Origin of the sequence: Sanguibacter suarezii NBRC 16159 (assembly GCF_001552735.1) — a bacterium.
In the GTDB taxonomy this organism is placed as follows: Bacteria; Actinomycetota; Actinomycetes; order Actinomycetales; family Cellulomonadaceae; genus Sanguibacter; species Sanguibacter suarezii.
Map to the genome: position 1 here is coordinate 56,131 of NZ_BCRT01000010.1, position 113,305 is coordinate 169,435.

The 113,305-nt window shown below is 71.0% G+C and carries 108 protein-coding genes and 2 tRNA genes (2 of these 110 running past the window's edge); 73 read left to right on the forward strand and 37 right to left on the reverse strand.

Translation table 11 applies throughout. The features are described from left to right. The 4 genes from leuD to SS2_RS04895 all read left to right on the forward strand — a co-directional run. Positions 1-98, forward strand: partial view of a 3-isopropylmalate dehydratase small subunit gene (gene leuD, locus SS2_RS04880; RefSeq protein WP_066461665.1) — the final stretch only. Its footprint begins 541 nt before the window's first position; only the last 98 of its 639 coding nucleotides appear in the window; its start codon lies off the left edge, out of view; its stop codon occupies positions 96-98. Between the two features lie 146 nt (positions 99-244). Beyond that, on the forward strand, positions 245-1,561 hold the full coding sequence (gene murA, locus SS2_RS04885) for a UDP-N-acetylglucosamine 1-carboxyvinyltransferase (protein WP_066461669.1): 1,317 nt from the start codon (positions 245-247) through the stop codon (positions 1,559-1,561). 153 nt (positions 1,562-1,714) lie between these two features. Next, positions 1,715-2,614 (forward strand): lysophospholipid acyltransferase family protein, encoded by a 900-nt coding sequence (locus SS2_RS04890; RefSeq protein ID WP_066461671.1) that lies wholly within the window; start codon positions 1,715-1,717, stop codon positions 2,612-2,614. Beyond that, a complete protein-coding gene (locus SS2_RS04895; RefSeq protein WP_066461673.1) occupies positions 2,611-3,618 on the forward strand; it encodes an NAD(P)H-dependent glycerol-3-phosphate dehydrogenase in 1,008 nt (335 codons plus the stop codon). The genes SS2_RS04890 and SS2_RS04895 overlap by 4 nt, the downstream gene beginning before the upstream one ends. A gap of 9 nt (positions 3,619-3,627) precedes the next feature. On the opposite strand, the gene SS2_RS04900 is transcribed toward SS2_RS04895, so the two are convergent. Together SS2_RS04900 and SS2_RS04905 are read right to left on the reverse strand one after the other, a co-directional pair. After that, positions 3,628-4,338, reverse strand: a complete 711-nt coding sequence (locus SS2_RS04900; RefSeq protein ID WP_157607190.1) for an AMIN-like domain-containing (lipo)protein — start codon at positions 4,336-4,338, stop codon at positions 3,628-3,630. 129 nt (positions 4,339-4,467) lie between these two features. Then, complete coding sequence (locus tag SS2_RS04905) at positions 4,468-5,643, reverse strand: trans-sulfuration enzyme family protein (protein WP_066461680.1); 1,176 nt, start codon at positions 5,641-5,643, stop codon at positions 4,468-4,470. A 42-nt stretch (positions 5,644-5,685) separates the two neighbouring features. Between SS2_RS04905 and SS2_RS04910 the strand changes: the two genes are divergently transcribed. Then, positions 5,686-6,858 carry a D-alanine--D-alanine ligase family protein gene (locus tag SS2_RS04910; protein ID WP_066461681.1) on the forward strand — a complete coding sequence of 391 codons (1,173 nt, stop codon included), beginning with the start codon at positions 5,686-5,688 and terminating at the stop codon, positions 6,856-6,858. Between the two features lie 73 nt (positions 6,859-6,931). Here SS2_RS04910 and SS2_RS04915 read toward each other — a convergent pair whose 3' ends face one another. Further along, positions 6,932-7,489, reverse strand: coding sequence for a DUF3515 family protein (locus SS2_RS04915; protein ID WP_083941785.1), 558 nt, complete (start codon positions 7,487-7,489; stop codon positions 6,932-6,934). 60 nt (positions 7,490-7,549) lie between these two features. Here SS2_RS04915 and SS2_RS04920 point away from each other — a divergent pair, with 60 nt between their 5' ends. Then, positions 7,550-8,533, forward strand: coding sequence for a thiamine-phosphate kinase (locus SS2_RS04920; RefSeq protein ID WP_066461683.1), 984 nt, complete (start codon positions 7,550-7,552; stop codon positions 8,531-8,533). A 60-nt stretch (positions 8,534-8,593) separates the two neighbouring features. Here SS2_RS04920 and SS2_RS04925 read toward each other — a convergent pair whose 3' ends face one another. Beyond that, on the reverse strand, positions 8,594-9,109 hold the full coding sequence (locus SS2_RS04925) for a GNAT family N-acetyltransferase (protein ID WP_066461685.1): 516 nt from the start codon (positions 9,107-9,109) through the stop codon (positions 8,594-8,596). 155 nt (positions 9,110-9,264) lie between these two features. After that, on the reverse strand, positions 9,265-9,456 hold the full coding sequence (rpmB, locus tag SS2_RS04930) for a 50S ribosomal protein L28 (RefSeq protein WP_066461686.1): 192 nt from the start codon (positions 9,454-9,456) through the stop codon (positions 9,265-9,267). A gap of 304 nt (positions 9,457-9,760) precedes the next feature. On the opposite strand from rpmB, the gene SS2_RS04935 reads away from it, so the two are divergent. From SS2_RS04935 to rsmD, 3 genes are all read left to right on the forward strand, one after another. Continuing rightward, on the forward strand, positions 9,761-11,563 hold the full coding sequence (locus tag SS2_RS04935; protein ID WP_066461688.1) for a DAK2 domain-containing protein: 1,803 nt from the start codon (positions 9,761-9,763) through the stop codon (positions 11,561-11,563). Positions 11,564-11,679: 116 nt separating this feature from the next. Then, positions 11,680-14,004 carry an ATP-dependent DNA helicase RecG gene (locus SS2_RS04940; protein ID WP_066462410.1) on the forward strand — a complete coding sequence of 775 codons (2,325 nt, stop codon included), beginning with the start codon at positions 11,680-11,682 and terminating at the stop codon, positions 14,002-14,004. A 28-nt stretch (positions 14,005-14,032) separates the two neighbouring features. Continuing rightward, complete coding sequence (gene rsmD, locus SS2_RS04945; RefSeq protein WP_066461690.1) at positions 14,033-14,608, forward strand: 16S rRNA (guanine(966)-N(2))-methyltransferase RsmD; 576 nt, start codon at positions 14,033-14,035, stop codon at positions 14,606-14,608. A 39-nt stretch (positions 14,609-14,647) separates the two neighbouring features. On the opposite strand, the gene SS2_RS04950 is transcribed toward rsmD, so the two are convergent. Beyond that, positions 14,648-15,031 carry a ribonuclease E inhibitor RraB gene (locus SS2_RS04950; RefSeq protein ID WP_083941787.1) on the reverse strand — a complete coding sequence of 128 codons (384 nt, stop codon included), beginning with the start codon at positions 15,029-15,031 and terminating at the stop codon, positions 14,648-14,650. A gap of 80 nt (positions 15,032-15,111) precedes the next feature. Beyond that, positions 15,112-15,864, reverse strand: coding sequence for a GNAT family N-acetyltransferase (locus SS2_RS04955; RefSeq protein WP_066461696.1), 753 nt, complete (start codon positions 15,862-15,864; stop codon positions 15,112-15,114). Positions 15,865-15,910: 46 nt separating this feature from the next. Between SS2_RS04955 and coaD the strand changes: the two genes are divergently transcribed. The 6 genes from coaD (at position 15,911) to mutM (ending at position 19,523) form a co-directional block, all read left to right on the forward strand. Beyond that, the gene (gene coaD, locus SS2_RS04960; protein ID WP_066461698.1) at positions 15,911-16,429 is read left to right on the forward strand and encodes a pantetheine-phosphate adenylyltransferase; all 519 of its coding nucleotides are present in this window, start codon (positions 15,911-15,913) and stop codon (positions 16,427-16,429) included. Then, complete coding sequence (locus SS2_RS04965) at positions 16,426-16,947, forward strand: ATP synthase subunit B family protein (RefSeq protein ID WP_066461700.1); 522 nt, start codon at positions 16,426-16,428, stop codon at positions 16,945-16,947. The genes coaD and SS2_RS04965 overlap by 4 nt, the downstream gene beginning before the upstream one ends. 102 nt (positions 16,948-17,049) lie before the next feature. Then, complete coding sequence (locus SS2_RS04970; RefSeq protein ID WP_066461702.1) at positions 17,050-17,619, forward strand: YceD family protein; 570 nt, start codon at positions 17,050-17,052, stop codon at positions 17,617-17,619. Between the two features lie 2 nt (positions 17,620-17,621). Beyond that, positions 17,622-17,816 carry a 50S ribosomal protein L32 gene (gene rpmF, locus SS2_RS16940; protein ID WP_083941789.1) on the forward strand — a complete coding sequence of 65 codons (195 nt, stop codon included), beginning with the start codon at positions 17,622-17,624 and terminating at the stop codon, positions 17,814-17,816. 48 nt (positions 17,817-17,864) lie between these two features. Beyond that, complete coding sequence (rnc, locus tag SS2_RS04975) at positions 17,865-18,593, forward strand: ribonuclease III (protein ID WP_066461703.1); 729 nt, start codon at positions 17,865-17,867, stop codon at positions 18,591-18,593. A 3-nt stretch (positions 18,594-18,596) separates the two neighbouring features. Further along, the gene (gene mutM, locus SS2_RS04980; RefSeq protein WP_066461711.1) at positions 18,597-19,523 is read left to right on the forward strand and encodes a bifunctional DNA-formamidopyrimidine glycosylase/DNA-(apurinic or apyrimidinic site) lyase; all 927 of its coding nucleotides are present in this window, start codon (positions 18,597-18,599) and stop codon (positions 19,521-19,523) included. Between the two features lie 75 nt (positions 19,524-19,598). On the opposite strand, the gene SS2_RS04985 is transcribed toward mutM, so the two are convergent. Further along, the gene (locus SS2_RS04985; RefSeq protein ID WP_066461717.1) at positions 19,599-20,549 is read right to left on the reverse strand and encodes a phosphoglycerate dehydrogenase; all 951 of its coding nucleotides are present in this window, start codon (positions 20,547-20,549) and stop codon (positions 19,599-19,601) included. 124 nt (positions 20,550-20,673) lie between these two features. Here SS2_RS04985 and SS2_RS04990 point away from each other — a divergent pair, with 124 nt between their 5' ends. Further along, a complete protein-coding gene (locus SS2_RS04990) occupies positions 20,674-21,300 on the forward strand; it encodes a response regulator (RefSeq protein WP_066461719.1) in 627 nt (208 codons plus the stop codon). Positions 21,301-21,428: 128 nt separating this feature from the next. Here the strand turns inward: SS2_RS04990 and SS2_RS04995 are convergent, their stop codons facing one another. The 5 genes from SS2_RS04995 to SS2_RS05015 form a co-directional block, all read right to left on the reverse strand. Beyond that, positions 21,429-22,721: a sensor histidine kinase gene (locus SS2_RS04995; RefSeq protein ID WP_083941791.1), complete on the reverse strand. Its 1,293-nt coding sequence runs from the start codon at positions 22,719-22,721 to the stop codon at positions 21,429-21,431. Positions 22,722-22,818: 97 nt separating this feature from the next. Next, complete coding sequence (cydC, locus tag SS2_RS05000) at positions 22,819-24,615, reverse strand: thiol reductant ABC exporter subunit CydC (protein ID WP_066461721.1); 1,797 nt, start codon at positions 24,613-24,615, stop codon at positions 22,819-22,821. Continuing rightward, complete coding sequence (gene cydD / locus SS2_RS05005) at positions 24,612-26,333, reverse strand: thiol reductant ABC exporter subunit CydD (RefSeq protein ID WP_083941793.1); 1,722 nt, start codon at positions 26,331-26,333, stop codon at positions 24,612-24,614. The genes cydC and cydD overlap by 4 nt, the downstream gene beginning before the upstream one ends. Beyond that, positions 26,330-27,379 (reverse strand): cytochrome d ubiquinol oxidase subunit II, encoded by a 1,050-nt coding sequence (gene cydB, locus SS2_RS05010; RefSeq protein WP_066461723.1) that lies wholly within the window; start codon positions 27,377-27,379, stop codon positions 26,330-26,332. The genes cydD and cydB overlap by 4 nt, the downstream gene beginning before the upstream one ends. Positions 27,380-27,412: 33 nt before the next feature. Continuing rightward, entirely contained in the window at positions 27,413-28,900 is a 1,488-nt protein-coding gene (locus SS2_RS05015) for a cytochrome ubiquinol oxidase subunit I (RefSeq protein ID WP_066461725.1), read from the reverse strand. A 618-nt stretch (positions 28,901-29,518) separates the two neighbouring features. Here SS2_RS05015 and SS2_RS05020 point away from each other — a divergent pair. The 14 genes from SS2_RS05020 (at position 29,519) to SS2_RS05085 (ending at position 44,415) form a co-directional block, all read left to right on the forward strand. Continuing rightward, positions 29,519-33,181, forward strand: a complete 3,663-nt coding sequence (locus tag SS2_RS05020; RefSeq protein WP_245643360.1) for an Rne/Rng family ribonuclease — start codon at positions 29,519-29,521, stop codon at positions 33,179-33,181. Between the two features lie 491 nt (positions 33,182-33,672). Then, positions 33,673-33,981 (forward strand): 50S ribosomal protein L21, encoded by a 309-nt coding sequence (rplU, locus tag SS2_RS05025; RefSeq protein ID WP_217995572.1) that lies wholly within the window; start codon positions 33,673-33,675, stop codon positions 33,979-33,981. Positions 33,982-34,056: 75 nt separating this feature from the next. Then, positions 34,057-34,314 (forward strand): 50S ribosomal protein L27, encoded by a 258-nt coding sequence (gene rpmA / locus SS2_RS05030; RefSeq protein WP_056131185.1) that lies wholly within the window; start codon positions 34,057-34,059, stop codon positions 34,312-34,314. Between the two features lie 143 nt (positions 34,315-34,457). After that, positions 34,458-35,984 carry a GTPase ObgE gene (gene obgE / locus SS2_RS05035; protein ID WP_066461729.1) on the forward strand — a complete coding sequence of 509 codons (1,527 nt, stop codon included), beginning with the start codon at positions 34,458-34,460 and terminating at the stop codon, positions 35,982-35,984. Positions 35,985-36,015: 31 nt separating this feature from the next. Further along, the gene (proB, locus tag SS2_RS05040; RefSeq protein ID WP_066461730.1) at positions 36,016-37,167 is read left to right on the forward strand and encodes a glutamate 5-kinase; all 1,152 of its coding nucleotides are present in this window, start codon (positions 36,016-36,018) and stop codon (positions 37,165-37,167) included. 74 nt (positions 37,168-37,241) lie between these two features. Beyond that, on the forward strand, positions 37,242-38,561 hold the full coding sequence (locus SS2_RS05045) for a glutamate-5-semialdehyde dehydrogenase (RefSeq protein WP_066461732.1): 1,320 nt from the start codon (positions 37,242-37,244) through the stop codon (positions 38,559-38,561). Between the two features lie 228 nt (positions 38,562-38,789). Continuing rightward, positions 38,790-38,942: a hypothetical protein gene (locus SS2_RS17580; RefSeq protein WP_169796258.1), complete on the forward strand. Its 153-nt coding sequence runs from the start codon at positions 38,790-38,792 to the stop codon at positions 38,940-38,942. 35 nt (positions 38,943-38,977) lie between these two features. Continuing rightward, positions 38,978-39,592, forward strand: coding sequence for a nicotinate-nucleotide adenylyltransferase (gene nadD, locus SS2_RS05055; protein WP_083941797.1), 615 nt, complete (start codon positions 38,978-38,980; stop codon positions 39,590-39,592). Next, positions 39,589-41,118: a hypothetical protein gene (locus tag SS2_RS05060; RefSeq protein WP_066461736.1), complete on the forward strand. Its 1,530-nt coding sequence runs from the start codon at positions 39,589-39,591 to the stop codon at positions 41,116-41,118. The genes nadD and SS2_RS05060 overlap by 4 nt, the downstream gene beginning before the upstream one ends. An 8-nt stretch (positions 41,119-41,126) precedes the next feature. Next, on the forward strand, positions 41,127-41,573 hold the full coding sequence (gene rsfS, locus SS2_RS05065) for a ribosome silencing factor (protein ID WP_066461737.1): 447 nt from the start codon (positions 41,127-41,129) through the stop codon (positions 41,571-41,573). Continuing rightward, positions 41,570-42,250, forward strand: coding sequence for a histidine phosphatase family protein (locus tag SS2_RS05070; RefSeq protein WP_066461740.1), 681 nt, complete (start codon positions 41,570-41,572; stop codon positions 42,248-42,250). The genes rsfS and SS2_RS05070 overlap by 4 nt, the downstream gene beginning before the upstream one ends. Before the next feature lie 46 nt (positions 42,251-42,296). Then, positions 42,297-42,369: transfer RNA gene (locus SS2_RS05075), tRNA-Ala, on the forward strand. Between the two features lie 390 nt (positions 42,370-42,759). Continuing rightward, positions 42,760-42,835: transfer RNA gene (locus SS2_RS05080), tRNA-Ala, on the forward strand. Beyond that, on the forward strand, positions 42,796-44,415 hold the full coding sequence (locus SS2_RS05085) for a carboxylesterase/lipase family protein (RefSeq protein WP_083941799.1): 1,620 nt from the start codon (positions 42,796-42,798) through the stop codon (positions 44,413-44,415). Before SS2_RS05080 ends, SS2_RS05085 begins: the two co-directional genes overlap by 40 nt. Positions 44,416-44,442: 27 nt before the next feature. Here the strand turns inward: SS2_RS05085 and SS2_RS05090 are convergent, their stop codons facing one another. Continuing rightward, entirely contained in the window at positions 44,443-47,004 is a 2,562-nt protein-coding gene (locus SS2_RS05090) for an excinuclease ABC subunit UvrA (RefSeq protein WP_066461742.1), read from the reverse strand. Between the two features lie 149 nt (positions 47,005-47,153). Here SS2_RS05090 and SS2_RS05095 point away from each other — a divergent pair, with 149 nt between their 5' ends. After that, the gene (locus SS2_RS05095; protein WP_066461744.1) at positions 47,154-47,645 is read left to right on the forward strand and encodes a nucleoside deaminase; all 492 of its coding nucleotides are present in this window, start codon (positions 47,154-47,156) and stop codon (positions 47,643-47,645) included. A 16-nt stretch (positions 47,646-47,661) separates the two neighbouring features. Here SS2_RS05095 and SS2_RS05100 read toward each other — a convergent pair whose 3' ends face one another. From SS2_RS05100 to SS2_RS05110, 3 genes are all read right to left on the reverse strand, one after another. Next, complete coding sequence (locus tag SS2_RS05100; RefSeq protein WP_066461746.1) at positions 47,662-48,258, reverse strand: dihydrofolate reductase family protein; 597 nt, start codon at positions 48,256-48,258, stop codon at positions 47,662-47,664. 95 nt (positions 48,259-48,353) lie between these two features. After that, positions 48,354-48,947 carry a YdeI/OmpD-associated family protein gene (locus SS2_RS05105; protein WP_066461750.1) on the reverse strand — a complete coding sequence of 198 codons (594 nt, stop codon included), beginning with the start codon at positions 48,945-48,947 and terminating at the stop codon, positions 48,354-48,356. 3 nt (positions 48,948-48,950) lie between these two features. Then, a complete protein-coding gene (locus tag SS2_RS05110; RefSeq protein WP_066461752.1) occupies positions 48,951-49,268 on the reverse strand; it encodes a hypothetical protein in 318 nt (105 codons plus the stop codon). A gap of 88 nt (positions 49,269-49,356) precedes the next feature. Between SS2_RS05110 and SS2_RS05115 the strand changes: the two genes are divergently transcribed. Further along, positions 49,357-49,974 (forward strand): CueP family metal-binding protein, encoded by a 618-nt coding sequence (locus tag SS2_RS05115; RefSeq protein WP_066461754.1) that lies wholly within the window; start codon positions 49,357-49,359, stop codon positions 49,972-49,974. On the opposite strand, the gene SS2_RS05120 is transcribed toward SS2_RS05115, so the two are convergent. From SS2_RS05120 to SS2_RS05135, 4 genes are read right to left on the reverse strand one after another with little or no spacing between them, the layout of a single operon-like run. Beyond that, on the reverse strand, positions 49,961-51,559 hold the full coding sequence (locus SS2_RS05120; protein ID WP_066461755.1) for an ATP-binding cassette domain-containing protein: 1,599 nt from the start codon (positions 51,557-51,559) through the stop codon (positions 49,961-49,963). The two genes, SS2_RS05115 and SS2_RS05120, sit on opposite strands and share 14 nt — an antisense overlap. Continuing rightward, positions 51,556-52,404: an ABC transporter permease gene (locus SS2_RS05125; RefSeq protein WP_066461756.1), complete on the reverse strand. Its 849-nt coding sequence runs from the start codon at positions 52,402-52,404 to the stop codon at positions 51,556-51,558. The genes SS2_RS05120 and SS2_RS05125 overlap by 4 nt, the downstream gene beginning before the upstream one ends. Then, positions 52,401-53,465: an ABC transporter permease gene (locus tag SS2_RS05130; RefSeq protein WP_083941801.1), complete on the reverse strand. Its 1,065-nt coding sequence runs from the start codon at positions 53,463-53,465 to the stop codon at positions 52,401-52,403. Before SS2_RS05130 ends, SS2_RS05125 begins: the two co-directional genes overlap by 4 nt. Before the next feature lie 26 nt (positions 53,466-53,491). Further along, positions 53,492-55,141, reverse strand: coding sequence for an ABC transporter substrate-binding protein (locus SS2_RS05135; protein WP_066461758.1), 1,650 nt, complete (start codon positions 55,139-55,141; stop codon positions 53,492-53,494). Between the two features lie 108 nt (positions 55,142-55,249). Here SS2_RS05135 and SS2_RS05140 point away from each other — a divergent pair, with 108 nt between their 5' ends. The 4 genes from SS2_RS05140 to SS2_RS05155 are packed head-to-tail and all read left to right on the forward strand — an operon-like array spanning position 55,250 to position 57,367. After that, positions 55,250-55,858 carry a TetR/AcrR family transcriptional regulator gene (locus SS2_RS05140; RefSeq protein WP_083941886.1) on the forward strand — a complete coding sequence of 203 codons (609 nt, stop codon included), beginning with the start codon at positions 55,250-55,252 and terminating at the stop codon, positions 55,856-55,858. A gap of 49 nt (positions 55,859-55,907) precedes the next feature. Next, the gene (locus tag SS2_RS05145) at positions 55,908-56,495 is read left to right on the forward strand and encodes a hypothetical protein (protein ID WP_066461761.1); all 588 of its coding nucleotides are present in this window, start codon (positions 55,908-55,910) and stop codon (positions 56,493-56,495) included. Positions 56,496-56,534: 39 nt separating this feature from the next. Continuing rightward, complete coding sequence (locus SS2_RS05150; protein ID WP_083941803.1) at positions 56,535-56,903, forward strand: zinc ribbon domain-containing protein YjdM; 369 nt, start codon at positions 56,535-56,537, stop codon at positions 56,901-56,903. Between the two features lie 47 nt (positions 56,904-56,950). Continuing rightward, positions 56,951-57,367, forward strand: coding sequence for a phage holin family protein (locus SS2_RS05155; RefSeq protein ID WP_066461762.1), 417 nt, complete (start codon positions 56,951-56,953; stop codon positions 57,365-57,367). A gap of 97 nt (positions 57,368-57,464) precedes the next feature. On the opposite strand, the gene arfA is transcribed toward SS2_RS05155, so the two are convergent. The 5 genes from arfA to SS2_RS05180 all read right to left on the reverse strand — a co-directional run bounded on the left by arfA (position 57,465) and on the right by SS2_RS05180 (position 63,407). After that, positions 57,465-59,006, reverse strand: coding sequence for an arabinosylfuranosidase ArfA (gene arfA, locus SS2_RS05160; RefSeq protein WP_066461764.1), 1,542 nt, complete (start codon positions 59,004-59,006; stop codon positions 57,465-57,467). Positions 59,007-59,046: 40 nt separating this feature from the next. Continuing rightward, on the reverse strand, positions 59,047-59,949 hold the full coding sequence (locus SS2_RS05165) for a carbohydrate ABC transporter permease (protein ID WP_066462416.1): 903 nt from the start codon (positions 59,947-59,949) through the stop codon (positions 59,047-59,049). A gap of 2 nt (positions 59,950-59,951) precedes the next feature. Next, entirely contained in the window at positions 59,952-60,899 is a 948-nt protein-coding gene (locus SS2_RS05170) for a carbohydrate ABC transporter permease (RefSeq protein WP_083941804.1), read from the reverse strand. Positions 60,900-60,947: 48 nt separating this feature from the next. Next, entirely contained in the window at positions 60,948-62,234 is a 1,287-nt protein-coding gene (locus tag SS2_RS05175) for an extracellular solute-binding protein (RefSeq protein ID WP_066461768.1), read from the reverse strand. Positions 62,235-62,387: 153 nt separating this feature from the next. Beyond that, positions 62,388-63,407 (reverse strand): LacI family DNA-binding transcriptional regulator, encoded by a 1,020-nt coding sequence (locus SS2_RS05180; protein WP_066461769.1) that lies wholly within the window; start codon positions 63,405-63,407, stop codon positions 62,388-62,390. 102 nt (positions 63,408-63,509) lie between these two features. Here SS2_RS05180 and SS2_RS05185 point away from each other — a divergent pair, with 102 nt between their 5' ends. Continuing rightward, positions 63,510-63,938 (forward strand): YchJ family protein, encoded by a 429-nt coding sequence (locus SS2_RS05185; protein WP_174523190.1) that lies wholly within the window; start codon positions 63,510-63,512, stop codon positions 63,936-63,938. Between the two features lie 92 nt (positions 63,939-64,030). Next, positions 64,031-65,056, forward strand: a complete 1,026-nt coding sequence (add, locus tag SS2_RS05190; protein ID WP_217995567.1) for an adenosine deaminase — start codon at positions 64,031-64,033, stop codon at positions 65,054-65,056. Between the two features lie 7 nt (positions 65,057-65,063). Here the strand turns inward: add and SS2_RS05195 are convergent, their stop codons facing one another. Together SS2_RS05195 and SS2_RS05200 are read right to left on the reverse strand one after the other, a co-directional pair. Further along, the gene (locus SS2_RS05195) at positions 65,064-65,693 is read right to left on the reverse strand and encodes an alpha/beta hydrolase (protein ID WP_066461770.1); all 630 of its coding nucleotides are present in this window, start codon (positions 65,691-65,693) and stop codon (positions 65,064-65,066) included. A 41-nt stretch (positions 65,694-65,734) separates the two neighbouring features. Next, on the reverse strand, positions 65,735-66,181 hold the full coding sequence (locus tag SS2_RS05200) for a pilus assembly protein CpaE (protein WP_066461771.1): 447 nt from the start codon (positions 66,179-66,181) through the stop codon (positions 65,735-65,737). 105 nt (positions 66,182-66,286) lie between these two features. Between SS2_RS05200 and SS2_RS05205 the strand changes: the two genes are divergently transcribed. The 3 genes from SS2_RS05205 to SS2_RS05215 all read left to right on the forward strand — a co-directional run bounded on the left by SS2_RS05205 (position 66,287) and on the right by SS2_RS05215 (position 68,113). After that, entirely contained in the window at positions 66,287-66,655 is a 369-nt protein-coding gene (locus SS2_RS05205; protein ID WP_066461775.1) for a PadR family transcriptional regulator, read from the forward strand. After that, positions 66,652-67,374 (forward strand): hypothetical protein, encoded by a 723-nt coding sequence (locus SS2_RS05210; protein WP_066461777.1) that lies wholly within the window; start codon positions 66,652-66,654, stop codon positions 67,372-67,374. Before SS2_RS05205 ends, SS2_RS05210 begins: the two co-directional genes overlap by 4 nt. A 97-nt stretch (positions 67,375-67,471) precedes the next feature. After that, positions 67,472-68,113 (forward strand): CYTH domain-containing protein, encoded by a 642-nt coding sequence (locus SS2_RS05215; RefSeq protein WP_066461779.1) that lies wholly within the window; start codon positions 67,472-67,474, stop codon positions 68,111-68,113. 60 nt (positions 68,114-68,173) lie between these two features. Here the strand turns inward: SS2_RS05215 and SS2_RS05220 are convergent, their stop codons facing one another. Then, positions 68,174-68,689 carry a MarR family winged helix-turn-helix transcriptional regulator gene (locus SS2_RS05220; protein WP_066461784.1) on the reverse strand — a complete coding sequence of 172 codons (516 nt, stop codon included), beginning with the start codon at positions 68,687-68,689 and terminating at the stop codon, positions 68,174-68,176. 90 nt (positions 68,690-68,779) lie between these two features. On the opposite strand from SS2_RS05220, the gene idi reads away from it, so the two are divergent. The 13 genes from idi (at position 68,780) to SS2_RS05285 (ending at position 79,059) form a co-directional block, all read left to right on the forward strand. Beyond that, the gene (gene idi / locus SS2_RS05225) at positions 68,780-69,367 is read left to right on the forward strand and encodes an isopentenyl-diphosphate Delta-isomerase (RefSeq protein WP_066461786.1); all 588 of its coding nucleotides are present in this window, start codon (positions 68,780-68,782) and stop codon (positions 69,365-69,367) included. After that, on the forward strand, positions 69,364-70,449 hold the full coding sequence (locus tag SS2_RS05230; protein WP_066461787.1) for a polyprenyl synthetase family protein: 1,086 nt from the start codon (positions 69,364-69,366) through the stop codon (positions 70,447-70,449). The genes idi and SS2_RS05230 overlap by 4 nt, the downstream gene beginning before the upstream one ends. Then, positions 70,446-71,339, forward strand: a complete 894-nt coding sequence (locus tag SS2_RS05235) for a phytoene/squalene synthase family protein (protein ID WP_066462419.1) — start codon at positions 70,446-70,448, stop codon at positions 71,337-71,339. The genes SS2_RS05230 and SS2_RS05235 overlap by 4 nt, the downstream gene beginning before the upstream one ends. After that, positions 71,336-72,925: a phytoene desaturase family protein gene (crtI, locus tag SS2_RS05240; RefSeq protein WP_066461788.1), complete on the forward strand. Its 1,590-nt coding sequence runs from the start codon at positions 71,336-71,338 to the stop codon at positions 72,923-72,925. The genes SS2_RS05235 and crtI overlap by 4 nt, the downstream gene beginning before the upstream one ends. Continuing rightward, positions 72,922-73,284, forward strand: coding sequence for a lycopene cyclase domain-containing protein (locus tag SS2_RS05245; protein ID WP_066461789.1), 363 nt, complete (start codon positions 72,922-72,924; stop codon positions 73,282-73,284). Before crtI ends, SS2_RS05245 begins: the two co-directional genes overlap by 4 nt. Further along, the gene (locus SS2_RS05250; RefSeq protein ID WP_066461790.1) at positions 73,281-73,610 is read left to right on the forward strand and encodes a lycopene cyclase domain-containing protein; all 330 of its coding nucleotides are present in this window, start codon (positions 73,281-73,283) and stop codon (positions 73,608-73,610) included. Before SS2_RS05245 ends, SS2_RS05250 begins: the two co-directional genes overlap by 4 nt. Beyond that, complete coding sequence (locus SS2_RS05255; protein WP_066461792.1) at positions 73,610-74,527, forward strand: prenyltransferase; 918 nt, start codon at positions 73,610-73,612, stop codon at positions 74,525-74,527. Before SS2_RS05250 ends, SS2_RS05255 begins: the two co-directional genes overlap by 1 nt. A gap of 9 nt (positions 74,528-74,536) precedes the next feature. Beyond that, a complete protein-coding gene (locus tag SS2_RS05260) occupies positions 74,537-75,157 on the forward strand; it encodes a trimeric intracellular cation channel family protein (protein ID WP_066461794.1) in 621 nt (206 codons plus the stop codon). A gap of 24 nt (positions 75,158-75,181) precedes the next feature. Continuing rightward, positions 75,182-75,985 (forward strand): ABC transporter permease, encoded by an 804-nt coding sequence (locus SS2_RS05265; RefSeq protein WP_066461796.1) that lies wholly within the window; start codon positions 75,182-75,184, stop codon positions 75,983-75,985. Next, on the forward strand, positions 75,978-76,787 hold the full coding sequence (locus SS2_RS05270; protein WP_066462421.1) for an ABC transporter permease: 810 nt from the start codon (positions 75,978-75,980) through the stop codon (positions 76,785-76,787). Before SS2_RS05265 ends, SS2_RS05270 begins: the two co-directional genes overlap by 8 nt. Beyond that, a complete protein-coding gene (locus SS2_RS05275) occupies positions 76,784-77,755 on the forward strand; it encodes an ABC transporter ATP-binding protein (protein ID WP_066461798.1) in 972 nt (323 codons plus the stop codon). The genes SS2_RS05270 and SS2_RS05275 overlap by 4 nt, the downstream gene beginning before the upstream one ends. Positions 77,756-77,794: 39 nt before the next feature. Continuing rightward, the gene (locus SS2_RS05280; RefSeq protein ID WP_066461800.1) at positions 77,795-78,403 is read left to right on the forward strand and encodes a thymidine kinase; all 609 of its coding nucleotides are present in this window, start codon (positions 77,795-77,797) and stop codon (positions 78,401-78,403) included. 131 nt (positions 78,404-78,534) lie between these two features. Further along, positions 78,535-79,059 (forward strand): flavodoxin domain-containing protein, encoded by a 525-nt coding sequence (locus SS2_RS05285; protein WP_066461802.1) that lies wholly within the window; start codon positions 78,535-78,537, stop codon positions 79,057-79,059. A gap of 19 nt (positions 79,060-79,078) precedes the next feature. Here the strand turns inward: SS2_RS05285 and SS2_RS05290 are convergent, their stop codons facing one another. Further along, positions 79,079-79,723, reverse strand: coding sequence for an NAD(P)-dependent oxidoreductase (locus tag SS2_RS05290; RefSeq protein ID WP_066461804.1), 645 nt, complete (start codon positions 79,721-79,723; stop codon positions 79,079-79,081). 129 nt (positions 79,724-79,852) lie between these two features. Between SS2_RS05290 and SS2_RS05295 the strand changes: the two genes are divergently transcribed. Further along, positions 79,853-80,218: a winged helix-turn-helix transcriptional regulator gene (locus SS2_RS05295; protein WP_066461805.1), complete on the forward strand. Its 366-nt coding sequence runs from the start codon at positions 79,853-79,855 to the stop codon at positions 80,216-80,218. A 35-nt stretch (positions 80,219-80,253) separates the two neighbouring features. On the opposite strand, the gene SS2_RS05300 is transcribed toward SS2_RS05295, so the two are convergent. From SS2_RS05300 to SS2_RS05310, 3 genes are all read right to left on the reverse strand, one after another. After that, a complete protein-coding gene (locus tag SS2_RS05300) occupies positions 80,254-81,291 on the reverse strand; it encodes an aldo/keto reductase (RefSeq protein WP_066461806.1) in 1,038 nt (345 codons plus the stop codon). A 136-nt stretch (positions 81,292-81,427) separates the two neighbouring features. Beyond that, the gene (locus SS2_RS05305; RefSeq protein ID WP_066461807.1) at positions 81,428-82,948 is read right to left on the reverse strand and encodes a malate:quinone oxidoreductase; all 1,521 of its coding nucleotides are present in this window, start codon (positions 82,946-82,948) and stop codon (positions 81,428-81,430) included. A gap of 107 nt (positions 82,949-83,055) precedes the next feature. Beyond that, entirely contained in the window at positions 83,056-84,669 is a 1,614-nt protein-coding gene (locus tag SS2_RS05310) for a CotH kinase family protein (RefSeq protein WP_066461810.1), read from the reverse strand. 234 nt (positions 84,670-84,903) lie between these two features. Here SS2_RS05310 and SS2_RS05315 point away from each other — a divergent pair, with 234 nt between their 5' ends. Beyond that, on the forward strand, positions 84,904-85,569 hold the full coding sequence (locus SS2_RS05315) for a DUF4956 domain-containing protein (protein WP_066461811.1): 666 nt from the start codon (positions 84,904-84,906) through the stop codon (positions 85,567-85,569). A gap of 20 nt (positions 85,570-85,589) precedes the next feature. Further along, a complete protein-coding gene (locus tag SS2_RS05320; RefSeq protein WP_245643361.1) occupies positions 85,590-86,411 on the forward strand; it encodes a polyphosphate polymerase domain-containing protein in 822 nt (273 codons plus the stop codon). A gap of 18 nt (positions 86,412-86,429) precedes the next feature. On the opposite strand, the gene SS2_RS05325 is transcribed toward SS2_RS05320, so the two are convergent. Then, positions 86,430-88,928, reverse strand: a complete 2,499-nt coding sequence (locus SS2_RS05325) for an ATP-dependent DNA ligase (protein WP_066461815.1) — start codon at positions 88,926-88,928, stop codon at positions 86,430-86,432. Between the two features lie 68 nt (positions 88,929-88,996). On the opposite strand from SS2_RS05325, the gene ku reads away from it, so the two are divergent. The 8 genes from ku to SS2_RS05365 all read left to right on the forward strand — a co-directional run bounded on the left by ku (position 88,997) and on the right by SS2_RS05365 (position 98,951). Further along, complete coding sequence (gene ku / locus SS2_RS05330; RefSeq protein ID WP_066461818.1) at positions 88,997-89,797, forward strand: non-homologous end joining protein Ku; 801 nt, start codon at positions 88,997-88,999, stop codon at positions 89,795-89,797. 54 nt (positions 89,798-89,851) lie between these two features. Continuing rightward, positions 89,852-90,172 carry a histone-like nucleoid-structuring protein Lsr2 gene (locus SS2_RS05335; RefSeq protein ID WP_066461820.1) on the forward strand — a complete coding sequence of 107 codons (321 nt, stop codon included), beginning with the start codon at positions 89,852-89,854 and terminating at the stop codon, positions 90,170-90,172. Continuing rightward, complete coding sequence (locus SS2_RS05340; protein WP_066461821.1) at positions 90,172-92,028, forward strand: metallophosphoesterase family protein; 1,857 nt, start codon at positions 90,172-90,174, stop codon at positions 92,026-92,028. Before SS2_RS05335 ends, SS2_RS05340 begins: the two co-directional genes overlap by 1 nt. Before the next feature lie 83 nt (positions 92,029-92,111). After that, positions 92,112-92,840, forward strand: coding sequence for a metal-dependent transcriptional regulator (locus SS2_RS05345; RefSeq protein WP_066461822.1), 729 nt, complete (start codon positions 92,112-92,114; stop codon positions 92,838-92,840). Next, positions 92,837-94,030, forward strand: coding sequence for an MFS transporter (locus tag SS2_RS05350; RefSeq protein ID WP_066461824.1), 1,194 nt, complete (start codon positions 92,837-92,839; stop codon positions 94,028-94,030). The genes SS2_RS05345 and SS2_RS05350 overlap by 4 nt, the downstream gene beginning before the upstream one ends. 227 nt (positions 94,031-94,257) lie before the next feature. Further along, positions 94,258-94,932 carry a vitamin K epoxide reductase family protein gene (locus SS2_RS05355; protein ID WP_245643362.1) on the forward strand — a complete coding sequence of 225 codons (675 nt, stop codon included), beginning with the start codon at positions 94,258-94,260 and terminating at the stop codon, positions 94,930-94,932. A gap of 42 nt (positions 94,933-94,974) precedes the next feature. Then, on the forward strand, positions 94,975-97,902 hold the full coding sequence (gene leuS, locus SS2_RS05360) for a leucine--tRNA ligase (protein ID WP_066461826.1): 2,928 nt from the start codon (positions 94,975-94,977) through the stop codon (positions 97,900-97,902). 158 nt (positions 97,903-98,060) lie between these two features. Beyond that, positions 98,061-98,951 carry a hypothetical protein gene (locus tag SS2_RS05365; RefSeq protein ID WP_169796260.1) on the forward strand — a complete coding sequence of 297 codons (891 nt, stop codon included), beginning with the start codon at positions 98,061-98,063 and terminating at the stop codon, positions 98,949-98,951. Positions 98,952-99,041: 90 nt separating this feature from the next. Here SS2_RS05365 and SS2_RS05370 read toward each other — a convergent pair whose 3' ends face one another. Then, the gene (locus SS2_RS05370; RefSeq protein WP_066461830.1) at positions 99,042-100,907 is read right to left on the reverse strand and encodes a helicase HerA-like domain-containing protein; all 1,866 of its coding nucleotides are present in this window, start codon (positions 100,905-100,907) and stop codon (positions 99,042-99,044) included. 75 nt (positions 100,908-100,982) lie between these two features. Between SS2_RS05370 and SS2_RS05375 the strand changes: the two genes are divergently transcribed. The 4 genes from SS2_RS05375 to holA all read left to right on the forward strand — a co-directional run bounded on the left by SS2_RS05375 (position 100,983) and on the right by holA (position 106,530). Beyond that, positions 100,983-101,876 (forward strand): DegV family protein, encoded by an 894-nt coding sequence (locus SS2_RS05375; protein ID WP_245643364.1) that lies wholly within the window; start codon positions 100,983-100,985, stop codon positions 101,874-101,876. 62 nt (positions 101,877-101,938) lie between these two features. Further along, positions 101,939-102,943, forward strand: coding sequence for a ComEA family DNA-binding protein (locus tag SS2_RS05380; protein ID WP_245643366.1), 1,005 nt, complete (start codon positions 101,939-101,941; stop codon positions 102,941-102,943). A 2-nt stretch (positions 102,944-102,945) separates the two neighbouring features. Beyond that, positions 102,946-105,510, forward strand: coding sequence for a ComEC/Rec2 family competence protein (locus SS2_RS05385; protein WP_066461834.1), 2,565 nt, complete (start codon positions 102,946-102,948; stop codon positions 105,508-105,510). 12 nt (positions 105,511-105,522) lie between these two features. Continuing rightward, positions 105,523-106,530 (forward strand): DNA polymerase III subunit delta, encoded by a 1,008-nt coding sequence (holA, locus tag SS2_RS05390; RefSeq protein WP_066461836.1) that lies wholly within the window; start codon positions 105,523-105,525, stop codon positions 106,528-106,530. A gap of 156 nt (positions 106,531-106,686) precedes the next feature. Here the strand turns inward: holA and rpsT are convergent, their stop codons facing one another. Then, the gene (gene rpsT / locus SS2_RS05395; RefSeq protein ID WP_066461837.1) at positions 106,687-106,947 is read right to left on the reverse strand and encodes a 30S ribosomal protein S20; all 261 of its coding nucleotides are present in this window, start codon (positions 106,945-106,947) and stop codon (positions 106,687-106,689) included. 229 nt (positions 106,948-107,176) lie between these two features. Continuing rightward, a complete protein-coding gene (locus SS2_RS05400) occupies positions 107,177-107,782 on the reverse strand; it encodes a type II toxin-antitoxin system PemK/MazF family toxin (RefSeq protein WP_066461839.1) in 606 nt (201 codons plus the stop codon). Positions 107,783-107,840: 58 nt separating this feature from the next. Between SS2_RS05400 and lepA the strand changes: the two genes are divergently transcribed. The 4 genes from lepA to SS2_RS05420 all read left to right on the forward strand — a co-directional run. Beyond that, complete coding sequence (gene lepA, locus SS2_RS05405; RefSeq protein ID WP_066461841.1) at positions 107,841-109,724, forward strand: translation elongation factor 4; 1,884 nt, start codon at positions 107,841-107,843, stop codon at positions 109,722-109,724. A 25-nt stretch (positions 109,725-109,749) separates the two neighbouring features. Next, positions 109,750-111,006 carry a radical SAM family heme chaperone HemW gene (gene hemW, locus SS2_RS05410; RefSeq protein ID WP_066461842.1) on the forward strand — a complete coding sequence of 419 codons (1,257 nt, stop codon included), beginning with the start codon at positions 109,750-109,752 and terminating at the stop codon, positions 111,004-111,006. 2 nt (positions 111,007-111,008) lie between these two features. Then, on the forward strand, positions 111,009-113,054 hold the full coding sequence (locus SS2_RS05415; protein ID WP_066461844.1) for an acyltransferase family protein: 2,046 nt from the start codon (positions 111,009-111,011) through the stop codon (positions 113,052-113,054). Between the two features lie 98 nt (positions 113,055-113,152). Further along, on the forward strand, positions 113,153-113,305 hold the 5' portion of the coding sequence (locus tag SS2_RS05420) for a hypothetical protein (protein WP_157607194.1). Its footprint extends 744 nt past the window's final position; only the first 153 of its 897 coding nucleotides appear in the window; the start codon lies at positions 113,153-113,155; its stop codon lies beyond the right edge, outside the window.

Consider the following 113,305-nt stretch of genomic DNA (forward strand, 5'->3'; position numbering starts at 1 on the left):
CCGAGTTCGAGGCGACGCGGGCTGCCTGGCGGCCCAAGACCCTCCCCGCCAAGCACCTCCCGCCGGTCGAGATCGTGGCTGCCCGCCCCGTCTCCTGACCGCGCTGCTGACAGCGTCACCTGCACTCACACCGCGAGGCCACCGAGGAATAGGTGGCCTCGCGGTTGCGTTCGACGGGTGAAGACCCGGTGTACGCCTGCGCTCCGAGTAGGACGCAGCCCGATCGATAGGCGACGATAGCGTCATGACAGATCTGCTCTACGTCAACGGCGGAAACCCGTTGAACGGAACCATCACCGTGCGTGGTGCCAAGAACTTCGTCTCGAAGGCCATGGTTGCCTCGTTGCTCGGTGACGGACCCAGCGAACTGCGCAACGTCCCCGAGATCCGCGACGTCAACGTCGTCTCCGGGCTCCTCGAGCTGCACGGCGTCTCCGTCGACTACGACGCGCCGGCCGGGGTGCTCAAGCTCGACCCGAGCAACGTCGAGTCCGCCCACGTGGCCGACATCGACGCTCACGCCGGGTCGAGCCGGATCCCCATCCTCTTCTGCGGACCTCTGCTGCACCGCCTGGGCGAGGCGTTCATCCCTGACCTCGGGGGCTGCCGCATCGGCGACCGCCCCATCAACTTCCACCTCGACATCCTGCGTCAGTTCGGCGCCGTGGTCGACAAGCGCGAGCAGGGCATCCACCTGACCGCCCCGAACGGCCTGCACGGCACGAAGATCGAGCTTCCCTACCCGAGCGTGGGCGCCACCGAGCAGCTGCTGCTCACCGCAGTGCGCGCCGAAGGCATCACCGAGCTGTCCAACGCGGCCATCGAGCCCGAGATCATGGACCTCATCAACGTCCTGCAGAAGATGGGCGCGATCATCTCGGTCGACACCGACCGGGTGATCCGGATCGAGGGTGTCTCGCGCCTGTCCGGCTACCGTCACACCGCACTCGGCGACCGGATCGAGGCCTCGTCCTGGGCCTCGGCCGCGCTGGCCACCCAGGGCGACATCTTCGTCAAGGGCGCCACCCAGCCCGAGATGATCGCCTTCCTCAACACCTTCCGCAAGGTCGGTGGCGAGTTCGAGGTGGAGGACGACGGCATCCGCTTCTTCCACCCCGGTGGCGAGCTGAAGTCGATCGTCCTGGAGACTGACGTCCACCCCGGTTTCATGACCGACTGGCAGCAGCCGCTCGTCGTCGCGCTCACCCAGGCCAAGGGCCTGTCGATCGTGCACGAGACGGTCTACGAGAACCGCTTCGGCTTCACCGACGCGCTCGTGGGCATGGGAGCGAACATCCAGGTCTACAAGGAGTGCCTGGGTGGGCGTCCGTGCCGCTTCGGCCAGCGCAACTTCTACCACTCCGCCGTGATCTCCGGCCCGACGCCGCTCGCGGCCGCCGAGATCGAGGTCCCGGACCTGCGCGGGGGCTTCAGCCACCTCATCGCAGCCCTGGCAGCCAAGGGAACCTCCACGGTCCGTGGGATCCAGCTCATCGACCGTGGCTACGAGCGCTTCACCGAGAAGCTCGAGGCGCTCGGCGCCGAGTTCTCCCGCGACTAGCTTCTCCCGCGACCAGCTCGTCGCCTCGCCCAGTCTCAGCAGGTCCCGGTTCCGCCTCGGAGCCGGGACCTGCTGCGTCCTGGCCTGACCGGCGCGGTCCCCTCCGCGACGGACCCGCGACCCGCCCTGGCCCCGGGGCGGTAATCTTGCCCGGTGACAGTTGAGACAAGCGCGTCCGGCCGCAAGAGCACCGACCTCACCTACCGCGTCGTCGCGGCCATCGTGAAGCCGTTCCTGTACGCAGTGTGCAAGCGGGACTGGCAGGGCGCTGAGCACCTGCCGACCACCGGTGGCTACATCGCCGCAGCCAACCACATGACGAACTTCGACCCACTGACCTTTGCGCACTTCCTCTACGACTCCTCCCGGCCGCCGCGGATCCTCGCCAAGGCCTCGCTGTGGAAGGTCCCCGTGCTGCGGACCGTGCTCAACAAGACCGGCATGATCCCCGTGCACCGCAACTCCTCCGGCGCAGCGTCCTCCTTGGCCGACGCTGTCGCCCAGCTGCAGGGCGGGGAGGTCGTCGCGGTGTTCCCCGAGGGCACACTGACCCGGGACCCGGACCTGTGGCCCATGGTCGGCAAGACCGGCGCGGCTCGCCTCGCCCTGAGCAGCGGCGTGCCGGTGATCCCTGTCGCCCAGTGGGGACCGCAGGACATCCTGCCGCAGTACTCCAAGCGGCTGCACCCCTTCCCCCGCAAGAAGGTCTCCATCCACGCCGGGCCCGCAGTCGACCTCGATGACCTGCGAGGACGCCCCATGGACGCCGCGGTGCTCAAAGAGGCCACCGAGCGCATCATGACGGCGATCACCACCCTGCTGGAGGAGATCCGCGGGGAGTCCGCACCGGCGGTGCGCTACGACATGCGCCGGGCAGCCAAGGCTGCTGGCGTGGCCGTCCCGCCAGCCGAGCTGGACCCGACGCCGGCCCCCGCTGCGGACCCGACGCCGGACCAGGTTCCGGACCAGACTCCAGACCAGGTTCCGGACCAGACTCCAGACCAGTCTCCCGACCCGACGCCAGGTCCCGGCGACGACGGAGGCGCCCGATGATCGCCGCAGTCCTCGGCGCCGGAGCCTGGGGCACGACCTTCGCCCAGGTCCTCGCGGACGCCGGCTGCAGCGTGCGGCTGTGGGGCCGCAGCGCCGAGACCGCCGAGCAGATCAACCGCGAGCACGTCAACGGTCGTTACCTGCCCGGGGTCGTGCTCCCTGAGACGATCACCGCCACCACCGACGCCGCCCAGGCGCTGGCCGGCGCGGACGTCGTCGTCATCGCCATCCCGTCGCAGAGCGCACGCGCCACCCTCGAACCGCTGCGCGGCCTGCTCGCGCCCGGCTCGGTGGCCGTCTCGCTCATGAAGGGCATCGAGCTGAGCACGGACCAGCGGATGAGCCAGGTCGTCGCCGAGGCGCTGGACATCGACCCCCGACGCGTCGCGGTGGTCTCCGGCCCCAACCTCGCCGGGGAGATCGCCCAGCGCCAGCCGACCGCGACCGTCGTGTCCTCGACCGACCCGGACACGGCCGCCCTCGTGGTCCAGGCCTGCTCCTCGGGCTACTTCCGGGCCTACACCAACCCCGACGTCGTCGGCGTCGAGCTCTGCGGGGCGGTGAAGAACGTCATCGCCCTCGCTGTCGGCATGGCCCAGGGACGTGGGTTCGGGTACAACACGACCGCGACGGTCATCACCCGCGGGCTGACCGAGATCACCCGGCTCGGCCTCGCGCTGGGCGCCGACCGTGAGACCTTCCCCGGCCTGGCGGGCATGGGGGACCTCATGGCGACCTGCGCCTCTCCGTCCTCGCGCAACCACACCCTCGGCCGTCACCTCGGGCAGGGCATGACCCTGGACGACGCCATCGTGGCCACGGGAGGCACCGCGGAGGGTGTGAAGTCCTGCCGGTCGGTCCTCGAGCTGGCCCGGTCGATCGGGGTGGAGATGCCGATCACCGAGGCCGTCGTGGGCGTGCTGCACGCCGGTCTGCCGGTCGAGGAGATGGCCCGCGGGCTCCTTGCCCGTCCCCAGCGGTCCGAGGGCGCCGACCACCGCTGACGCGGGCCCTCAGGGCTGGGGGTGCTCGACGTCGACGACCACTCGGACCGGGTCGTCCAGCAGGAACACCCGGTAGGGGAGGTCATGGCCGCTGACGCCGATGAAGGAGCCCGTGGTGCCCTCGAAGGCGCTCCAGCCCTGGACCTCGGTGACCGCGGTCGTCTGGTCCCCGCGCACCGTCGTGGGGTGGCTGAAGGGCACCGCGCCCGTCTGGGAGGGATAGCCGCTGCCGGAGATGGACACCCAGAGCGTGGACCTGCCCTCGAGCTCGATGATCATGCCGCTGCCGTCCTGGACCGCCTGGGAGACGTAACCGACCGTCCACCCCGGGAGCCCGCTCCCGGCCAGCTCGTACACCACCCGGTCGAAGCCCTCGTGGCGGGCCACCCGGACGTCGGTGACCGTCAGCACCGCCCCCAAGGACGGCGCGGCGACGGCCGGCTCGAGGACCTCCGGGAACGGCGGCGGGTCGGTGACCAGATCGAGCGTGAGCTCCCCGGAGGTCAGCGACGCAACGACCTCCGCCGGTGGCACCGGCGTCGTGGAGACGTAGGGGGCGGAAGAGGTGGGGGTGCCGGGGTTGACCGGCGTGGAACAGCCTCCGGCGGCCAGGGCCGTCCCGGCGCACACGAGCGCCACGAGGGCGCGGAGCGTGGCCGGGCGAGAACGCCCAAGCTGCGATGCCGGGCCCCGGGCGGGGCGCGTCCTGCGACCGTCCATGATGTCCCTCCGCCTGTGCGGTCCGCGGGCCGGTCGACCCGGGCAAAAAGGTCCTTCTCCCAGCCTAAGCGGGCAAACCGTCGCAGGGGTCAAGAAGACGTCACAGATCGGCTGCGATCCGGACACGGCTCACCCGCGGCTGAGCGCCTGGTCCAGGTCGGCCCACAGGTCCTCGACGTCCTCGATGCCCACGCTCAGCCGCAGCAGGTCCTCGGGCACGGTGGGGGACTCGGTCGCGAAGCGGCGTCGACGCTCGAGGGTCGACTCGACGCCGCCCAGGCTCGTGGCCGGGGTCCACAGCGCGAGCGCCGCCACGACGGCGTCGGCCGCGGCTGCGCCTCCGCGCGGGCGCAGGCCGATGATCGCCCCATAGCCGTCCATGGTGCGGCTGGCGACCTCGTGGCCGGGATCCTCGGGCAGGCTCGGGTGGCGCACCTGCTCGACGCCGGGGTGAGCGGCGAGGCGGCGAGCGAGCTCGGCAGCGCTGGCCTGAGCCCGCTCGACGCGCAGCGCCAGGGTGCGCAGCCCGCGCAGCGCCAGCCACACCTCCCACGGTCCCGCGATCGCCCCGTGCAGGGTGCGGTAGGCCAAGATGGTGGCGTTCAGGTGGGCTGAGCTGGTCACCGTGATGCCCAGCACCACGTCGGAGTGCCCGGCCAGGTACTTCGTCGCCGAGTGCACGACGATGTCAGCGCCCATCTCCAGGGGGCGCTGGACCAGCGGCGTGGCGAAGGTGTTGTCCACCGCCACGAGGGCACCGGCCCGGTGCGCGGCGTCGATGAGCACCGGAAGGTCGGCCACCTCGAGCATGGGGTTGGTCGGCGACTCGATCCATACGAGGTCCGCCCCGCGCATCGCGGCGACCGCGGCCTCGGTCTCGGCGACGTCGACGCGCACCACGGTGACCCGGTGACGTAGCGCCATGTCGTCGACGAAGCCCAGGGTCACCTGGTAGGCGTGCCTGGGCACGACGATCTTGCCGCCGTCGGGCACCATGGCCAGCACGGACGCGATGGCTGCCATCCCCGAGGAGAAGACCACCCCCGGCTCGGAGGCGCCCTCCAGCGCGGCCACGGCCTCTTCGAAGGGTCCCCAGGTCTCGGTGTCCATCCGGGTGTAGAGCTTCTCGCCGAGGGCCGGCACACCGGCCGAGACGTACGTCGAGGACAGCACCACGGGTGGGTTGACCGGGCTGCCCTGGACCCGCGGCGGGCGACCCGCCGTGACAGCCAGGGTGGCGCGGGTGAGGTCCGCCGGGTGGGCGTGGGGTGTGGGAACAGCGGGGATGCGTGGCGCGTCGGTCATGGAAAAGAGGGTATGCCTTCGTCTCCGGTAAAGTCTCACGCGATGTCTACCCTGCCTGAACCTCAGCGCCCCGCCCCTGCCGACGCCCCGAGCGAGACTGCGGCCCCTCGACGGGCTCGCGTCGTGCTGCTCTTCGGCGGTCGTTCAGGCGAGCACGTCATCTCCTGCGCGACGGCGGCCGGCGTCATGCGCGCGATCGACCGCGACCGCTTCGACGTCGTCCCGATCGGGATCTCCCGCTCGGGGCAGTGGGTGCTGGCCGCCGACGACCCCGACCACTGGGCCATCACCGAGGGGCACCTGCCTGAGGTGGTCGCCGACGACTCCGAGGTGCTGCTGCCGATGGCCGTGGGGCAGAGCGCGCTGCGCGAGCTCGTCCCCGGCGAGCTCCCCGCGATCCTGGGCGACGTCGACGTCGTGTTCCCGCTGCTGCACGGGCCCTTCGGTGAGGACGGCACCCTGCAGGGGATGCTCGAGCTCGCCGACGTCCGGTACGTCGGCGCCGGGGTGCTCGCCTCCGCCGTCGGCATGGACAAGCACTTCATGAAGCTCGTGCTGGCCGGTCAGGGACTGCCCATCGCCCCGTTCACGGTCATCCGCCCCGGGGAGTGGGACACCAACCCCAAGGCCTGGACGGAGTCCATCGCGAACCTCGGGCTGCCGGTCTTCGTCAAGCCGGCCCGTGCCGGGTCGAGCCTGGGCATCTCCAAGGTCTCCGACCTGGCCGACCTGCCCGCGGCGATCGCCGAGGCGCGCAAGCACGACCCCAAGGTCATCGTCGAGGCAGGCGTGGTGGGACGCGAGATCGAGTGCGCGGTGCTCGGTGGCCGAGCCGGCCAGCGGCCCCGGGCCTCGCTGCCCGGCGAGATCGAGGTCACCGACACCGGTCACGACTTCTACACCTTCGAGGCCAAGTACCTCGACGAGGCCAGCGTCGTGCTGAGCTGCCCTGCGGACCTGTCTCCAGAGATCATCGCCGAGGTGCAGGACGTCGCCGTGCGCACCTTCGAGGCGGTCGCCGCCGAAGGGCTGTCGCGGGTGGACGTCTTCGTCACCACCTCCGGCAAGGTCATCGTCAACGAGATCAACACCATGCCCGGCTTCACGCCGTTCTCGATGTACCCGCGGATGTGGGAGAAGAGCGGGCTCGGCTACTCCGACCTCATCACCGAGCTCATCGACCTCGCCCTCGAACGGCCCACCGGGCTGCGCTGAGCGTGCTGGACCGCTGAGCCTGCTGGACCGCTGAGCCTGCCGGACCGCTCAGGCCGGCGAGCTCCGGAGGTCGTCAGACGCAGCGCTTGGTGACCGGGATCTCGTTCACGGCGACGGCGAGGTCGACGAGGGCTGCGGTGGGCTGTCCCTCGACCGCGGCGGGCACCTGGACCGTGATGGCAGGGTCGCGGCCGTAGGTGGTGAAGGTCCACCCGTTCTCGTCAGAGTCGGTGATCCAGTCGAAGGACGTGTCCACACCGCCGATCGGCACGACGATCTCCTGGCAGTTGCCCACCCCGATGGCCGGCTGGTCGACGCCGCAGCGCAGCGTGATCGCCGCCCCCGGCTCTCCCCAGGCCGCGGTGGCCTGGCTCGACGCCTTGACCTTGGACAGGCCGCCCACCTCCACGGGAGTGATGAGCACGGCCTTGGCGCACAGCGGGTTGCCCGCGTCGCTGCCGGCCGGCACGTCGATCGTGGGGCTGCAGGCACCGAGCGCGGCAGCCACCACGGCCACCAGCGCGAGGCGAGCGCTGCGCGCGCCGGTGAGCCGGCGTCGGGCACCGGTGACGGGGCTGGCGGGGGAGCGGGAGGAGTGGGGCGCCGTGGCCCGAGAGAGACTGCTGAGCACGCCTTCACTGTATCTTCCCCGGTATCTTCCCCAGCAACCGCCGCAGGCTAAAGTTGCCAGGTGACTGACCAAGAACTCGTCCGGGACCTCTCGGAGGAGCAGCTGCTCGCCCGCTTCACCCCGCTCCTGCCCACCGCCGGCTCGACCCTCGTCGGCCCAGGCGACGACGCCGCCGTCGTCGCGGCGCCGGACGGCCGGTTCGTCGTCTCGACCGACGTCCTCGTCGAGGACCGCCACTTCATCCGGACATGGTCGACCGGCTACGACGTCGGCTGGCGTGCAGCCGTGCAGAACCTCGCCGACTGCGCCGCGATGGGATCACGCGGCACCTCCCTCGTGGTCTCCCTGGTCCTGCCCTCCGACCTCCCGGTGTCCTGGGTGACGGATTTCGCCCGCGGTCTCGCTGCGGCCTGCGCAGGTCAGGGCGCAGCGGTCGTGGGCGGTGACCTGTCCGGTGGGGAGAAGATCGTCGTGGCGGTCACCGTGCACGGTGACCTGGCCGGGCGCGCGCCGGTGCTGCGCTCGGGGGCGAGTGCGGGCGACGTCCTCGCCCATGCGGGCGTGCTGGGCCGGTCGGCCGCAGGCCTCGCGCTGCTCACCGCCGGGGTCCCCGAGCTCGACCCGGCGCTCGTGACAGCCTTCCTGCGCCCTGACCCGCCGCTCGACGCCGGCGTGAGCGCGAGCCTGGCCGGTGCCACCGCCATGCTCGACGTCTCCGACGGCCTGCTGCGCGACGCCGGCCGGATCGCGCGGGCGAGCGGGGTCAGCATCGACCTGCTGGACCCGGCTCGGTCGGTGCCCGAGGACCTGGCCGTGCTGGAGGGGGCGGCCACCGAGCTCGGCGTCGACCCGCTCACGTGGATCCTCACCGGCGGTGAGGACCACGGCATGCTCGCCACCTTCGCGCCCGGGGCGGTCCTGCCGCAGGGGTTCCGCGTGATCGGCACGGTCAGCGCGGGGGACGGGCCCCGGGCTCCTGGACGGGTCACCGTCGCGGGTGAGACGCCCGTCGTCGCGCCCGGGTGGGACCACTTCGCGGGCTGAGAGAGCGGCCTGCGTGCACCTGCCCTGCTCTGGAGCGGCGGTACGTCAGGACTGGCGCGATCAGGCGCGGCGGTAGCGGACCTCGGTCAGGCTGGTGCCGCTGTACTCCTCGATCTTCTCGACGCCGTCCGGAGCGAAGCCGTGTCGGCGGTAGAAGTGACGGGCACGCTCGTTGTCGGCGAGGACCCACAAGGACACGGGCGTCTTCAGGGGAACCTCGCGCAGCAGCGTGCGCATGAGGTCACGGGCGACGCCGCGCCCCCAGGCCTCGGGGTCGAGGTAGATCGCGTACAGCTCAAGGTCACCGGGCTCGGCGTCCTCGTCGCGGCTGGGGCCCAGGCTCGCGAAGCCGACCGTGCGCCGGGCGAACTCGGCGATCCAGGTCTGCCACGTCGGGTCGGCGAGGATGTCCTTCCAGCGCTGCTCGCGCGCGTCGACGTCGAGGGAGGACAGATAGTCGTCCGGGATGATCCCGGCGTACGCCTCCCGCCAGGAGGCGACGTGCACACGCGCGATAGACCGCGCGTCGTCGGGGGTCGCGGTCCGGATCGTCACATCGTCGAATGGGTCCACCATGGAGTCAGCCTGCCACGAGATGTGCCCAAGGCCAACACTGAAACGGGGCGAGTTGCCCCAAGTGTCACATCGACGAACCGGTGCGCACAGCACGAAAAGCCCGCCGGACCGAAGTCCGACGGGCTCGTGTGCTGCGTTCTCCGCGAAGGGAGGACTCAGATGTGACGCGTGACCTTGCCAGCCTTGAGGCAGGAGGTGCACACGTAAAGGCGCTTGGGCGCACCGTTGACGATTGCGCGAACGCGCTGGATGTTCGGGTTCCAGCGGCGCTTCGTGCGCACGTGCGAGTGCGAGATGCTGTGCCCGAAGCTCGGGCTCTTTGCGCAGACTTCGCAGTTGGCAGCCACGGTCTCTCCTGATCGTCGTGCACGCCCAGAGGCGCGAATTCAATGGTCTTTGGGTACGGAGCCACCAGTGCCGGCAGAGTGATCTGACCGCTCAAGCTGTGGATCGCGCATGCCCTGATGAATGCGGGCAACTTCGATAGAGTAGCCGATCCTTGGACCGCTTCTCAACTACGGCCCCGCACCAGGGCTCGCGGGCCCCGCCGACCGGTGGTCAGAACTCGTCTCCGTGGTCGTCCGGCAGCTCCGTACGTCATCATATGAGGTCGGGGCCGACGAGACGATCGTGGCCGGCGAGGGGAGAGGCGTGACCACGAAGGACGACGGATCCACGGCACCGGTCGACGACCAGCTCACCGTGGCGACGGTACGGACGTGGGTGGTCCTGGCGATGACTCTGCTCACAGCGGCTCGTCCGGTCATCAACGAGGCCAACGTCTTCCCGGTCGCCGACTCGGACACGGGCACAAACCTCTGCCTGACCCTCGGTGAGGGACGCGACGCCCTGGACGCTCTGCCTCCCGGGGCCGGCCTCGAGGACGCCCTGCGCGCACTCGCCCGCGGCGCGCTCCTGGGAGCGCGCGGGAACTCCGGCGTCATCCTCAGCGAGTACCTCCGGGGCTTCTCCCTCGGCGTGGCCGGTGCGCGAGGCAGCGGCGGGGCGATGGTGGACGCTGTCGTCGCCGGGCTCCTGGAAGCCTCGCGCTGCGCCTACGCCGCCGTCGGGCAGCCGCGGGAGGGCACCATGCTCACCGCCGGCACCGGAGCCGCGCAGGCAGCGGCGCAGATGCGAGCGACGACCCCCGGAGCGGGCGTGTGCGAGGTCGTCGACGAGGCCCGGGCGGGCGCCCAGGCCGCTCTCGAACGCAGCGTCCACGAGCTGGACGTGCTGCGCAGCGCCCAGATGCTCGACGCCGGCGCCTACGGCCTGGTCCTCGTCCTCGACGCGCTCGGGCTGGCCCTGGCCGAGGAGACCGAGCCTGCAGGTCAGGTGCGCCCCGCGGCAGCCCCGGCGGCAGCGTCCGCGGCCGTGCCCGCCGCTGTGTCAGAGGCTGCTGGGACAATCACCCTCATGGACTCGCTCGCCGTGACCGACCTCGTCCGCAGCAGTCCGCGCTCGGACGCGGCTGCGGGCGGTCAGCACACCGGCCAGGGTGCCGAGCCTGCAGCAGCCCCGGAGCACACAGCGCTGGACGGTGAGTTCGAGGTGATGTTCGTCGTCGAGCACGTCGCCCCGGTCGAGCAGATCGAGGCGCTCGGGTCCATGTTGCGCGCGCGGCTGGTCGAGGTCGGCGACTCCGTCGTCGTGGTCGGCGGAGCGGACGAGCCGGGGAGCCGGGACGGCTCGGTGGTGGCTGGGACGTGGCAGGTGCACGTGCACACCGACGTCCCGCTCGAGGCGCTGCGCGCGGCGCAGGACCTGACCCGGCGCCAGGTCGTGGTCCGCTGCCTGCCCCACCAGGTCGCCGCGCTCGCCCACGGCGCCCAGCCGGCGCGCGGGGTGGTGGCCTGCACCGCCTCCCCAGGCCTGGTGACCGAGCTCGCCCGCAGCGGAGCCGTGGTGGTGCTGCGCTCGAGCGCGCCGATCGGCGCGGAGGACCTGCGCCGAGGTGCGCTCGAGACGAGCGCCGCACAGGTGCTGGTGCTGCCGGCCGACCTGGAGACCGCCCAGCACGCCCACGCGCTGGCTGAGGCGACCTCGCCCTGGCTGGAGGTCGTGGACAGCGTGAGCGACCTGCACGTGGTCGCGGCCGTCTCCGCCTGGGCGAGCGAGCCTGAGACTGCCTCGGAGGACACCGCTGCCCACCGTCCCCACGCACCCGGGTCCGCGCGCCTGGACGCCGTGCGGGCCGCGGTCGCGTCCCTGCGGGTGACCACCGTGGACGCAGGGGACCTGACAGCCCTGAGCACCGCGGTCGCCGCCCTCCTGGACACCGTGCGCAGCGGTCCCGACGCGGTGCTCACCGTCCTGGCAGGAGACCTCGTCGAGGAGCCGGCGCTGCACGAGCTCGCTGCTGAGGCCGCCCGGCGCCGCCCCGGCATCGAGGTCGTCGTGCTCGCCTCCGGCACGGCCACGGCGTCGTTGGTCATGGGGGTGGAGCAGCCGTGAGCGCCGACCGTACCCCTCGCCCAGAGGTCATCGTCCTGACGGGCCCGCACGGGGACCAGCTGAGTCACGGGGACACGCCCGCTCACGGGAGCAAGTCGAGCCACGCGACCACAGAGATGGCGCCGTGGACGGGGACCGCCGCCACCACTCGCCTGCAGGAGCCCTTGACCAAGGTGCTGGGGGAGGCGAAGAACAAGGACCGGTACGCCAAGCTCGGCCTGGGGACGGTCGGCGACCTCCTGCGGTACTACCCCCGCCGGTACGGCGAGCCCGGGACCATGACGGACCTGTCCAGCCTCGTGGTCGGTGAGCACGTGACGGTCATGGCGCGGGTGGTCAAGACCTCCGTGCGCACCATGGCCTCGCGCGGTGGGGCGATGCTCCAGGCCGTGGTCACCGACGGCACCCACGACCTCTCGCTGACCTTCTTCGCCAAGAGCGTGGGCGCCCTGCGCGGGCACGAGTTCAAGCTGCGCCCGGGGCTCACCGGTCTGTTCACCGGGATCGTCTCGGAGTACCAGCGCACCCGCCAGCTCACCCACCCGGACTACTTCTTCCTCGGGGTAGACACCGAGAACGAGGAGACCGCCCGCGCCCGGGCGAGCCGGATCATCCCGATCTACCCGGCCAATGCCGCGATCCCGTCGTGGAAGATCGCCCGCTGCGTCTCGGTGGTCCTGGACCCGCTGACCCCTCAGGACGTCCCGGACCCCATCCCACAGGAGATCCGCCGGCGCCGGCACCTCGTCGACCTGCACCAGGCCTACCTCGACATCCACCAGCCCCAGGACCTCGACCAGGTGGCCCGCGGCATCCGGCGGATGCGGTACGAAGAGGCCTTCGTGCTGCAGACCGCCCTGGCCCAGCGTCGGTCGCGCGCCTCCCAGCTCGAGGCGGTCTCGCGCCCGCTGCTGCTCGCCGACGGTGACCGACCCAGCATCCTGCACGACTTCGACGCGGCCCTGCCCTTCACCCTCACCGCCGGTCAGCGCGCGGTGGGCCAGGAGATCGCCGAGGACCTGTCCTCCACCCGACCGATGCAGCGCCTGCTGCAGGGAGAGGTGGGCTCAGGCAAGACCGTCGTCGCGCTGCGGGCCATGCTCCAGGTGGTCGACGCCGGCGGCCAGGCCGCCCTGCTCGCCCCGACCGAGGTGCTCGCCGCCCAGCACGCCCGGACGCTGACCACGCTGCTCGGAGACCTGGCCGCCGGCGGGCTGCTCGGCGGGGCCTCGCACGGTACGCGCGTCGCCCTGCTCACCGGGTCCCAGAACGCCAAGGACCGCAAGCAGAACCTCCTGGACGCTGCGAGCGGCGCGGCCGGGATCGTCGTGGGCACGCACGCGCTGTTCAGCGCCGGTGTGCAGTTCGCCGAGCTGGGTCTGGTGGTCGTCGACGAGCAGCACCGTTTCGGTGTGGAGCAGCGCGACGCGCTCCGGGCCAAGGCGGCCAAGGTCCCGCACCTGCTCGTCATGACGGCCACCCCGATCCCACGGACCGTGGCCATGACGGTCTTCGGCGACCTGGAGACGTCCACGCTGCGTGAGATCCCGTCCGGGCGGGCCGGCGTGGTCACCCATGTGGTCCCCGCCGGCAAGCCGTCGTGGATGAACCGCACGTGGTCGCGGGTCCGGGACGAGATCGCCTCCGGGCGACAGGCCTACGTCGTCTGTGCACGGATCACCGCCGACGACGGCGGCGCCGACGACGTGGACCTGGACGGCTCGGACATCGAGAGCGAGGACGACACCGCCGGGACCACGGCGCCCGGGCGCACCACGCGTCCGCTGCGGGCGGTCTACGAGGTCGCCGAGGAGCTGCGCAACCACCCGGCGCTCGCGGGCGTGCGGATCGGCATCCTGCACGGTCAGCTCCCCCCGGCGGAGAAGGAGGCGACGATGGCGGCCTTCACGGCCGGGCAGATCGACCTGCTCGTCTCCACCACGGTCATCGAGGTCGGCGTGGACGTCCCGCGGGCGACGGCGATGGTGGTGCTGGACGCCGACCGCTTCGGGCTGTCCCAGCTGCACCAGCTGCGCGGGCGGGTCGGTCGAGGTGACCACGCCGGCATCTGCCTGCTCGTCTCGGCGATCCCCGAGGAGGAGCTGCTCCCGGTCGGAGCCAGCCCCGCCGCCTTCGAGGCGGCCTCGCCCGCGAGCCAGCGGCTGGCGACCCTGGCGGGTACCGCCGACGGCTTCGAGCTGGCGGCGGCGGACATCTCCCTGCGGCGGGAGGGTGACGTGCTCGGCTCCGCCCAGTCCGGGCGGTCGAGCTCGCTGCGCCTGCTGCGGGTGGCCAAGGACGGCACGGTCATCGAGGCGGCACGCGAGGACGCCAGTGAGATCGTCGACCGCGACCCCGAGCTCGCCGACCACCCCGTGCTGCGTGAGGCGATCGCCGAGCGCCTGCCGCAGGAGCGTGCCGAGTTCCTCGAGCGCACCTGAGCCGCGGGGGCGTGGGTAGGCTGGCCCCGTGACAAGGATCGTGGCGGGCAGCGTAGGTGGCAGAACTCTCGAGGTCCCCCCGCGCGGGACCCGTCCGACCAGCGACCGGGTCCGGGAGGCGATCTTCTCGCGGCTCGAGCACTACGACGTGCTCGACGGCGCCCGCGTGCTCGACCTGTACGCCGGGTCCGGCGCGCTCGGCCTGGAGGCGGCGAGCCGCGGGGCGGTCGAGGTCGTCCTCGTGGAGGCAGCCGCCTCCGCCGCCCAGGTCTGCGCCCGCAACGCGGCGACCCTGGGCCTGACGGGCGTGCAGGTGGTCACCGACAAGGCCGAGCGGTTCGTCCGGGGCGACCGGGACCGCGCTTGGGACCTCGTCTTCCTCGACCCGCCCTACGACGTCACCGACGCCGACGTGGCCACCGTGCTGGCGGGCCTGGAGACCCAGGTCTCGCCCGAAGCGGTCGTCGTGGTGGAGCGGGCCTCCCGCTCGGGGGCTCCCGCCTGGCCGGCGACATGGCGGCTGATCACAGCCAAGACCTATGGCGACACCACGGTGTACTACGCCGAGCCGGACCGCGAGGCCGAGGGCGTGACGGAGGCGTAGCTGACGCAGTGGGGCCGGGAGCTGATGGGGCCGGTGGGGCTACGAGGCAGCCTTCTCCTCGTCGGTCAGCAGGGCGACCCACCCCTCGTAGTCACCCTGATGGGTGGTGGCAAGAGCGCGACAGAGGTCCACGCGGTCACGCAGAAAGTCCGGGACCAGCGGTTGGTCGCGTGCGGCCAGCACGATGGTCCAGTCGGGGATGTCATGACTGGGCGGGACGAGCTCGTGCCGCACGCGGTCAGCGCGCAGGGCTGCTGATGCGGCGTCGGCGTGCTGCTGGGTCGTGAAACACACCGCGAACTCGCTCTCGCGGGGTGCGGTGACGTCGACGCCCCGAGACTCCAGGCGCGCCAGCTGCGCAGCGTCGGCCTTGAGCAGCCCATATGGTTCGACGCGCTTCTTTGCGGAAGAGAACAATCCCATGTCGCTACGCTAGCCCGCATTGGCCGTCGGGTGGTGCACCTCGCGGGGAGGGACGTCCACCCGGGCGAGACCGCCGTCCGCTAGCTCTCGGGCAGCAGCCCGACCGGCACGTCCGCGAGGCGCTCCGGCGGGACGAGGTCCACCCACGCCCCGGCGACCGAGTCGAGGAGCGCGCGGGTGGCCGCGTCGTCGCGCAGGGAGCCCTCCGAGCCGCGCAGGTTCGCCTCGAGGAAGTCCCGCAGCGGCGGTGCGCTGACGCGCTCGCGGCCGCCGGGACCGGGGGATCCCGCGCGCACCGAGTCGTCGACGTGCAGCGTGACGAGCAGCAGCGCAGGCACCCGCGGCGCACCAGGGCCCATCCCGGGCTGGAAGTACGGGACGGCGAGCAGCTGTGCGCCGTGACGGGCGTAGAACCGGAGCCGGGCGACCGGGTCGCCGTGCTCGACGCTCGCGGTGTGATGCTCGGGATGCTCCACCTCGGCCAACACGTAGGCGGGGGAGTGCGCGGCCACCCAGCGGGAGACCGCGCCGTCGAGCAGCGCTGCGCCGATCCCGCCGCCGCGCTCGCCCGGCGCGATGGCGAGGTAGACGAGCAGCACCACACCGCCCGGGGCTGACCCGGTGCCTACGGCGCCCGCGACCACCCGCCCGTCACGGATCACCCCCAGGGCGTACAGCTCACCGCTCGCACACCCCGCGAGCAGGTCATCGAGGTCCATGAGCTCGGCGGGTGGGAAAGACGGCGCGAGGACGTCGGAGTGCAGGCGGGTGAGGTCGGCGGGGTCGGTGAGGTCGACCAGCTCGACGGGGGCGGGCGCGGTGGTGTCAGGCATGCGACCATCATCACCGCCTGCCCGCTCGTTGCACTACCGTGAAGGCGTGACCATCGCTGTGAGCCCCGGATCGTACGACCCGATCACCCTGGGGCACCTCGACATCATCCGCCGTGCCAGCGGCCTCTTCGACGAGGTCGTCGTCGGTGTGGCGAAGAACTCCTCGAAGTCCGCGCTGCTGACCGCTGACCAGCGCCTGGAGCTGGCCCGGTCGGCCTGCACCGGGATGGACAACGTCCGCGTCGAGCTGGTGCCCGGGCTGCTCGTGGACTTCTGCCGCCAGGTGGGGGCGACCGTCATCGCCAAGGGGCTGCGCGGGGGAGCGGACTTCGACGCCGAGCTGCCGATGGCGCTGATGAACCGCCACCTCGTGGGCGTGGAGACGGTCTTCATCCCCGGCGACCCAGCCCTGGCTCACATCGCCTCCTCCTTGGTCAAGGACGTGGCCCGCTACGGCGGCAGCATCGACGATTGTGTGCCCGACGGCGTTTCTTCCGCGGTTCGAGCGGCCCTGGATGGCACCGTGGTCGCCAGTCGCATCCCCCCGAAACAAGGAGTGTCATGAGCAGCCACGACGATACCGAGACGTATGTGGAGGGTGAACGCCTGGGCGTGCCCGCCCTGCTGGAGGCGTTGACCGACGTCATCGAGCGCGCCCGGTCGATGCCCATGTCGTCCTCCGTGCTGGTCAACCGGAACGAGGCGCTGGACCTGCTCGACGAGCTGCGCGAGGCGCTGCCCTCCCAGCTGTCCCGCGCCGACGAGGTCCTCTCCGACGCCGACCAGGTGCTCCAGGACGCTCACGTCGAGGCAGAGAACCTCATCACGACCGCGCGCGAGCGTGCGGCCGAGCTGGTCAACGCCGAGCAGGTCGTCCGTCAGGCCGAGGTGCACGCCCGTGAGCTCATCGCCCACGCTGAGGCGACCGTGGCCACGCTGCGCCATGAGGCTGACGACTACTGCGACCGCCGGCTGGCCGAGTTCGAGATCGACCTGGGAAAGGTCCTCGCCCAGGTGCACGCGGGCCGCGACAAGCTGGCCGAACGGCTGGGCGAACCGCGCGAGAAAGAGTCCTTCGAGTAGCCGCTCCCGCGGGTTTGGGACCTCGCGCTTTCATGACGTAGCATTACCTGTTGGTCCTGCCAGTCACGGCATGCACCTGAGATCTTTCCGTTCGGAACCACTGTGGAGCGTCCCATCACTCTCGATCCTCGTTCGCCACTTGTCCTCGATACCCATGAGCTCAGTCGGCGTCCCGGTTCGATGCGTACGGTCGTCCGCACTGTGTCTGCACCAGCCGATCTCGGGACTGTGGTGATCGGCATCCCCGAAGGCAGCGAGCTCGACCTTGATCTCAGGGTGGAGGCCGTGATGGAGGGGGTTCTCGTCTCTGGATCCGTAGCTGGTCAGGCGGTCGGTGAGTGCGTGCGGTGCTTGGATGAGGTTGTCGAGGATGTCGACATCCAGATCCAGGAGCTGTTCGTCTACCCCGAGCGTGCTCAGGCCGCCGCGGACGACGGTGACGAGGAGGAAGACGTACGTGAGCTCGAGGACGATATGATCGATCTTGAGCCCGTGCTTAGGGATTCGGTGGTCACTGCACTACCATTCCAACCGTTGTGTTCACCGGACTGCCCGGGACTGTGCTCCATCTGTGGAGTGCACCTGGCGGATGAGGTTGAGCACAGTCATGACGTAGTCGATCCCCGGTGGTCGGCCTTGCAGAGCATTATCGACGAGACGAAAGAGAGCTAGCCGTGGCTGTTCCGAAGCGCAAGATGTCGCGCAGCAATACCCGTGCGCGCCGTTCGCAGTGGAAGACCACCGCTGCCAACCTCACCACGTGCCCGCAGTGCAAGGGCGACAAGCTCTCGCACGCTGCCTGCCCCACGTGCGGCACCTACAAGGGCCGCCAGTACGCAGAAGCAGTGCGTACCGAGCACGCAAACTGATCTTCCCGGCTCCGTCCATGACGGAGCCACCAGCAAGGAGTACAACCGGTGGGATCTCCAGCACAACGCAAGGTCTCCCCGGCTGAAGAACTTCTTGAGAAGCTCGGGGTCCATCTGGATCCCGAGCTTCTCGTGCTTTCCCTGACGCACCGGTCCTTCGCCCACGAAGCCGGCGGGATCCCCACGAACGAGCGCCTGGAGTTCCTCGGCGACGCCGTGCTCGGTCTCGTCTCGGCTGAGGCGCTCTACCGCCGGCACCCCGATCGCCCCGAGGGTGACCTCGCGAAGATGCGGGCCGCCTCGGTGTCCCAGCGTCCCCTCGCCGCCGTGGCCCGCGAGCTCGACCTGGGCCGGTTCATCCTGCTCGGCAAGGGTGAGGCGCGCACCGGCGGCTTCGACAAGGACTCCATCCTCTCCGACACCGTCGAGTCGCTCATCGGCGCGGTGTACCTCAGCCACGGCCTCGAGGTCGCCCGCGCCTTCGTCCACCGCCTCCTCGACGAGACGTTGGACGCCGCAGCCGAGATGGGCGCAGGCCTGGACTGGAAGACCTCTCTGCAGGAGGCCGCTGCCGAGATGGGCGCAGGGAGCCCGGAGTACACCAGCGAGGCGACCGGCCCCGACCACGCCCGCCACTTCGTCTCCCAGGTGAGGATCGACGGCGAGGTGCTGGGCACCGGTGAGGGCTCAGCGAAGAAGCACGCCGAGCAGATCGCCGCCGAGCAGGCCTATCAGGTGCTGCGCACCCGCGGCCCCGCCGCCACCGCGCGCGGCTGACCCGTGCCCGAGCTGCCCGAGGTCGAGACCGTCCGTGACGGTCTGGCCCGCCACGTCCTCGGCGCGGTCGTCGAGTCGGTCGAGGTGCGCCGCGACTACTCGGTACGGCGCCACACCGGGGGGCCGGCAGACTTCGCCGCCCAGCTGACCGGACACACCTTCACCGAGGCCGTACGGCGCGGGAAGTACCTGTGGCTGGCCCTGGACGGCAGCGACGAGGCCCTGCTCGGCCACCTGGGCATGAGCGGCCAGCTCCTCGTACGGACCGGCGCCGGGATCGAAGAGCTCGCACCCCACCTGCGCGTGCGGCTCCGCCTGCGCGGGTCCGACGGGCAGGAGCAGGCGCTCGACTTCGTCGACCAGCGGACCTTTGGGCACCTGAGCGTGTGCGAGCTCGTGCCCACCCCGGACGGGCTCCCCGGAGGCCTCGGCTCCCAGCGCCCCGCCCTGCCCGACGCCGTGGCGCACATCGCCCGCGACCTCCTGGACCCGGCGCTCGCCCCGGGGACCCCCGGCCGGACGGCACTGGTGGACGCGGTGCGCCGCCGCCGTACCGGGATCAAGCGGGCGCTGCTGGACCAGAGCGTGGTCTCCGGCGTCGGCAACATCTACGCCGACGAGGCGCTGTGGCGGGCGCGTACCCACTACGCGCGCCCGACCTCCGGCCTCACCCGCGCCCAGGTCAGCGCGGTGCTCGACGCGGCCGAGGAGGTCATGCGCGAGGCACTGGTCCAGGGCGGCACGAGCTTCGACGCCCTCTACGTCAACGTCAACGGCGCCTCGGGGTACTTCGACCGCTCGCTCAACGCCTACGGGCAGGAGGGGCGCCCGTGCCCGCGGTGCGGCACCCCGATCCGGCGCGAGGAGTTCATGAACCGCTCCTCCTTCCGGTGCCCGGTCTGCCAGCGCGCACCGCGCACCGCCCGCTGATCCGGGCCGCTACAGGCACAACCTGCGCCGGTGTCCCGGCGCAGGTTCGCGCAGCTCCGCTCGGCGCGGCTCCGCTCAGCGCGCGACGACGTTGGTGAGCGGATCTCCGGCGACATAGGCCGCCAGGTTCTTCTCGATGAGCGCCGCGGCACCCTGGGGGCGGCCCCCGGCCGCGTGCGGGGTGATGATGAGGTTCGGCGCCGTCCAGAGCGGGGAGTCGGCGGGCAGCGGCTCCCGCCGGAAGACGTCGAGGGCTGCGCCGGCGAGGGTGCCCGAGCGCAGCGCGAAGTCGAGGGCGTCCTCGTCCAGGGTGGAGCCGCGGCCCACGTTGATGACCCACGCGTGAGCGGGCAGCGCGGTGAGCACGTCGGCGCTGATGGCACCCTCGGTCTCGGGGGTGGCCGGCAGGATCCCGATGAGCAGGTCGGTCTCGGCGAGCCGCTCGGGCAGGTCGTCGGTGGTGATGACCGGCGTGCTGCCGCGTGTGCCGGCCGTGGTGGCCACACCGACGACGCGGGCTCCCAGAGCGGTGAGCAGCGGAGCGAGGCGCTGGCCGATCGACCCGAAGCCCCACACGGTGACCTCGGCACCGTCCAGGGTGCCCAGGCCGGGGAAGATCGACGGGTGCGCGGACTGCACGCCGCCGAGCTCACGTGCCCAGCGCCCGGCGCGCTGCGCGTCGTGCATGAGGTCGAGGCGACGGGCTGCGGTCAGGGCCAGCCCCAGGGTGTGCTCGGCGACCGGGCCGTCGTGCAGGGAACGGCCCGAGGTGATGACCACCTCGGGTGCGAAGCCGGCGGCGATGATGACGTCCGGCCCGGCGGCCAGGGCCTGGATCCAGCGCAGGTGAGTCAGGCGGGTAGCGCTGTCGGCGAGCTGGCCGCGGGTGTTGCCCCAGACGACGAGGACCTCGGCGTCGGTGTGCTCCTGCGGGACCGGAAGCGTGACATCGTAGGGGACGAACGTGACATCTGCGTGCGTACCAGTCATCTCGAGTGGCAGCGACGTGGGCAGGAGAACCTTCATGCCCCCACGATGTCAAAGATTGTGGCGAATCTCCGGCAGGAGAGCGTTTCTGAGATGCGGCGTTGTCTAAGATGGGGGGGTGGAGAGCCTAGAGGGTCAGACTGCCGATGAGCAGATCAGCGTGATGATCGTTGACGACCACGAGGTCGTCCGTCGTGGGATCGCCGAGGTGATCGACCGGTCCGAAGGAATGGGCATCGTCGCCGAGGCGGGCAGCGTCGCCGAGGGGATCCGTCGTGCCGAGCTGGTGCACCCGCAGGTCATGCTCGTCGACCTGCAGCTGCCCGACGGCACCGGGATCGACCTCATGCGCGCCGTGCGCCGCACCCAGCCGAACACCCGGGCCATCGTGCTGACGTCCTTCGACGACGACTCCGCACTCGCCGCCGCCCTCGAGGTGGGCGCAGCCGCCTTCGTGCTCAAGAGCGTGCGCGGGGCCGAGATCGCCGACGTCGTGCGGGCCGTCGCCGCTGGTCGGGTGCTGCTCGACGAGCGCACCGTGACCCGCCGTCGCCGCGAGCACGACGACCCCACCGAAGATCTCACCCCGAGCGAGATGCGCGTCGTCGACCTCATCGGGGAGGGCCTGTCCAACCGTGAGATCGCCGAGCGGCTGAGCATCGCAGAGAAGACCGTGAAGAACCACATCACGTCTCTGCTCGCCAAGATGGGGCTGCAGCGCCGCACGCAGGTGGCCGCGTGGGTGGCCGCGCGCCGCCACCACGCCTGGGCCCAGGACACCAACCACTGAACCAAGCAGTGAATCAAGCACTGAACCAAGCACTGCGCTGGTCCGCTCGCTGACCAGCCCCGGACGCACTCCGCCCCGGTCACCGTCTGAGGTGGCCGGGGCGGAGGTCTGTCAGGGTCAGCAGGCGGTCAGGAGGTCCAGTTCGACCAGCTGGGCCCGGAGGAGCCGGTGACCTCCGGCGCCACCTGGTCCGTCGACGCGGCGGACGCAGGCTGGGGGAGGATCGGCGCGGTCCACGTCAGCAGGGTGCCCCGGCCGGAGGGAGCGTTCTCGATCGAGGCCGTGCCGCCGTGCTGACGAGCCCGGGCCATGACGTTCCACGTCCCGGACTTGCGCCCGCTCGGCACGCCCAGACCGATCCCGTCGTCCTCGACCTCCACGGTCACGGTGCCGGTCGACCCGGGCGCCTGCGGCGACTCTCCGCTGGTGACGTTGACGCGCACAGCCACCGAGGAGGCCTGCGCGTGACGGGCGGCGTTGGCCAGCCCTTCCCGGACCACCGCGAGGATGTCGTCGGCCAGTGACTGCGAGATGAGCTGGTCGATGGTCTCCTCGTCGTCGTCGATCGCGCCCAGGCTGCGGTCGTTGAGCGAGATCACCAGCGACGGGGCGAACCCGAGGCCCGTGCGGGCCAGCGACGACTCTCGGCGCAGCCGCTCGATGACCCCGGTCGCAGCGTCCGGGTCCCGCAGGGAGTGGACGATCGAGCGGATCTCTCGCACGGAGTTGTCCACGTTGTCCAAGGCCTCGTCGAGGATGGCGATGAGACCGGCCTTGTCCAGCCCGCGTGCCGCCCGGCGCCGGACCGTCTCCAGCTGCATCCCGGTGGCGAACAGCTGCTGGATCGCGAGGTCGTGCAGGTCGCGGGCGATACGTTCGCGCTCCTCGACGAGCTTGTTGAGCCCCTGCGCCTGGCGGGCCTCGGACAGCACGAGGGCCAGCGCGGCCTGGTCGGCGAAGGTCGAGGCGCGCTCGAGGTCCTTGCCGATGAAGGACTCCTCACCGATCTTGCGCAGCAGCACCAGGACGCCGACCGGCTTGTCCGGGGTACCCATGGGCGCGTAGAGGGCCGGTCCGTACCGGCGCATGGGCGGCAGCTGGAGGTTGCGTGCGCTCTGCAGGGAGGGCACCAGGCGCCCGCGCCCGGTCTGCAGCGCGGTCCACGACAGCCCGGAGTGCGGCATGGTCAGCCCGAGCAGCTGGTCGGCGCCCCAGCCGCGGACGATCTCCATCACCAGCTCACCCTTGAGCCCGGGCAGGACGAGGGCGGCGGTGTCGGCGTCGGAGATCTCCCGGGCGACGGAGACGATGTGCTCGAGCACGTCCTCCTCCGGTGCGCCGGAGAGCAGCATCGTGGTGATGTGCGCCCCCGCGCTGAGCCAGCGTTCGCGTTCGACAGCATCGGCTTCCCGTGGTCTCACTGTGTCCTCAGCTCTTCGGTGTCGTGGTGCTCTGTTGTTGTGGACCTGCACAGACCTATCATCGCTCAGGCGGCGAAGGTCCAGGGCCGATGCCCCCTCAGACCTCGGCCGCGTCTGCGCGGGCGCTCTCGGCGGCGACCGCCTGCGCGTAGTCGGCGCTGGTGGCGAGGAGGTCCGCGTGGGTGCCACGGGCCCGCACGACGCCGTCCCCGAGCAGGAGCACCTCGTCGCTCGCCCCCAGGGCGCTCAGCCGGTGCGTGGCCACGACGACGGCACGCGGGCGCCGCGGGTCGGCGCCGAGCCGCAGCAGGTCCGTGACGAGCGCGTCGGCGGTCTGCGGGTCGAGGTGCTCGGCCGGTTCGTCGACGAGCAGGACCGAGGCGTCCGAGCACAGCGCCCGGGCCAGCAGCAGACGTCGGCGTTCCCCGCCCGAGATGGACGAGGCGTCCGCGCCGAGCCGGGTGTGGACGCCGTCGGGCAGGGCTGCCAGCCACGCGCCCAGCCCGGCGCGCTCGAGCGCGTCGCGGGCCTCCTCCTCGGTGACGCTGCCGCGGGCGACCCGCAGGTTCTCCAGCACCGTGGTGTCGAAGACGTGCGCGTCCTCGGCGGTGAAGACGACCTCCTCGGCGGCCTCGTCGTGCGACACCTTCGACAACGGCACACCGTCCAGGAGCAGGCGGCCCGCGCGCTGGGGGATGAGCCCGGCGAGGGTGAGCAGCGTCGTCGTCTTGCCGGTCCCGCTCGGCCCGACCAGAGCGATCGAACGGCCCGGGGTGAGAGTGAGGTCCAGCCCGGTGAGGGTGGGGGTCTGCCCCGGCCAGCCACAGACGAGGTCAGAGGCGACGAGGGAGACCTGGTCCGTGGTCCGGGTGCGGGGGAGCGCGCGGGTGGGCTGCGCCTCGGAGGACGTTGGTGCCTCGGTGACCGCCGCGGCGTCGAGCAGCGCCATGATGCGGGTTGCGGCCTCCCGGGAGCGACGCACCTGGATGGCGGCGGCCGGCAGCACCTGGGTGATCTCGAAGACCGCCAGGGGAGTGAGCACCACGACGGCGAGGGCGACCTCGGACAGGGCGCCGTCGGTCACCGAGGGGATGGCCAGGACGAGGGCGGCGAGCACCGCCAGACCCACCGACAAGGACGCCACCGCGGCAGCGAGGCCGGAGGTCCGGGCCCCGGAGTCGGTGGCCGCGGCGAGGCGGGCGTCGGCCTCGCGCAGGGCGGCGCGTCGTGAGTCCAGGGCGCCGGAGACGGTGAGCGCCGCAGCGTTGTCGACGATGTCCAAGGAGATCGCGGCCATGTCGGCGCGGGCCTCCGCGGAGCGTCGCTCGGCGGTCGCCGCACCGCGGGCGGCCAGCCACGGCCCCACCACACCGGAGAGCACCAGGCATGCCGCCAGCGCGGCTGCGGCGCCGACGTGCAGCGTGCCCACCAGGACGACGGACCCGGCGCCGAGCACGAGGGCGACCGCCGCGGGCAGCAGCCCGCGCACGACGACGTCGCCGACCGTGTCCACGTCGGCGCCCACCCGGGCGAGCAGGTCACCGCGGCGCAGCGCGGCCACGGACTCGATGCGGCCGGCGGCGAGCTCGGCGTACATCCTCGTGCGCAGGGAGGCCATGCCGCGCAGGGCGACGGCGTGGGAGGCCAGGCGTTCGAGGTAGCGGAAGACGCCGCGGGAGATGCCGAAGGCGCGGACCGCGACGGTGGCCATGCTCAGCGTGAGCACCGGCGGCATCTGGGAGGCGCGGGCGATCAGCCAGGCTGACACCGCGGCCAGGGCGATCGCGGAGCCCAGGGCGAGGACCCCGAGGGCGACGGCGCCGGCTGCGCGCCTGCGGTCGATGTCGAGCAGGGTGATGGCCCGGCGCAGCGGGTCGGAGCGGAAGCGGTTCATGGCATGACCGTGCTCTCTGTGCTCGTGCTCGTGCTCGTGCTCGTGCTGGTGCTCGTGCTCGCGGTGCCGCGGGCGCTCGAGTGCACCTGGATCACGTCGTCGGCGAGGGCGACGAGAGACGGGCGGTGCGCGACGACCACGACGGTCCGTCCGGCGGCCCGCAGCGCGGTGATGGTTCGCAGGACCTGGTCCTCGGCGAGGGCGTCCAGGTGCGCCGTCGGTTCGTCGAGCACGACGAGCGGCTGGTCGCCCAGCAGTGCGGCGGTCAGCGCGACCCGCTGGCGCTGACCCACGCTCAGACCGAGACCGCCCTGACCCAGAACAGTCTCCAGACCGTCCGGGAGGCCCGCGACGACGACGTCCAGGCCGGTCAGCGCCATGGCGCGAGCGAGGTCCTGCTCGCTGGGCGCGGACTCCTGGCCGGCGCCGAGCACCTCGCGGAGGGTGCCTGGCGCCAGGGCGGTGCGCTGGGGCAGCCACGCGATCTGCGACCACCAGCTCGACCGGTCGATGGTCGCCAGGTCCACGCCGTCGGCGCTGACCGTTCCCGCGTCCGGGGTGACCAGGCCGAGCAGGGCGAGCACCGCCGTCGTCTTGCCGGAGCCGCTCGGGCCCACGAGGGCGACGACGCGCCCCGGGTGGATCTCGGCGGTGAGCGCGGCCGGGGCGATGACGTCGCGGCCAGGGGCGGCCACGCTCAGCCCGTCCAGGGTGATGGTCGCGCGGGAGAGGTCGGGGGCAGGGGTGGTGCCGGCGGCCGGGAGCGGCTCGTCGAGCACCTCGAAGGCGCGCGAAGCTGCGGTGATCCCGTCGGTCGAGGCGTGGAACTGCACCCCGATCTGACGGATCGGCAGGTACACCTCGGGGGCCAGGACGAGCACCGCCAGCCCGGTCTCCAGCCCGATGTCCCCGTGCACGAGCCGCAGACCGATGCCCACGGCGACCAGCGCCACGGACAAGGTGGTGAGCAGCTCGAGCACCATGCCGGACAAGAAGGCGACCCGCAGGGTGCTCATGGTGGAGCGGGTGTAGGCGTCGCCGAGCTCACGGACCCGGGCCACCGGCCCCTTCTCCCGGCCGAAGGCACGCAGCGTCGCGAGGCCGGCGAGGAGGTCGAGCACCTGGGCGCCCAGGCGCTGCATGACGAGCAGCCGGCGCTGGGAGTAGGTCTGGGTGAGCTGTCCCACGAGGATCATGAACAGCGGGACCAGGGGGATCGTCACGGCGATGATGAGCGCCGAGATCCAGTCGAGGTCGAGCACCACCACGAGGGTGGCGGGGGTGACGGTGACCGCGAGCAGCAGCTGGGGGAGATAGCGCACGAGATAGGGCTCGAGGTCGTCCAGCCCGCGGGTGGCCAGGGTCACCACGTCGGTGCCGCGCCCGGTGGACAACCAGCGCGGGCCGAGGGCGGCCGCCCGGGTGACGACCTGCTCACGCAGGTCGGAGACCACCCGGGTGGCCGCGCGGTGGGCGTAACGCTCCTGGAGCCCGTTGACCACGGCTCGCAGCGCCACGACCGCCGCGAGCCACCACAGGTGGCTCGCGACGTCGGGCAGGGTCGCGCCGTCGGAGATGACCGGGGCCAGCGCTGCCGCGATGAGCAGCGCCTGCGCGATCACCAGCGCGGCGGTGATGATGCCGAAGGCCGTGGTGAGCAGCACGTACCCCCGGGCGGGGGCCGCGTACCGCAGCAGCTTCGGGTCGAGAGGTTTCACGCTGTCGGCTTGCCTGCGGTCTCGCGGGGAGGAGTCAGCGACGGCAGACCGATCGCCTCCGGGATGTGGTGGGTGCCCAGACGCTTGCGGAACACCCAGAACGTCCATCCCTGGTAGAGCAGGACGAGCGGGACCAGAGCCACCGCGACCCAGGACATGACCGTCAGGGTGTAGTCCGTGGAGGAGGCGTTGCGGATGTTCAGCGAGTTGGCCGGGTCGAGGGCCGGCATGACGTCGGGATACATCGAGCCGAAGATCAGCACGACGGCCGCGACGATCGCGAGGGCGGAGAGCGTGAAGGCCCAGCCTTCGCGTCCCATGCCGTTGGCGAGCACCACACCCACGAGGGCGACGGCGGCTACGACGACGGCAGCCCAGGTCCACGGCACCGAGTAGGCGATCTGCGCCCACAGGGCCCAGACAGCGGCAGCCACGACGCTGGCGACGGACAGGTAGCTGGCGAGGCGGCGGGACCGCTCACGCATGTCGCCCTGGGTCTTGAGGGCCAGGAACACCGACCCGTGCGTGAGGAACAGCAGCAGCGTCACGACGCCACCGAGCAGCGCGAAGGGGTTGAGCAGCGCCCAGAACCCGCCCACGTACTCGAAGTTCGCGTCCAGCTCGACGCCGCGCACCAGGTTGGCGAAGGCCACGCCCCACAGGATCGAGGGCAGCCAGGAGCCGATGATGATGCCCTGGTCGCAGCGCTTCTGCCACGTCGGGTCGTTGATCTTGGAGCGGTACTCGAAGGAGATGCCGCGCAGGATCAGGGCGATGAGGATGATGAACAGCGGGATGTAGAAGCCCGAGAACATCGTCGCGTACCACTCGGGGAAGGCCGCGAAGGTCGCCCCGCCCGCGGTGAGCAGCCACACCTCGTTACCGTCCCAGACCGGGCCGATGGTGTTGATCATGAGGCGGCGGTCCTTGTCGGTGCGCCCCAGCACCGGGAGCAGCATGCCGACCCCGAAGTCGAAGCCCTCCAGGACCAGATAACCCGTCCACAGGACGGCGATCAGTACGAACCACAGGATTTGGAGATCCATGTCTGAAGCCTTTCTCGCGCGTTCGGTGGCAGGTCAGTAGGCGAAGGACAGCGGACGGTTCTCGTCCTCGTCCTCGGGCAGACGGGCCTCAGGAGAGTCGTCGTGCACCGTCTCGGGTGCGCCTTCGACCATGTACCGCCAGATCAGGCGGCCCCAGACGATGGTGAGCGCGGTGTACACCAGGGTGAAGATGACCATCGAGGCGAGGACGACGCCCGGCCCCTGAGCCGTGGAGACGCCGCGCTCGGTGAGCATGCGGATGGAGTCGATCCCGGTCGGGTTCGGAGCGACGATCCAGGGCTGACGCCCGGTCTCGGTGAAGATCCAGCCGAAGGACGAGGCGAGGAACGGCGTCGGGATGGCGATGAGCCCACCGATGGCGAGCCACTTGTTGTCGCTCACCCGACCCTTGCGGGTCAGCCACAGCGCGAAGACCGCCAGCGCCGCGGACCCGACGCCGAGGCCGATCATCAGGCGGAAGCTCCAGTAGGTCAGCGCCAGGTTGGGGGCGTAGTCGATCTGGTTGCCCTCGGCGTCGACGTCGCCGTAGCGCTCGGCCATCTGCTCCTGGAGCTCGGGGATGCCCTGGATGGTGGAGTCGAAGGTGTTGTCGGCGAGGAAGCTGGTGAGCTTGGGGATCTCGATGAGCCGGGTGACACCGTCACAGTTGTTGGACAGGTCGCCGATGGTCAGGATCGAGAAGGACGCACCGGTCTCGGTCTCGCACAGCCCCTCGGCGGCGGCCATCTTCATCGGCTGCTGCTGGAACATGAGCTTGGCCTGGAAGTCGCCGGAGACGGCGATCCCGGCCCCGGAGACGATCATGACGATGAGACCGAAGATCACGGCCGGACGGTAGACGTCGCGAGCCACGTGCTCACGGCCCTTGCGGATCTCCCGGACCATCCACCAGGCACCGATGCCGGCGACGAAGGTGCCTGCGGTGAGCCAGGCGGCGGTGATGGTGTGGGGGAAGGCGGCCAGGAGCGTGGAGTTGGTCAGCACGGCACCGATGTCGTTCATCTCGGCGCGACCGGTCTCAGGGTTGTAGATCGCCCCGACCGGGTGCTGCATCCAGGAGTTCGCCGCGAGGATGAAGAAGGCGGAGAGGTTGGTGGCGATGGCCACGGCCCAGATGCACGCCAGGTGCACCTTCTTGTTGAGCTTGTCCCAGCCGAAGATCCACAGACCCAGGAAGGTGGACTCGATGAAGAAGGCGGCGAGGGCCTCCATGGCGAGCGGCGCGCCGAAGACGTCACCGACGAAGCGGGAGTAGTCGCTCCAGTTCATGCCGAACTGGAACTCCTGGACGATGCCGGTGACGACGCCGATCGCGAAGTTGATCAGCAGCAGCTTGCCGAAGAACTTGGTCAGCTTGAGCCAACGCTCGTTGCCGGTGCGGACCCACGCGGTCTGCATGATGGCGACCATGGGGGCGAGCCCGATCGTCAACGGAACGTAGAAAAAGTGATAGACGGTCGTGATGGCAAACTGCCACCTGGCCAGGTCCAGGACGTCCACGGTGCTCCAGAGTGCTCGTGTGCGAAGGTGGGGGGAGAGCGGTGTCGAGGTGTTCGAGAGACTCTTGATCTGACGCTATGACGTCAAGATTTTTCACGGTAGGACCTTCGTCCCACCCGCCCGGTTCTGGGGAAGGTGGCCGTGTGACTTAGGTCTCCGTCTCGCACTGGCGGAGGCGCTCTACCGACACTAGTCCTGCCGCCCGGCGCGGGGGCGGTCGGCGGCCCCCTCGGTGTCGACACGCCACCGGTGGACGCGCAGGCCGGTCTCAGGGCCCCTGTGCGATACTGGACAAGGCTCAAGGACTCCACACACCTCGATGCCGAGATTCAGCTCGTTGCAATCGCGAATCGCGGATTGTGGCGCGCCGCAGCCGGGAGAATGGCCCGACCGCCTGGCGCCCACCGTCGCTCGCCGCTGCTCCGGGCTGACCGACGACTTCCGTCGCAGCGCATCAGGCGCTCGCGACGACTGAACCGCCCTCGGGGCACCGCACGTGTGGGGCGGAGCCCTCAAGGGGCACCTGGAGCACACCACGTGACGCTCGACAGCTCGAACACACCTGAATCATCGACCGAATCGGCTCAGACCCCCGCCAAGAAGGCCCCGCGACGTCGCGTGACCCGGCAGGCGGCCCCGGCAGGCGACACCGCGTCGCCCGCCACCGAGGCCACCTCGGGGGAGGTCGCCCAGCCGGTGACCACCCAGCCCGACGCCGCGCAGAAGGCCCCGGCACCCGCCGCGGCCCCGGCGAAGAAGACCGGCTCCCGGCGAGCCCGCACGGCCTCCACGGTGTCCACCACCCCCGCGTCGCTGACCGACGCACCGGTGACCGCACCCACGACGACGACCGCCGCCGCGGCCGCCCCGACCCTCGACGTGCTCGCCGAGCTCGACGCGCCCAAGGCTGCCCCGCGCCGCCGTCGGGCGACCTCGGCCGGGACGGTCTCGACCGCGCCGGCACCCGCTGCTGCTGAGCCGGCACCGACCTCCGACGACGCCCCCGCGCCGCGGACCGCACGCCGGTCCCGCTCGCGCGCCGCGGCCGAGAAGGTCGCCACCGATCACGAGGCCGAGGTCTCCTCGCTCGACGTGGTCGCCTCGATCGAGGCGATGACGTCCGCCGGTGCGCCGTCGGCCGAGGCCGAGACCCGGCCCGCCACGAAGAGCCGCCGCAGCCGCAGCGCCTCCAAGCACGCCGGTCCGCCGGCCGGGACGGAGCAGGCCGACAAGGCCGACAAGGCCGCCGCCACCGCGACGACCGCAGCGCCCGAGGTGACCCCGGCCGCCGAGGAGGCGCCTGCTCCCCGCACCCGCGCCACCGGACGGGCCCGCGCCTCACGCGCAGCCAAGTCCGCTGCCCCCGCGGCGACGGACAGTGCTAACGGTGCCAACGGTGCCAACGGTGCCGACAGCGCCGTCGAGACCCCTGCTGCTCCGGCCAACGAGCCCGCCGCAGCCGAGCCGCGCAAGACCCGCTCGCGCTCCGCCCGCGGGTCCCGGAGTGCGGCTCCTGCCGCCGAGGCCGAGCAGGTCGTCGCCGAGACCGTCGCCGAGCCGGTCGCTGAGACCGTGCCCGAGGCGGCCCCGCCCGCACGCTCGCGGACCGCGCTGCTCTTCCAGGCTCCGGACACCGAGGCCGCCCCTCCGCGCCGTCGCCGCGCCCAGTCGCCGGCCGGACCGCCCAAGGCGATCTTCGCCGCGACCGGCGACACCGAGGACAGCGACCAGCTCGACGCCGACGCCGCCGAGGACCTCCCCGCCGAGCTCTCGCTCGAGACGGACGTGGTCGTCGACGAGGTCATCATCGACGAGGACGCGACCGAGGACGGCTCGGACTCCGACGAGGACAACGACAACGACCACGACGCCAACGGGGCGCCGCGTCGCCGTCGCCGCCGGGGTGGACGCGGTCGCCGCAACCGCGGTGGCTCCGACAACCAGCGCGACGAGTACTACGACGCCGACGACGCCGAGCGCTCCGGTTCCGACGAGGCCTCCGAGGAGACCGCCGAGGAGTCGGGCGACGAAGCAGCACCGGCTCGCTCACGCCGCCGCTCCCGCAGTGCTGGCAGTGCTGGCAGTGCCGGCACGTCAGCCGCCGAGGCGGAGGACACCACCGGCGACGAGTCTGAGGACTCCGACTCCGACTCCGAGGCCGACGACTCTGACGACTCCTCCTCGAGCCGTCGCCGCCGTCGCCGCCGCCGCGGAGCGCGCGGGGGAGAGGTCGAGACGACCACCTCCTCGCCCGCCCCGGCCCGGACCCGCACCCCGCGCGTCGCCTCCGACGAGGTGACCGCGCTCAAGGGATCCACCCGCCTGGAGGCCAAGCGTCAGCGCCGTCGGGAAGGGCGCGACGCCGGTCGCCGTCGCTCGATCATCACCGAGGCCGAGTTCCTCGCCCGCCGCGAGGCCGTCGAGCGGTCCATGATCGTGCGCGAGCGGGGCGGCCGGACGCAGATCGCCGTGCTCGAGGACGGCGTGCTCGTGGAGCACTACGTCTCCCAGCAGTCCCAGGCCTCGATGGCCGGCAACGTCTACCTCGGTCGCGTGCAGAACGTGCTGCCGAGCATGGAAGCGGCCTTCGTCGACGTGGGCAAGGGCCGCAACGCGGTCCTCTACGCCGGTGAGGTCAACTGGGACGCGGTGGGCCTGGAGGGCCAGCCGCGTCGCATCGAGCAGGCGCTCAAGTCCGGTGACTCCGTCCTGGTGCAGGTCACCAAGGACCCCATCGGTCAGAAGGGTGCTCGCCTGACGTCCCAGGTGACCCTCGCGGGTCGCTACCTCGTCTACGTGCCCGGTGGCGGTATGACCGGCATCTCCCGCAAGCTGCCTGACAACGAGCGGGCCCGCCTGAAGAAGATCCTGCGCGAGGTGGTCCCCGAGACCGCCGGCGTCATCGTGCGCACCGCCGCCGAAGGAGCCAGCGAGGCCGAGCTCCGCGCGGACATCGCCCGGCTGCAGGCTCAGTGGGACGCGATCGAGAAGAAGGCGAAGACCGCCTCGGCTCCCGCGCTCCTGCAGGGCGAGCCGGACCTGGCGATCCGCGTCGTGCGTGACATCTTCAACGACGACTTCACCTCGCTGACCGTCTCGGGCAACAACGCCTGGGCCGAGATCTCGCAGTACGTCAACGAGCTCGCCCCTGACCTCGCCGAGCGCGTGACGCACTGGGTGAGCGAGAAGGACGTCTTCGCCGAGGCGCGGATCGACGAGCAGCTCGCGAAGGGGCTCGACCGCAAGGTCTGGCTGCCCTCGGGCGGGTCGCTGGTCATCGACCGCACCGAGGCCATGACGGTCGTCGACGTCAACACGGGCAAGTTCACCGGCTCCGGTGGCACCCTCGAGGAGACGGTCACCCGCAACAACCTCGAGGCCGCTGAGGAGATCGTCCGCCAGCTCCGCCTGCGCGACATCGGCGGGATCATCGTCATCGACTTCATCGACATGGTCCTGGAGTCCAACCGTGACCTCGTGCTGCGCCGTCTGGTGGAGTGCCTGGGCCGCGACCGGACCAAGCACCAGGTCGCCGAGGTCACCTCGCTCGGGCTGGTGCAGATGACCCGCAAGCGCGTGGGTCAGGGTCTTGTCGAGGCCTTCAGCGAGACCTGCGACCACTGCAACGGCCGCGGGTTCATCGTCCACGACGAGCCGAACGAGAAGCACTTCCAGGGAGGGTCGGCGCCGTCGAACGCGCAGCTGTCGGCGCACAGCGCACCCTCCGACCACGAGGACAACGCTGACAAGCGCTCACGTCGCAAGCGCGGCGGTGCCAAGGAGGCCGAGGCCCCCGCGGTGGCCGTGCCGGTGCTCGGGCAGGCGAGCGACGCCGTCAAGGCGACGCTGGCCACCATCGCGGCTGCTGCGGCACACGCCCACGAGCACGACCACGACGCCGCCCGCCCGGCGACGTCGGAGGTCGAGCTGCTCGACGGCGAGACCGTGGAGGTCGTCGACGTGGTGGACGCGGACGAGGTGGCTGAGCTTCCTGAGGTCACCGAGGTGACCGAGGTCGTCGAGCTCGTGGAGGTCGACGTCGTCGAGCCCGCTGCCGACGCCCCGCAGGCCGAGGCGCCTGCCGCCGAGGCCGCCCCGGCGGTCGTCGAGGCGGAGCAGGTCCCCGAGGAGCGTCCCGCGCCGGCCAAGCGGCCAGCACGGACCAGCCGACGGGCCACCCGCCCGGCACCGACTCGTGCGGTCCTGGACGTCTTCGCCGAGGTCGAGGCGTCCCAGCGGGAAGCGGCCGGCAACGGCGGCTCCGCAGCGCCGCAGGACTAGCAGCACCGGCGCGCGAGCGCGCAGGAACAGCACGACCAGCAGGACCCGTCTCAGACGGGCTGGAGGGGCGGACGAGCACATCGTCCGCCCCTCCAGCGTCTGCGGGCCGCGCCGGGCCCTGCGGGCGCCGCCACAGGCCGTGACAGGCCATGACTGCGGCGGGCGTGGCATGAGAACAGCGTCACAGCCCCAGGTGGTGGCACGTGGTCGCCGAGGGCTTCGAAGTAAGGCATGATTAGCCACGGAGCCCTCGTGGTTTCACTCTGTCCTCAGTTCGCATGTGGTTCGTCCGCGGTCGTAAGGTTTCACCTGGAACCCGAAGGCGCGATCGGCCCTGCAAGCAGGATGCCCTTGTCGGCATTTGACCCTGAGCGCAAGATTCCGTAATCTTGATCGTCGGCGCGTGACAGTTGCGCGCTGGTCCCCGTGTGCTCCCGAGGTTCTTCTCGGTGATGAGCACGCCGCAGAGACTAAGAGAGATGAGCAGCAACGTGGTGTACGCGATCGTCAAGGCCGGTGGCCGCCAGGAGAAGGTTTCCGTTGGCGACGTCGTCGTCGTCGACCGACTTTCCGGCGACGCTGGCGAGTCCATCGAACTTCCCGCGCTGCTTCTGGTTGACGGGGAGCAGGTGACCACCGACGCGGCTGCGCTCGCCAAGGTGAAGGTCACCGCTGAGGTCATTCGGGACGAAAAGGGCCCGAAGATCGTCATCCTGAAGTACAAGAACAAGACGGGTTACCGCAAGCGCCAGGGTCACCGTCAGCAGCTGACCCGCTTGAAGGTCACCAGCATCAAGTGATTTCTCGTCGCGGCGGGCCTTCCTGCTGCGAGCGACTTTCGTCTAACACTTCTCAGCAGGAAAGCAGGTTCCGCCATGGCACACAAAAAGGGTGCGAGTTCCTCGCGCAACGGTCGCGACTCGAACGCTCAGCGCCTCGGTGTCAAGCGTTTCGGTGGCCAGGTCGTCAGCGCGGGTGAGATCATCGTCCGTCAGCGCGGCACGCACTTCCACCCGGGCAACAACGTGGGCCGTGGCGGAGACGACACGCTCTTCGCGCTGACCGCGGGTGCTGTCCAGTTCGGTACGCGTCGTGGCCGCAAGGTCATCGACATCGTCGAGGCTGGCGTCTGACCTATAGATGCACCGCAGTTCTTGGGAGAGGGGCGCACCGCACGGTGCGCCCCTCTTCTTCATTCACGCTTTATCCTGCTGCCAGGAGCTGACCACCGAACCGGTGAGCCAGGACCTGACAGCGCTACATGATTGGTAGATCGATGGCTTCGTTCGTAGACCGGGTAGTCCTGCACGCCTCTGGCGGGAACGGTGGCAACGGATGCGCCTCGATCCGCCGAGAGAAGTTCAAGCCCCTCGCCGGCCCTGACGGCGGCAACGGCGGCAACGGTGGCAGCGTCATCCTGCGGGTCGACCCCCAGGTGACCACGCTGCTCGACTTCCACCACCTCCCGCACCGCCACGCGTCCTCGGGTACCCAGGGTGCCGGCGACCACCGTGAGGGTGCCAACGGTGAAGACCTCATCCTGGGCGTGCCCGACGGCACCGTCGTCAAGGACCCTGAGGGCAACATCATCGCCGACCTCGTCGGCCTGGGTGCGGAGTACGTCGTCGCCGAGGGCGGGCACGGCGGGCTCGGCAACGCCGCCCTCGCCTCCAAGCGGCGCAAGGCCCCCGGCTTCGCGCTGCTCGGTGAGCCCGGCCACGAGGCAGACGTCGTCCTCGAGCTCAAGACGATCGCGGACGTCGCCCTCGTGGGCTACCCGAGCGCCGGCAAGTCCAGCCTCATCGCCGCGATCTCTGCCGCCCGGCCCAAGATCGCCGACTACCCCTTCACCACCCTGGTCCCGAACCTCGGCGTGGTCCAGGCCGGCGGCTCGCGCTACACCGTCGCAGACGTGCCCGGCCTCATCGCCGGTGCGAGCGAGGGCAAGGGCCTGGGCCTGGAGTTCCTGCGCCACATCGAGCGCTGCGCGGTGCTCGTGCACGTCATCGACTGCGCGACCCTGGAGCCGGGCCGCGACCCGCTGAGCGACCTCGAGATCATCGAGGCCGAGCTCGCGGCGTACGCACCCGACCTCAGCTCCGACGGCCAGCGGATCCCGCTGACCGAGCGCCCCCGTCTCATCGTCCTCAACAAGATCGACGTCCCCGAGGCCCGTGAGCTCGCCGAGCTGGTCCGTCCGGACCTGGAGGCGCGCGGCGTCAAGGTCTTCGAGGTCTCCGCCGCGAGCCACGAAGGCCTCAAGAAGCTCACCTACGAGCTGGCCGAGTACGTCGAACGTGCCCGCAAGTTCGCCCCCAAGCCGGGTGCCGCCCGCACCGTCATCCGCCCCAAGGCGGTCGACGACGCCGGCTTCACGGTCCAGCGCAAGGAGTCCGGCGGACGTCCCTTCTACGAGGTGCGCGGTACCAAGCCCGAGCGCTGGGTCCGCCAGACCGACTTCTCCATCGACGAGGCCGTCGGCTACCTCGCCGACCGTCTCGGCGCCCTCGGCGTGGAGAAGGCCCTGTTCAAGGCTGGCGCGGTCGCCGGCGACGAGGTCCGGATCGGCCCCGAGCACAACTCTGTGATCTTCGACTGGGAGCCCACGCTCATCACCGGTGCCGAGCTGCTCGGCGGTCCCCGCGGGACCGACGCGCGCATCTCGGAGTCGCTGCGCCCCACCCGCGAGGACAAGCGCCGCGACTACACCGAGCGGATGGACGCCAAGGCCGAGGCCCGCGCCGAGCTGTGGACCGAGCGCGAGGCCGGCGTGTGGATCGACCCTGAGGTGGACGGGAAGTAAGGCACCCCACGATCTGAGCGAGAATGGTCCTGTGAGCTCTCCTCAGGTCCTGACCCAGTCCCGCGACCATCTGCGCACCGCGCACCGGATCGTCGTCAAGGTCGGGTCCTCCTCGCTGACCGCACCGGACGGGCGCCTCGACGTCCTCGCGCTGCGCGCGCTCGTCGACGTGCTCGCCGCGCGCCGCGCCGAAGGTCACCAGGTCGTCCTGGTGACCTCCGGCGCGATCGCGGCCGCGCTCGGCCCGCTCGGGCTGCCGGCCCGCCCCAAGGACCTCGCGACCGCTCAGGCCGCCGCCTCGGTGGGGCAGGGCCTGCTCGTCGCCCGGTACACCGAGGCCTTCGCCGCCCACGGCCTGCGGGTGGGGCAGATCCTGCTCACCGCCGAGGACACGGTGCGTCGTGGGCACTACCGCAACGCCCAGCGCTCCCTCGAGCGCCTGCTCGACCTGGGAGTGGTGCCCGTCATCAACGAGAACGACGCGGTGGCCACCGACGAGATCCGCTTCGGGGACAACGACCGCCTCGCCGCGCTCGTCTCCCACCTCGTGCGAGCAGATGCGATGGTGCTGCTGACCGACGTGGACGGGCTGCACGACGGCCCTCCCTCGCGTCCGGGCTCCCGCCGCATCGCGCAGGTGGACGGCCCCCGGGACATCGAGGGGATCGAGGTCACCGCCCGCGGCAGCGCGGTCGGCACCGGAGGCATGGTCACCAAGCTCGAGTCGGTCTCGATCGCGACGGCGTCGGGCATCCCTGTGGTGCTGACCAAGGCGAGCAACGTTGCCCAGGCGCTGGCGGGGGAGGACGTGGGCACGTGGTTCGTGGCCACCGGCCGCCGCACCACGCGCCACCGGCTGTGGCTCGGCTACGCAGCCAAGGCCCGCGGCCGCCTCGTGCTCGACGACGGCGCCGTGCGGGCCGTGCTCGCCGGCACCGCGTCGCTGCTGCCGGCCGGGATCGTCGGCGTCGAGGGAGACTTCGAGTCGGCCGACCCGGTCGAGCTCGTCGACACCGAGGGTCGCGTCGTGGCTCGGGGGCTGACCTCCTACGACGCGAGCGAGATCCCCGACCTCATGGGCCGCTCGACCGGGGCGCTGCGCGACGAGCTGGGCGCCGGCTACGACCGCGCCGTCGTGCACCGCGACGACCTCGTCCTCGTCCGCAGCCACCGCAAGCGCTGACCGCACGCCGGCCGGGCGGGTCCGGTCAGCGGGACGTGGGTGACTCCCCGCGTGAAGGTGACTAGCCTGGGGAGATGACTCAGGTTGCAGATCAGGCTGGTGTGACAGGTTCCGACGTCTCGGAGGCCGTCCTGGAGACCGCCCGACGGGCGAAGATCGCCTCGCGGACGCTCGCCACGGCGACCCGCGCGACCAAGGACGCCGCGCTGCATGCCCTCGCCGACGCCCTCGTGAGGGCCACCGACGAGATCGTCGCGGCCAACGACGTCGACACCGCGCGCGGACGCGCCAACGGCACCTCGCCCGGTCTGCTGGACCGGCTGGCCCTGACCCCGGAGCGGATCGTGGCCATCGCCGACGCCCTGCGCGAGCTCGCCGCCCTGCCTGACCCGGTCGGTGAGGTGGTGCGCGGCTCGACCCTGCCCAACGGACTGCGCCTGCGCCAGATCCGCGTGCCGATGGGCGTGGTCGGGATGATCTACGAGGCTCGCCCCAACGTCACCGTCGACGCCGCCGGGCTGGCGCTCAAGAGCGGCAACGCCGTGATCCTGCGCGGTGGGAGCGCCGCGGCCAGCTCGAACGAGGTGATCGTCCGGGTGCTGGGGGAGGCGCTGACCACCTGCGGCCTGCCGGCCGACCTCGTGCAGTCCATCGACGCCTACGGCCGTCCCGGCGCCGTCGCGCTCATGCACGCCCGCGGCCTCGTCGACGTCCTCGTGCCCCGCGGTGGGGCGGACCTCATCCAGACCGTCGTGCGGGAGTCGACCGTGCCGGTGATCGAGACCGGGGTGGGCAACTGCCACGTCTACCTCGACGCCTCCGCGCCGCTCGAGCGGTCCATCGACATCGTGCTCAACTCCAAGACGCACCGGGTGGGGGTGTGCAACGCCGCCGAGACGCTGCTCGTGCACGCCGCTGCGGCCCCGCAGCTGCTCCCGGGGGTGCTGGCGGCGCTCGGCGCGGCCGACGTCGTCGTGCACGCCGACGCTGCGACCACGCGGCTGGCCGAGGCCAGCGGGCTCACCGCCGAGGATCTGACCGTGGTGGCAGCGACCGAGGAGGACTGGGCCACGGAGTACCTCTCCCTCGATCTCGCCGTGCGCGTGGTCGAGGACCTCGACGAGGCGATCGACCACATCCGCACGTGGACGTCGGGGCACACCGAGGCGATCGTCACCCAGGACCTAGGATCCTCCGAGCGCTTCGTCGCCGAGCTGGACTCCGCCGCGATCATGGTCAACGCCTCCACCCGGTTCACCGACGGAGGCCAGTTCGGTCTGGGCGCGGAGATCGGCATCTCGACGCAGAAGCTGCACGCCCGCGGACCCATGGGTCTGGGGGAGCTGACGACCACCAAGTGGGTCGTCAACGGAGACGGCCAGACCCGCTCCTGACCCGCTCCTGCGGTGCCTCGGAACCGGCGTCTTGTGCTCACCTGCGCAGACACGACCGAGGCGCCGAGCGGTCCGCGGACCAAAGTCGCCCGGCGCGCGGCTGAAGTTTCAGGTTCGTGGTGCCGACAGAGAACGTGAGACACTGGGCGCCAAGAATCTGCTCGCCGACGGCGGGCAGCGCCGGTGCAACAAAGGCTCGTGTCACGAGCGTTTTTTCTGGAGGATGACGTGCTCACTACAGTTCTGGCCGCTGCTGAAGAGTCTGGGGTCGTCAACCACCTCCCGATCCACCCGGTCGCCTACGGCGTCGTCACCTTCGTCGTCCTGACCGCGCTGCTCGTGGTCACCTACGCCTTCCGCAGCGTGTGGACTCGTCACTGACGAGTCGGGCAGCTGACCTCAAGGAATCGAGACCGATGACCGTGCAGCGACGCCGGGTGGGTGTGATGGGTGGGACGTTCGACCCCATCCACAACGGCCACCTCGTCGCTGCCAGCGAGGTCGCCGCACAGTTCGACCTGGACGAGGTGGTGTTCGTGCCGACCGGCGCGCCCTCGTTCAAGCAGCACCAGGACGTGAGCCCGGCGGAGCACCGCTATCTCATGACCGTGATCGCCACCGCGTCGAACCCCCGGTTCACCACGAGCCGGGTGGACATCGACCGGCCAGGGCTGACGTACACCGTCGACACGCTGCGGGACCTGCGCAGCCAGCGCCCGGACGACGACTTCTTCTTCATCACCGGTGCTGACGCGATCGAGCAGATCGCCACGTGGAAGAACGCCGACGAGCTGTGGGGCATGGCCCACTTCGTGGCCGTCACCCGACCCGGGCACGTCCTGACGGTCGACGCCCTCCCCGCCGCTGTGGTCAGCGTGCTGGAGATCCCGGCGTTGGCGATCTCCTCCTCCGACTGCCGGGCGCGAGCCAAGGCAGGCAACCCGGTCTGGTACCTCGTGCCGGACGGCGTCGTGCAATACATCACGAAGTATGGACTGTATCGGGAGCCAGCTGTGAAGGTCGCGTCATGACGAATCCCACCGACGGTGCACCCCTGACCCGCCGACAGCTCCGTGAGCTGGCGGCGGCGCAGGCAGCCGGGCAGAGCCCAGCCCCGGCCGGAGAGACCCCGACGCCGCAGACGCCGCAGGCCGCTCCCGCGCCGCAGGCAGCCCCTCAGCCGGCAGCTCCGTCCCGGCCGGTGCCCCCGGCCGGTCCAGCCCCCGCAGGCCCGGCGACCACGGGCCGCCCGGCGACCCCGCCGATGCGGACCCGGTCCGTCCCGACCCCGGTCACCCCCTCCGAGGGCTTCGCCCCGGCGGGACCGGGCGCGGGACCCCAGACCCCCCTCGCCAGCCGCCGCTCGGCGATCCCCGGCCTCGTGCCGGACGACGCGGGCACCCCGGCGAGCCCGTCTGCCGGCCCCCGGACGAGCGCGCCCAGCCCGTCTGGACCGTCGAGCCCCGGGCGCGGCGCCGGCTCCGCACCGTCCGCCGGACAGGCAGGTGTGCCCTCACGCCGGTCCCTGCGGGAGCAGACCGCCTCGCACCGCGTGGTCATCGTCCCGCCCACCCAGTCGAGCGCGATCCGCACCATCGACGAGACCGGTGAGCTCTCCGGTGTCCTCGACCTCGGGTCAGGCCGCCCGGCGATGTCCGCACGCCAGCAGCCCGCTCGCACCACCGACGCGGCCCCCCGCCTGCAGCGACTCTCGGTCCAGCAGGCACCCGGTCAGCGGGGACCAGCCCAGCAGGCACCTGCTCAGCAGGGCGCGCCGCAGCAAGCGCCCCAGCAGGGCGCGCCGCAGCGGTTGTCCGCCCAGGGGCTCGCCGGACAGCAGCAGCCCGGGGGAGCGCAGCAGACCTCGTGGTCGGCCCGTCCCGGCGTCACGCCGGCCGGCGACCGCCCGCAGACCTTCATGCCCCAGCGCCCTGCCACCCCCGGCGCCTCGCCGGTCCAGCCTGTCGACCCGGCCCAGGCACCGCTGCTGCGTGAGCAGGCAGCGCGCGAGCAGGCCATGCGGGAGCAGACGGCCCGTGACCAGGCGGCCCGGGCCGCCGCCGCGGGCGGGCTCCCGGCCTCGTGGCAGCCGACCACCCCACCCGCAGGCAGGCCCCAGGCGCCTCAGCCCGTGCAGGGTGCGCTGCGCCCGGCCGCGCCGCCGGCCGAGGACGCCCCGGCCCAGTTCCGCCAGCGCATCACGGCCCCCGGCTTCGAGCCGGTCCCCGCGCTGCAGCTTCCCGCGTCGAACGTGCCGGTGGCCGAGCTCGCCGAGGCGCTGCCCCAGTGGGAGGCCATCACGACGCCACCACCTGCACCAGCGCGTGCGGTGGACGACGAGTACGACGACGATGACGACTTCGACGACGACGACGAGCCGGACCACAAGTACACCTGGTTGCACTATCTGATCCTTGTCGCGGTAGCGTTCGTCCTGGGGCTGATCATCTGGAAGGTCGGCCTGGAGGATCGCGGCGCCGCGTCGCCTGCCGATTCGGCTGCGAGTGTCGGCGTCGTCTTCGACGCCCCGAACGCGCCACACGACCATTACCTCTAAGGAGAGCTGTGCCTGCAACTGAACGTGCCATCGAACTGGCGATCACCGCGGCCCGCGCCGCCTCGGACCGCAAGGCTGCCGAGATCATCGCCCTCGACGTCAGTGAGCAGCTCGTCCTCACGGACGTCTTCCTCATCGCGTCGGGGAACAACGAGCGCCAGGTGTCGGCGATCGTCGACGCCGTCGAGGAGGCCCTGCACAAGGAGGGCGTCAAGCCCATCCGCCGTGAGGGCAAGGGCGAGTCGCGCTGGGTCCTCATCGACTTCGGCGACATCGTCGTCCACGTCCAGCACGCCGAGGACCGCGTCTACTACGCCCTCGAGCGCCTGTGGAAGGACTGCCCGGTCATCGAGCTGCCTGAGGACGCCCGTGGCGGCGACGGCACCGCGCCCGAGTACGAGCCGGACGACTACGGCTACCCGCTCTCGGGGACGGACGTGGACGACGCCGTATGAGCGTCGGCTCTGTCATCTTCCTGCGGCACGGCCGGACGGCGTACAACGCGGTCGGCCGGCTGCAGGGGCAGGTGGACATCCCCCTCGACGAGGTGGGGCTGTGGCAGGCTCAGCACGGCGCCGAGGCGCTCGCTCGCATGCACGCCCCGTCCAAGGTCATCTCTTCTGACCTCGTCCGCGCCTGGGTCACGGCGGAGCACTACGCAGCCGCCGCCGGTGCGGTCGTGGTCGCCGAACCTCGCGTCCGTGAGCGCAGCTTCGGCGTGTGGGAAGGCCTGACCCGCGAGGAGATCGCGGCTGGATGGCCGGCCGAGTTCGAGCAGTGGCGGGGCGGAGCAGACCCGGTCGGGGTCGAGGCTGAGCCCCGGACCGCAGTGGCCGCCCGGGTCGCCGCTGCGGTGGACGAGCACGGGGCGGACCTGTCGTCGGGGGACACCCTCGTCGTCGTCGCGCACGGTGCGGCGATCACGCTGGGGATCACCGCGCTGCTCGGGCTGGACCCGGACACCTGGCGCGGGATCAGCGGGCTGAACAACGTCCACTGGAGCCACCTGGAGCGTTCGCGGGCCGGTTCGACGAGCAGCTGGCGGCTGGCCGCGCACAATGTGGGGGCCGGATTTCCGCTGGATCACTGGGACAGTGGGCCCGATTGGAATTTAGAGCCAACTTCGTTCTAAGATAACGATGCTTCGCCAAGCGGAGCGCAGGATCGAAGTCGGTTCTGGGGCTGTGGCGCAGCTGGTAGCGCACCTGCATGGCATGCAGGGGGTCAGGGGTTCGAGTCCCCTCAGCTCCACATCACGCACGAGGCTCGGACACTTCCCACGGGAAGAGTCCGGGCCTTGTCTGCTTCCCGGGGATAACCCCACCCCCCACCCACGCCTCACCCCCACCCCACGCCTCCACTTGCCGAACTCGTGAGCCAGGCCGGTGTCGCGGGCGAGAAAACGCCTCTCTCACGAGTTGGGCTGGGTGGGTCCCCTCGTGGGGGACTGGCCGTCGCCGTCGCCGCGGAGGTCTTCCGGCAGGGCATCAGGCTGCGCGACGACGCCCCGGGGACCGCCTGATCGGTGAACCCGGCGCAGTGACCTGGTGCCCGCGCCGTCACGGATTGGGACCAGAACGAAGTTTGGCCTACGATTACCAACGCTCCGGAAACGGGGTGCAGGAGCTCTTCGGAGATCCTGGGGCTGTGGCGCAGCTGGTAGCGCACCTGCATGGCATGCAGGGGGTCAGGGGTTCGAGTCCCCTCAGCTCCACCATCAGAGAAGTCCGAATCTCCCCGGCTCCGGGAAGGTTCGGACTTCTCTCGTTTCCGCGAGCGGTTCCTCGTCGTCCTGACCGTTCCTCGAGCGCGATAGTGTCGTCACAGATCCCTGACGAAGGAGGCTGCGTGAGCACTGTCGAGGCGAAGACTGTGGCAGGGCGGGTCCGTGGCCGGTGGCACGGTGAGTGTGCGGTCTTTCGGGGCATCCCCTTTGCGGAGCCGCCGGTGGGTCCCCTCCGGTTCGCCGCGCCGGTGCCGCACGCCCCGTGGGACGGGGTGCGTGACGCTCTCGAGAACGGGGCGACGGCGCAGCGCGGGGGAGACTCCGAGCCCACGCTGATCCCAGAACCTTCGATCCCCGGACCGTCGACGCTCAACGTCAACGTCTTCACCCCGTCGCCGGGGACTGACGCCGCTCTGCCTGTCCTCGTCTACATCCACGGCGGGGGGTTCTTCGCCGGCTCGCCCGCGAGCCCGTGGTACGACGGCACAGCCTTCGCCCGGGACGGGGTGGTGACCGTCGTCATCTCCTACCGCCTCGGCTTCGAGGGTTTCGGATGGATCGAGGGAGCCCCGCACAACCGTGGCGTGCTCGACTGGATCCTGGCCCTGGAGTGGGTGCGGGACAACATCGCCTTCTTCGGCGGTGACCCTGGACGCATCACCATCTCGGGACAGTCCGCCGGGGGAGGAGCGGTCCTCACCCTGCTCGGGATCCCCAGCACGCACCACCTCTTCCACGCCGTCTGCTCCATCTCGGGGGCGACGGCAGACATCGCTGCCGAGCGAGCCCAGGACTACGCGCGCGATCTGGCGGCGCGGGCCGAGGTCGCCCCAGACCGGGCAGGCTTCGAGTCGGTCCCCGAGGAGAGGCTCTTGGCGCTGCAGAAGCAGGCGATGGAGATCTCGGGCAAGCCCCTCGACGCGTTGCGGTCGCTGACCCAGGACGGGCTCAGCCTCGGCCCGGTCGTCGACGGCGAGCTCATCACGCGTCCGACCATCGACTCGATCCGGGCGGGCGCCGGCTCGCAGATCCCGCTCGTGCTGGGTGCCACCGACGACGAGTTCTCGAGCGTCGTGGCCTCGGCCGCGAAGCAGATGCGCTGGATCCCGGCCTCCCTGATGCTGGGCATGATCGGGCTAGGCGGAGCACGACGCCGCAGCTACCTGGCGGGCAACACGGAGGTCCGTCGCACAGGCACCGCCGCGGTGCTGGGCAGGTATCTCACCGACGCCGTGTTCCGCTCGGCCGTCCCGCGGATCGCCGAGACCCGCGGGGACGCACCCACCTGGGTCTATCGCTTCTCGTGGCGTTCGCCGGTGAACGGCCTCGCCACCCACTGCCTCGACGTGCCCTTCTTCTTCGACTGCCTCGGTGCGGAGCGGGTGGCGCAGGTCGCGGGGGAGAACCCGCCGCAGGCCCTGGCCACCGAGGTCCACGACGCAGCCGTTCGTCTGGTCACCGCAGGCGACCCTGGCTGGCCGCGCTACGGAGCAGCCGGGACAACCCGCGTCTTCGACACCCCGGGTGGGGTGATCGAGGACGGCTACGCCTCGGTCCGGCCTCTCGTGTGAGCCCGCCGCGTTGCCGGGCTCTGCACGTCACGGTGTAGGGCCAGGTCCAGCGCCAGCGGCAGGTGCTGCGGCGAGGACGTCGGCGAGATAGCGCCCGGTCACGCTCTCGGCGACGCGGGTGATCTGCTCCGGGGTCCCGGTGGCCACGACGCGTCCCCCGGCGGTGCCGCCACCCGGGCCGAGGTCGATCACGTAGTCGGCGTTGGCGATCATGTCGAGGTCGTGCTCGATGACGACGACGGTGGCCCCGTGGGCGCGCAACCGCTCCAGCACGTCGAGCAGGACGCGGACGTCGAGGGGGTGCAGCCCGACGCTGGGCTCGTCGAGGACGAAGAGCGTGTCGGACTGGTCGCGCCCGAGCTCGCCCGCGAGCTTGAGCCGTTGAGCCTCCCCGCCCGAGAGCGCTGGGGTGTCCTCGCCCAGGGTGAGATAGCCCAGGCCCAGGTCCACCAGCGTCTGCAGCGTGCGTCGCGTACGGGGACGGTCCGCCAGCATCGTCACGGCCTGCCGGGTGGTCACCGACAGCAGTGCGGGCAGCGAGACCGGGTCGCCCCCGGAGACGGACAGCACGAGCTCCCGGCTGGCGGGGCCGTACCGGGTGCCGTCGCAGTCCGGGCACGGGATGTCGACGTCGGGCAGGAACTGCACGTCGAGGACCACCTGCCCGGTCCCCTCGCACCGGGGGCACCGCAGGGACCCGGTGTTGTAGGAGAAGTCGGCGGCTGTCAGCCCGCGCGCGACGGCCTCGTCGGTGGCGGCGTAGGCGCGACGCAGGTCGTCCATGACACCGGAGTAGGTGGCCACGGTGGACCGGACGTTGATCCCGATGGGGGTCGCGTCGACGACGTCGACCCGGGCGATGCCCGGTGCATGCAGCGTGCGCACGTGCCTCGGCGCCTCCCCATGACCGCTGTGCGCCTGCAGCGCGGGGACCAGGCTGTCGAGGACGAGGGTGGTCTTGCCCGACCCCGACACCCCCGTGACCGCAGTGAGCCGGCCGACGGGCAGACGCACGTCGAGGGCGTGGACGGTGTGGATCGGGGTGGTGACCAGATGGATGCTGTCGCTGTCGCGCACCTGCGCCTCACTCGCGCGCTCGCGGACGATGACGGGCTCGCGCCCGGCGAGGAAGCCGCCGATCAACGACGCCGGGTCCGCGCTGACGTCCTCGACGGTGCCGGTCGTCACGATGGTGCCTCCCTCGGCGCCCGAGCCCGGACCGATCTCGATCACCCAGTCCGCCTCCCGCAGCACCTGCACGTCGTGGTCGACCAGCACCACGGAGTTGCCGTCGGTCAGCAGGTCCTGCATGACGCCGACCAGTCCGTCGACGTTGGCCGGGTGGAGCCCGATGGACGGCTCGTCGAGCACGTACAGCACGCCTGTGGTCTGGTTGCGCACGGCACGGGCGAGTTGGACCCGCTGGCGCTCGCCGGTGGAGAGGGTCGAGCTGGCGCGGTCGAGGGTGAGGTACCCCAGCCCGAGCTGGACCAGGCGCTGGGCCATCTCGGTGAACTGGTCCACGATCATGAGGGCCATCGGGTGCATCTCGCCCGGGAGCGTGGCGACCACGCTGCGCACCCAGGAGACGGCGTCGTCGAGCGTCTGTGCGCTCGCCTGGGCGAGGTCTATGCCTGCGACCTGGGTGCTGCGCGCTGCCGTGCTCAGGCGCGTGCCGTGGCAGTCCGGGCAGGTCTGAGCGGTGATGAACCTGTTCACCCGAGCCAGGCCCTTCTCGCTCGTGGCGTTCTTGAGCGCCTCCTGGACTGCGAGGCGGGCGTTGCGGTACGTGAAGTTCAGCTCGAACAGCTTGCCGGACTTGGACGGCACCGAGATGTGCTTCTTCTCCGAGGGGCCGTCCAGGACGATGGCCCGCTCAGCGTCGGTGAGATCGGCGTAGGGGACGTCGGTGCGCACCCCGAGCTCGGCGACCACCTGCGGCATGACCGTCAGCCCGAACATCGCCCAGGGCGCGACCGCCCCGCCGGCGATCGTCTTGGACGGGTCAGGGACAAGTGCGGCGTCGTCGACGTCCCGCACGACGCCGGTGCCTGAGCAGGTGGGGCACGCGCCGTCGGAGTTGAAGGCCAAGGACTCGGCGCCGGGCGGGGAGAACTGCGCGCCGCAGACTGGGCACACCAGGTCCAGGTCTGCCGCGACGTCGATGGTGGGGGACAGGCGGTGGCCGTTGGGGCACAGGTGGGACCCCAGGCGCGAGAACATCACCCGGAGCACGTTGAGCAGCTCGGTGGACGTGCCGAAGGTCGAGCGCACCCCCGGCACCCCCGGGCGCTGGCGCAGCGCGAGGGCAGCCGGGACGTGCGTGACACTGTCCACCGCGGCGCGAGAGGCCTGGGACATCCGGCGGCGGGTGTAGGTCGACAGCGCCTCGATGTAGCGGCGTGAGCCTTCGGCGTACAGCACTCCCATCGCCAGGGACGACTTGCCGGAGCCAGACACCCCGGCGATCGCGACGAGCTGGCGCAGGGGGATGTCGACGTCGACGTTCGTGAGGTTGTGCACCCGTGCGCCGCGGACCTGGGTCGCCAAGGGCGCGGTCGGATGGGTGCCGTCAGCCAGCCTGGCCATGGTGGGCTCCTTTCCGTCGGACCGGTCATGACACCGGTCGCGCCTGCCCTTCACCATGCCCCCTGAGGTATCGTGGCGCTCGCCCTGGGCCTGCCCCGCCCGCCCGCCGGGAGGCACGGGTCTCACCCGATCCATGATTGGGTGGTGCCATGACGACTTCTTCACCGCTCACCGCCCTGGACCGCGACCACCTGCGCCGATGCGTCGACCTGGCCCGAGAGGCGCTCGACGCAGGAGACGAGCCCTTCGGTTCGATCCTCGTCGACGACACCGGGGTCGAGGTGTTCGCGGACCGCAACCGGGTGTCCGGCGGTGACCACACCCAGCACCCGGAGTTCGCGATCGCCCGCTGGGCTGTCACTCACCTCACGCCCGCGCAACGCGCCCAGGCGACGGTGTACACCTCCGGCGAGCACTGCCCCATGTGCTCGGCTGCGCACGCCTGGGTCGGTCTGGACCGGATCGTCTACGCCAGCAGCAGCGAGCAGCTCTCCCAGTGGCACCGCGAGTGGGGGATCCCGGCGGGCCCGGTCGCCTCGCTCCCGGTGAACGCGGTGGCGCCCGCGGTCCCCGTCTCCGGGCCCGACGACGAGCTGAGCGAGCAGGTGCGGGCGCTCCACGCACGACTGCTCGGCGTCTAGCGGGCGGCTCGCTGAGTCAGGCGACGTCCTGGCCGCGCGCGCCCAAGACCGCGTACCGGTGCATCGTCACACCGCCCTCGAAGGAGCGCTGCTCGAGGAGGTCGAGCTCGACGGGGTCGACCGGCTCGTCGAAGAGCGGCCGGCCTGACCCCAGGATCACCGGGTGCGTGAAGAGCAGCAGCTCGTCGAGGAGCCCCGCCCGCAGCAGCTGCGTCGCCAACGTGGCGCCCCCGACGCCGACGTCCCCGTCGCCCTCGGCCCGGATCTTCGCGAGCTCGTCGATCGCGTTCTCGCTGATGATCCGGTCGGCGTGCTCGGCGCTCGTGCGGGTGCGTGAGACGAGGATCTTCGGGGTCGACAGCCAGATCTCGCCGTACTCACGGAGGTAGTCGGGCAGGCTCTCGTCCGCGGGCGCCGCGGGCCAGAACTCCTCCATCGTCTCGTAGATCGTGCGGCCCTCGACATCGAGGGTCATGGCGCGCGCCCGCGCGTTGAACTCGCGGTGCAGCTCCTCGCCGATCCGCATCCAGCTCCCGCCGCCCTGCTCGTCGAGGTTGTGCTCGATCAACAGATCGAGCGACACGTTCATCCAGTACACGAAGCGAGCTGACATGGGAGTCTCCCGGTGGTCGCGCCATGGTCGGGTCCGTCTGCGCCGATCGTAGGCACCGACGCCCCGGTGCCGCACCCTGTCTGGTCCGCAGCGGCCTAGGCGGGAGTCTCCCGCGGGTGCGGCACGTCCCCGGCCGCGAGCATCGCGACGAGCTTGGCCAGCCGCCGGGCGCGGGTGGTCTCGTTCGGGGCGGTGACGATCCGGTGCAGCACGGCGTAGCGGTTGGTCGAGTCGAGGCCGGCGAAGGCGGCGGCCGCGGCGGGGGAGGCGGCCAGCGCCGCAGTCAGGTCCTCGGGCACGCCCATGGTCGCCGGGCCGGCGTACGCGCGGTCCCACCGGCCGTCGGCCTGGGCGGCGAGCACCTCGGCGCGCCCGCGGTCCCGCATCCGCCCCTCGGCCTCGAGCCGGGCGACGTAGCCCACGTTGCGCGCCGACCAGATCGACCCAGTACGCCGTGGGGTGAACCGTTGGAGGAATGTCACGGCGTCGAAGGACCGCCGCTGCCCGTCGATCCAGCCTGAGCACAGGGCCTCGTCCAAGGCCTCGGCGTAGGTGAGCGTCGTCGGCGTCGTGGTGCCCTTCTTGGCCAGGACGAGCCACACCCCGGCCGGCTCGTCCTCGTGCGCGTCCAACCAGGCCCGCCACGCGGGAGCGTCAGCGACGACGAACGGTTCGGGGACCTGGGGCACGCGTCAGTCCTGAGCAGCGACGGCTGCGTCAGCCAGGACGTGCGAGGCCGCACCTGCGGCGACGGCGACCGTCAGCACGGAGGGCCACGCACCGATCCGCTTGGCGAGGGGGTGGGACAGCCCGAAGGCCGCGACGTAGATGCCGGCCAGCGCGGCGGTCTGGGGGATGCCAGCGCGCACCCACGTGCGTCCGGCGGCAACCCCAGCGGCCGCCAGGACGGCGCCCCCGAGCGGGCGGACGCCGGTGAACCGGGCCACGGCGTAGCCGCCGACGAGGCCGGCGGCGGTCAGAGCGGACGAAGGGATCGAGGGAGTCGTCATGGATCTGAGCCTACGACGCCTGCGACACGCGCGGCGCAAGGACGTTCATCCCGTCGCCGGGCGAGTCGCCTCAGGCAGGATGGGCGCCATGACGATCCGACCGCTCATCGCCTCCGTTACCGCCCTCCTCGCTGGCTCCCTCGTCCTCGCAGGGTGCGCCGGCGCGACCGGCGACGCCCCGTCGGCCACCACGGCCGCGCCCACCCAGGCAGCGTCCGCGGAGCAGACCGCCGCGCTGCTGGCCGAGTACGGCCTGACCGGCATGGACGCCCAAGACATGATCGAGCACCTGGACCGCCTCGGCGGCGACGAGCGTCCCTCCGACCTCATGGCCTCGATCCGGACCGACGAGCTGCTGCTGGCGGCCGACGGCGTCGAGACCACCCTCGAGATGCCCGAGGACAGCTTCTACGTCTCGATCGCGCCCTACCTCACCCAGACCCACGACTGCTTCTTCCACTCCCTGACCACCTGCCAGGGCGAGCTGGTCGGTGCGGACGTGCAGGTCACCGTCGTCGACGACGTGACCGGTGAGACGGTCGTGGACGAGGAGACCACCACCTACGAGAACGGCTTCGTCGGGCTGTGGCTGCCGCGGGAGATGACCGGGACGCTCACGGTGACCCATGACGGCGCGTCGGTCGAGTCCCCGATCAGCACGACCGCGGACAGCGCGACGTGCCTGACGACCCTCAAGCTCGCCTGAGCTCCTCCCACGCACCGCGGCGGGCTGCGAGCAGCTCGCGGGTGAAGGGGTGCTCCGGGTCCGTGAAGACGTCCTCGACCGCCCCCCGCTCGACGACCTGCCCCTCCCGCATGACGAGCACCGTGTCGCAGACCTGACGCACGACCGCCAGGTCGTGGGAGACCACGACGATCGACAGCCCACGCTCGCGCTGCAGCCCCACGAGCAGGTCGAGGATCTCGGCCTGCACCGTGACGTCGAGGGCGGAGACCGGCTCGTCGCACACGAGCACCTCCGGCTCCAGGGCCAGCGCCCGGGCGATCGCGAGACGCTGACGCTGCCCCCCGGACAGGCTCCGCGGCCGGCGGGTGAGCACCGCAGCGGGCAGGTGGACGGCGTCGAGCAGGTCCTGCGCGCTCGCGGTCGACCGGCCCCGCGCCAGTGCCTCGCGCAGGATCCGGCCCGCGGTGTACCGGGGGTCGAAGGATCCCAGCGGGTCCTGAGGGACCAGCTGCACCCGCCCGCGGCGTCCTTGGCGGCCGCGGACCCCCGCGGCGCTCCACGGTGCGCCGTCGAGGGTGACCTCACCGGCGTCGGGCGCGTCCGCGGCGAGGAGCAGCCGCGCAAGGGTGGTCTTGCCCGAGCCGGACTCCCCGACGAGGCCGAGCACCTCACCGCGGCGCAGGTCGAGGTCGACGTCGTCGACCGCTCGGACGTGGCCGCCGCCGGGGATGGGAAACGTCCGGGAGACGCCCCGGGCGGACAGCACGACCGGGCCGAGGGTCGCGGCTGGTCCGGGCTTGGGCCCGCGCGGCACCGCCGCGGCGAGCCGCTGGGTGGTGGGGTGCTCGGGCGCGGTGAGGACCTGGGCGGTGGGGCCGTGCTCGACGACGCGGCCGGCGTCCAGCACGACGACGCGGTCCGCGATCTGCGCGACGGCGGCCAGGTCGTGGCTGACCAGCAGCAGGGCCGTGCCGGCGTCACGCAGCCCGGCCAGGGTGTCCAGGACCCGGGCGGCGACGGTCGCGTCGAGGGCCGTCGTCGGCTCGTCCAGGACGAGCAGCGGCGGGGCGGCGACGAGGGCTGAGGCGATGAGGGCACGCTGGCGCATCCCGCCGGAGAGCTGGCCCGGGCGCTGGGCCAGGCGCAGCTCGGGGGAGTCCAGGCCTGCTGCCGTCAGGGCGGCGAGCACCCGCTCGCGGCGCTGCGCCCGCGGCACCTTGCGCAGTGCGAGGGTCTCGACGACCTCAGCGCCGACGGTGCGCAGCGGGTCGAGGGAGGCGAGGGCGTCCTGCAGCACGAGCCCGACGCGTGAGCCGCGCAGCGCCCGCCAGCGGCGCGCGGAGAGCCGGCGCACGTCCGTGCCGCCCACGGTGAAGCGGTCCGCGCTGACCTGGGCGGTCGTGCCACCCTCGGAGGCGAGGCCGAGCACGGACCGGACCAGGACCGACTTGCCGGAGCCGGACTCGCCCACGACGGCGACGCACTCCCCGCGGGCGACGGTGAGGTCCACCCCGCGCAGCACCTCACCCACCCCGGCGAAGGACACCCGCAGCCCGGCGACGTCGAGGGCCGGCTGGTCAGCGTTCATACCGGCCGCGCTCATGCCTGCACCACCCGTCCGAGACGTCGACCGAGCACCGTCAGCGCCGCGGCCGTGAGCGTGATCGCCAGGCCCGGGGCCAGGGTCAGCCACCACGCCCGCACGAGGTAGACGCGCCCGCCGTTGACCATCGCGCCCCACTCCGGTGAGGGTGGGAGCGCGCCGAGGCCCAGGAAGCTCAGCGCGGCGACCCACACGATCGCCTGCCCGACGCCGAGGGTCGCGATGGCCACGAGCGGCCACAGCGCGTTGGGCGCGATGTGGCGACCGAAGACCCGCAGGGCGGGCTGGCCCTCGAGGCGCGCGGCCTCGACGTAGGCGCTGGAGGCGACGGACCGGACCTGGGAGCGCAAGATGCGCGCGTAGCCCGGGGCCGTAGCCAGCCCCACAGCGACGAGCGTGGGCGTGACCCCCGTGCCCATGACGGCGACCAGCAGCAGCGCCAGGACGAGGGAGGGCAGGGAGAAGAGGACCTCGATCACGCGGCTCAGCGCGGAGTCGAGGATGCGCGGCCCGAGGCCGGCGAGCATCCCGATCGCCAGACCGATGCTGACGCCGATCGCGGTCGCCGCCGCGCCGATGCCCAGGGACTGCCGGGTCCCGTGGATGACGCGGGTGAAGACGTCACGGCCGGACTCGTCGGTCCCGAACCAGTGCCCGGGGCCCGGGGCGGTGAAAGCGGCGCGCGGGTCGATCGCGTCCGGGTCGCCCGGGGCGAGCAGGGCAGGCCAGGCGGCGGCCACGACCATGAGGAGGACGGCCGCCAGGGCGACGGCGCCGGCGATGCCGAGGCTCCAACGCCGGCCCGTCACGGGGCTGAGGGCCGGGCCGGTGGTCAGCGCGGTCATACGATCGCCTTCTCTGTGCGCGGGGACTGCTCTGCCGGGGCGTCGGTGCTGCTCCTGGCGCCGCTTCCCGTGCCGCTGTCGGTGGGACGGTTCTCTGGGCGGTCGGTGGCTCGGGCCGACCCGCGCGGGCGCGGGTCGACGAGCCGCTCCACGCCGTCGGCGACCGTCATGACCACCGTGTAGGCGACGGCGACGACGAGCACGACGGCCACCACGACCGGCACGTCGCGCGCGTTGGTCGCATCGAGCAGCAGCCGTCCCATCCCCGGTCGCCCGAACAACGACTCGACGACGACCGCGCCGCTGAGCAGCGACCCGAAGGACCACCCCGACAGGGAGATGGCAGGCAGGGCTGCGTGACGCAAGGAGTGCCGCCACAGGATGCGCGACTCCGAGGCGCCACGGGCGCGGGCCGTCGTCGCGAAGGGCGACGCCGCAGCCTCGGCGAGACCGTCCCGCATGACCTGGCCGAGGAAGCCCGCGGTCGGGATCGCGAGGGTGACCACGGGCAGCACGAGGCCGGCCGGGGCCGCCCCGACGCTCGTGGCCGGGAACCAGCCGAGACTGGAGGAGAAGACGAGGATGAGCACCGCTCCGAGCCAGAAGTGCGGCACGACCGTCGCGACCACCTCACCGGCCTGGATCGTCGCGGCGACGGCCCGCCCGGCGAGCCCGTGAGCGCGGGTGGCCACGGTCGCCAGCGTCAGGGCGATGACCCACGCGAGCACCAGGGCGCAGACGGCGAGCAGCATGGTCGAGCCGAGCTGGGCGCCGACAAGCTCGGCGACCGGGGTCTTGCGGGCGTAGGAGTCGCCGAGCTGGAGGGTGACGATCCGTTGCATCTGCACGAGGTACTGCACGACGAGCGGCTTGTCGAGGCCGTAGTCCGCGCGGGCCTGGGCGACCGCCTCCTCACCGGCCTGGGAGCCAGGGCCGCCCAGGATCGCCTCGGTCGGGTCGCCGCCTGCGATGCGCAGGGCGAAGAACACGACGGTGGTGACGACCCAGGCGACCAGGGCGGCGGCCCCGACCCGTCCCAGACCCCAGCGGAGGATGTTCATGCGAGGAGGCTCACGCGTGCCGGCTCCTAGGAGGCGAGGCGGGTGTCGAGGAAGGTCGGGGTCGAGACCGTGTGCAAGGTCCGGATCCCCGTCGTGCCGCGGCTGAGGAAGTGGTTCTGCTGGTCGTAGAGCGGCAGCAGGTAGAAGCCCTCAAGCACGGTCTGCTGGGCCTGGGCGTACAGGGCTGCGCGCTCGGCCGGGTCGGTCGTGGCGGCGGCGCGGTCCAGGGCGTCGTCGAGGGCCGGGTCGGTGATCTTGGCGTGGTTGGCGAAGTAGCCGCTGGGGGCGGGGATGATGCCGTCGGAGTGGTAGAGGATGCGCAGCACGTCCGGACCGACCTTGGTGTAGGGGGCGCTGACGATCTCATACTCGTCAGCGGCGAGGGCGCCGTACCAGCCGCTGAGGTCGAGCGGGGTGATGACCACCTCGAAGCCGACGCTGCGAGCGTTGGCCTGGATCTGCTCGAAGAGCGACTGCTCGGCGGCCACCGACTGGTTGGTGCTCACCGGGAAGCGCAGCGTGAGGCGGGCGCCGTCCTTGGTGCGGTAGCCGTCGCCGTCGCGCGCGGTCCAGCCAGCCGCGTCGAGCAGGGCGTTCGCGGCGTCGGTGTCGGTGCCGAAGAGGGAGTCGTCGGAGGTGGCCAGCGGCTCGCTGCTGGACAACGGGGAGTACGAGCGCGTCACGGTTCCCGCGTAGAGGGTCTCGATGCCCGGGTCGACGTCGGCAGCACGGATGAACGCCTCGCGGACGCGGACATCGTCGAAGGGGGCCTGGCCGGAGTTGAGCTCGATGCGGTTGACCGATCCGGGACGCGGGGCGTCGATGTCGGTGATGTCCCCGCCGGCCTGGGCGGAGGCGACCGCGTCGGGCTGGGGGTTGTCGATGACGTGGACCTCGCCTGACTGCAGGGCGGCGTAGCGGGTCGCGGCGTCGGGGATGAAGCGCCAGACGATGCGGTCCAGGTAGGCGGGCCCGGCGTGCTCGGCCTCGGGGGCGACGGTCGTGTAGTCGTCGTTGCGGACGAGGTCGACCTGCTGCTGCGGGGTCCAGCTCTCCACGACGAAGGGCCCGGTGCCCACGGGGGCGGCGCAGTTCGCCTCGGTGCCGCGAGCGATCCCGGCCGGGGACTGGATCGCGGTCCACTGCTGGCTCAGGGACTCCAGCAGGGCGGAGTCCGGCTCGCTGAGGTGGAAACGGGCGTGGGTGGCGTCCACGACCTCGACCTCGGCCACCTTGGCCAGAGCCAGGTAGCCGGTCGAGGACCCGGTGGCCGGGTCCTGCAGGTGGGCGACGTTGACCTTGACTGCCTCGGCGTCGAAGGGCGTGCCGTCGGTGAAGGCGACGTCGTCGGCGAGGGTGAAGTCCCAGGTGAGCGCGTCCGGGCTGACCTCCCAGGCGGTTGCGAGCCAGGGCAGGATCTCCCCGTCTGCGTCACGCCCGACCAGCGGCTCGAGGACGTGGGTGCTGATGAGCGCCTGCGGGTAGTTGCCGCCCACGTGCGGGTCCAGGCAGCTGGGCTCGGCGTCGCCGGTCGCGTAGACGAGGGTGCCGCCGTCGCGAGGTGTCGTGCTGGCAGACTCGGCGGGATCGCTCGCGCAGGAGGCGAGGACGAGGACGGGGACGAGCGCGGCGAGCGCGGCTCGCCGCCGGGTGAGGGCGCGACGGGCGGCGAGCATGGTTCTCCTGGTGGCGGCGGTGGGACTGCGCGGAGCACGGCTCCGACGAGTTGTTGGACTGCGTCCCACAATAGGCTGGGTGTGGGGGTGGGTGAGTACGATCGGGGCATGCCCGCATCCCCTCCGCCGCAGCGCTCAGCAGGGCGTCCGCGCGCCTCCTCCCGCGAGATCCTTGAGGAAGCGGCCGGTGAGCTCTTCCTCGAGCGCGGATATGCGGCCACGTCCGTGGCGGACATCACAGCGCGGGCGGGTGTGAGTCGCAACACCTTCTTCAACTATTTCGGTGCCAAGAGCGACCTGCTGTGGTCGACCTTCGACGCCGCGGTCAGCTCCCTGCCCGATGCCCTCATTAGTGCGGAGGCCGGTGAGACCCGCGAGCAGGGAGTCGGGGCGGCTGTCCGCGCGGCGCTGCGCCACGTCGCCCGGGACCTCGCCCCGGGCAACGTGGCACTGGCCTTCATGCAGGCCGAGCCGATGGGCCTGACCGACGAGCTGCGCCGGGCCGCCGCCGTGCGCGCGAGCGACGTCGCCGGGGTGCTCGCCACCTTCGCCCAGGCCCACGGCGTCGATCCGCTGCGCGCGGAGGTGGCCGGAGCGGCCTACGCCGGCGCCCTCGTCGCCGCGGTGCGAGCCTGGTCGCGCGCCGGCGCCCCGCGGACGTCGTTGCTCGACGTGCTCGACGCCGCCCTCGAGCCGGTCCGCGACGCGCTGCCCTGACCCTCGCGGCCTGCGCGGTTCGACGCCCGATCAGCGCAATGATGGAGGGGTGAGCAGCAGCCCGTCCCGCAGCGACGCACCGAAGGAGCCTGACGACGCGCCCTCAGCCCGGCGCGTCGACGACGCCACCGCGCACGTCCGGACCGTCCTCGCCCGTGCGGTGGACCGCCTCAGCGCCGCGGGCGCTCGGGACGAGGTGCTCGCTGAGTACGTCGAGGCGCGCAAGGTCCTTGGCCTCACCCGTCAGGCGGTGCTGCGTCCGGTGGCGCGGGCCTGGCGGCTCGGAGCGCTCCTGCTCGGCCGGGACGGCACCCTGTACGCGACCGGGTCCATCGTGCGGGCGGGCGAGGCGGGCGTGCGCAACTATCAGTCGCAGTCCGCCGAGGACCGTCGCGACCTGCGGGCCGCAGCGCTGCGCGGGAAGGTGGCTCCGGGGGAGACCGTCAACCACGGCTGGAGGGTCCTCGACCCGGCATCGATCTTCAGGGCGGCCTCGACCGACGTGGTCTTCGGCGCCGCGGACGGCACCGTCCGGGTCCGGTGGAACGCCGCCCTCGGCGACGACGCCTCCCGCGAGCTCGGCGCCTACATCGACGAGCGCGTCGGGCTGCTCGTCGACCCGCTCGACATCCCGTGAGGGCGGCCGCGCCGCACCGGCCTCCTCTACGATGACCCCGTGACTGACGACCTGACCTCGCTGCCTCCCTGCCCGCTGTGCTCGAGCCCGTACACCTACGAGATGGGCGCTCTGCTGGTGTGCCCCGAGTGTGCGCACGAGTGGTCGGCCGACGCCTCCGACGCACCCGAGACCTCAGGTGGCTCAGTGAAGGTCATCAAGGACGCCGTCGGCAACGTGCTGGCCGACGGCGACACCGTCACGGTCATCAAGGACCTCAAGGTCAAGGGCAGCCCGACGGCCATCAAGGTCGGCACCAAGGTCCGCGGCATCCGGCTGATCGAGGGCGTCGGCGACCACGACATCGACTGCAAGGTGGACGGGTTCGGGCAGATGCAGCTCAAGTCCTCTGTCGTGAAGAAGGTCTGACGCGGCTTCTGGTGGCAGATGCCCGAGTGAGGACTAATGTCTGAGACATGGTGCGCTTGCTGATCCGGGCAGTGATCTTCCTCGTCTCAGCGGCCCTCGGGCTGCTCGTCGCGTCGTGGATCCTGGACGACTTCACGGTCACCACCACGGGCTTCGCCCTGACGGTGGTGATCTTCGCGGTCGCGCAGTCCGTGCTGGCGCCCTTCATCGCGAAGATGACCAACCGCTACGCGCCGGCCTTCCTCGGCGGCATCGGTCTCGTCTCCACCTACGTCGCTCTCCTCATCGCCAGCCTCGTCGGTGACGGCCTGCAGATCGACGGTGCCCAGACGTGGGTCCTGGCGACGTTGATCGTCTGGCTGGTGACCGCGCTGGCCACCTTGATCCTGCCGATGATCTTCATCCGCAACAAGGTCCAGGGTCGTCAGGGCAAGAGAGACAACCCTCAGGTTCCTCAGGTCTGATGAGCTGGCGGCAGGGACGGGCCACGGAGCATCCGAGGCCCGTCCCTGCTGGGAGGTGCGCGGCGCTGACGGCGTCGACGTGGGGACGTCGCTGACGTCAGGCGGTGGTGACCTCGAGCTGTACGACTGCCCACGACAACGGCGGCAGTGTGAGCTCCACCCCAGCGTCGACCAAACGCACGCCGTCGAGCGGCCTCAGACCGACCTGCTCGCCGCTGTCGAGGGTGTTCGCCGTGAAGCGGTCCTGCCCGTCGGCGGCAGCGAGCACCTCGGCTCGGATCACCTTCGCTCCCGAGAAGCCCCGCAGGACCGCCTCGACATAGGCCGCCTCGTCGAGACCGCGGTTGGCGAGGAAGAACGCGACCGTCCCGTTCTCCTCGTCCCAGGTCGTGCTCACGTCGACGAGGTCGGCGTCACCGAACTTCGCTGTCGAATAGCGGTCTGAGGTGACTGCCGTGCGCAGGATCTGGCCACGGGCGAGAGCGGCCATCCGGGCGAAGGGCCAGAAGATCGACTGCCGCCACGCGGGGCCGTTCTCCTCGGAACGGATCGGCGCGATGACGTTGACGAGCTGCGCTTGGTTCGCGATGCTCACTCGGTCACCGTGGCGGAGCAAGGAGTTGAGCAAGGTCCCTACGACCACGGCATCGGTCACGTTGTAGGCGTCTTCGATGATCCGCGGGTGCTCGCGCCACCGACCACGGGCGCTGATGTTGTGCGGTTGGTCCTCGGTGTCCAACCCGCTCGCGTACCAGACGTTCCATTCGTCGAAGGAGAGATTGATGTGCTTGCTGTGCTTGCCCTTGGCTCGCACCGCGTCCGCAGTCGAGACCACCGACTCGATGAAGTAGTCCATGTCGACGGCGCTGGCGAGGAAGCTCGCGTGGTCGCCTTCGTGCTCCTGGTAGTAGGCGTGCAAGGAGATGTAGTCGACCTCTTCGTAGGTGTGGCCCAGGACAGTCTGCTCCCAGGCGCCGAAGGTCGGCATACCGGAGTTGGAGCTGCCGCAGGCAACGAGCTCGATGGTCGGGTCGACAAGCCGCATGGCCTTGGCGGCCTCCTGAGCAAGCCGTCCGTACTCATCGGCTGTCTTGTGGCCGATCTGCCACGGACCGTCCAGCTCGTTGCCCAGGCACCACAGCTTGATGTCGAAGGGCTCATGCGCGCCGTGCGAGCGGCGGAGGTCGGACAGGTACGTGCCGCCCGGATGGTTGGCGTACTCCACGAGCTGCCGTGCGGCGTCGACCCCTCGGGTGCCGAGGTTGACCGCCTCCATCACTTCGACGCCCGCGCGGCGGGACCATCCGACGAACTCGTGCAGGCCAAAGGCATTCGTCTCCAGGGTGTGCCACGCGCCGTCGAGCCGGCGCGGACGGTCGGCGACCGGGCCGACACCGTCCTCCCAGTTGTAGCCGGAGACGAAGTTCCCGCCTGGGTACCGCACGACGGTTGCGCCGAGTTCTCGGACCAGGTCGAGCACGTCCTGGCGGAAGCCCTCCTCGGTGGCGGTGGCGTGACCCGGCTCGTAGATGCCGGTGTACACGCACCGTCCCATGTGCTCAACGAAGGAGCCGAACAGCCTGCGCGGTACCTCACCGATGGTGAACTCCCGGTCGATCGTGATCCGTGCGCGCGTCATTGTGCACCTCGCGTTGTGTGATGAGTGATGGCCAAGGGCACTACTTGCCCCCGAACCCGGTGGTCGCAACGCCCTTGATGATCTGGCGCTGGAAGAACAGGAAGACGATGATCAGCGGAGCCGCTGCGAGCAGCGCGGATGCCATGTTCTGTGCGTACTGGACGCCGTAGGCGCTCTTGACGGTCTGCAAACCCACGGGCAGTGTCATGAGCGAGGAGTCGTTCGTGACGATGAAGGGCCACAGGAAGTTATTCCACGCTCCGATGAACACGAAGATCGACACGGCGGCGAGGATCGGCCGCGACAGTGGCAGGACGATCGACCAGAACACCCGCATCCGGCTTGCGCCATCCATCCTGGCGGCGTCCTCGAGCTCTTCGGGGATCTGATCGAAGAACTTCTTGAGGATGAAGACCATGGCGGGGGCGATGGTCTGCGGAAGGATGATGCCCCAGTAGGTGTCGACCATGTTGAGGGTGAGCATCTGGTAGAACAGCGGCACGATGAGCACCTGCGGTGGGATGACGATCGAGGCGATCACGACGACGAACAGCCACCGCCGACCCTTGAAGCTCAGCCGGGAGAAGGCATAGCCGGCGAGAGCCGAGATGACCACCGTGATGACGGTGATGGCCGTAGCCGTCAGCAGGGAGTTGAGCGTCCACCGCGGGATGTTCCCCTCGGAGAGGACCTTCGTGAAGGCATCGAGCTGGAACCCGCCTGCCGGGAGCCACGTCACCGGGGTGGCCCCGGCGTCGGCCTCGGACTTCAGCGAGGTGACGACCGCCCAGGCGAAGGGGACGAGCCAGGTGACCGCCAGGACGATCAGCACGACGAGGGCGGCGATGCGGCCTCCGGTGACCTTGCGGCGCCTGCGGCGGGCGGGGGTGGCGGGTGCGTCGGGGTGGACCCCCAGGGGAGGGGTCAGGACCTGTGCAGACATCATCATGAGCTCCTTCGGGCGGTCACCCGGAACTGCACGAGTGAGACGATGACGATGATGGCGAAGAAGATGTAGGAGATCGCTGCGGAATAGCCGAAGCGATAGCCGGTGAACCCGGCTTCGAAGATGTACTGGACGATCGAGCGGGTCGAGCCGTTGGGTCCGCCGTTGGTCATCATGTAGATCTGGTCGAATACCTTGAGCGATGCGATGACCTGCAAGATGACGATGAGCGCCGTCGTCGGTCCCAGCTGCGGGATGGTGATCGAGAACAGCTGGCGCCACTTCCCGGCGCCGTCGATCGCGGCTGCTTCGTACTGCTGCTCGGGGATGTTCTGCAGGGCTGCGAGGTAGAGCAGGAAGTTGAAGCCCACGGTCCACCACAGGGTCGTGACGACGACCGAGATCATCGCCCACTTCTCGTCCTGCAACCAGGCGATCGGCTCGACGCCGAAAGGTTCGAGCATGCTGTTGATGAGGCCGAGCTGCGGGTTGTACATCCACGTCCAGAACAGGGCGACGACCGTGGATGCGAGAAGGAAGGGCATGAAGAAGGACAGTCGCCACAGCCATTGGCCGGGAAGGCCAATGTTCACCAGGAGAGCCAGGGCGAGGGCGACGAGGACGAGCGGCACCGTCGACAGGACCGTGAAGAGCGCAGTGTTGCCGAGGGACTTCCACATGACGGGGTCAGAGAGCGCCTCGCTGTAGTTCGCCAGGCCGATCCAGCTGCCGCCGGCGCCGGTGAGGGACTGACCGGTGAAGCTCAGGTAGAACCCGTGCACGATGGGCCACACCAGGAACATGATGAAGAAGAAGAGGAAGGGGGCGGCGAAGGCCCAGCCGGCCCGGTTGTCTCGTGAGATGCGTGCAGCCCGCCCGGGCCGGTCCTCGGCCGCTTGCGCGGCCGGGGTCCTCGACACTTCTCCTTGTGCTACCTCAGTGGACATGATCAGACTCCTTTGTCTTTCATGGGACCGCAGGGCCGTCGGTGAGCGTCAGTCGGTGACGGGGTTGGGCTTGGCCATCAGCGCATTGAGCCGCCTGACGAACCCTTGGACGCCCGATGCGGCGTCGGCCTGTCCCATCAAGACGTTCTGGATGTTCTCGGCGAAGTAGTTCTGGAAGTCGCTCCCGGAGCCTGAGAACCAGGCTTCCGGGTCGTAGTTGATGAGGGTGGCGGCGTCGGCGTAGTGCGCCTGCGGGATGAGTTCGGCGTACTCCGGGCTCTCGACGATGGGCAGGTAGCCGGGTATGTGGCCCGCCCCGGCCCAGACCAACGAGCCCTTGAGCAGCTCGGACACGAAGCGGTACACCTCGCGGCGCTTGTCTGGGTCAGGGGAGGACTGGTGGGGGAGGACAAAGGCGTGGGAGTCCCCGTACACCGCCGGTGTACCGAAGAGCGTCGGGATGGTGCGCGCATCGAAGTTGATCCCTGAGTTCTTCATGGTCGGCAGCTCCCACACGCCAGTGAAGAAGAGCCCGCTCTCGCCGTTGAGGAACTCGGCGAGTGCCGTGCCGTAGTCGCCGGTCTTGGCGGCCACCGTGCCGTCGAGCAGCTGGGTCATGTACTCGAGGGATGAGACGGCGGCGGCTTCGTCGATGACGACTCTGGACCCGGTGAGGTCCATGTCCGCGCCCATCTGCTTGTAGAAGGTGTAGAACAGTCGCCACATCTGCGCGCCGTCGCCCAGGTACCCATAGGACAGGCCGTGCTTTCCGGTCACCGCCTGCATCTTGAGCGCAACCTCGATGAAGGCTTCCGGGCTGGAGATCTCTTGCAACTGCCCGTCTGGCCCCAGGACCCCGGCCTCGGCGGCGATGTCCGTGTTGTACATGAGGATGAAGGGATGGGCGTCGAGGGCGATGGAGTAGAGCTTGCCGTCGACGAAGCCCTTGGTCCAGATCGCCTCGGGGAAGTCCGCCTCGGTGACGTCGAACTCGGCCAGCTGGTCCAGGTCCCACGGGTCGAGCAGGCCACCCGGGGCGTACCCGAAGATCCGGGACGCGTGCATGATCGCGACGTCCGGGCCGCGGCCGCCGGCGCTCGCCATGGCGAGCTTCGTGTAGTACGGCGTGCCCCAGGCGAGGACTGTCTGGTGGGCGTCGAAGCCCTGGGTGTCATTGACGGACTCGACGATGTTGGCCATCGTGATGCCGTCGCCTCCGGAGAGGAGGTGCCAGTACTTCAGGGAGATGTTCTGAGACTGCGCACTGCTCGAACAGCCTGAGAGCGCGGGGAGGGCGAACATCCCGCCGATGACGGCGAGGCTGCCGGTGAGCATCTGACGACGGGTGATTCCGCCGTTTATGCGGCTTTCGTCTGCTGACAATGGTTCCACGTCGTTCACTCCTTTGTGATCGTGGTCACACATTACAGCGTTGAAATGAAAGTGCAATGGCTTCTGGAGGCACGTTTTCCCGGCGGAACAGTGCCGTCAGCGTGCTGGCAGGGTGCGCGCCCCGGTGCTGGCCCGGACGAGGATCGTGTGATCGATCGTGGCTCGGCGCACCGGGGCCTCGGAGGAGTTCATCCGCTCGACGAGCATCGTCAGCGCCGTCTCCGCGAAGGACCGCTTGTCGAAGGAGACTGTGGTCAGCGGCGGGATGGAGTGGCGCCCGTCGGCGATGTCGTCGAAGCCGGCCACCACGGTGTCGTTCGGGACCGTGTACCCCATGGACCACAGCGCACCCAGCGTGCCCAGGGCCATCGAGTCGGTGAAGCAGAAGAAGGCGTCGGGGAGGTCATGCGTGGCGAGGTAGCCGCGCACGGCCTCCGCGCCGCCGTCGGCCGTCCAGCCGTCCCAGCGGACCTCGAGCGTGGGGTCCGGGGCGATGCCGGCCTCCCGCAGGGCCAGCCGGTAGCCCTCCAGGCGCAGCCGCGCAGTCGCACGGCTGACCTCGGCCGGCGCGCCGACGACGGCGATGCGCCGGTGCCCCAGGCTCAGCAGGTGCGCGGTCATGTCCCGGGCGGCGGCGACCGAGTCGACCCACACCTGGTCCACTCGGTCCTGCTCGACCTCCCCGATGAGCACGACCGGGGGGAGCGGGCCGGAGTCGGCGATCGCGCTCTCAGCCAGGTCCACCGGGTTGAGCACGAGGCCGTCCACGAGGTGCGCGCGGGCGCGGGAGAGCAGGTTCCACTCGCGGGTGGTCTGCGTCCCGGTCTCCTCGATCTGCACGGCCCAACCCTGCTCGTGCGCCACCTCGACAAAGTGGTGGGCGAGCTCGGCGGAGTAGGCGGTGGCCAGGTCAGGCAGGGCGAGGGCGATCACCCCGGAGCGGCCGTTGCGCAGCGCGCGAGCGCTGAGGTTGGGGACGTAGGCGAGCTCCTCGAGGGCCTTCTCCACCCGCGCGCGCGTCTCCGGGCGCACGAAGATGCCGCCGTTGATGACGTTGGACACCGTCTTGGGGGAGACCCCAGCATGCTGGGCGACGTCTTTGACCGTTGCTCGCACGGGCCTGCCTCTCACTGAGCGTGGCTCCATTATCCATGTCTGCCGTCTCGGCCGGTCAGCTGCCGTGGCACAGCCGTGGCCGGCGCAGCGCAGAATGGTGGGGTGACGACGCCCCAGACCTCCGTGACCGCCGACCGCCCTGACGCACCCTGCCCCTGCGGGACCGGTCTGACCTATGCCTCCTGCTGCGGAGCGGTCCATGACGAGCTGCTCGCCGGTGGCCCGGGTGCAACCACCGCCGAGGCCCTCATGCGCTCGCGGTTCACCGCCTTCGCGCTGGGTCTGACGGAGTACCTCCTGGCGACGTGGCACCCGTCCACCCGCCCGGCGGACCTCGAGGTCGACCCGGCCACCACCTGGACCCGGCTGCGCATCCTCGACCGCACCGGCGGCGGCCCGACGGAGGCGACGGGCACTGTCACCTTCCGGGCGCACTTCGTCCACGACGGAGAGCGCGGCGCCCAGAGCGAGACCAGCCGCTTCGTGCGCGACGACGGCCGGTGGGTCTACCTGGACGGTGACGTCGGATAGGTCCCCGCGCAGGCCAGGGTCGCTGGGAGCGCGGGCTGGACGCACGGGAGCAAGAGCTAGATTGGAGTCTCCCGACCGAAAGGCGTCAGACCGTGGCACTGCCTTCCTCGCCCACCCGCGAGTTCATCACCGGCCTCCCCAAGGCCGAGCTCCACCTGCACCTCGAGGGCACCCTCGAACCCGACCTCAAGCTGGCCCTGGCCGAGCGCAACGGGATCGAGATCCCGCAGAAGACCGTCGAAGAGGTCGAGGCGAGCTACCAGTTCGACTCCCTCGCGAGCTTCCTGGCCGTGTACTACCCGGCGATGGACGTCCTGGTCACCGAGCAGGACTTCTACGACCTCGCCCACGCCTACCTGCTGCGCGCCGCAGCCGACGGCGTCCGCCACGTGGAGATGTTCTTCGACCCCCAGGCGCACACCGTGCGCGGGGTGCCCTTCGCCGACGTCGTGCGCGGCTACCACCGCGCGGCCGTGGACGCCGCGGACTTCGGCGTCGACGCCGAGCTCATCATGTGTTTCCTGCGTGACCACACCGCCGAGAGCGCCGCCGCGACCCTCGAGGAGTCCGTGCCGTTCCAGGACCTCATCGTGGGCGTCGGTCTGGACTCCGACGAGCGGGACAACCCGCCGGCGAAGTTCGCGGAGGTCTTCGCGCGGGCCCGCGAGCTGGGTTACCTGCTGACGATGCACTGCGACATCGACCAGGTGGGCAGCATCGAGAACATCCGCCAGGTCATCGAGGACATCGGCGTGGACCGGATCGACCACGGGACCAACATCGTGGAGAACCCGGAGCTCGTCGAGATGGTCCGTGAGCGCGGGCTCGGGCTGACGACCTGCCCCGTCTCCAACAGCTTCGTCACCTCGGACATGAAGGCCACCGAGATCGTCGACCTGCTGCGGGCCGGGGTCAAGGTGACCATCAACTCCGACGATCCCGCGTACTTCGGCGGCTACGTGTCGGCGAACTACATCACCCTGGCTGAGCACGCGGGACTGTCCACGGAGGAGGTCGTCACCCTGGCGAAGAACTCCTTCGAGGCGTCGTGGATCACCGACGAGGACAAGGCGTCCTACCTCCAGGAGATCGACGAGTACGTCGCGGACTTCTCCTAGTCCGTCGCTACCGAGGAAGGTTCGCCCGCAGGAACGCCGCCACCTGCTCGATCTCCTCAGCGGTGATCCCGTGGCCCAGGCCCGGGTACACGACCTCCGTGGTCGTGGTGTGCTGAGGGAGCCAGGCGCTCGTGCGGGCGAACGCCTCGTCGGTGATGATCGGGTCGCGGTCGCCGCGGCCGAAGAACACCGGCGGGGCGAGCTCGGCGAGGCGCTCGTCGCCGGGGACCGCGGTGTCGGCGACGAAGCCGGAGAGCACCACCCCGGCGAAGAACCGCTCCGGCCGGGTGCGCATGAGGTGGGTGACCATCAGCCCGCCCTGGGAGAAGCCCAGCAGGGCGACCGGGGTCGTGGCCGGGACGGCGTCGTCGAGCCAGCGCAGCACGGCGTCGGCGGCCTCTTGGGTGGCGGCGGGGTCGGGGCGCCCCGGGTCGACGATCGGCACCCAGGCATAGCCCATCCCGGCCGGCAGCGGCGCCTGGACCGAGACGGTCACCAGCTCGCGCGGCAGGTGCGGCACGAGGCCCAGGAGGTCCTTCTCGTGGGAGCCGTAGCCGTGCATGAGGACGAGGAGCGGCTGGTCGGGGCGGGGTGCGCCGGACCAGATGGCGGCGTCGGCAGCGAGGGAGAGCGTCATCCCAGCACTCTACGACGTCGCGTCGTGGCGATCCTCGCTGGTCAGACCCCAGCCGAGGCTGTGATCAGCGCGAGCAGCGCCTGGGCGTAGGCGTCTGCGGGCTCGTGGTCGGTGAACTCCTTCGGGTGGTCCTCCAGGAGGATCTCCACGCAGAACTGCGGCTCCGCCGTCGCCCAGGTGTCGGCGCTGCGACGCGCTTCCAGACGACGCAGCGTGCGGAAGGTGCCGCCAAGCAGCGTGCGCAGCTGGGCCTCGGAGGGCAACCACAGCGTCTGGTCGATGCTCACCGAGTCCAGCGCCCACTCGGTCGTGCCGTTGAACCGCAGGATCGTCTCGTCGGGGTAGGTGTGCACCTCGATGGTCACGTCGCTGACCGTGAAGACCACGTCCTCGAGCTCTTCGGCCTGGATCGAGAACCGGTCCCCGGCAGCCGGGTGCCAGGTGAGCCCGCTGAGGGCCAGTGCGCGGGCGAGGTCGTGAGAGATCATGCCACCAGTCTCGGTCGAGGAGGGCGAGTGCGCACACGGGGAGGGGTGGAAGACTTGCAGGAGAGTTACATAGACAGCCTGTCTAGTTAGGCGTACTGTCTAGCCATGGAACACCCCGTGAACGACCCTGGATGGCCAGGAGAGTGGTTACGAGGAGTGCTCGGCATCTGCGTCCTGGGCATCCTGCAGTCAGGACCCACCTATGGCTATGCCATTGCCGCAGCGCTGGCCGAAGGAGGCCTCGGCACCATCAAGGGCGGGACCCTCTACCCCCTGCTCGGCAGGTTGGAAGAGGCGGGGCTGGTGACCGTCGAGTGGCGCGCAGGTGATGGCGGACCGGGACGGAAGTACTTCTCCCTCACCCCGGCCGGCACCGCCGAGCTCGCACGCCAGGCTGCGCACTGGCAGGCCTTCACCGAGGTCACCCGGTCCTTCGTTGATTCGCACACCCACCCGGAAGAGAGCCCGTCATGACCATCTCTAGCCTGACGAAGAAGTGGCGGGACGCCTTCATCATGGAGTTGCGCCTGCGCGGGGCGACCGGGGCGCAGATCGGCGACGAGCTGGCGCTCGTAGAGTCGCACTGCCTCGACGCGGGCACGCAGGCCCAGGAGGCGTTCGGTGACCCGGTCGACTATGCGCGGTCGGTGGTCGTGTCGGCGACCGGTGGATCGCGCCAGGTCGCCGCCAGCTATGGGCGTGCGCTCGTCGCGCGGACCATCGCTCAGACGGTCGGTCTCATGACGGTGCTCAATGTCGTCCCGGCGGTGCGGAAGGGCGGCGAGGTCTCGTTCACGCTGGTCGACGTCGTGCTCGTGCTCATCCTCGCGACCTTCGTCGTTGTCCTGGTGGCCAAGAGTGAGGCGGTGATGCGTTACGTCGTCACGGGCTCGATCCTCGTGGTGGGCTTGAGTGCCGCCGTGCTCGTCGGACTGCTGGTGCTTGTCGGGTTCATCCCCGCGATCTTCTCTGTCGCGGTCCCGACGGGGCCTGCGGCCGCCGCCGGCATCGCGCTGCTCGTCGTGCCCTCGCTGTTCGGGTGGCCACCGGCCGTCGACGACGCCATCGTCGAGCCGCTGGCGCAGGAGCAGGGGCATGGGACAACCACGCGGAGCGCCTCGGCGGCGTTGCTGCGCTGGTTCGTCCCGGCCGCCGGGCTCGTCATGTGCGCGGTCCGGTGGTGGGTGCCCTAGGGCCCGGCGCCTCCGCAGCCCCGTCGGCGCAACCGCGGAAAATGGTAGGTTGCAAGCAGAGGCGACCTCGGCTGACGACCTGAAGGGGCGATGACCAGTGAGCGACTCCGGGTATGGCGACTTCGAGTTCGAACGACGCTTCGTCGTCGATGCTCTCCCCGCGGCTGCGCTCACCGAGCCGGACCCCATGTTCATCATCCAGAGCTACTACCTCGCCGCCGAGGGGTATGCGATGCGGCTGCGGGTGCAGTCGAGCAGCATCCTGCTGCCGCTGGACGGGACCGAGGACGAGCTCGAGATCATGTCCGACCTCGCCTCGGAGTTCGAGTTCTGCGCCATGACCGTCAAGGGCCCCATGAACGGCGGCACCCGGTACGAGGCCGAACGCGAGATCGACGTGAACGTCGGTCTGCAGATGATCCGCCTCGGTGGTCAGCGCGTCATCAAGAACCGGTACTCGATGTGGCTGGACGGCGACGGCTGGGTGGTCGACGTCTTCGGCGGGGCCAACCGCCCGCTGATCATCGCCGAGTGCGAGCGAGGTGGTCCGGTGACGGACCTGACCATCCCCACCTTCTGCGTCACCGAGGTCACCGACGACCGCCGGTTCTCCAACGAGTCGCTCTCCCAGGAGCCCTTCGGTCGCTGGGCCGAGGACTACGCCGCCGAGCTGGCCGCTCAGGGCCCGCGCTTCCTGCAGGGCTTCGGCCACAACACGATGGGCACCGAGGCCCCGTAGCCCACGCCTGCACGCCTTCGTCCGGGCACCCGAACTCCAGGCACGAGAGCGGGACGGCGCCTACGGGCGTGGATCGGGGCCGCTCTCGGAATCCAGGAGCGTTGCCATCCGCAGCAGGAAGTCGGCCACGGCGGGGCGCGACGCGGCGGGGACGCCCACTGCGACCTCCCGCATCGCTGCGTGCATGCGCTTGAGCCGTCCACGGATCTCGTCGTGCGCATGATCGGTGGCGGTGATGACCAGCGCCCGGCGGTCGCTCGGGTGCGGGTGGCGTTCCAGGTGCCCGGACGCGGTCAGCCGGTCGAGGAGCTTGGTCGTCGAGGCGGTCGAGATCCCCAGCGCGGTGCTCAGGTCACGAGGCGTGACCAGGCGCTTGCTCTGCTCCGCGGCGATGACGATCTGCAGCGCCTGCAGATCGGTCTCGTTCATGTCCATGTCGGCGCTCATCCGGCGTCGCATCTCCTGGTCGCTGCGCCGGAACCGTCTCAGCGCGTGCAGAATCTGTACAACTGAGTCATTGTCGGCGTACCAGTAGTTCTCATGTTCGCCGCTCTCCGCGATGCTGTCCACGCACATATGCTACCTTGACTATTAACTAGCCTGTCTAGCAACCTTGAATCGTCGACGCGGGACACGACCGACCCCGCAGATACCAGGAGGTCACCGATGACACACACGAGCGGTCCTCCGCCCACTCCCGCAGCCCCGCGCCCAGCAGACGACGACCACGTCGTCCTCCTGGACCCGGCCGGCTCCCCGATAGGCACCGCGCCACGAGCGAGCGTGCACTCGACCACCACGCCCCTGCACCTGGCGTTCTCCTGCTACCTGCTGCGCAGCACCGGAGAGGTGCTCGTCACCCGGCGCGCGCTGAGCAAGCGCACCTGGCCGGGAGTGTGGACCAACTCCTTCTGCGGCCACCCCCGCAGCGGCGAGACCCTGCCCGAGGCCGTCGCCCGCCATGCCCAGCACGAGCTGGGCATCACCGTCCACGACGTCGAGCTGGTGCTGCCGGACTTCCGGTACCGCGCGGTGGACGCCTCGGGCGTCGTGGAGAACGAGATGTGCCCCGTCCTCATCGCCACCACGGACGACGACGCGGTCCCCAACCCGGATGAGGTCATGGACCTCGTGTGGGTCGACCCCGAGGCCCTCGGCCGGTCCATCACCGCGACCCCGTGGGCCTTCAGCCCGTGGATGGTTCTCCAGCTCGAGCAGCTCGGCAGGATCGAGCTGCCCGGCGGTGTCTCATGACCAGCCAGATCACGCCGCAGCGGGTGCAGCAGACCTATGCCCAGCCCTACGCGGTGATGGTCGACGCGATCCTCGACGACTTCTTTCGTCGAGCGATCGACCGGTCCAGCTCCTACGGCGCTGACTACACCGAGCTGTGGGCCAGCCTGCAGCGCGCCTCGCAGGGCGGCAAGCGATTCCGCCCTGCCCTGCTGACCGGCATCTACCAGCACCTCGGCGGTACCGACGAGACGCTGGCCTGCACGGTCGCGGCGGCCGTGGAGCTGCTGCACACCGCCTTCGTCGTGCACGACGACGTCATCGACCACGACGAGCTGCGCCGGGGCCGCCTCAACGTGACCGGGACCTTCGCCCAGAGCGTGCGCACCGCCGGTGGTGACCCGGACCGGGCCGCGACCCTCGGCGCGGCCGCCGGTATCCTCGCCGGCGACCTGGCGCTGACCGGCGCCCACCGCCTCGTCGCGTCCAGCACCGCCGCGCCCACCACCCGCGAGGAGCTGCTGAGCCTGCTCGACCACGCAATCTATGTCACCGCGGCCGGGGAGCTGAGCGACGTCCGCAACTCCCTCGGCCCGGTGTCCGCCTCCCTCACCGAGGTGATCGACATGGCGGCGAACAAGACCGCCGTCTACTCCTTCGAGCTCCCCCTGCAGGCAGGCGCGGTGCTCGCCGGGGCCAGCCGGGAGACCGTCGAAGGGCTCGGCCGCGTCGGACGTCTGGTGGGCACCGCCTTCCAGCTCCAGGACGACCTCGACGGGGTCTTCGGCGATGAGGCGGTGACCGGCAAGAACGCCCTCACAGACCTGCGCGAGGGCAAGGTCACGCCCTTGGTGGTGCACGCCAGTGGTACCAGCCAGTGGCCCTTCGTCCGCCGTCACCTGGGGGACGCCGAGCTCACCCTCGATCAGCTCTACGCGGTGCGCGCCGCGCTGGAGTCCTCCGGCTCGCGTGCGTTCATCGCCGGCCTCGCGGCCGAGCACCTGGGCTCCGCACGCCGTCTGGCCTCCCAGATCGACCTGCCCGCCGGGGCAGACACCTGGTTGAGGTCGGCCTTCGGCGATCTCATGTGGAGGTCGGCATGAAGCGCCTGTCCGCCCGCATCCCTGCCGTGACGCTCACGCCGGTCAGCGACCCCCGCTACGACGCCGTCGCCCAGTCCAGCGCCGCCGCGGTGATCAGCGGTTATTCCACCTCCTTCGGATGGACCTGCCGGCTGCTCGGACGGCCCGTCCGCGGCCACGTCCGCAACATCTACGCCCTTGTCCGGCTCGCCGACGAGATCGTCGACGGCCCCGTGAGCTCTCACGACCCCGCTCGCGGTCGTGAGCTGCTCGACGAGCTCGAGCGCGAGACCGCCCACGCCGTCGCCTGGGGGTTCAGCACGAACCTCGTGGTGCACGCCTACGCGATCACCGCTCGCCGCTTCGAGCTGCGTCCCGAGCTCATGGAGGCGTTCTTCGCCTCGATGCGGATGGACCTGGATACCTCGACCCACACCCCGGACTCCTTCGCTGACTACGTCTACGGGTCAGCGGAGGCGGTGGGCCTGGCCTGCCTGCAGGTGTTCCTCGGCGCCGCCGGGAGAACCGACTACGACGTGCTCGCCCCCGGTGCACGCAGCCTGGGCGCGGCCTTCCAGAAGATCAACTTCCTGCGGGACCTCGCCGCCGACCGTGACGTGCTGGGCCGGGCGTACTTCCCCGGGATCGACCCCGCCCGCCTGACCACCGCTCAGCGCGACGTGATCGTGGCTGACATCCGCACCGACCTGGCCGCGGCCCGTGAGGCCCTCGTCCAGCTGCCATCCAACAGCCGGACCGCTGTGACCGCGGCCCACGGACTCTTCGCCGAGCTCACCGATCGGATCGCGGACACCCCGACCGACCAGCTGCTGCGCTCGCGGATCCGGGTCCCTGGACAGGTCAAGGCCCGCATCCTGGCCCGCGCCCTGACCACGGGAGGCCGCTCATGAGCCGCGTCGTCGTCATCGGAGGCGGGATCGCCGGGCTCGCGACCGCGGCGCTGCTCGCCCGCGACGGGCACAGCGTCGACCTGGTGGAGAAGAACGCCGAGCTCGGCGGCCGCGCCGGGTCGTGGGAACGTGACGGCTTCCGCTTCGACACCGGGCCGTCGTGGTACCTCATGCCTGAGGTGTTCGACCACTTCTTCCGGCTCCTGGGCACCACCGCCGAGGCCGAGCTCGACCTCACGCTGCTCGATCCCGGCTACCGGGTCTTCGTCGAGGACGGCTCCGCCCCGCTCGACATCTCAGCCGACCTCGAGAAGAACGTCACTACCTTCGAGGGCGTCGAGGCGGGGGCGGGGGAGCGCCTGCGCGCCTACCTCACCTCGGCGCGGACCACCTACGACCTCGCCAAGGACCGTTTCCTCTACTCCACCTTCCAGTCCTTGCGTCCGCTCGTCCAGGCCGACGTCCTGCGCCGCGCGGGGACGCTCGTCTCCCTGCTGGCGCGCCCGCTCGACCGGTACGTCGCGCGGTCCTTCACCCACCCGACGCTGCGCCAGGTGCTCGGCTACCCGGCGGTCTTCCTCGGCTCCTCCCCGGACCGCGCGCCGAGCATGTACCACCTCATGAGCCACCTCGACCTGGCCGACGGCGTGCTGTACCCGATGGGCGGGTTCACCACGATCATCGCTGCCATCGAACGGCTCGCCCAGGCCGGCGGCGTACGCATCCACACCGACTCGGCCGTGACCGAGATCCGCACCGGACCGGTCGGTCGCCGGCCGGGAGGGCGCCCCGGTCGCCGCCCGCGCGCGGCCGTGCGCGGCGTCGTCGTGCGGGCGGGTGACGGGACGCAGCGCGTCCTGGACGCCGACGTCGTCGTCTCTGCCGCGGACCTGCACCACACCGAGACCACGCTGCTGCCCGAGGCGCTGCAGACCTACCCCCAGCGCTGGTGGGACCAGCGTGACCCCGGCCCCGGTGCGGTCCTGATCGAGCTCGGTGTCCAGGGCAGTCTGCCCGAGCTGGTCCACCACTCGCTGCTGTTCGCGAGCGACTGGCAGGCCAACTTCGACGCGATCTTCGGCGACTCCCCGCACGTCCCAGAGCCGGCCTCGATCTACGTCTGCAAGCCGTCGCAGACCGATCCGAGCGTGGCTCCGGCCGGGACGGAGAACCTCTTCGTCCTCGTCCCGGTGCCCGCTGACCCGACGATCGGACGCGGTGGCCTGGACGGCGCCGGCGACCCGACCGTGGAGAAGGCAGCCGATGCCGCGATCGCCCAGATCGCCTCCTGGGCAGGCATCCCCGACCTCGCCGAACGGATCCTCGTGCGGCGCACCGTGGGCCCCGGCGACTTCGTGGCCGACGTCAACGCCTGGTCCGGGGGAGCGCTCGGCCCCGCGCACACCTGGCGCCAGAGCGCCTTCCTGCGCGGACGCAACGCCTCCTCACGGGTGGACGGACTGCTCTACGCCGGCGCCAGCACCATCCCCGGGATCGGTCTGCCCATGTGCCTCATCAGCGCCGAGCTGGTGGTCAAGCGGCTGCGCTCGGACACGACGACCACCCCCATGGCGGAGCCGCTGTGACCGGCTGGGAGTACCTCGGCGCACTCCTCGTGTCCTTCGCGGCGATGCTCGCCGTCGACCACCGGTGGAAGGTCTTCTGGTGGGCCGACCGGCGTCGCGCCGTGATCGTCATGGCGGCAGGCATCGGGCTCTTCCTCGTCTGGGACGCTGCCGGGATCCTCACCGGCTCCTTCGAGCGCGGAGAGAGCGCCGGGATGACCGGGATCGAGCTGGCACCGGACTTCCCGCTCGAGGAGCTCGTCTTCATCACCTTCCTGTGCCACCTCACGATGGTGCTGTTCGGCCTCGCCGGGCGTCTGCTCGGTGCCAGGCACCCGGCCGCGCACGGGCGCCACGCCGACCACGAGGAGGTGCGATGAGCTACGGTCAGCTCAATCTCATCATGGTCGTCCTCGTCGCCGTCGTCGCAGGGGTCCTGGCCTACCGGGCCCGGGTGGGTGCACGCTGGTGGGGGCAGGTCGCCATCGCCTGGGCCGTGCTCACGGTGCTGACGATCGTCTTCGACTCGATCATGATCGCAGCGGACCTGTTCCGGTTCGACGAGGACAAGCTCACCGGCGTGACCGTGTGGCTGGCCCCCGTCGAAGACCTCGCCTGGCCGCTCGCCGCAGCGCTGCTGCTGCCCGCGGTCTGGGCGTGGCAGCATGCGAGGACCACCAGCCGCACCCCGCTCGAGAGGCAGTGATGAGCCAGACGACCCAGACGACCCAGACCCGCCCGGCCGGCGCGCTGCGCTCGGTCCTCGCCTCGTCGCGGCCGATCAGCTGGATCAACACCGCCTACCCCTTCGCCGCCGCCTACCTCATGAGCGGTGGGCAGGTGGGGGTGACCTTCGTGGTCCTCACGGTGTTCTTCCTCGTGCCCTACAACCTCCTCATGTACGGCATCAACGACGTCTTCGACTACGAGTCAGACCTGCGCAACCCGCGCAAGGGCGGGGTTGAGGGGGTGGTGCTCGACCGTGGCCTGCACCGCCTCACGCTGTGGTCGGCGGTGCTGAGCACGGTGCCGTTCCTCGTCGTCGCCGTCGTGATCGCCGTGACCTCGCCCGACGTCGACGCGCGCGCCTGCCTGGCGGCGATGGCCGTGAGCATCGCGGCCGTGGTGGCCTACTCCGCGCCCGGGCTCCGGTTCAAGGAGCGCCCGGTCCTGGACTCGATCACGTCCAGCACGCACTTCGTCAGCCCGGCCGTCGTCGGGCTCGCCTACGCCGGGGCAAGCCCGAGCGCAGCGGTCTGGGCCGCCCTGGCGGCCTTCTTCGGCTGGGGGATGGCCTCACAGGCCTTCGGCGCCGTCCAAGACATCGAAGCCGACCGCGCCGGGGGGATCGCCTCCGTCGCAACCGTCTTCGGAGCGGCCCGGACCGTGCGCCTGGCCATGGCCTGCTACCTCGCCTCCGCGCTGCTCATGCTCGGCGCAGGCTGGCCGGGAGCGCTCGCGGCCGTGGTCCCGCTCGCCTACCTGGTCAACATCGCCGGCTACCGCTCGCTCGCCGACGCCGATTGCGAACGGTCCAACGCCGGATGGCGACGGTTCCTGTGGCTGAACATCGTCGCCGGCTTCCTCATCACCCAGTTGCTCATCTGGATCGCGCTCCGGTAAACATCTCTCATGCTCCCCGCGACCACCGCGCTCCTCATCCTCGAGCTCGCCGGGGTCCTGGCCTTTGCCATCAACGGGGCGATGACCGCGATCCGCACCGCCCACCTGGACATCGTGGGCATCATCACCCTCGGCATGATCACGGCCCTGGGCGGCGGGTTCATCCGCGACATCCTGCTCGACGACCTGCCACCGGTGACCTTCCTGGACTGGCGGTTCCTGGGCACCGCGGCCCTCGGCGGGCTCATCGCCTTCCTGCTCAGCAAACGCCTGGACCGTCTCATCCGCCCCATCAACGTGCTCGACGCCGCAGGCCTGGGCCTGTTCGCCGTCACCGGGACGCTCAAGGGCTTCGAGTTCGGGCTCGGGGTGACGCAGTCGGTCATCATCGGCGGGATCACCGCCGTGGGCGGCGGGACGCTGCGGGACGTGCTCCTGCGAGAGATCCCCGCGATCCTGCACAGCGGGCTCTACCTCATCCCCGCGCTCGTGGCCGCCTCCCTCACGGCGCTCGTGGTGACCGCCGACCTGAGGCTCGTGCCCTGGACCGTGGTGGCTGCCGCAATCTGCTTCGCGATCCGGATGGTCGGCGTGCGCTACGACCTCAACGCACCTCGACCGCGGCTGTGAGGTCTGCGATATATTCATCGCTCCATGCACCCCCTCCGAACGTTCGCCGTCTTCACAGCGCTGGGTTTCCGGCGGTTCTCGGCGTACCGTCTGGCCACTGCGGCGGGGGCATTCACCAACACCGTCTTCGGGCTGATCAAGGCGTCCATCACGGTCGGGGTGATCGGCGCTGCCGGTGGTGAGCTTGCGGGCTACGACGCCCTCACCGGCGCTACCTATGCCTGGCTGACGCAAGCCATCATCGCGCCCGTCCAGATCTTCGCCTGGGACGAGCTCGCCCAGCGGATCCGGACCGGGGACATCGCGGTCGACCTCGCACGACCCGTCGACCTGCAGATGACCTACCTCGCTGGCGATCTCGGTCGAGCGGCGTTCCAGGTGCTGCCCCGCGGGTTGCCGCCCCTGGTCGCCGGCGCCCTCGTGACCGGCCTCGCCCTGCCGCACACAGCGCTGCCCTACCTGCTCGGAGCGCTGGCCCTGCTGCTCGGCGTCGTGGTCTCGTTCCTGTGCCGGTGGCTCGTCAACATCGCGGCCTTCTGGCTCGTCGAGCTCAGAGGGCTGATGACGCTCTACGTCGTGTCGGTCGGCGCCTTCAGCGGCGTGCTCATCCCGGTCCACTGGTTCCCCTCCTGGCTGGCCTCCGTCGCGGCAGCCTCACCGTTCCCGTCCATGGTGCAGACCCCGGTCGACCTCCTCATGGGTCGCGTGGAGGGCGCGCCGGCCCTGCGGCTGCTGGCGGTCCAGGTGCTCTGGGTCCTCATGATCGGCGTCGCCGGACGCGTGGCGCTGAGGCGTGGTGTGCGCACGGTGGTGGTTCAAGGTGGCTGACCCACGCGTCCTTGCGCCCTACCGGGCCCTTCTCGCCTCACGGCTGCAGTCCCAGCTCGCCTACCGCAGGTCCTTTGCCCTCGACGTCTTCGGTGCGGTGGGTATCGGGCTGCTGGAGTTCGCAGAGGTTTACGTCATCTTCGCGAACATCTCCATTCTCGGTGGTCTCGACTTTGCGGGAGTGGCGCTCTTGTTCGCCCTGGCGAACATCGCCTTCTCCCTCGCGGACATGACCGTGGGCCACCTCGACGCGCTGCCCACCTATATCCGCACCGGCCTGCTCGACGCCTTCTTGCTGCGCCCGCTCTCGGTGCTGGGCCAGCTGGTGACGAGCGACGTCCAGCTGCGCCGGCTCGGGCGGACTGCGGTCGCCGTCGTGATCCTCGCCGTCGCGCTGCCGGCGAGCGACATCGACTGGCGTGCCGAGACGGTCTATCTGCTGATTCTCACACCGATCGCAGGGGCCGCGATCTTCGCGGCGCTCTTCGTGCTCGCCGCAGCCGCGCAGTTCTGGCTGGTCGACGGCGCAGAGCTCACCAGCGCCTTCACCTACGGTGGCAGCTACGCCGCCTCCTACCCGACATCGATCTTCACGATGCCGGTACGGGTGCTCTTCACCTTCGTCATCCCGGCAGCGTTCACCGCCTACCTACCCACCCTCCTCATCCTGGGGATCCCCGGGCCTCCCGACACCCCGGTCTGGCTCGGCTGGTTGACCCCGGTTGCCGCGGCCGTGGCCTGGGTGGTCGCGCTGCTCGCCTGGCGGTTGGGTCTACGGCACTACACAGGAACAGGATCATGACGGAGCAGCCCATCATCGAGGCCGAGGGCCTGTGCCGGGACTTCACCGTGCGCACCCCGCTCGGCCGGTTCCGTCGTGCCAAGCGGACCGTGCACGCCGTCGCCGACCTCACCTTCTCCGTGGCACACGGAGCAGCGGTTGGCTACATCGGTGCCAATGGCGCCGGCAAGTCGACGACCATCAAGATGCTCACCGGGATACTCGTGCCCACCGCGGGCACCGTGCGTACCTGTGGGCTGGAACCGCACCGGCGTCGCAAGGAGCTGGCCCGCCAGATCGGTGTTGTCTTCGGCCAACGCTCACAGCTGTGGTGGGACCTTCCGCTGCGCGAGTCCTACCGGGCGCTGGCCGCCGTGCACGACCTCGATCCGGCTCGCGCGCGTGCCCGCCTCGGTGAGCTCGTCGACCGTCTCGACCTCGCGTCATTCCTCGACACGCCCGTGCGCCAGCTGTCCTTGGGGCAGCGCATCCGTGGGGAGATTGCCGCAGCCCTGCTGCACTCGCCGCGGCTGCTCGTCCTCGACGAGCCGACCATCGGCCTGGACGTGCTGAGCAAGGAACGGCTCCGGGTGTTCCTGGTCGAGGAGCGCGCCGCGCACGGCACCTCACTCTTGCTCACCACCCACGACATGGATGACGTCCAGCGCCTGACCGAGCGCGTCCTCGTCGTGGACAAGGGCCGGATGGCCTTCGACGGCACGCTGACCGGCCTCGTGGACGTGGTCGGTGCCCAGCGAGTGATGGTCGTCGACCTCGTCGAGGCCTGCCCCGGCCTGGACCAGGTCGCCGGGACCGAGCTCGTCGGAGTGGAGGCTGGGGGCCTGCGTCAGCGCCTCGCCTTCACCCCCGGCCGCACGACGGCCGCGCAGGTGTTGGCGGCGGTGGCCGAGCGCGCGGTGGTCCGTGACCTCGCGATCGAGGAACCAGACATCGAGGACGTCGTCCGCAAGCTCTACCTGGCCCGATAGGCGGTCCGGGCGGGTCGTCGGATCAAGGACAATGGACCCATGGCGAAGCTGTATTTCCGGTACGGGGCGATGAACAGCGGCAAGAGCACGGCTCTGCTGCAGGCCGCCCACAACTATGAGGAGCGCGGGCACCAGGTGCTCCTCGCCAAGCCCGGCATCGACACCAAGGCCGGGCGCGCCATCCATTCCCGCCTGGGCGTGGACCGTGGGGTGGATGTCGTCATCGGAGAGGGCGACGACGTCTACCTGCTCATCCAGCGCCAGCGTGACGAGGTGCAGAGCCGGACCGGGGTGGACGTCAGCTGCGTGCTCATCGACGAGTCGCAGTTTCTCTCCGCCCAGCAGGTCAACGAGCTGCTGCGGGTCGCGACCCTCGACCAGATCCCCGTCATCTGCTACGGCATCCGCACAGATTTCCTCACCGCCGCCTTCCCGGGCAGCCGGCGCCTGCTGGAGATCGCCCACAGCCTCGAAGAGCTCAAGACCATCTGCCGCTGCGGGCGCAAAGCCATCTTCAACGCTCGTTCGGTGGACGGGGCGTTCGTCTTCGACGGTGACCAGGTCGCGATCGACGGTGCCCAGGTGAGCTACGAGTCGTTGTGCGCAGGCTGCTACCTGCGCGAGAGCGGGGGAGAGCTCGCCCACTAGGTCGGCGGGCGCCGCACCCCCGGCGCCGCCCGGCGAGCGACGGCAGGGCCTTTGGTCCCGCGTCTGGGCGGTCTGGACGGTTGATCCTGGAAGGAGCGACTCATGGTCGAGTCGTCCGACGAGGAGGAACCATGAAGGTCAGCGTGGCTGTCGCGAGCAAGCACGGCTCGACGCAGGAGATCGGCGAGGCCATCGCGGCCGAGCTCGCAGCCCAGGGGCACGAGCCCCGGCTGCATGACATGGCGACCGCGAGCATCCTCGACCTGGACGACTCCGAGGCGATCATCATGGGCAGCGCCGTGTACTTCGGCAAGTGGATGATGGCGGCCTCGGTCTTCGCCCAGGACATCAGCGCGCGGGTCGAAGGTCGCCCCGTGTGGCTGTTCTCGACCGGCCCGGTCGGCACCCCGCTCAAGCCGGCTGACGCCCAGAACGAGATCGATGTCGACGAGCAGATCAGGATGACCGGAGCCTCCGAGCACAAGGTGTTCGCCGGCCGGGTCGACAAGAACCAGCTCCGCCTGGGCGAACGGTCGGTCGTGCTCGCCCTGCGAGTCCAGGACGGCGACTACCGCGACTGGGACGAGGTCCGGGACTGGGCTCGGTCGATCGCCGGTGAGCTCACGGCCCAGGAGCAGCGTCAGCCGGTCGGCTGACAGCCGCGCCGGGCGTGGGTCAGTAGGCGACGGTGAAGCGCTGACGACGGTGCGCGGGCTGCTCGATCTCGTCGACGAAGGCCTGCGCGAAGTCGGCGCCGGAGATGGTGGAGGACCCCGTCTCGTCAACGAGCAGCACGTCACCGCCCAGACGGAAGGTGCCGGTGTGCTCGCCCGCGGCCCAGGGCCCGAAGTCGCCAGCTGGGCTGACGTAGAACCAGTCCAGCGCCTCGTCGGAGGCGCGCAGGTCCTCGAGCACGGCTGCCATCTCGGCCGCTTCGCCCTTGAAGGCGTCGGGGAAGTCGTCCGCTGCGGCGACCGCAGGTCCTCCGGGGGCGACCAGCAAGGAACCGGCACCGCCCACCACGCCTAGCCGTGCACCAGCAGCCTGGACCGCGGCGCTGAGCTTCTGCACCACCGAGCCGATCGTGCCTTCGAGCGCACCACGCGGGGACAAGGCCTCCACGACCACGTCGGCACCGGCGACGGCCTGGTCCACGACGCCCGGGTCGAGCACGTCACCGGTGACGTAGGTGACGCCGCTGACCTTCTCCTGCGGTGCGTTCCGCGAGATCGACGTCACCTCGTGCCCGCGCGAGGCTGCCTCGCGGACGATGTTCCCTCCGGCGTACCCGGTTCCTCCGAGGACGGTGATGCGTGCCATGACTGCTCCTTGGGTGTCGGGGCTTCCAGGTGAAGCCACTGACACTTACTGTAGGAGAGCAACGGAGTCTTGGGGAGTAGGCACTTTCCAGTAACTGACTACCGCCGAGGTGCCTGAGGAGACAGTGCGATGACCGAGCCACAGTGGGACCCGTACAACCGGGACTGCCCGACGCGCCAGATGCTTGACCGCATCGGGGACCGGTGGACGGTCCTCATCGTCGGGACGCTCGCGGACGGCCCGCTGCGCTTCGGTGAGATCGCACGCAGGATCGACGGCATCTCCCAGAAGATGCTCACCCAGACCCTGCGCGGCCTGGAGCGCGACGGCCTGGTCGAGCGCACCCTCTACCCGCAGGTCCCCCCGCGAGTGGAGTACGAGCTCACCGACGCCGGGCACACCCTGCGCGAGCCGCTCAAGGCCCTGGAGGAGTGGGCGGCAGCGCACATGGCGACCGTCATCGCGGCGCGCAGCGAGTACGACCAGGCCGTCTGAGTACTCCGGGGACTACCAAAAACTGCTGGCAGGGACTACCAGCGGGCGTGGACGTGCGGGCGGACCGACGCGTCGTAGATCTCCGCGAACCGCGCGCTCTGCTCCTTCGTCAACGGTGCCAGGTCCGCCGCCGCCGCGTTCGAGCGAGCCTGGGCGGCCGTGCGTGCGCCCGGGATGACGGTCGTGACACCGGGCTGGTCGAGGATCCAGCGCAGCGCGAGCTGGGAGGTGGTGACGGGGGAGCCGTCGCGGTCCAGCGCGCCGTCGGGCACGAGGGCTGAGATCTCGCGCGCTGCGGCCACGCCGACGTCGAAGGGGACGCCGGCGAAGGTCTCGCCGACGTCGAAGGCCTCACCGTTGCGGTTGAAGGTGCGGTGGTCGTTCGCAGCGAAGGTGGTGTGCTCGTCGTAGCGCCCGGACAGCAGGCCGCTGGCCAGCGGGACCCGGGCGATGATCGCGACCCCGGCGGCGACCGCGGCCGGGAGGACCTCGTCGAGCGGCTTGCGCCGGAAGGCGTTGAGGATGATCTGCACGCTGGCCACACCTGGGCGGGCGATGGCCGTCAGGGCTTCCTCGCAGGTCTCCACCGAGACGCCGTAGGCGCTGATCCGGCCTTCGGAGACGAGGGTGTCCAGCGCGTCGTAGGTGGCGTCGGCCGCGAACACCTCGGTGGGCGGGCAGTGCAGCTGGACCAGGTCGAGGGTGTCCACGCCGAGGTTGGTGCGCGAGCGGTCGGTCCATGCCCGGAAGGCGTCGAGGGTGTAGGCGCCCGCGACGTGCGGGTCAGCGCGGCGACCCATCTTCGTGGCGACGTGGATGGCCTCGGGGCGAGCCTCCGCCTCCCCGTCGCTGGCGGCGCGGGCGGCGAGGAAGGACCCGATGATCCGCTCGCTGCGGCCGTCACCGTAGACGTCAGCGGTGTCGAAGAAGGTCACGCCGGCGTCGGCGGCGGCGGCGAGGACGCCGTGGGCGCTCTCCTCGCTGACCTCACCCCAGTCCGCGCCGAGCTGCCAGCAGCCGAGGCTGACGGGGGAGACGGAGAAGGGCAGGCGGGGCGCTGTGCGGGGGGTCATGGGGTCAGCCTAGGCCGTGGGCGCACCGGTGCCACGCAGGGTGGCGCGTCGCGTCGCGGTGCGTCGCAGAGGGACGGCCCGGTCGCGCTGGTGAGCGCGGCCGGGCCGTCGTCGTGCGGGTGGTGCAGCGCCGGGGTCAGGCGCTGTGCACCTCGGCGTCGTCCGCCTGGAGCTGGGCGAACTCCTCGGCGGTGTCCCACTCGCTGGCGCCCAGGCTGGGCATCATCGTGGCGAGACGGGGACGCCAGCCGGCGAAACGGTCGGGGAAGCAGCGCTCGAGCAGGTCGACCATGGCCGGGACGGCGGTCGAGGCGCCGGGGGAGGCGCCGAGCAGACCAGCGATGCTGCCGTCGGCGGAGGTCACCAGCTCGGTGCCGAACTCCAGCACGCCGCGCTTGACCGGGTGGCTCTTCATCACCTGGACGCGCTGACCTGCAGTGATCATCTCCCAGTCCTTGGGGTCCGCGGTCGGCATGAAGTCGCGCAGGGTGCGGAACTTCTTCCACGGGGACTTGGTGACCTCGCTGATGAGGTACCGGGTCAGGTCCCAGTTGTCCTTGGCCACGGTGAGCATCGTGATGATGTTGCTCGGGCGGATGGACGTGAAGAGGTCGAGCAGCGAGCCGCGCTTGAGGAACTTCGTGGAGAAGCCGGCGTACGGGCCGAAGAGCAGCGAGGTCTCGCCGTCGACCACGCGGGTGTCCAGGTGCGGGACGGACATGGGCGGGGAGCCGACGTCGGCCTTGCCGTAGACCTTCGCCTGGTGCTGGGCGACGATCTCCGGGTTGGTGGTCTTGAGGAACTGACCGCTGATCGGGAAGCCGCCGTACCCCTTGATCTCGGGGATGCCAGCCTTCTGCAGCAGCGGCAGCGCGCCGCCGCCGGCGCCGATGAACACGAAGCGGGCGTCGAGGACGTGGTGGCGCTCGGTGGCGTTCCAGCTCGTGTCGGCGATCTTGAGGCGCCAGGTGCCGTCCGCGCGCTGCTTGAGCGAACGGACCTCGTGCTGCAGGTGCAGCTCGGCGCCGGAGGTGACGAGGTAGTCCGTGAGCTTGCGGGTCAGCGAGCCGAAGTCGACGTCGGTGCCCGCGGTCGCGCGGGTCGCGGCGATCGGCTCGTCGCCGGTGCGCTCGGCGAGCAGCAGCGGGGCCCACTCGCCGATGACGGCGGGGTCGGAGGAGAACTCCAGGTCGCTGAACAGCGGGTGCGCCGTGAGCGCGGCGTGGCGGCGGCGCAGGTAGTCGACGTTGTCGGCGCCGCGCACGAAGGTCATGTGCGGGGTGGAGGAGATGAAGCCGGCCGGCTCGGGCAGCAGATCGGCGGTGATCAGGTGCTGCCAGAACTCCCGGGAGATCTGGAACTGCTCGTTGATGGCCACAGCCTTGGTGATGTCGATGCTGCCATCAGGCTTCTGCGGCGTGTAGTTCAGCTCGCACAGCGCGGCGTGACCGGTGCCGGCGTTGTTCCACGCGTTCGAGCTCTCCTGGGCGACGGCGTCGAGCCGCTCGTAGATCCGCACGGTCCAGCTGGGCTCAAGCAGTCGGATGATGGATCCGAGGGTCGCGCTCATGATGCCGCCACCTACGAGGACGACGTCAACTGGCTTGCTGGGGTGAGATTCGCGTTCTGCCACGCGTTTGATCGTAGGACTATTCATCCCCTGACCCACCCCGGAGTGATCAATATCACGGACCCCCCCGGGGTCGACAGGGTCGGAGGTCCTAGGGATGTGACGGAGTCCTGTGAAGGGCCCCGCGGGCTGTCCTAGGAGGTGAAGGCGGACCGCAGCGTGGCCGCCTCGCTCTCCACGGTCGAGGCGTCGACGAGGTCGCCCGCCTGGTCGGTGAGGACGTCTGCCCAGGTAGAGACGATCTCGTCTGCTGTCCCGCTGGTGTAGAGCGCCTCGGTGAGGTCGGCGAGAGCCTGGTCGTAGAGCGCGGTGAACTCCTCGGTGGCGAGGAAGCGGGAGGACAGGACGTTGCTGCCGCCCATGGACCCGCCCCGTCCGCCTTGCCCGTCTTGGGCGCCTTGGGTGTCGCCGGGGCGCGTTCCGGTGGGTGGCGTCGTCCCCTCGGGAAGCTCTGCCCCGTCGGGAAGCTCCATCCCCTCCGGCGGCTCCCCGCCGGGGAAGCCGCCAGGCTCGACCCCGTCGGGAAGCTCGACCCCGTCAGGACGCTCCGTCCCGTCAGGACGCTCCGTCCCGTCAGGGAGCTCCGCGCCGTCGGGCAGCTCAGGCCGCTCGCCGCCCGTTCCGCCGCCGCCCATTCCCGCTCCTCCCGGCGACTGACCGAAGGCGAGGTTGAGGTCCCAGTTGACGACGGTGAAGGTCTCGGACTCGGTGTCGTAGCGCAGGTAGGAGTTGTTGCCCGGGCCGTCGATGTCGTCGAAGTTCTGCACGAGGTCCTGCATCGCGAGGTAGCTCGCGAAGGCCTCGACGTCGAGGTGGTCGGACAGCTCGGCGGCGAAGGTCGCGTCGTCGGACTCGTTGATGAACTGCAAGAACTCGATGAGCGGCTCGAGGTTCTCCACGTCGCCGGTCTCCTGGTCGAAGACGTCGACGTAGGACTCGGGGTCGTCTCCGCGGTAGGAGTAGTCACCCTCGGACTCGGCCTTGTACAGGATCCCGTCGGTCCCGAACTCCGCCTCCTCCCAGGCGTCGTCGGGGTTCTCGATGGTCAGGCGCAAGGTCTCGGCGCTGCCGTTGACCGAGAACCGGGTGGCGATCGCCTGCTGCGTGGCCAGGCCCGCGCGGTCGAAGAGCTCCAGGGCCACGGCTTCGTTGAGCGAGGTCTGGGTGCTCGAGGACCGCACGACGAAGTCGGTGGACCCGTCCAGCTCCTGGCCGTCGACGAACTTGTCGAGGCGGATGAGCCAGGGCAGGTCCTGCGGCTCGGACTCGGTCGTGCTGACCGAGCGCAGCGAGGAGTTGCCCTTGAGGCGCAGCCCGACGTCGGTGAAGGTGGTTCCGTCGATGGTCACGGTCGCGTGGATCCAGTCCTTCTCGTCGGTGGAGACGAAGGTCTCGAGCATGGCGGCGTACTCCGCCTCGTCGACCTCGACGGCGATGGTGTGCACCGAGGAAGAGTCCCAGACGGTGCCGTTCGCCGCGTCGGTCGAGCGCACGGAGGAGTCGGCCCACCGGCTGCTCGTGGACGTCTCCGCGGCGGACTCGACGGTCGTGGAGCCGGTGCTCGTGGAGCAGGCGGCGAGCGAGCCGACGGCCAGCGTGGCCCCGACGACCGTGGCGGTCAGGGCGAACCAGCGCCGCGGGGCGCGGGTACGGCGAGGTGCGCGCAGGTCTGCGCTCGGTGCGGTCAGGTGGGTGGGCGCGAGGGAGGTGTCAGGGTCGGTGGGCTGGGCAGGATCGTGCGAGTGCATGGTGCTCCTTGGGGTGGGGTCGATGACGACCTCAAGGACACCTCGTAGGCCTTGACGTGGGGTATGTCGTCCCTGTGAATGCGCTATGACTGCGCGGTGCCGTCCTGCTGCGCGGTGCTGCGGTCATCCCTCCGCCCGCCTGGTGTTCTTGGCCGCCGCCTACGTCCTTCACAGGGAAGGCATAGACGGCCGTCCTAGAACTGGAGCCTCTGTTCCAGCGTTCAAGGAGTGCCCGTGCCGAACCTGTGGATCGTCCTCGCCGATCTCATCGCCATCCTGACCCTGACCTATGCCGTCTACTTCCGGCGCCACCGCCGCAGAGAGATGCTGCTCGCCTACATCGGCCTCAACGTCGGGGTGCTGGCTGTCACCACCGTGCTGGCGACCTCGACCGTCGGTGCGGGCCTGGGGCTGGGGCTCTTCGGCGTGCTGTCCATCATCCGGCTGCGGTCCTCGGAGCTGGCTCAGGAGGAGGTCGCGTACTACTTCGCGGCGCTGGCCCTGGGGCTCATCGCCGGGCTGCAGCCCGACCCGGCCTGGATCGCCCCGGTCTTCAGCGCCGCTCTCGTGCTCGTGATGGTCCTGGTCGACTCCAACCCCGTGCACGCCCGCTACCGCCGCCAGGTCATCACTCTCGACGCCGTCTACCCGGACGAGGTCCAGCTGACCGCCCGGCTGGAGGAGCTGCTGGGCGCGCGGGTACGCACCGTCATCGTCCAGGAGATCGACCTGGTCCGGGACATGCAGCGGGTCGACGTCCGCTACGAGCTCCTGCCCGACGCCGCAGCCGGCGCCGCCCCCGACCGTGGGCAGGCGAGTGGGGCCGCACGAGCGCGCCTGGTGACCGCGGCTCCCGCCGCGTCCCACGACGTGCCGGCCGGCGTCGGGCAGCTCCAGTGACGGCCCCAGTGACGACCTCAGTGACTGCTCCCGTGAAGCCCGCGGCGCTGGCCGACGCCGTCGTGGCGGCATTCGCGCCCGTCTCCCTGGAGGAGATCCAGGACCGGGCGGACCTGCAGACGCGGGTGGACCGCAAGTACGTCGTGCCGACCGACCTGGTCGTCGAGCTGCTCACCGCCCACCCGCACCTGGGGGTGCTGGAGATCGACGGGCTGCGACGCTTCGGCTACGAGTCGGTCTACTTCGACACCCCGGACCTCGTCTCCTATCGCGGCGCGGCACACGGCCGGCGCCGCCGTTTCAAGGTCCGCACCCGGACGTACACCGACGCCGGCGACTGCGTCTTCGAGGTGAAGGTCAAGGGCGGGCGTGGGGAGACCGTCAAGGAACGGCTGCCCTACGGCCTCGCCGACGCCGCGACCATCACACCGCAGGCTGCGGCCTTCGCCGGGACCGTCCTGCACGACACCCTGCCCGACGCCGCGGGCCTGGTCGATGGGTTGCGCCCCACGATGATCACCGCCTACGACCGGACCACCTTCGTGGACCACGTCGCAGGCACGCGCCTCACCTGCGACACCTCGCTGCGGTGCGCACCCGCCCGCGACCAGGTCACAGACCCCGGCGGCGAGGTCGTCGCAGGCGGCGAGCGCGTCGAGCTGGCGGACTGCGTGCTGCTCGAGTCGAAGTCGCCTGGGGCGGTCACGGCCATCGACCGGTGGCTGTGGGCGCGCGGCCACCGACCCGACCGGATCAGCAAGTACTGCGTGGGGCTGGCAGCCCTCGACCCCGCCCTGCCCGCCAACAGGTGGCACCGCACCCTGGTGCGGTACTTCTCCTGAGGGGGTGGGCTGGTCCGCTCACTGCGGCGCCTCCACCTCCGCGGGCGTCTTGTCCGGCCGCCAGCCCAACCAGACCGGGTGCCTCAGCCGCCCCACGCTGGTCCACCCCGCACAGCTCACCTCGCCGACGCGCTCGGGTTCCACCCAGTGCGCGTCGAGGCGGTCGGCCTCGGGGACGTCGTCGACAGCTGGGCCCTCGCGTGCGAGCAGGTCCAGCTCCGCGCGCAGGCGCGTCAGGCTCTTGTCCGTGAAGCCCGTCCCGACGCGACCGGCGTAGCGCAACTGCCCGCTCGGGCCGCCGTCGGCCGGTACGGCGACCAGCAGCGAGCCCAGGGTGTCCGCGCGGGCGCCGTTCCCGGTGCGCCAGCCCACGACCACCACCTCTTGGGTGCGCACGTGCTTGACCTTGATCCACGCCGGCGACCGCCGCCCAGGCTGATACGTGCTCGACCGCCGCTTGGCGACGACGCCCTCCAGCCCCAGCGTGAGGCTCGCGTCGATCGCGGCGCGGGCATCCCCCTGGAAGGCCGGCGGCAGGTGGATTCGCCCGCCCTCGTCGAGCACGGCGTCGAGGGCGGCGCGCCGGGCGTCGTAACCGAGAGTCGTCATCCGCCGTGAGCCGCGGTGCAGCAGGTCGAAGACCATGAAGTCGACCCCCTGCTCCGCGCGGGCCGCGGCGACGTCTGACCCGCGGGTGAGGTTCATCCGGTTCTGCAGCAACCCGAAGTCCGGGCGCCCCGACCGGTTGAAGGCCACGATCTCACCGTCGAGCAGCACGTCCTCGTGCACGCACCCGGCCAGCTCGGCGAGCTCGGGGTACGTCGCGGTGAGGTCCACGCCGTTGCGGCTGACCAGCTGCACCTGGCCTCCGCCCACGCTGGCCAGCGCGCGGATGCCGTCCCACTTCATCTCGAAGGCCCAGTCCTCCTCGTCGAGGTGGTCGAGCTCGGTGAGCGTCCCCGGTGTGGCGAGCATCGGCTTGAGGGAGAGCGCCGAAGGGGGCGGGACCGCGCGCCGCTCCGCCGCCCGCGCAGCCTGACCGGTGGCGCTGGCGCTGGCGCTGGTGCCGGGAGCCTGTCCGCGCTCGACCATCCGGTGGATCAACCAGGAGTTCTCCGCGCCGTCGCGCGAGCTGCGGCCGGTATGGATGAGCGCCAGCCGCCGGCTCCCGCGGTCCACCCCGCCGGCGCCGGAGCTGTGCAGCACCGCGATGATCTCCTCGCCCTCGCGCCACTTCTCCGCCTCGTAGGTCCCGGCGTCCCAGATGGTCACCGTGCCGCCGCCGTACTCCCCGCTCGGGATGGTGCCGGCGAAGTTCGCGTACTCCAGGGGGTGGTCCTCGGTCTGCACCGCGAGATGGTTGGTCGAGGGGTCTGTGGGCTCGCCCTTGGGCAGAGCCCAGCTCACCAGCACCCCGTCGCGTTCGAGCCGGAAGTCGTAGTGGTGCCTGCGGGCATGGTGGTCCTGGATGACGAAGATGGGCTGCTGCGGGCCGCCCGGGTCGTCGGCCTCGACGGCGGCGGGCACCGGCTCCGGCGTCTTGGACGGGTCGCGCCGCGACCGGTACACCGCGAGCCGGTCCGGGCCCGCCTCGAAGGTGGACATCCGCTGCGGCGTCGGCTCGAGCGCGCCCCGGCCGCCGGTCAGCAGGTCGGCCAGCAGGTCGCCGTCGCGCACCAGGCGCTCGGCCACCTCGCCGGCCTCCAGGTGCCGCAGCGCGGGGTCGTCGAGCTCGGCCCAGCTCCGCGGGGCCGCGACCGTGGGCCGTGCGCGCCCGCGCAGCGAGTACGGTGCGATCGTCGTCTTGTTCCGGTTGTTCTGCGACCAGTCCACCAGGACCTTGCCGGTGCGCAGCGACTTCTTCATGTCCGAGACCACCAGGTCCCGGTGGTCGGCCTCCAGCGCGCGGGCCAGCTCGTGCGCGACGGCGCTGACCGCCTCCGAGCTCTGCGTCCCGTCGAGCGTGGCGTAGAGGTGGATCCCCTTGGACCCGCTGGTGACAGGGAAGACGTCCAGACCCATCCCGGCCAGGATGTCCCGGGACCACCGCGCCACCTGCGCGCACTCGACCAGCCCCACCCCGGGCCCGGGGTCGAGGTCGAGGACCATCCGGTCCGGGTGGTGCTCCGCCCCGGTCCGCCCGAACCGCCACTGCGGCACGTGGATCTCCAGCGCCCCGATCTGCCCCAGCCAGGTCAACGTGGCCAGGTCGTCGACGAGGGGATAGGCGTTCGTGTGGTCGGAGTGCTCGATCTCACGCCTGTGCACCCACGCCGGCGCGGAGTCCTCGAGGTTCTTCTGGAAGAAGACCGGGCCGTCCGTCCCGTGCACCCAGCGCTTGCGGGTCGCGGGGCGGTGCGCCGCGTGCGCCACGAAGGGCTCGGCGACCGCCGCGTAGTACGCCAGCACCTCAGCCTTGGTGGTGCCGGCCTCGGGATAGAGGACCTTCCCCAGGTTGGTCAGTGTGAGGCGGTGACCGTCGATCGTCACCACGTCGCGGCCGCCATCGGTGGGCATGGGTACCTCCTTCAGGTCCCATCATGGCGGGAGGTGCGAAGCGCGGCATCCGCGGCGATGATGGGCACATGCGTGCCATCTGGAAAGGTGCAGTGACCTTCGGCCTGGTCAACGTCCCGGTCAAGCTCTACAGCGCGACCGAGGACCACGACGTCGGCCTGCACCAGGTCCACGACAAGGACGGCGGGCGCATCCGGTACCAGCGCCGCTGCGAGGTGTGCGGGGAAGTCATCGACTACTCCCACATCGACAAGGCCTACGACGACGGCGAGCGCACCGTGGTGCTCACCGCCGAGGACCTCGCCTCCCTGCCGGTCGAGCGCAGCCGGGAGATCGACGTCGTGGAGTTCGTCCCGCGCGAGCAGATCGACCCGATCATGTACGAGAGCGCCTACTACCTCGAGCCGGACTCCTCCTCCACGAAGTCCTACGCGCTGCTCGTGCGGACCCTCGAGGCCAGCGACCGGGTGGCGGTGGTCAACTTCTCCCTGCGCCAGCGCTCGCGGCTGGGGGTGCTGCGGGTGCGGGGTGACGTGCTGACCCTGCAGGGGCTGCGATGGGGCGACGAGGTGCGCGAGCCGGCCTTCCCGGCGCTGGAGAAGAAGGCCACGATCAGCGACCGCGAGCTGAAGATGGCCGGCGCGCTCGTCCAGAGCTTCGAGAGCGACTTCGAGCCGGAGAAGTTCACCGACGAGTACCAGGCCCAGCTCACCGTGCTCATCGAGGCCAAGCTCAAGGAGGGGGACGCGCTGGACACCGCGGCAACCTTCGGAGAGCAGCCTGAGGACACGCGCGGCGAGGACGCGGAGGTCGTCGACCTCATGGAGGTGCTGCGACGCAGCGTCGAGAAGTCACGGCGTCGCGCGTAGGATCGGGGCGCCGACAACTCATCGAAGTTGTGCCGACTCTCGGGAGGATCCGCCGTGACTGCACAGACCACGATCATCCTGATCGACGACGTCGACGGAGGCGTCGCGACCGAGAGCGTCGTCTTCGGTCTGGACGGCGCCACCTATGAGATCGACCTCGACGCCGACCACGCCGCGCAGCTGCGCGCCGTCCTGGCACCGGTGGTCGCCGCCGGGAGGCGGGTGAGCCCGCGCGGGGCTGCCGTCACCCGGGTCGTCACCGACTACGACCCGCGCGCCCTGCGTGCGTGGGCCGCCGCGCACCAGGTCGCCCTGCCCGCCCGCGGCCGGATCCCCGCAGACGTGGTCGCCCGGTTCCGCGCTGCCGGTCACTGATGGCGGGGATCGTCGCCCGTCTGCGCGCGCTCTGGGAGCGGCTGCGCGCTGTCCCGGCCCCCGCCCGCTGGCTCCGGTACACCCTCGTCGCCCTGGTCGTGGTGGTGGCCTGCGCCATCTTCGGCATCACCACCGCCTCGGTCCAGGCCAGCCTCGGCCCGCACAACGCCCGCTACGAGGTGACCACCGACTCTGTGGTGACGGTGGACCTCGGCCCCCTCGGCACGGTGCAGCTGCAGTCCCCGCTGCCGGCGCACCTCGGGGTCGCCGTCCGCATCGAGGAGATCCCCAACGACCTCACCTCGGTCGACTCCGCGACCACGCTCGACGCCCTGGCCACTGACGTCCAGGGATACCTGCAGTTCTTCTCCGGTCCGGCCGAGACGGTCTCCTACATCTCCAAGGCCCTCATCCAGGACGCCGCGCGGCGGACCGTCATCGCGCTGGGCGTGGTGGTGCTGGTCAGCGCCGCGACCTACCTGATCCTCGGTCCTGCCCGGCGTCGCGAGCTCGGGGAGTCCTTGGCGCGCGGCACCTGGGCCATCACTGCCGGTGTCGTGGTGGTCGCTGTGGTCGGGAACTCCGTCATCACCAACCGCGCCACCACGAGCCTCGACGAGGTCGGCGCGCAGGCGTCGGCGGTCTTCGACGGGACGGCGCTCGAAGGAGCGCGGATCACCGGGCGGCTCTCGGGGGTCATCGACACCTACGGTGGGCAGATCGTCGGCGTGTACCGCGACAACGAAGACTTCTACGCCGGAGCCAACCGCAACCTCACCCAGGCATGGGAGCAGCGCGCCGAGGCCGACCGCGTGGCGAGCGAGCAGCTCGCCGGCAGCGCGGCGACCGCTGCGGACGCGGCGGACCCCACCGCCGGCGGGCCCGGCGACGAGCCGGAGACCCCCGACGCCCAGGGCACGGCGCCGAGCGAGAACGACGGAGCCGGGGCGGAGCAGACGACCGATCCCGAGCCGGACGCGACCTCGCCCGAGACCTCGCCGGAGACCGACGACGAGGACATCGTCACCCTGCTCATGGTCTCCGACCTGCACTGCAACACCGGCATGAGCCCTCTCATCAAGAACCTCGCCACGCTCTCTGGGGCGTCCGTGGTGATCAACGGCGGTGACTCGACGATCAATGGGACGGCCGTCGAGCGGTTCTGCGTGGACTCCTTCGCTTCAGCGGTGCCCAAGGGCGCCACCATGGTCCAGGCGGACGGCAACCACGACAGCGCCATCACCTCGGCGCAGGCCCGCGAAGCCGGCGTCACGGTCCTGGACGGCGACGTCGTCGAGGTCGAGGGCATCCGGATCCTCGGTGACTCCGACCCCAACGAGACGCGCATCGGGCAAGGCTCGACGTCGGTCGCGGGGGAGACGTACGCCCAGGCCGGGGAACGGCTGCGGGACGTGGCCTGCGAGGCCAAGGACCCGGTCGACCTGCTCCTGGTGCACACCCCGGCGGTGGGCCTGCCGGTCCTGGAGTCCGGGTGCGCCCCGGTCCAGCTGTCCGGGCACAAGCACGTGCGCAGCGGCCCCGAGGTCGTGGGCGACGGCGTGCGCTACGTCAGCTCGACCACGGCCGGGGCCATCGAGGGTGCGGCGACCATCGGACCGCTCAACGGGACGGCGGAGATGACCATCTTCCGCTTCGACCGTGACCGCCGGGTCATGCTCGACTACCGCGTCGTGGCGGTCCACCCCGACGCCAGCGTCGAGGTCGGAGCGGCGATGACGTTCCCACGGGCACCGGCCCAGGTGGAGGAGGCGCCCGCCACGGACGCCCCGCTGGACTCGCCCGACGTGGACCCGCTCGACCCCGACGCGCCGGACGGCGCCGCCACGGACCGATAGCCTCCTCGAGCGTGACGAGCGCCTCCCCGGACGGGCCCGTCGGAGCCGATCCACGGCCCCACCGGTGACCTAGGCTTGAGCCCGTGACCGACGAACTCGAGCTGACCTCCGTAGCCCAGGACTATCTCAAGGTGGTCTGGAGTCTGCAGGAGTGGTCCACGGAGCCGGTGACCACCAAGCTGCTCGCCGAGCGCCTGGGCGTGGGCCCCTCGACCGTCTCCGAGACGGTCCGCCGCCTGGACGGGCAGGGCCTGCTCACCCACCCGCGCTACGGCGCGATCGGCCTGACCGACCTCGGACGGCGCCAGGCCCTGAAGATCGTGCGCCGCCACCGCCTCATCGAGACCTTCCTCGTCTCCGAGCTCGGCTACACCTGGGACGAGGTGCACGACGAGGCCGAGGTCCTCGAGCACGCCGTCTCCGACCTCATGATCGACCGCATCGACGCCCGCCTCGGCCACCCGCACCGGGACCCGCACGGTGACCCGATCCCCAGCCCCGACGGCACCGTCCCCACGCCCCCGGCCGTCACCCTCGCGGTGCTCGACGCCGGCGCGCAGGGCACCGTGGCCCGGATCTCCGACGCGGACGCGGAGGTGCTGCGGTACTTCGCCGAGATCGGGTTCGGCCTAGACGCCGAGGTCCGCGTGGTCGAGCGCCGCGACTTCGCCGGGGTCATCTGCATCGAGTGGGCACCGGCCGAGGACGTCGCGGCCACCACGCGCATCGACTTCGGCCTGCGCGCCGCCGACGCCGTCTGGATCGTCACCGAGCCGGTCGTGGCCGTCAGCGAAGCCGTCGTCACCCAGTGAGCCGTCGCACGCACCCCGGGGCGGCGCTGCTGGCCCTGGCCCTGGGCGGGTTCACGATCGGCACGACCGAGTTCGCGACGATGGGTCTGCTGACCAACATCGCCACCGACCTCGACGTGAGCATCCCCGCAGCCGGGCACACCATCACCACCTACGCGCTCGGCGTCGTCGTGGGGGCGCCGCTCATCACCGTGCTGGCCGCCAAGGTCGAGCGCAAGACGCTCATCGTCTGGCTCATGGCCGCCTACGCGCTGGGCAACCTCATCTCCGCCGCGGCACCCACCCTCGAGCTGCTCATGCTCGGGCGGTTCCTCACCGGTCTGCCGCACGGGGTGTTCTTCGGCGTCGGGGCGGTGGTGGGCACCGCCGTCGTCGGGGCGTCCCGGCGCGGCCACGCGGTGGCGATGATGATGGCCGGGCTCACCGTGGCCAACATCGTCGGCGTCCCGCTGTCGTCATGGGTAGGGCAGGCGCTGGGCTGGCGGGTGGCCTTCGTCATCATCGGCGCCCTCGGCCTGGTCACCGTGGCGAGCCTGCTGCTGCTCCTGCCGCGCACGCCCGCACCGCGCGACGCGAGCCCGGGCAAGGAGATCGCGGCGCTGCGCAACGGACCGCTGTGGATCGCCTTCGCCGGCAGCGCGATCGGCTTCGGCGGGATGTTCGCGGTGTACTCCTACATCAAGCCCACCCTCATGGAGGTCACCGGCCTGTCCGAGGGCAGCGTGCCGATCATCCTGGCGATCTTCGGCGTCGGCATGACCATCGGCGTGCTCATCGGTGGGCGCCTGGTCGACGTCGACGTCATGCTCACCCTGTATCTCGGCTTCGGCGGGACCGCGGCCGCTCTGGTGGCCTTCGCCCTCGTCGGGGCGAGCCCGGTGCCGGCGGTGGTGGCCGTCGTCTGCATCGGCATCACCTCCCAGGTGCTCGGCATCGCGCTGCAGGCGCGGCTGATGGACCTGTCGCCGGCGGCGCCGTCCTTGGGCGCGGCGCTGTGCCACTCCTCCCTCAACGCCGCCAACGCCAACGGCGCGTTCCTGGGCGGCCTGGTCATCGCCGCCGGCTGGGGCTACCTCGCCCTGGCCTGGACGGGCGCGGTGCTCACCCTGCTCGGGCTGGTCATCGTCGTCGCCTTCGGGCGCCAGACGATCACCCGGGTGCCCGACGACGTGCTGGTCGCGGCGCCGTAGTCGGCAAGCCGCCGGCGCCCCCGCCGGCGACTGGCCGGTAGTCGGTCGGTGCTCGGTCGGTGCTCGGTCGGTGCTCGGCCGGTACCGTCGCCGGCTCTTGTGCCGTCGTGGCTCGTCACGGACGGGACCTGACGCTCTGTCAGGGAACTGTCAGAGTCGGCGGATACCGTAGGTCAGCCGTGACTGCGGGGCGCAGACCGGGGACCGCCTGACCAGGGGAGTGCGCAGTGAATGCAGTCGACCACCGGACCACCGGGCCAGGCGAGCCGGACGGCGACCTCGACCTGGACCTCGACCTGCCGGTCGTCAACCGTGACATGTCCGGGCGGACCATGGGCTGGGTGCTGATCGTCTTCGGCCTGATCGGCTTCGCAGCCTCGCTCGCCCTGGCCATCGAGAAGGTCCTCAAGCTCACCGAACCGGACCGTGTGGCGAGCTGCTCGTTCAACATCTTCCTCGACTGCTCCGACGCGATGGCGTCCTGGCAGGGCGGGCTGCTCGGCTTCCCCAACCCGTTCATCGGGGTGGCGGCCTTCCCGGTGGTGGTGACCACCGGCGTCGTCCTGCTCGTGGGAGCGAGGCTGCCGCGGTGGTACTGGCTGTGCCTGTTCGCCGGAACGGTGGCCGCCCTGGGCCTGGTGATCTTCCTCATCTACACCTCCGTCTCGGTGCTGGGCAAGCTCTGCCCGTACTGCATGGTCGTGTGGGTCGCGGTCATCCCGCTGTTCTGGTTCACCCTCGTCTACGCCGTCCAGGAGAGGTTCATCTCCGTCTCTGACAGCGTGCGCGCGGTGATCGTGCGCAACCGCGTGGTGCTGCTCGTGGGGCTGTACGTCCTCGCCGCGGCATGGGTGCTCATCGCCCTGGGCCCGGCGATCGCCGACCACATCCGGATGTCCTGACAGCGCACCAGGTGAACGGGCCGTTGACGGTAAAGTGAGCAGGTGACCGATGCCTCTTCCCCCCACGTCCCTGCTGCCGCTCCTACCGGACCGGCGGACCCGTCGTTGCGCTACACGGCCGCCCTCGCGACCGAGATCGAGCTCAAGTGGCAGCAGCGCTGGGCTGAGCTCGGCACCTTCTACGCCGCGAACCCCGTCGGAGACCTGACCGACGGCGAAGGCCGCAACGCCGACCCGGCGAGCCCGAGCTTCTTCGTCATGGACATGTTCCCGTTCCCCTCCGGGGCCGGGCTGCACGTGGGCCACCCCCTCGGCTACATCGCCACGGACGTCGTGGGCCGCTTCCGGCGCATGTGCGGGGACAACGTGCTGCACGCGCTCGGCTTCGACGCCTTCGGCCTGCCGGCCGAGCAGTACGCCGTCCAGACCGGGCAGCACCCGCGCGCCACGACCGAGGCGAACATCGCCAACATGCGCCGCCAGCTGCGCCGTCTGGGCCTGGCCCACGACGAGCGCCGCACCTTCGCCACCACGGACTCGGAGTACGTGCGCTGGACGCAGTGGATCTTCCTGCAGGTCTTCAACTCCTGGTACGACGTCGACGCCCCGCGCGCTGACGGAGGGACCGGACGGGCCCGTCCCATCGCCGAGCTCGAGGACGCCTACGCCGCGGGCACCCGTGCGATGCCGGACGGGCGCCCCTGGGCGGACCTGACGCCGGCCGAGCAGCGCACGGTCGTCAACGACCAGCGTCTGGCCTACGTCTCCAACTCCCCGGTCAACTGGTGCCCGGGTCTGGGCACCGTGCTCGCGAACGAGGAGGTCACCTCCGAGGGCCGCTCCGAGCGCGGCAACTTCCCCGTCTTCCAGCGCAACCTGCGCCAGTGGAACATGCGGATCACCGCCTACGCCGACCGCCTGGCTGACGACCTCGAGCTCATCGACTGGCCGGACAAGGTCAAGGCCATGCAGCGCAACTGGATCGGCCGGTCCGAGGGCGCCCACGTCACCTTCGACGTGCCCGGGGCCGAGTCGGTCACCGTGTTCACCACCCGCCCGGACACCCTCTTCGGGGCCACCTTCATGGTCGTCGCCCCCGAGCACCCGCTGCTCGACGAGGTCCCGGTCGAGTGGCCCGACGGCACCCGCGCGGTGTGGACCGCCGACCACGCCAGCCCGATCGAGGCCGTGGCCGCCTACCGCGCCGCAGCCGCCGCGAAGACCGCCGTCGAGCGGCAGGCCGACGCCGGCAAGAAGACCGGTGTGTTCACCGGCCACCTGGCCGTCAACCCCGTCAACGGCGCCTTCGTCCCGGTCTTCACCGCGGACTACGTGCTCATGGGCTACGGGACCGGCGCGATCATGGCCGTCCCGGGCGGCGACGCCCGCGACTTCGCCTTCGCCGAGGCCTTCGAGCTGCCGGTGGTCTACACGGTCGCCGCCCCGGAGGACTTCGAGGGGGGCGCGTACACCGGCGACGGCGCCATCATCAACTCCTCCAACGACGAGATCAGCCTGGACGGCATGAGCGTCGCCGAGGCCAAGACGACCATCACGGCTTGGCTGGAGGAGAAGGGCTACGGCTCCGCCACGATCACCTACCGTCTGCGCGACTGGCTGTTCAGCCGCCAGCGCTACTGGGGCGAGCCCTTCCCGATCGTCTACGGCGACGACGACCAGCCGATCGCGCTGCCCACCGGCATGCTGCCGGTCGACCTGCCCGACGTCCCGGACTACTCCCCGCGCACCTACGCCCCCGACGACTCCGAGTCCTCCCCGGAGCCGCCGCTGGGCCGCAACGAGGACTGGGTCAACGTCACCCTCGACCTGGGCGACGGCCCGCGCACCTACCGCCGCGACACGAACACCATGCCCAACTGGGCAGGGTCGTGCTGGTACTACCTGCGCTACCTCGACCCCATGAACAACGGTCCCGAGGCGCTGCTGCCGGTCTCGCCCGAGCTCGACGAGTACTGGATGGGTCCCAACCACAACGCCACGGCCGGTGAGGCCGGGGGAGTGGACCTGTATGTCGGCGGCGTCGAGCACGCCGTGCTGCACCTGCTCTACGCCCGGTTCTGGCACAAGGTGCTCTTCGACCTGGGCTACGTCTCGAGCATCGAGCCCTTCCACAAGCTCTTCAACCAGGGCTACGTGCAGGCCTACGCCTACACGGACGCCCGCGGGCAGTACGTCCCGGCCGAGGAGGTCGAGGAGGTCGTCGCCGGAGACGGCTCGGTCATGTACCTGTGGCAGGGCGAGGTCGTCAACCGTGAGTACGGCAAGATGGGCAAGTCCCTCAAGAACGTCGTGACCCCCGACGAGATGTACGAGGCCTACGGCGCGGACACCTTCCGGGTGTACGAGATGTCCATGGGTCCCCTCGACGTGTCCCGCCCGTGGGACACCCGCGCCGTCGTCGGCTCGCAGCGCTTCCTGCAGCGGTTGTGGCGCAACGTGCTCGACGAGGACTCCGGTGAGGTCACCGTCTCCGACGAGCCAGCCTCGACCGAGACCCTGCGCCACGTGCACCGGACCATCGTCGACGTGCGCGTGGAGATGGAGAACATGCGCGCGAACACGGCCATCGCCAAGCTCATCGCGCTGAACAACCACCTCACCAGCCTGCCCGTGGTGCCCCGCGAGGCGGCCGAGGCGATCGTGCTCATGACCGCCCCGGTGGCCCCGCACATCGCCGAGGAGCTGTGGGCCAGGCTCGGTCACGAGGAGTCGCTGGCGCACCACGCCTTCCCCGTCGCCGACGAGCAGTACCTCGTCGAGGACACCGTGACCTGCATCATCCAGGTGCAGGGCAAGGTCCGCTCCCGCCTCGAGGTCGCCCCCGACATCACGGCAGAGGCCCTGGAAGCAGCCGCCCTGGCCGACCCAGCCCTCCTCCGCTTCCTCGACGGAGCCCCCATCCGCAAGCTCATCGTCAAAGCCCCCAAACTAGTAAACGTAGTCATCTAACCCGCCCCACCCCACCCACCACCCCCTCCTTCCGCTGAGTGCTGGGTTGTACACGCGAAAGTCCCGTTTTTGCGTGCACAACCCAGCACTCAGCGGGTTGTCCACAGGGGGTGGGCAGGGCGCGGCGGGGGAGGGGGCTTCTCGGGCAGGCTCTGGGGATGGATGCCTCCACGGTCCGTCCGTTCCTGCGTCGTGAGGCGCTCGCGGGCGGGATGACGCGCCGCGCTGCCGATGCGCGGATCTACCTCCGACCGTTTCGTGGCGTGCGGGTCTGCGCCGACAAAGATCTTGAGCTCGCCGAGACCTGCCTCGCCGCGCAGGAGTTCCTGCCCGACGCCGCCGCCTTCAGCCACATCACCGCCTTGCGGCTGCACGGGGTGGAGGTCCCGTGGCGGCTGGAAGACGACGAGCGGATCCACGTCGTGACTCCTACTCGAGGTCCGCGCACCCAGCGGGCGCCGTTCGTTGCCCACCTGTGTTCGCAGAAGGCCCTCGAGATCACTCGCATCGGGCCGTTGCGGGTTACCACTGCTGCCCAGACGTGGCTGCACCTCGCTCACGGACTGTTCCCGGACGAGGTGGTGGTCCTGGGCGATGCCATGATTCGCCGTCGAGGGCCGGTGACGTCGATCGCCGCACTGACGCGACTGACAGAAGCGACACACAAGATGCGGGGCCTCGCGCTGTGCCGCGAGGCGCTCGGCCTCCTGCGGGTGGGAACAGACTCCACCATGGAGACCCGGGCGCGGTTGGTACTGGTTTCAGCCGGGCTGCCGTGCCCGGAGGTGAACCGTCCGGTCGTGGCGAGCGACGGCACCTTTCTTGCGATGCCAGACATGACGTACCGCGACCTCAAGATCGCCATCGAGTACGACGGCGACGTCCACCGGACCGACCCTGCCACCTGGCGCCGCGATGTCGAACGCCGCCAACGCCTGGAAGACGACGGCTGGCTCATCATCACCGCCACCGCCGACGACATCCTCCGCCACCCAGACCGCTTCCTCACCCGGGTCCGCACAGCCCTCACCACCCGCCCCCAACGCTGAGTGCTGGGTTGTACACGCAAAATGACCGATTTCGCGTGCACAACCCAGCACTCAGCGGTTGTGCGGGGCGGGGGGGATTGGGGGGGTGGGTTAGCGGCGGCGGGTGCCGAAGAGGGTTCGGGTGATCTCTCGGCCTAGGGCTGAGCCGGCGGACTTGAGGAGGGAGTCGAGGCCGCCCTGGACGCCGCCTGACCGGCGGGCGGTTGAGGAGCGGCGGGCGGTCGACGAGCGTGGGCGGGCGGCGTCGCGTTCGAGCTTGGCCTGCATGGCGGCCAGCTCTTTGGCGCGCTCGGCTGCCTCCGACTCGGTTGCCGCCTGGGCTGTCGAGGCCGCGATGCGGGCGGTGAGCAGCTCATAGGCGCTCTGGCTGTCCACCGGGGTCCCGTACCGGGCGAGCGCTGGAGAGGCGGCGACCAGCTGCTCCATCGTCTCGGTGGGGGCAGGAGACATCGACGAGCGGGGCGCACGCACCCGCGTCCAAGCGACCGGCGTCGGCGCGCCCTTCTCGGTGAGGACGGTGACCACGGCCTCCCCGGTGCTCAGCGACTGCAGCAGCTGCTCCAGGTCGTAGGGCGAGGTCGGGAAGGTGCGCACCGCGGCCTTGAGTGCCGCGGCGTCGTCGGGGGTGTAGGCACGCAAGGCGTGCTGGACGCGGTTGCCGAGCTGGGCGAGCACGTCGGCGGGCACGTCCTTGGGGCTCTGGGTGACGAAGAAGATCCCCACCCCCTTGGACCGGATGAGGCGCACCGTCTGGACCACCTGCTCGACGAAGTCCTTCGACGCGCCGCGGAAGAGCAGGTGCGCCTCGTCGAAGAAGAACACGAGCTTGGGTTTGTCGAGGTCGCCGACCTCGGGCAGGTCCTGGAACAGGTCTGCCAGCAGCCACATGAGGAAGGTCGAGAAGAGCGCCGGCCGGTCGGCCACCGCAGGCAGCTCGAGCACGGAGACGACCCCGCGGCCGTCGTCGGTCACGCGCAGCAGCTCCGAGGACGCAAAGGCAGGCTCTCCGAAGAAGATGTCGGCGCCCTGGGCCTGCAGCGTGACGATCTCGCGCAGGATCACCCCGGCGGTCGCCGCCGAGAGCCCGCCGATGCCCTTGAGCTGAGCCTTGCCCTCGTCCGAGACGAGGTAGGCGATGACCGACTGCACGTCCTTGAGGTCGAGCAGCGCCAGGCCCTGCGAGTCCGCCCAGTGGAAGACGAGCCCCAGGCTCGACTCCTGGGTGGGGTTGAGGCCGAGCACCTTGGCCAGCAGCACCGGGCCGAAGTCGGAGACGGTCGTGCGGATGGGCACGCCGGTCCCCAGCCCGCCCAGGGAGTACAGCTCCACCGGGAAGCTCGCCGGTGTCCAGTCCTGGCCGATGCTGCGCGCCCGCTCGAGGACCTTCTCGTCGGAGGTGCCAGGGACGGCGAGCCCGGACAGGTCACCCTTGACGTCCGCGAGGAACACCGGCACACCCGCGTCGGAGAGCCCCTCGGCCATGCCCTGCAGGGTCTTCGTCTTGCCGGTCCCGGTGGCGCCGGCGACCAGCCCGTGCCGGTTGAGCATGGACAGCGCCAAGCCCACCTGCACGCCCGACGCCGGGGTCGCCTCCCCGCCGACCTCACCTTCCAGCAGCGCACCCAGCGCCAGGACGCCGCCGGGGGCGGCATAGGCGGCGCGGACCTGGGCAGCGTAGTCAGACGTGCCGGGACCGGGAGCAGGATCGGCGCCGGGAGCGCCGGCGGCGACCTGTGCGTCGCTCGAAGGCGGACGCTGGGCGACGGCCTCTGACGCAGACCCCACGTCCTGGTCCGGCGGCGGCGCGCTGGTCCCGGCGGCCGCCAGCGCAGCGTCCAACGCGGCCTGGGCGGCGACGGCCCGGGCCTCAGCCGCCTCGGCGGCGGCCTGCGCGGCTGCTGCGCGCAGGGCCGCCAGGTCCGGTGCGGGGCTGGGGGCTGGAGCGTCGTCGGCCATGATCGGATCTTAGGTCGGCTGCTCTGCCCGCGCGTGGTGTCCGGTGCCGGCGGCCGCGCCGCCTAGGGTGGTCCGGTGAGTCCCGCCCCGAACCGCCGCGCCCTGACGCCCGACGTCCACGTCGTGACGGACTCCACCGCCTCGCTGCCTGCGGACCTCGCCGAGCATTGGGGCATCCGCAGCGTCGCCCTCCAGGTGGTCGTCGACGGCGTGCCCTTCCAGGAGGGCGTGGACCTCACGACGGAGGATCTGACCGCCGCGCTGGACCGCCGCGCCGTCCTCACCACCTCCCAGCCCAGCGCCCACGCCTTCGCCGAGGCCTACCGCCAGGCCGCCGCCGCGGGCGCCCGGCACATCGTCTCGGTGCACCTGTCCGGTGAGCTGTCCGGGACGGTGCACGCCGCCGCGCTGGCCGCCCGGACCAGCCCGGTGCCGGTCGAGGTGGTGGACTCTCGCACGGTCGCGATGGGTCTGGGTTTCGCGGTGCTCGCCGCCGCGAGGACGGCCGCCCAGGGCGGCAGCAGCGCTGCAGTGGCCCGGGCAGCGATGACGACGGCGACGTCGTCGGAGGCCATGTTCGTCGTCGACTCCCTCGACCACCTGCGCCGCGGCGGGCGGCTCAGCGCCGCTGCGGCTGCCGTGGGCACCGCACTGGGTCTGCGTCCGGTGCTCGGGGTACGCGGGGGCCGGGTGGAGGTGGTGCACAAGATCCGCACCCGTGCGGCGATGTCCGCCCGTCTGGTCGAGGCTGCGGCCGCCGCTGCGGGGCGCGGCGACGACGTACGCCTGGCCATGCACTACCTCGGCGACGACGCCGCTGTGCGGGCCTGCGCCGCGCAGATCAGCGAGGCGACCGGCCGTGAGGTGCTCATCACCCCCGTCAGCGCGGTCCTCGGCGCGCACGTGGGGCCCGGCCTGCTCGCCCTGATCACCTCAGAAGACGTCGCCCACAGTCCCGACGCCGGGTAGTCCCGTCCCGGTCGCGCGAGCGCCGCGCGACGCCGACGACGGCGCGGTGCCACCGTCGCAGGGTGAGCAGACCTCCTGAGCCCGACGAGCGTGATGGACCTGACGAGCGCGATGGCCCCGACGCGCCCGACGAGAGCGACGAGCCCGACGCCTGGGGCGACACCCCCGGAGGGTCGTCAAGGCCCGGGCCGGGCACCGATGGCCGGCCCCCGGACCGTCTGGCCTCGGTGTCCGGGCTCATGTCCTCGGTCTCGACTGCCTACACGGCCGCGCACGGCCACCCCCTCGCCCATGACGGCCTCGTGGCTCGCCAGCAGCGACGTCGTCGATGGGCAGTCGGGATCCGCGCCGCCGTCGTCGCTGCGCTGGCGCTGGCACTGGTCGTCGGCGCCATCGTGGTGCGCGACCTCGCACGGACGTCGGGGGCGCCGGTCCCGCTCGCTGAGATCGATCCAGCAGCTGCCACGTCGGCGGGGGAGTCAGGGGAGGGAGAAGGTGAACCCGGAGCCAGCGCCCCCAGCGACCCCAGCAGCCCTGCCGGCGCCGAGAGTCCCCTGGGAGCTGGAGAAGCGAGTGCAAGAGCGCCCGCCGCCCCGGCCTCGGTCGCGGTGCACGTCGTCGGGCAGGTGACCAGCCCCGGAGTGGTGGAGGTGGCAGCCGGTGCGCGGGTCATCGATGCCATCACCGCTGCCGGCGGGCTCACCGAGACGGCCGACGCCGGGGCGGTGAACCTGGCCCGGCCGGTCGTGGACGGTGAGCAGATCTACGTCCCGGTGCCCGGGGAGGTGATCCCAGCCCAGGCCGCCGGGCCGGCCACCGGATCCACCCCGGGAGCCCCCGCGCCCGGAACAGCGGCCGGGACGTCAGGCTCCGGCGCGGCGATCAACCTCAACACCGCCGACGCCGCCGCCCTGGACACCCTGCCCGGGATCGGACCCGCGATCGCCGGGCGGATCATCGACTGGCGCGAGGCGCACGGCGGTTTCGCGGCCGTCGACGATCTCCTGGAGGTCTCCGGCATCGGTCCGGCCGTCCTCACCTCGATCCGCGACCTGGTCACGGTCTGACGGTGAGGGTGCTGGACCTGCGGCTGGCACCGGCAGCCGTGATCGGGTGGTTGGCGACCATCGTGCTGGTGGGACAGCCGGTCACCTCCGTGGGATGGTGCGCCCTCGCCATGACGGGGCTGTGCGTGGCCGGGCTGGCCGTGCTGTGCTGGCTGGGCGCAGACAGGAGGCCGCGCTGGTCCGGGCAGGTGCTGCTGACCCTGGCGGTCCTGACGTGTCTCGTGCTCGCCGTCGGCGGGCAGCTCATGGCACGTGAGAGAGGGCAGGTACCCGAGCTCCTGGCCCGCGGCGGGCACGTCGTGGTGACCGGGACGGCGGTCTCGGAGCCGCGCGCGATGACCGCGGGGTTCGGCGGGGAGCCACGCTACCTGCTCTCCATCCGCGCACAGACTGTCACCGGGACCCTCGACGGTCAGCGCAGAGTGGGTCCCGCGCACGGTGACGTGCTGCTCCTGGGGGGCACTGAGCTCCGCGACGTCCCCTACGGATCCTCGGTCAGCGTCCCTGGCCGGTTGCGCCCGGTCGACCCCGGCACCCGCACAGCCGCCATGCTGCTCGTCGACCGGAGCGACGTCAGCGCACCAGGCGCCGAACCGGCCCAGAACGCCCTGGTGACCGCCCCGCCCGGGCCCGTCCTGCGCCAGGTCAACGCGATCCGTGAGGCCTTCGTCGACGTCTGCGCCCGGCTGCCAGACCAGGCCCGTGGGCTCGTCCCCGGGATCGCCATCGGTGACACCTCGATGCTCTCCACCGAGCTCGACGAGGCGCTGCGCACCACGAGTCTGACGCACATGACGGCAGTCTCTGGTTCGCACTTCGCCATCATCGCGGCCGCGACCTTCTGGCTGTGTGCGCTGGTGCGGCTGCCTCGGTGGGGACGGGCCGTCACGGCCTCGATCGTCCTGACCGGCTTCGTGCTGCTCGTCCACCCCGAGCCGAGCGTGCTGCGCGCCGGGGTGATGGGAGCCGTCGCGCTGCTCGCCGTGCTCCTGGGCCGTCAGGCACAGGCCGTGCCAGCTCTGTGCGCGACGGTCGTGGTGCTGCTGGCCGTGGACCCGTTCCTCGCCAGGTCGTACGGCTTTGTGCTCTCCGTGCTGGCCACCGCGGCGCTCGTGGTCGGTGTGGCGCCCCTGACCCGCTGGCTGGAGCGGTGGATGCCGTCGTGGCTGGCGCTGGCGCTCGCGGTGCCCTTCGCCGCGCAGCTCGCCTGCGCCCCGGTCCTCGTGCTGCTCGACCCATCGGTGTCCCTCTATGCCGTGCCCGCGAACCTGCTGGCGGCGCCCGCCCTGGTCAGCGCGACCGTGCTCGGGGTGCTCGGTGCCTTGTGCGCGCCCTGGTGGCCTGCGGCGGCCGGGCTGCTCGCCGAGGTGGCAGGGTGGTCGACCTGGTGGATCGCGGAGGTCGCTCTGGCCTTCGCAGCCGCTCCGGCCGCCCGGTTGCCGTGGCCCGGTGGAGGAGGGGGAGCGGTACTCCTCGCCGCGCTCACCGTCGCGGGTCTCGTGGGGATGATGGGCTGGCCGGCCGTGTCCTGGTGGCTGCGCACCCGGCTCTTCGTGGCCGGGCTGGCCCGCTCGCCGTCGGTGCCGCGCCGCAGCAGGTCCCTGCGCGACGCCGTCGCCGCCCGCGGCTCCGCAGACCTGCGGGCGGCGTGGGCCCCGGTCCGGGTGGCGGTCTTCGTGCTCACGCTCGTCGTCGCCGCGACGGCCGTCGTCTGGGCCGCTCGGCCGCCGTGGCTCGCCGAGCTGGCCGGCGGCGCACCGGCCGGACCGGCGGGCTGGCCGCCCGACTGGGAGGTGGCGATGTGCGACGTCGGGCAAGGGGACGCGATGGTCGTGCGGACCGGGCCCGGGCGGGCACTCATGGTGGACGTCGGACCCGCCGGAGCAGAGGTGGGACGGTGCCTTGCCGACCTCGCCATCACCGAGCTCGACCTGCTGGTCCTCACCCACTTCCATGCCGATCACGTCGGGGCTCTCACGGAGGTCCTGGCCGCGACCGACGTCGCGCAGGTGCTCGTCAGCCCGGTCGCGGACCCGCCTGACCAGGCGTCCGCTGTCACCGCCGCCCTCGACGATGCCGCGGTCCCGTGGTCGGTCGCCCAGGCAGGGGAACATCCCAGCACGGCCAGGGACGCCGGCGCGGTGACCTGGCAGGTGCTCGCCCCGGCCCCGGGGCGCATGGAGGGCATCGCGGGCGGCGCCAACGATGGCAGCGTCGCACTGGCGATCACGACGGAGCACCTGACGGTCATGGCGCTGGGCGACCTCGAGGCCGCCGGGCAGGCCGCGCTGCTCACCACGCTGCGGGACGCCGGGATCGGCGAGGTGGACGTCGTGAAGATGGCCCACCACGGCTCACGGACCCAGGACGCCGCCCTCGCCCGGTGGCTCTCGCCCGAGGTGACCCTGGTCAGCTCCGGCGCTGACAACACCTACGGGCATCCTGCCGCGTCGGCTCTGGACCTCTACCGCGGCGTCGGGTCGGCGATCGTGCGCACGGACACCTGCTCCACGTTCGCCCTCGTGGTCCGCGACGGGCAGACGTTGGTCGCAGGCACCTGCTCGTGACACCCTTGGTCCATGGCAGCCCCCCGTACCTCAGCCAAGCGCACCGCCACTCCTGGACTGTCCTGGGAGGAGGCGCCGCTCGCGCCCGTGGTGCTGGTCCAGGGCGCTGAAGGTCTGCTCGTCGACCGGGCGGTCGACCGGCTCACCCAGCTGGCGCGGGCCGAGGACCCAGCGGTGGAGAAGACCGAGGTCCAGGCGGCGGGGTACCAGTCGGGCATGCTCTCCGTGCTCACCAGCCCCTCGTTGTTCGCCGAGCCACGCATCATCGTCATCGACGGAGCCGAGGCCACGACCGAGGCCCTCATCACCGACATGATCGAGTACCTGCGAGCCCCCGCGGACGAGGTGTGGCTCGTCGTCGCGCACCGCGGCGGGGTCCGGGGAAAGAAGATGCTCGATGCGATCAAGGCCAGCGGCGCCCCCGTGGTGGCCTGCGACCCGATCAAGAAGGACACCGACAAGGTGGCCTTCGCCGCCGCGGAGTTCAAGCGCGGGGGCCGCCGGGCCAGCGCCGGTGCAGTGCGGGCCCTCGTCGAGGCCGTGGGCAGCGACCTGCGGGAGCTCGCCGCGGCGTGCTCCCAGCTCATGGCGGACTCCGAGCGGGCCATCGACGAGCCCGCGGTGACCAAGTACTACGGCGGGCGCGTGGAGGCGACCGGCTTCCGGGTGGCCGACGCCGCGATCGCCGGCGACGCCGGGCAGGCAGTGTCGTTGCTGCGCCACGCCCTGGCGACGGGTGCGGACCCGGTCCCGGTCGTCGCGGCGCTGGCGATGAAGCTGCGCACGCTGGCCAAGGTGGCGGCGCTGCGCGGACGGGGACTGACCGCCGGTGACCTCGGCCTGGCGCCGTGGCAGGTGGACCGCGCCCGCAAGGACCTGACCAACTGGACCCCGGAGGGCCTGGCCACCGCGATCACCGCGACCGCCGCCGCCGACGCCGAGGTCAAGGGTGGTGGCCGCGATCCGGTCTTCGCCGTCGAGCGCGCGGTCCTTGTCGTCGCAGCCAGCGCCGGTCGCTGACCCCGCCCCTCGCCAGGAGCGTCGGACCAGCCGCACCCCGACCCACCCCAGACACAGCAATGACGCCACCCAGGACACAGCAAAGGCGCCACCCCGACACGGGAAGTGGCGCCTTTGCGGCGAGCGGTCACACCGAGGTGCGGCCGATCAGGAGACTCACAGGCCGTTGACGGCCTTTGCCAGAGCTGACTTGCGGTTCGCGGCCTGGTTGGAGTGGATGACTCCCTTGGACACGGCCTTGTCGAGCTTCTTGGACGCGCTGACCAAAGCAGCGTTAGCGGCATCCTTGTCGCCAGCGGCGACAGCGTCGCGCACACGACGGACGTGCGTGCGAAGCTCGGTCTTGACAGCCTTGTTGCGAAGGCGTGCCTTCTCGTTGGTGCCGATACGCTTGATCTGAGACTTGATGTTAGCCACGTGAGGACTCTCTTGTATGTTCGCCGGAGCGATCTGAACAGGTCGTAGAAGGCGTTTCCAGCACCGGGACTGGGGTGGGGAACCCGTGGAGAGGCACTGGAATGGTGTCCGCCGACCCGGGCGGACACGCAGTCGCCAGAATAGCAGGGATTCGGGTAGAGCCGCCCCGACGTGACGGGATTCATCCTCGCCACCGCCGCACCGCCGCACCGTCGCAGCCGCCGCAGGATCACCCGACGCCGCGGACCACCTCAGCGAAGAGGTCAGCGTCCATGACCGCGCCCTCCCGGCGGATGGCGGTCGGGTCCACCCGCACCACCCGGTCCAGACGCACCTCGGACTCCCGCCCGCGGGAGTCCCAGGGGCCGGAGCCGACGTCGAGCCAGCGTCGCCCACGACGCGCCTCGTCCCCGCCGTCGCGGGAGTGGTCCTTGCTCGTGAGCATGAGCCCGAGCAGCCAGTCCCCGTCGCGGCCGACGAGCAGCACGGGGCGGTCCTTGCCCTGGCTGAAGTCCTCTTCATAGGGCACCCACGTCCACACGACCTCCCCGGGGTCGGGCTTGCCGTCGGGGGAGGGGGAGTACCGGGCGCGCAGGGTCCCGGTGAAGTCGCCGGGGTAACCGTCGCGCGCCGGCGCACGAGATCCCGAGGCCGCTGCACCCGAGGTCGCTGCGCCCGAGGCCGCTGCACCCGAGGTCGCTGCGCCAGCGGGCGCAGGCCGGGCACCGCCCCGCGAGCGAGTCGGTGCGCCCGTCCGCGTGCTGGGACGCGTCACCGCGGTGAGCGCCGAGCGCGCGACGTCGGCCAGGGCAGAGATCCATCGGTTCGTCGCCACACCGGCAATCTACCGCTGCCGGTCCCCACCCGGCCGCGGTCATGGGAGAATCGACCCTGTGACTCCCATCCCTTCAGCGGCCAACCTCGCCCGCATTCAGCCCGCGGCCACTGCTCCGGAGCTGCTCCGCAACTTCTGCATCATCGCCCACATCGACCACGGCAAGTCGACCCTGGCCGACCGCATGCTCCAGCTGACCGGCGTCGTCGACCCGCGCGTCATGCGCGCGCAGTACCTCGACCGCATGGACATCGAGCGCGAGCGCGGCATCACCATCAAGTCCCAGGCCGTGCGCATGCCCTGGGAGGTCGACAACGCCGACGGCGTGCCCACCGGCTACGCCCTCAACATGATCGACACCCCCGGGCACGTGGACTTCACCTACGAGGTCTCCCGGTCCCTGGCAGCCTGCGAGGCCGCAGTGCTGCTGGTCGACGCCGCGCAGGGCATCGAGGCCCAGACGCTCGCCAACCTGTACCTCGCCATGGACAACGACATGGCGATCATCCCGGTGCTCAACAAGATCGACCTGCCGGCCGCCCAGCCGGAGAAGTACGCCGAAGAGCTGGCCGGCCTGGTCGGCTGCGAGCCCGAGGAGATCCTCAAGATCTCCGGCAAGACCGGCATGGGCGTCCCTGAGCTGCTGGACCGGATCGTGCAGAAGACCCCGGCGCCGGTCGGCGACCCGGACGCCCCCGCGCGCGCCATGATCTTCGACTCCGTCTACGACACCTACCGCGGCGTGGTCACCTACGTCCGCGTGGTCGACGGCCAGCTCAGCCCGCGCGAGCGCATCACCATGATGTCGACCCGGGCCACCCACGACCTGCTGGAGATCGGCGTCTCCTCTCCCGAGCCCATCCCCACCAAGGGACTGGGCGTGGGCGAGGTCGGCTACCTCATCACCGGTGTCAAGGACGTGCGCCAGTCCAAGGTCGGTGACACGGTGACCAACGCCGCCAAGCCCGCCGAGGAAGCCCTGGGCGGGTACTCCGACCCCAAGCCCATGGTGTTCTCCGGTCTGTACCCCGTCGACGGCTCGGACTACCCCGTGCTGCGTGACGCCCTGGACCGCCTCAAGCTCAACGACGCCGCGCTCATCTACGAGCCGGAGACGTCGGTCGCGCTGGGCTTCGGCTTCCGCGTGGGCTACCTCGGGCTGCTGCACCTGGAGATCGTCCGCGAGCGCCTGGAGCGCGAGTTCTCCCTCGACCTCATCTCCACCGCCCCCAACGTCATCTACGAGGTGACGATGGAAGACAAGTCCGTCATCACGGTGACCAATCCGAGCGAGTTCCCCGGCGGCAAGATCGCCGAGGTCCGTGAGCCCATCGTCAAGGCGACGATCATCGCCCCGGCGGAGTTCATCGGCGCCGTCATGGAGCTGTGCCAGGGCCGACGCGGTGAGCTGCAGGGGATGGACTACCTCTCAGCCGACCGCGTCGAGATGCGTTACATCCTGCCGCTGGCCGAGATCGTCTTCGACTTCTTCGACCAGCTCAAGTCCAAGACCCGCGGGTACGCCTCCCTCGACTACGACGTCATCGGCGAGCAGGCAGCCGCGCTGGTCAAGGTCGACATCCTGCTCCAGGGGGAGCAGGTGGACGCCTTCAGTGCGATCGTGCACAAGGACAACGCCTACTCCTACGGGCTGTCCATGGTCGGCAAGCTCAAGAACCTCATCAACCGTCAGCAGTTCGAGGTGCCCATCCAGGCCGCCGTCGGCGCCCGCGTGATCGCCCGCGAGACCATCCGCGCGATCCGCAAGGACGTCCTGGCCAAGTGCTACGGCGGTGACATCTCCCGCAAGCGCAAGCTCCTGGAGAAGCAGAAGGAGGGCAAGAAGCGCATGAAGACGATCGGGTCTGTCGAGGTCCCGAAGGAAGCCTTCATCGCCGCCCTGACCTCGGAGCAGACGGAATCCAAAGACAAGAAGAAGTGATCACGAACACCAAGGAGACCACGGCGTGAGCCCGGCACTTCCTGAGGGCGACCCCGCACCCGAGGACGGCGCCCTCCCTTCATGGGTGACCTCTGGAGCCGCTGACCGTGGCTTCGGGGTCTACCTGCACGTCCCGTTCTGCACGGTCCGCTGCGGCTACTGCGACTTCAACACGTACACCGCGAGCGAGCTCGGCGGCGGGGCCAACCAGACCGCCTACGCCACGACCGCGCTGTCGGAGATCGCCCTGGCGGCCCAGGTGATGGACCGCGCGGGGCTGCCCCCGCGCCAGGTGTCCACCGTCTTCGTCGGCGGTGGCACCCCCACGCTGCTGCCCGCCGGCGACCTCGCCCGGATGCTCGACGGCGTCCGGCAGGCGTGGGGCCTGGCCCCCGACGCCGAGGTGACCACCGAGGCGAACCCGGACTCGGTCACCCCACAGTCCTTGCAGCTGCTCGCGGACTCCGGGTTCACCCGGGTGTCCTTCGGTATGCAGTCCGCGGTGCCCTCGGTCCTGGCGACCCTCGAGCGCACCCACGACCCGCGCCGCATCCCCGACGTCGTGCGCTGGGCTCGCGAGGCGGGCCTGGAGGTGTCGCTCGACCTCATCTACGGCACCCCGGGGGAGACCCTGGACGACTGGCGGCTGAGCGTGGAGACCGCGCTGGCCACCGGCGTCGACCACGTCTCGGCCTACGCCCTCGTCGTGGAGCCGGGCACGAAGATGGCCGCCCAGGTGCGCCGCGGCGAGCTGTCCCTGCCCAGCGAGGACGACCAGGCGACCAAGTACGAGCTCGCCGACGACCTGCTCACCGCAGCAGGCCTGCAGTGGTACGAGGTGTCCAACTGGGCGCGCACCACCGACGGGGTGCAGCGCGCCTGCCGGCACAACCTGGCCTACTGGCGCGGGGACGACTGGTGGGGCATCGGCCCCGGCGCGCACTCCTACATGGGCTCCGACGAGCCGGGCACCCGCGGTATCCGCTGGTGGAACGTCAAGCACCCGCTGCGGTACGCACGCGTGCTCGGTGACGGTCGCAGCCCGGCCGCCGGCCGGGAGGTCCTCGACGACGCCTCCGCCCAGCTCGAGCGCGTCATGCTCGGTGTGCGGCTGCGCGAGGGCCTGGACCTGTCGGTGCTGTCCGCGGGGGCCCGCCGACGCGTGGCCGGTCATGTGGCCACCGAGCTTCTCGACGGTCGGGCCGCGCTCGCCGGACGAGCCGTGCTGACCCGCAAGGGCCGGCTCCTTGCAGACACCGTGGTACGCGACCTCACAGATTGACCATGACTCCAGGCACCCCCCTCCCGACCGCACCAGCCCGCCAGACCTCCCCGCCGCGCAAGCCCTCGGCCCCGCGCGCGCACTCCCGGCCTCCCCGGATCCACGGGCTGGACTCCGTGCGCGCCCTGGCCGTCATCGCGGTCATGACCTTCCACTTCGTGCCGGGGTGGCTCCCGGGCGGGTTCGTCGGGGTGGACGTGTTCTTCGTCCTCAGCGGCTTCCTCATCACCACCCTGCTGGTCCGTGAGCGCGTGCAGACCGGACGGGTGTCCCTGCGCCGGTTCTGGACGCGCCGGGCCCGGCGGCTGCTGCCGGCGATGGTGACGGTGGTCATCACGTGCACCGCGATCGCCGGGGTCCTCGGCGGGGACGTGCTGGTGGGCATCCGGTCGCAGGTCATGGGCGCGCTGACCTTCGCGAGCAACTGGGTGTACATCGCCCAGGGTGCCTCGTACTCGAGCGACCTGAGCCCGCAGCTGTTCGCCAACTTCTGGTCCTTGGCCGTGGAGGAGCAGTTCTACGTCTTCTGGCCGCTGGTGGTGCTCGCCGTCTTCGGCATCCGCCGCTCGCGCGCGGTGGGCCTGGCGGTGACGGCGGCCTTCGCCGTCGGCTCAGCGCTGTGGATGGCCGCGAGCTTCGACCCGATGGCCGACCCCTCCCGGGTCTACTACGGCACCGACACGCACATGTTCGGTCTCATGGCCGGCGCCTTCTTCGCGCTGTGTTTCGCTCCCGACGACGGCCACCGACCTGGTCTCCCTGCCGTGCGATCCCTCCTGGCCGACCCTGCCCGACGCCGCGTGGCGCGCCTCGCGCTCGGCGCGGTCTGCGCCGCCGCACTGGTGGTGGCCGCCGTGATGCTGCCCATCGACGCCGCGTTCACCTACCGCGGTGGCCTCGTGCTGGTCTCGCTGGCGGCGGTGGGGCTCATCGCCTTCATCGTCCGCAGCCAGGCGCTCGCCCAGCGGTGCGAGGTGGCGCCGCTGCGCTGGATCGGGGTGCGGTCCTATGGGCTGTACCTGTGGCACTGGCCGCTGCTCGTGCTCGTCTCGGAGGTCATGGGCGCCGACCACCCGGGCCACGGCACGCCATGGACGGTGGTGCTGGTGACGCTGGTGCTCACGGTGGCTGCGGCCTGGGCCTCTCACCGGTTCATCGAGGCGCCGGTGATGGCACGTGGGATCGGCACGCTCGTGCGGTCGCTGTGGGGATGGTCGCGCCGGGTCGCGCTGGTCGCCTGGGCCGAACGCCGCTCTCCTGCGCGGACCCCGCGCGGGCGGGTGCGCGCCGCAGCGGCTGCCGCGTTGACCCTCGTGGTGACCGCCTCGGTCGTGGCCGCCTTCGTGCGGGCGCCGGCTGTCTCCGAGCTGGAGGCGGCGATCCGGCTCGGTGCCGAGGCCGCCTCGGGCACCGGGGAGAGCGCCGTGGAGGGCGGCGGGGACCAGACGCCCGCCCCCGACGCACCGGACGCCGGGTCGCCCGAGGGCACCGTCCCCGAAGGCGCGGTCTCCAGCCCGACGCCCATCCCGCCTGCGCAGCCGGAGGCCGTCGCGCCGACCGGTGACCAGGTGACGGTGATCGGTGACTCGGTCACCTTGATCAGTGCCACCGCGCTGCAGTCCATCCTTCCCGGGGTGCACATCGACGCCGAGGTCTCTCGCCAGATGAGCACGACCCCCGAGGTGGCCGCCGCCCTGGCGGCCGGCGGCGCGCTGCGTCCCTACGTCGTGCTCTCCCTCGGGACCAACTCGACCGTCAACGCCCGGGTCATGGACGAGGCGATCGCCGCGATCGGTCCCGACCACACGATCGTGCTGGTCACCGGCTACGGCGACCGGTCCTGGATCGGTCCGACCAACGACCAGATGCGCGAGGCAGCTGCCCGTCACCCCAACGTCGTCGTCGCCGACTGGCAGGCGGCGATCGCCGCCCACCCCGAGGGGCTGGGCAAGGACGGCGTCCACCCTCAGGCCTCCGGGCAGGAGATCTACGCCCAGACGATCGCGGCGGGACTGGCGCAGGCGCAGGCCCTGCGGGCGGGGCAGTGACGCGGCGGTAGCGGCGCCGCGGGGCGTGGCGTGCGCAGGGGTGGAACGATGCAGATGAGCGCACCTGCACGGATCCATCGCACGGACGAGGAGACGCCATGAGTGACAAGCCCCCCGACGGCACTGGACCGGACGAGCCGCAGCCGCCCCACGACGTGCCCCCGACACCTCCGACACCGCCGACACCGCCGACATCCCCGGTGCCCCCGACGCCCGGTCAGCCCGGTCCCCCCGCGGCTGGCGGCTACCCG

Coding starts and splice junctions, on each gene's coding strand:
- murA (WP_066461669.1), top strand. CDS start 245: ATGACAGATCTGCTCTACGTCAACGGCGGAAACCCGTTGAACGGAACC.
- SS2_RS04895 (WP_066461673.1), top strand. CDS start 2,611: ATGATCGCCGCAGTCCTCGGCGCCGGAGCCTGGGGCACGACCTTCGCC.
- SS2_RS04900 (WP_157607190.1), bottom strand. CDS start 4,338: ATGGACGGTCGCAGGACGCGCCCCGCCCGGGGCCCGGCATCGCAGCTT.
- SS2_RS04905 (WP_066461680.1), bottom strand. CDS start 5,643: ATGACCGACGCGCCACGCATCCCCGCTGTTCCCACACCCCACGCCCAC.
- SS2_RS04910 (WP_066461681.1), top strand. CDS start 5,686: ATGTCTACCCTGCCTGAACCTCAGCGCCCCGCCCCTGCCGACGCCCCG.
- SS2_RS04925 (WP_066461685.1), bottom strand. CDS start 9,109: ATGGTGGACCCATTCGACGATGTGACGATCCGGACCGCGACCCCCGAC.
- SS2_RS04940 (WP_066462410.1), top strand. CDS start 11,680: ATGGCGCCGTGGACGGGGACCGCCGCCACCACTCGCCTGCAGGAGCCC.
- SS2_RS04950 (WP_083941787.1), bottom strand. CDS start 15,031: ATGGGATTGTTCTCTTCCGCAAAGAAGCGCGTCGAACCATATGGGCTG.
- SS2_RS04955 (WP_066461696.1), bottom strand. CDS start 15,864: ATGCCTGACACCACCGCGCCCGCCCCCGTCGAGCTGGTCGACCTCACC.
- SS2_RS04965 (WP_066461700.1), top strand. CDS start 16,426: ATGAGCAGCCACGACGATACCGAGACGTATGTGGAGGGTGAACGCCTG.
- SS2_RS04985 (WP_066461717.1), bottom strand. CDS start 20,549: ATGAAGGTTCTCCTGCCCACGTCGCTGCCACTCGAGATGACTGGTACG.
- SS2_RS04990 (WP_066461719.1), top strand. CDS start 20,674: ATGATCGTTGACGACCACGAGGTCGTCCGTCGTGGGATCGCCGAGGTG.
- cydC (WP_066461721.1), bottom strand. CDS start 24,615: ATGAACCGCTTCCGCTCCGACCCGCTGCGCCGGGCCATCACCCTGCTC.
- cydB (WP_066461723.1), bottom strand. CDS start 27,379: ATGGATCTCCAAATCCTGTGGTTCGTACTGATCGCCGTCCTGTGGACG.
- rpmA (WP_056131185.1), top strand. CDS start 34,057: ATGGCACACAAAAAGGGTGCGAGTTCCTCGCGCAACGGTCGCGACTCG.
- obgE (WP_066461729.1), top strand. CDS start 34,458: ATGGCTTCGTTCGTAGACCGGGTAGTCCTGCACGCCTCTGGCGGGAAC.
- SS2_RS05045 (WP_066461732.1), top strand. CDS start 37,242: ATGACTCAGGTTGCAGATCAGGCTGGTGTGACAGGTTCCGACGTCTCG.
- nadD (WP_083941797.1), top strand. CDS start 38,978: ATGACCGTGCAGCGACGCCGGGTGGGTGTGATGGGTGGGACGTTCGAC.
- SS2_RS05060 (WP_066461736.1), top strand. CDS start 39,589: ATGACGAATCCCACCGACGGTGCACCCCTGACCCGCCGACAGCTCCGT.
- SS2_RS05070 (WP_066461740.1), top strand. CDS start 41,570: ATGAGCGTCGGCTCTGTCATCTTCCTGCGGCACGGCCGGACGGCGTAC.
- SS2_RS05085 (WP_083941799.1), top strand. CDS start 42,796: ATGCAGGGGGTCAGGGGTTCGAGTCCCCTCAGCTCCACCATCAGAGAA.
- SS2_RS05090 (WP_066461742.1), bottom strand. CDS start 47,004: ATGGCCAGGCTGGCTGACGGCACCCATCCGACCGCGCCCTTGGCGACC.
- SS2_RS05095 (WP_066461744.1), top strand. CDS start 47,154: ATGACGACTTCTTCACCGCTCACCGCCCTGGACCGCGACCACCTGCGC.
- SS2_RS05100 (WP_066461746.1), bottom strand. CDS start 48,258: ATGTCAGCTCGCTTCGTGTACTGGATGAACGTGTCGCTCGATCTGTTG.
- SS2_RS05110 (WP_066461752.1), bottom strand. CDS start 49,268: ATGACGACTCCCTCGATCCCTTCGTCCGCTCTGACCGCCGCCGGCCTC.
- SS2_RS05115 (WP_066461754.1), top strand. CDS start 49,357: ATGACGATCCGACCGCTCATCGCCTCCGTTACCGCCCTCCTCGCTGGC.
- SS2_RS05120 (WP_066461755.1), bottom strand. CDS start 51,559: ATGAGCGCGGCCGGTATGAACGCTGACCAGCCGGCCCTCGACGTCGCC.
- SS2_RS05125 (WP_066461756.1), bottom strand. CDS start 52,404: ATGACCGCGCTGACCACCGGCCCGGCCCTCAGCCCCGTGACGGGCCGG.
- SS2_RS05130 (WP_083941801.1), bottom strand. CDS start 53,465: ATGAACATCCTCCGCTGGGGTCTGGGACGGGTCGGGGCCGCCGCCCTG.
- SS2_RS05135 (WP_066461758.1), bottom strand. CDS start 55,141: ATGCTCGCCGCCCGTCGCGCCCTCACCCGGCGGCGAGCCGCGCTCGCC.
- SS2_RS05140 (WP_083941886.1), top strand. CDS start 55,250: ATGCCCGCATCCCCTCCGCCGCAGCGCTCAGCAGGGCGTCCGCGCGCC.
- SS2_RS05155 (WP_066461762.1), top strand. CDS start 56,951: ATGGTGCGCTTGCTGATCCGGGCAGTGATCTTCCTCGTCTCAGCGGCC.
- arfA (WP_066461764.1), bottom strand. CDS start 59,006: ATGACGCGCGCACGGATCACGATCGACCGGGAGTTCACCATCGGTGAG.
- SS2_RS05165 (WP_066462416.1), bottom strand. CDS start 59,949: ATGTCTGCACAGGTCCTGACCCCTCCCCTGGGGGTCCACCCCGACGCA.
- SS2_RS05170 (WP_083941804.1), bottom strand. CDS start 60,899: ATGTCCACTGAGGTAGCACAAGGAGAAGTGTCGAGGACCCCGGCCGCG.
- SS2_RS05175 (WP_066461768.1), bottom strand. CDS start 62,234: ATGCTCACCGGCAGCCTCGCCGTCATCGGCGGGATGTTCGCCCTCCCC.
- SS2_RS05195 (WP_066461770.1), bottom strand. CDS start 65,693: ATGACGCTCTCCCTCGCTGCCGACGCCGCCATCTGGTCCGGCGCACCC.
- SS2_RS05200 (WP_066461771.1), bottom strand. CDS start 66,181: ATGATCTCTCACGACCTCGCCCGCGCACTGGCCCTCAGCGGGCTCACC.
- SS2_RS05205 (WP_066461775.1), top strand. CDS start 66,287: ATGGAACACCCCGTGAACGACCCTGGATGGCCAGGAGAGTGGTTACGA.
- SS2_RS05210 (WP_066461777.1), top strand. CDS start 66,652: ATGACCATCTCTAGCCTGACGAAGAAGTGGCGGGACGCCTTCATCATG.
- SS2_RS05220 (WP_066461784.1), bottom strand. CDS start 68,689: ATGTGCGTGGACAGCATCGCGGAGAGCGGCGAACATGAGAACTACTGG.
- idi (WP_066461786.1), top strand. CDS start 68,780: ATGACACACACGAGCGGTCCTCCGCCCACTCCCGCAGCCCCGCGCCCA.
- SS2_RS05230 (WP_066461787.1), top strand. CDS start 69,364: ATGACCAGCCAGATCACGCCGCAGCGGGTGCAGCAGACCTATGCCCAG.
- SS2_RS05235 (WP_066462419.1), top strand. CDS start 70,446: ATGAAGCGCCTGTCCGCCCGCATCCCTGCCGTGACGCTCACGCCGGTC.
- crtI (WP_066461788.1), top strand. CDS start 71,336: ATGAGCCGCGTCGTCGTCATCGGAGGCGGGATCGCCGGGCTCGCGACC.
- SS2_RS05250 (WP_066461790.1), top strand. CDS start 73,281: ATGAGCTACGGTCAGCTCAATCTCATCATGGTCGTCCTCGTCGCCGTC.
- SS2_RS05255 (WP_066461792.1), top strand. CDS start 73,610: ATGAGCCAGACGACCCAGACGACCCAGACCCGCCCGGCCGGCGCGCTG.
- SS2_RS05260 (WP_066461794.1), top strand. CDS start 74,537: ATGCTCCCCGCGACCACCGCGCTCCTCATCCTCGAGCTCGCCGGGGTC.
- SS2_RS05265 (WP_066461796.1), top strand. CDS start 75,182: ATGCACCCCCTCCGAACGTTCGCCGTCTTCACAGCGCTGGGTTTCCGG.
- SS2_RS05275 (WP_066461798.1), top strand. CDS start 76,784: ATGACGGAGCAGCCCATCATCGAGGCCGAGGGCCTGTGCCGGGACTTC.
- SS2_RS05280 (WP_066461800.1), top strand. CDS start 77,795: ATGGCGAAGCTGTATTTCCGGTACGGGGCGATGAACAGCGGCAAGAGC.
- SS2_RS05285 (WP_066461802.1), top strand. CDS start 78,535: ATGAAGGTCAGCGTGGCTGTCGCGAGCAAGCACGGCTCGACGCAGGAG.
- SS2_RS05290 (WP_066461804.1), bottom strand. CDS start 79,723: ATGGCACGCATCACCGTCCTCGGAGGAACCGGGTACGCCGGAGGGAAC.
- SS2_RS05295 (WP_066461805.1), top strand. CDS start 79,853: ATGACCGAGCCACAGTGGGACCCGTACAACCGGGACTGCCCGACGCGC.
- SS2_RS05300 (WP_066461806.1), bottom strand. CDS start 81,291: ATGACCCCCCGCACAGCGCCCCGCCTGCCCTTCTCCGTCTCCCCCGTC.
- SS2_RS05305 (WP_066461807.1), bottom strand. CDS start 82,948: ATGAATAGTCCTACGATCAAACGCGTGGCAGAACGCGAATCTCACCCC.
- SS2_RS05310 (WP_066461810.1), bottom strand. CDS start 84,669: ATGCACTCGCACGATCCTGCCCAGCCCACCGACCCTGACACCTCCCTC.
- SS2_RS05325 (WP_066461815.1), bottom strand. CDS start 88,928: ATGCCCACCGATGGCGGCCGCGACGTGGTGACGATCGACGGTCACCGC.
- ku (WP_066461818.1), top strand. CDS start 88,997: ATGCGTGCCATCTGGAAAGGTGCAGTGACCTTCGGCCTGGTCAACGTC.
- SS2_RS05340 (WP_066461821.1), top strand. CDS start 90,172: ATGGCGGGGATCGTCGCCCGTCTGCGCGCGCTCTGGGAGCGGCTGCGC.
- SS2_RS05365 (WP_169796260.1), top strand. CDS start 98,061: ATGGATGCCTCCACGGTCCGTCCGTTCCTGCGTCGTGAGGCGCTCGCG.
- SS2_RS05370 (WP_066461830.1), bottom strand. CDS start 100,907: ATGGCCGACGACGCTCCAGCCCCCAGCCCCGCACCGGACCTGGCGGCC.
- holA (WP_066461836.1), top strand. CDS start 105,523: ATGGCAGCCCCCCGTACCTCAGCCAAGCGCACCGCCACTCCTGGACTG.
- SS2_RS05415 (WP_066461844.1), top strand. CDS start 111,009: ATGACTCCAGGCACCCCCCTCCCGACCGCACCAGCCCGCCAGACCTCC.